Below are 115,343 nucleotides of genomic sequence, written 5' to 3' on the forward strand. Positions count from 1 at the left end.
CACATGGATTGCCGCGGCTCATCGCATTACCAATCACAACTAAATCAGGTGCTGGTTCGAGTTGCGACGGGTCAAAGCCTTCTATAATTTCAATACCTTGAGATTCGAGTAGAGTACTCATTGGTGGATAAACATTGGCATCACACCCTGTGACTTTATGCCCCAATTGACGTGCTAATACAGCTGCACCACCCATAAAAGTGCCACAGATCCCCAGGATATGAATATGCATAGAAAAGCCTTGTTCTAAGCGGAAAATATTGTCCTCATTATGGCGACAATATGGCAAAAAGCGAACTACTTTAGCCACCTTAATAAAGAGAATTGACTCACTGATTACGCTTTGCTCACTAACTCATCTCCCATCGCTGTGAAAACTGTTGAAAGTTTACTAAAAAATTTGAGATCTAAGACAGTTAGTTCATTACCAATAAAAAGATCTAACTTTTACACTTATCTCGGGTAGTCATAAAAGCTCCGTTAGAGAACGAGACATCCCATTCCCCCTATCTATGAGCGACTTTTAAAGGAAAAACCATGTCTGGAATGCGCACCCTTGGCGAGTTCATTGTTGAAAAACAAGCGGACTTCCCCCACGCTAGCGGTGATCTATCATCCCTACTCTCTTCAATTCGCCTTGCTGCAAAAATTGTTAACCGTGAAATTAACGCAGCTGGTTTAGGTGATATTACTGGTGCAGTTGGTACTGCAAACGTTCAAGGCGAAGATCAGCAAAAGCTTGATGTCTACGCGAACGACAAATTTAAGGCCGCTCTTGAAGCCCGAGATCAAGTGTGTGGTGTTGCCAGTGAAGAAGAAGACGAGGCGGTAGCGTTTAATAAAGAATTGAACAAGAACGCAAAATACGTTGTGTTAATGGACCCATTGGATGGGTCATCGAATATCGATGTTAACGTTTCTGTTGGTACAATTTTCTCCATCTATCGCCGTGTATCACCAATCGGTACCCCGCCAACAGAAGAAGATTTTCTTCAACCTGGTCACAAGCAAGTTGCAGCAGGCTATGTCATTTACGGCTCATCAACCATGTTGGTGTACACAACAGGTAATGGTGTTAACGGCTTCACTTACGACCCTTCACTAGGCACTTTCTGCTTGTCGCATGAAAACATGATGATTCCAGAAGACGGTAGCATCTACTCGATCAACGAAGGCAACTACATTCGTTTCCCTATGGGTGTTAAGAAGTACATCAAGTACTGCCAGGAAAATGCACCGAGTGAAAACCGCCCTTACACTTCGCGTTACATTGGCTCTTTGGTGGCAGACTTTCACCGTAACCTATTGAAAGGTGGTATCTATCTCTACCCAAGTACGCAAAGCCATCCAAATGGTAAACTGCGCCTACTTTACGAGTGTAACCCTATGGCTTATATCATCGAACAAGCAGGTGGAGTCGCATCTGATGGTGTTCAGCGTATTATGGACATTAAGCCGACAGAGCTACACCAACGCGTGCCGTTCTTTGTAGGTTCGAAAAACATGGTTAAGCAAGTCGAAGAGTTTTTAGAGCTAAATCGCGAAGAAAACTAATCTTCAAACGCTAAAAACCAAAGAGTCGCTTAATCGCGACTCTTTTAGGTTTAGAACGCTGAACCTGCGGTTGAGTGACGTCCAGAGATATAATCTTGCTTGAAAAATGGGTCAATCCGATCACAGATTCCAGCATAAGGTTTCCCTACTACCCCTAACATATATGCACTCTGTGAGCAGTACTCTAACCTACCTTGTTCGTAGCCATCGGAGTAAGCGAGGTATAACTCTTGGTTGAAGACGCCACCTTGATCTAGTTTGGCGAGTTTAACTTCTGACTGTTTCAAAAAACCTTGCTCGGCACGTTGTTTGCCATACTCTGACCAATCACTTTCCACATTACTTAGTGGGGGTGGCTGTGTGGCACATCCTGCCAACAATAATACCACTAGAACAAATTGTACTTTCATCGTTCTCTCCTTAGTCAAATCACCCACTCGGTATAGGAAAGTATTACACCTTTTGGCACCAGTCACCGGAGGAAATCAACGTTTCCAATTGATCACCATGCTGGTAGAAATAGATCCAAGCTAAACCAAATTGGGTTTCTATCTGCTCTCTACGATAAGTAACTGGTACATCTTCTAACAGGTCTAACTGCTGCAACGTCTTATCATCAACGCGATAAACCTCGCCATAGAGGACACTATGCCCTTCTGTTACGGCCGGATAAGCGCCAAGATCATAAAGGCTGTAAATTGGTGGGGTCGCATAATTACCAAGCCATTCAGATTGTGCTAACAAGTGATGGTTATTTTGCCCTTGGCGTAGTGTGCCGTACACAAATACTAGCTGTTGCATTTCATCGACTCCTTTCAATGGTGTTACCAACTAATTAAACTCAAACTGATACAGAAGGTCGACCGCGTTCGTCGCACCAGATAATGCCTCAACATAGAGATCTTGCATCAAACGATAACGCACGGTGAACTCACCCACCGACTCAAATATACCGACCCCATATTGCACCTTGAGACCTGGTAGAATATATCCGCCCACCGTCACTTGAGACTCTCTCCCAGATCCTGCGGTATCGACCTGAAGATCTTGCACCCCGAAGGCTTCGCCAATTTCACCGACAACCTGACCACTTTTCGCTAGGCTTAAACCAATTAATGTTGTCGCCATGGCATTACCACCTGATTCACCATCAATGTCTTGACCACGCAATAGATAGGAAAGCGCATTGGCTTGTGCCATCGCTGGGTTAGAGAAAATAGTCACTGTAGGCTCACTGACTGGGCCAGTTACTTTAACCCCAGCCGTCACATCATCTTTGGTGTTATCTGGGTTACGAATCGCGGTAATTTGTAGATAAGGCAGATCCACTGGGCCATTCATCAGCACCTTACCTTCTTCAATTAGCAAGTCTTGGCCGAACGAACGGTATGAGCCATCAATGATATTGACTTCGCCAGTAACAAAAGGTCCTTTGTCTCGCTGTGCGACATTGAGATTACCAACTAACTCCCCCTCTAGGCCAAATGCAGAGAGCTTAAAGTCATCGCCAATCTTAATATTGATATTGGATTGCACCGCAAAAGGTACCGAGCTTTGCTCGTCAACTGGCTCAAGCTGATCATTAAGGATGACCTGATCTTTTGACACCCCTATCGCACTTGGCGGTAACTCTTCAACCACAATACGCCCCCATGGCAAAGCGATAGTCCCGTCAATTCGAGCAGACTTTGGTGACGCAGAGATTGTCATATCCGGTTGAACTTTAATCTTGACCATAGGTGGTACATTAACCAGCAGCTCTTCAGCAAAGACGCGTACGTTGGTGTTCCAATCCTGCAAGTTATGCCAATCGGCATCCCCAGCTAGCTCAAGCTTTCCGTCAGGAGTATGAATAGCCGCAGCCAGTGTCGCATCATAGCCTGTGAAGTTAATGGTTAAACGACCTGAGTCGACTTCAACAGGAGATATATCCCCCTGCAACAAAATATCATCGACAACAAACTGGCCATTCACTTTGGGCTGCATCGCCGGACCGCTAATTGCGAGATCGGTAGTAATATTTGATTTAAGCTTACTGAACTCCCCAACTACAGGCGCTAAAAAGTCTACGTTAAACGTAGTGAGCTTCAAACGACCATCGATTTGTTTGTCTTCACTTAACACATCCGGAATAGTGGCGCTGCCAGAAACATCACCGTTATCAGTTACGTCGAGTAACCACTCTGCGCTCAGCTTATTGTCTGCAAGTTGCGCCTTCAGTGTCACACTCTCCCAACCCAACTCTAGAGGTTGTTCAAGCTTTTGAACCACCTCACCCTTAGCCAGTTCAATTTTAGCCTTTAGCTGAGGAGGTTGGTTGTTACCCCACTTTGCCCATAGTTTAGCGTCAGCTTGCCCTTGCAACTGCGTTGTCTTGGGAAGAAAAGATTTTATCTGCTCGAAATTAAATTGACTTAATGCGAGCGCAGCTTCGCCACTTTTTCCAACCTTGATATCCTTCTCCAAGCAGAGCGATGACTCAGCTTGCAACCAACAGTGGGCCGCGACGGAAAGCTGCTCCGTCGCCATTTCAAAGCCTAGTGCCGTTGGCTGACTCAGTCGCCATTCCCCTTGCGCTGAAGAAAGCAGCATACGCTTAATCTTACCTTGCCAAACAAGTTCTGGCTTATCAGTCAGTGAGCCTGTCAGGGCTAAGCTCGTCGACACAATATTTGAGTTTACATCGAGGTTAAGTTGGTGCTCTTGCTGGGAACCCGCGAAGTTCAAGCTCACGTTTTCGATCACCTTGTCTTGATACTTAGCTTGATTGACCTTGAGCGCTAATTGACCACTTGGCGTTGGAAGCGGGGTGACATTACCCTTCAGACTTAACTGAGAAATCTGGGCCTGCTTCTGCCAATCAATACCTTTAGCGACAAGGTCTAAACCCACATCAGGAGTTTGTATGTCGCCACGCAGAGCAACATCACCGAAAACACGCCCGTTTAAATCTGGCACTGTTGTATTTAAGTCAGGCAAATTGAGCGCCAGATCCATGCGCCACTGTTTATCTAGCTCCCCACTGGCTTTAATAGTGTTTGGGCCATGAGAAAGCACTAGCTGCGGCGTTTTAACACTGAGCGCATTTTTACCTGTTATGTCCGACGCAGTCACACTACCAACGATATTCAGAGGGTATTCACGCAGTACACCATCAATATCAAGCTTCGGTACATCGACTTGCCATCCACCTTGCTCTGTTAGACTTCCGGTTGTTGACACTTGCCCACTGATATTGCCTTCAGCTTCAGGCCATTGTAGACCGGGCTGAATGTGAGCCAGTGTCAAGTTTGCCGCCCAGTTAATCGGCGCTTGCCAATCCGCCATCACGTCACCGGAGATCGTTCCTCCTAGTGTGGCAATGTCCACTTGGCTCAACTTGATATGGGAGAGATCACCTTTGCCTTGCAGCACGAGTGATACATCTGGAAGCTGTGAGCCTTTAAAGTCTGCATCTAGATTGAGGCTATAACCATTAAGAGAGCCGTGAGCTTCGAGGTTATCTATCGAAGCAAAGTAGTCCCCTTTTCCTTGTAACGGCCACTGCAGATCAGCTTGGGTTAAGGAAAAATCAAAAGGTAGTTCAGGTTTGAGTGGCTGCAGCTCGCCGGAAAGTGAAGCTTTAGCTAACCCAGCCAGTTGCGCTGACGCTTCTAATCTCGCCACACTGCCACTCGCTTTGAGGGACAAGGTTTGCCCTGCTGCTATCTCTTCTTTAACCGTTGCATCCAGCTGTAACTCGAGTGGGTAGTCACCTTGCAGCTCAATATCCGTTTTGAGTTTTGCAGTCGCCTGCGGCATATCCAACTCAAGTGTTTTAACCACCACTCGAGAGTCTTTTGCATTGGCCTCTAAGCCTAAATGGTCGACGATAACCGGCGTTGTTTGATCAAGCTTAAAGTCGTAAATATCGAGGCGTACAAAATCTATTTGCAGCGGTAAAACGATATTAGGCAGGGCAATCTCTGCAGGCGTTGACGCTTGATTCACTGACGTAGCAGCCTGCTCGTTGTCAGCGCTACTTTCCGCTAACTTAACCCAAGGTGATTTAAGTTCGGTTGCATTGATACGTAGGCGATTACCTTGAAATGACGCCCCAGAGGTAAATGAGTCCCATGTAATCTGATTACCTAAAATATCCAGCTTAATATCGCTTAGCGCCAATCGACTTAACTTGATAGGAATTGGAGAGGTAATTTTAGCTGATGATGACGCTTCAGCTTGCTCTTGAGTGGCTGGTGAGCTTTCTGGTAACTCAGGCATAGCGAATGACAAACCATCAATCGCAAGTTCATCGATACAAACACCCGGCTCAGTAAAGCATGTCGCATTGACTGCAAGCGTTAGTGACCTTACCTGAGTATCGACATGCAAGTTGTCATCTTTAAATACAACATTGCTGAGGGTAAATCGAGGAAAAATCGCGCCTTGACTCGACTCAACTTTAAGCTGAGGAACAAACTTCTCGGCCCCCCACAATACAAGGTTCAAGCCAGGATTGGTAAACAGTAATCCGCCTAGCGCAACCAAAACGCTGAGGAGTAAAATGAGTAAAGTGAGTGAAAGCCATTTTGACCACTTAATCACAACACGGGTCATAGCTCTGGTCCTAAAGTAAAGTGGAGCTTAAATTCTTTGCCTTTACTAGCGTCTAGCCCCCAAGCGAAATCTAGACGAATAGGGCCAACTGGCGATGCCCAGCGCACACCAACCCCTGTGCCTCGCTTGATATCTGGTGATTCATTAAATGCATCACCAACATCGTAGAAAGCGGCGCCCCACCAATCGCCATAAACGCGATATTGATACTCGATTGAACTGGTCAACATATATTTGGCACCAGTTAATTTGTTTTGAGAGTCTTTAGGGGAAATCGACTCATAACCATAACCACGAAGATTGTTGTCACCACCTGCAAAAAAGCGTAGCGATGGCGAGAGCTTGTTAAAATCTTCTACAAAGTTTGCACCACCATTCAGTTTGAAGATGCCCCGGTGGTTTTGACCAGCACTGCGAATCCAAGTCGTCGCACCAATCAATCGAGTCACTCTGGTTTCTGATAAAGCATTCGGATCGCCATATTCAAGTGTCACACTTTGGCGGTCTCCCCAAGTTGGCATTGCCCCCCCACGAACACGGCTACGCGAAAAAGTAACCCCTGGTAATAGAAACTGAGCATTGTCATCTTGTTTACCTTGGGTATAGTTCTCTAGCAAGTAACGGACATAAAACGTTCGATGCCAGCCACTACCAAGCACCCAATGCCTTTCTAGGGCCAGGTTAGACTCAAGACTTTCCGTATCACGCTGGTTGACGTTTTTCATCCCGTATTGGATGCGATAATACTCGTTCAACGCGTCTTCGAGTGGAATTTGATAACCGGCAGTGATCGTTTGTTCAGGCTTTGAGATTGACAGACTGCTGTCGAAGCTATGTCCACGACTGTTTACCCAAGGTTTCTTCCACTTGAGTGAGCCTCGAACCCTAACATCCGTTGCGTAGCCAATACCCGTTTCGAGTTTGTTTCTAGCCTGAGGAGCAAGCGATACCTTCATCGGCAACTCTCGCCCTTGGCCTAATTGACTCAAATCGGGCTCAACAAAGACTGATGAAAACCAATCGGTATTGGATAGGTTTTGGTTATATTCCCCTACTTTGGTCGCCTGATAAGGGTCATTGGTCTGATAAGGGGATAATGACTCAACCCTATCTTGATCAATTTGACTGCCAGTAATCGTATTGGCACCAAAGTGATAACGCATTCCACTGTCATAGTGAAGGTGAATAAAAGCTTGATTGAGATCGGGAGCAACTTCCAAGCGATTGGCAGTAAAGTCCCCTTCAAAATAACCTTTTTGCAAAGCCAGATTTCGAATCGAAGATTTCAAACTGTCATACAAACTATGATTGAGTACCTCACCCTGTTTCAGACCACTGTTTTCAATAAGTGCCGTAAACTGAGGATCATGTTTAGCCTCACCTTCTATTTTAATGTCGACCTGCTGCAAGATAACCGCGGGTCCTGAAGTCACATTGACGATCAACTCTGACTCATCTTCTACGACAGTGAAGTCAATCTCTGGGTGGTAGTAACCCAACGCATTGAGCGCTTCTGTGATGCTCTTCTCTAGACGGGCTTGAAAGCGTAAGCTTGTTTTATAGTCGGCTTCAGGAATGGATGATAAATAGGCTTCAACATTATCATTTAGCTCACCCTCTAATCCTTCTATCGACAGTTCCACGTTTTGCGCCCATAGCGGTGGGGCAAAAGAAACAAGAGCGATTAGAACTGGTAAAGGTTTGCTGATCATGCTTAATTATCTGTCTACATCATGTAAGGGAATAATACCGCCACTAAAAAAATAAGTCTGTACGAAAACAGTGAATTAGGCGGTCTATATGAAAAATACTCTAACAAGGAAATCACGATGCTCGACAAACAAACCATGATTACCGCCCAGCAAGCACTCCCTGGACGAGAGACTCCACTTGCTCTCGATGACATTCATTTCGTCAATCAAACCCGTTTGACTGCAGAACCAGCAGAAGGTTGCGAGAAAATTCTCCTTGGAATGGGCTGCTTTTGGGGAGCCGAGCGTCTGTTCTGGCAGCTTGACGGTGTGATAAGCACCTCAGTGGGATACGCTGGAGGCTTTACTCCTAACCCAACCTATGAAGAAGTGTGCAGTGGAATGACTGGTCATACTGAAATTGTACGTGTCGTTTTCGATCCAACTATTATCAGCCTAAAACAGCTATTGCAAACTTTCTGGGAGAAGCATGACCCAACTCAAGGAATGAGACAAGGCAATGACCGTGGTACCCAATACCGTTCTGCGATCTATGTATATAGTGACGAACAGTACCAAGCAGCGCTAGCATCTAAGCAGGACTATCAAGCTCTACTCGGTGACGGCTGTAGTGAGATCACCACAGAGATTTTGCCCGCAGGTAAATACTACTACGCTGAAAATTACCACCAGCAATACCTAGCTAAAAACCCGAACGGCTACTGTGGTTTGGGGGGAACTGGAGTTTGTTTTCCACCTAGTTGATCATGCCAAGAATAATTCTCATGGCTAAACAACATAGGCAAAATAATGTTGATTTTGCTTCTCTAACCCTATTAAACGCTGCAGCATCTCATCATTGAGCATGCTGCCCCGCTTGATCAACACCTGACCGTTGGTCAAGCGTACATCTCGTTTAAGTTCGTCTCCGACTTTAAGCTCGCGCAACGGAACAGAATATTCCATCGTATTGTCATTGTTTTGCAGCTTTGTCGAAACCATTTTTAAGTAGGCTTTCACAATTGCAGCGTCATAGTGAACATCAGATAACTCTTGCAGTTTAAGAGCGGCTTGTGCTGGGGAGCAGCGATTTTTAGGCTGATTATGAGTCACCGTTAGAAAGTCATAATCCTTCACTACACGAACAATTTTGGCGATAAGCGGAATATCAGCTTGCGTGAGATGCTGTGGGTAACCCGTCCCATTGACATTTTCATCTTGATGCTTGATTCCCATAACCACCTCTTTTAAGTGCGGGCTGTCACTTAACACTTCATAAGCTATCGAGCCAAAACAGCATGGTGCTAGATGATGATTAGCGAAATTGGCAGGCACTTCACTCAAAGATGAGAACAACAAGCCAATCGGATGTAGTTGAGCACAACGATAAACCAGATTGACTATCTTAGGTGGCAAACACATGGAAAGCGCTAATTGCTTGGCATGTAAAGCGACGCGTTGCAAATCACACTCCTCATACCAAGAGTGAGCCACAGCTCCTGCCATTAGCACCCTCTGAGAATCTTGGCTAAAGCTCTGGTAACGTGACAGAAGTTGATCATATTGCTGTTTTAGCTCAACTAACTGCATCTGAGTTTCAGTGGATGAGGCCAGCAACTGACTATTTTCTTCACTAAAAGTGCGGTTTTCATGATCCAAATGTTGCGCATGCTGCTTTAGGCCTATATTCATCTGGTACTGAGTGGCCATTTTGCCCAGCAGCTCTTTGAGCTCATCGGTGTCCCAAGGCTTAGCAAGAACATGATGAATTTGTCCTTCATTAATTGCACTGACTAAGGTCCGATAGTCTACCCCACCAGAGAACGCTATACGTATCGCATGAGGTTGGATCAATACGGATTCGCTTAAAAAGCGGGCTCCTCCCATCCCAGGCATGCGCATGTCAGACATAATAATCGCAACTTCATTTTCACCAAGGTAAACCAAAGCTTCGAGAGGATTGTTAAAGGCGATAACTTGATACTCTTTTCTCAGTAAGCGGCTAAGAGATTTAGTAATATGAACCTCATCATCCACCACCAGTAGCTTCGTCAGTCCCTTATCAGCCATACGCCTCTCCTTTATCACTCATCAAGTGGCATTGGTAGGCGCAAGGTCACTTTGGTTCCTTTTGCCTGTTTACTCAATAAACTTAACGAGCCACCGTGATTGGTGGCGATTCCATAACAAATCGATAGTCCTAGCCCTGCATGACCTTGACTACCAAACGTTGTGAAAAATGGCTCAAACACCTTAGTTTGGTATTCTTCCTTAATGCCCACACCACTGTCGATAATCGACACAACCACATGATTACCTTCGTTGCTAGTGGTGACTTTTATTGCGCCACGATCTTCACCGATGGCCTGAATAGAATTCAAGAGAACGTTACTGCACAACTGCTCGATTTGATATGGGCTACAAGAGACCATAGGTAATTTTGCCTCATAAGATTCAAGCAATTTACAGCTCAGTGGCAAAGTGGCAGCGACTTTTTCCACCGCAGCAGAAACCAGAACATTGACGTCTTTAAGCTCAAATTTCTCATCTCCGAACTCTGAGAATGTACGCACATTCGACAGGATCTTCTCTATTTTACTCGCCCCCTCAGATGTGGCATCGATTAGCTCTTCACTATCTTCGAGGACAAACTCTAAATCTTCCTCTTCACATATTTTATCAATCCGTTGCAGCACTTCATTAGCCACCACAGGGTGTTGAGAAACGGTGGCAGCAAACGCTTTGTATTCAATAACCAACAACTTAAAAAATTTATTGTAGTCTTTAAGTGTTTTGATATTACTCAGCACATAACCAATCGGTTCGTTTATCTCCCGTACTAATCCCGAGCTTATCTGACCAAGGCTTGAAAGCTTTTCACTTTTTTGTACTCGTGATTCCATCGATTTAAGTCTTTGGTTAGTTTGCAATAATGCACTGTGTTTTTGGGTTGCTTTGACCAAAGCAGTTTCAAAACGAGAAAGGACTCGATTGTATTGGCGGGCAATCATGCCAATCTCTGACGTTGGGTCATAATCGACACGCTGGCTGAAATCACCGCTCTCTTCCTGATTTTGCATCACAGTAACCAAGTCATAGAGATCGCTGCTGGCTTGGTGAGACGAAATATTCAGCCCGACGATCTCCTCTTCTTGTCCAACGCGAAGAGGAAGTACCTTGTTTATCAGAGAGAAAACAAGGTAACAGAGAGGAAATACGAATGCCGCCACGACACTGACACCAAATACCTGGCTCCATAGTAACTCCATTCTATCGCTCATCAGCAAGGTATCTGTAATCACCGACTTAGGAACAAACAGCGCTAAGGCGATAGTGCCCCAGATGCCACTTGCTAGATGGACAGGCACTGCATCAACCACATCATCAATCTTTTTCATCACTAACAGTCGACCAACCGAAAGTGAAATCAAAGCGCCGAGTGAGCCAATAAGCACCGATGAAAGGCCATCAACAAAATTACAGCTTGCGGTAATGGAGACTAACCCTGATAAGATGCCGTTGTAGAAGTTAGGAATGTGTACTCTATTGGTTTTATGTAAAGAGTACATTGCTGACGTAAGACCACCAGCCGCCCCCGCTAGAATGGTATTGAGGACAATATTGAACACGTTAGCGTCAAAATGCAGTGAGCTACCCGCATTAAAGCCAAGCCAACCTATCCATAGAAAAACCACCCCTGCGACACTTTGTACTAAACTGCTGTGGTTAAAATTATGTCCTTCGACAAACCGATTCAGCCTAGGTCCAATAATCATGATCGCCGCTAGCGCCGCCCAACCACCGACAGAATGGACCACTGTCGAACCAGCAAAATCAACGAAGCCTCGTTGTGCAAGCCATCCATTGTCACTCCACACCCAATGCCCAATAACAGGATAAACAACAGCGGCGACGAAAATGGATAAGGCAATGTAACCCTTTAAACTTCCTCTTTCGGCAATTGCCCCAGAAATGATCGTCACCGAAGTTGCACAAAACACCATTTGAAAGACAAAGAATGCTCCCTCATCTAAACCTTCAAAATTACCAAGTAAAAAGTGGCTAGTCCCTAGATAACCGTCCATCGATTCACCAAACATAACACCGTAGCCAACGAGCCAATAAAGGATCAGGACCACCGCCAAATCGATAAGGTTTTTGGCAGCCACATTAGCAGTGTTTTTTTTACGTACCGTGCCTGCCTCTAGAAACAGAAAACCAACCTGCATCAAGAGGACAAGTAGCGTACATAACAGAATAAAAAGAGGGTCCATAGCCACTAGTCACGTTTGATTGTCGTTTGTTATTAATAAGCACAATGTTGCTTATTAACAATATAGTCGCAAATTCAACCTGTTGGCGTGAAAGTTTTACTCATTGAAGTAAAGAAGCGGCAAGTAAGAGGAAGGAAGGGTTGGCAATGTCATACCGGCTATAAACGACAAAAGCCGCCAATGAGGCGACTTTTCAATAATTCGTAATTTGGTAGAGAACCAAAATTTAGACTGGCAATAAAGCAATCGCCTGATTGATCTCTTTATAGGTAGTTAACTTTTGTGGATCTTTCACGTCTGGCAGTAAAACTTTTCCATTGTCGAAAGTAAACTTGCCAACCCCAGAGATAACAAACTGTCCTTTAAACAAAGTTTTAACAAAACGAGCAACTTGACGAGGACGATAAATAGTAAATTCACGCAGCATAACGACTCCAATATCCTTTTGTGATGCAATTCGAACTGATTGCTTGGTTCTATTCCTTAGAACTCGTAGGTATTATACCGGATGCGTATTTAATGTATAGCATTTTGTTAACAATGTGACATCAGACCAGTGTTATCTGAGAGAGTTTTCTCCGCACCTTAAATTTGGGTATATACTTTTTGCGCACATTCAAAAGGAAATAACATAATGAAAAATAAAACCCTTCTTACTCTGGCAATCGCGTGCTCTCCAGCTTTCGCTTTTGCTCACAACATCACTGTCGGGCAAGCCGTGCCTGAAGTGGCGGTAGCAAGCCATGGTGAAATCGTTCTGCAAGGAGATAAAACCGCTTTCCAAGCTTGGGCGACGACCAATATGCAAGGCAAAGTTCGCGTCATTCAAGCTATTGCGGGACGCAGCAGCTCGAAAGAACTCAATGCTCCGTTAATGGCGGCAATTACTGCGGCTAAATTCCCGGAGCAAAACTACCAGACCACATCGATCATTAACCAAGATGATTCGATTTGGGGTACGGGATCATTTGTTAAATCTTCGGCGGAAGACAGCAAAAAAGAGTTCCCTTGGTCTTCAATGGTGCTCGATGAGGACGGTACGGTAGCCAACGCTTGGCAACTGGCTGAAGAGTCGTCTGCGATCATAGTGCAAGATAAACAAGGTAAAGTACTGTTTGTAAAAGAAGGCGCGCTAGATGAAAGCGAGATTCAACAAGTACTTACACTAGTCAAACAAAACCTTTAAACAAAGTTTAGTTTACTTCCCCCTTTGAAGTGGAGTTGTTATAGTATAACAACTCCACTTTCTGTATCGTGCTTTCATCGTGCTTCAAAATCGCTTTCTTCTCCAACGCATTTCAGCGCTTGCATTTTTAGCAATCGTCCTTGTGCTATGGCTCAACTTTGCGTTTATTGATCATCAGTACGATCTCTCTTCAGCACACCACAAAGAGCATCACTGCCAGCTGTTTGCCAGCGGACTACATGGTGCAGCTCCCGCATCCCTTATCATCACTGCACCGACAGTCAGTGAGTACTTTTCTCCATTTACGGCATATCACTACAATGAGGCAGTGAGTTTTGCTTACTTGCCACGTTCACCACCACTGTCCTGATATTGATTCATCATTTGCAATAAATCGTATTCACATTAGGTGGATAGCACAACATTACTCAAATTTATAATCAGGACTTAAAATGAAAAACGTAACTCCAATCGCTCTAGGAATCACACTAGCAATTAGCTCAATGGCGCATGCAGAAGAAGGCTACCGTCAACACGGTGCGCATGTGCACGGTCAAGTGGAAATTAATATTGCCCAAGATGGCAATGAGCTGCTTATGGAGATCACTGCTCCAGGCGCCGATGTGGTTGGTTTTGAGCACGCTCCAAAAACGGATGAGCAAAAACATCAGCTTGAAGATGCTGTAGCAAAATTGGAGCAAGCTTCTAACATTTTCACGCTTGCTAAAGCAGCAGGTTGTAAAGTTGAACACCAATCGGTTAGCCATACACTAGGTGGTGATGACCATGACGATCACAAAGGTCACGATCATCATGACGACCACGACCACGACCACGACCACGACCACGACCACGACCACGACCACGACCACGACCACGACCACCATGATGAACATGCTCATGATAAAGACAAGCATGAAGATGGCCATAATCACGAAGGTCACGATCATGACCACGATAATCATAAAGACCATGACCACCACGAAGACCACGATCATGAGCACGGCGGCCATGGGGAGTTCACAATTGAATACCACTTCGATTGCAGCGACGTGACGAAACTAAGCAGCATTGAAACTCAGTGGTTCTCACAGTTCCCAAGTACAGAGTCATTAAAAATCAACGTGCTAACTGATACCAAACAAGCTGCTCTTGAGCTTGGCAAAGGCGAGACTAAGATTTCTCTTTAATAGACAAAGCGGCTTAGCCATGCTGAGCCGCTCCTCTCTCACGATTGGAAACAAATAATGGATACTAAATGCCATCGACCTGTGGTTGAACTCAATCAAGTCCAATTTACTTGGCCAGGTAATGAGTCTGCCACACTAGAGATCCCCTCTCTAACGATTCAACAGGGCGAACACCTATTCATTAAAGGACCTAGTGGATGTGGTAAGTCAACGCTGCTTGGCTTACTAACAGGGATAAACACGGCTACTTCCGGACAAGTGGCTGTATTAGGCGAAAACCTGACGCAAATGTCAGGTAGCCGACGAGACAAATTTCGCGCCAACCATATCGGTTATATTTTTCAACAGTTTAACTTGCTGCCATATTTAAGCGTGATTGAAAACGTCACCTTACCTTGTCAGTTTTCTACCTTACGCCGTCAGCAACTCGACGGAGATTTGCTCTCTAATGCTAAGCAATTGCTCGAAAAACTGCGTTTACCCTCTGAGCTGCTCGATAAACCTGTCGTTGAACTCAGTATTGGACAACAACAAAGAGTCGCGGCAGCGCGCGCCCTGATCGGTAAACCCAAAGTGATCATCGCAGACGAGCCAACGTCATCACTCGATTATGACAACCGTACCGCCTTTATCGAGCTGTTACTTGACCAAGTGAACCAAGCTGAGTCAACGCTACTATTTGTAAGCCATGACCCGACATTAGAACCGCTATTTGATCGCACCATTAATCTTCAACAGTTAAACCAAGCAGGAGGTCACCAATGACACCGACGCTTACCCTAGCTTGGAAAAGTGTGCGCAACCGTAAAGTCACCGCCATTCTTACTATCCTAACGGTGGCGATTTCGGTCATTTTATTACTTGGGGTCGAACGTATTCGCACACAAGCAAAAGACAGTTTTGCCAATACGATTTCTGGCACTGACTTGATTGTTGGTGGTCGTTCTGGTCAAGTGAATCTGTTGCTTTATTCAGTGTTTCGCATCGGTAATGCAACCAACAATATTGATTGGAAGAGTTATCAGGAATTTAGCCAACATCGCGCGGTAAAGTGGGCAATTCCAATTTCACTTGGCGACTCCCACAAAGGCTTTCGAGTCATGGGGACCAACCATAGCTACTTTGAGCATTATCGTTATGGTCAGAAGCAGAACCTCGCGTTTAGCCAAGGCAAACCATTTGAAGGACTTTTTGACGCCGTGATTGGTGCCGAGGTCGCGCGTTCCTTGGACTACACCATCGGCAGCGAAATGATCATTGCCCATGGCATCAGCGATGTGGGCTTTAGTCGTCATGACAATACCCCATTTAGAGTGGTTGGAATCTTGGCTCCTACGGGGACACCAGTCGATAAAACCGTGCACGTTTCATTGGAAGCCATCGAAGCTATTCATGTGGGCTGGGAGTCAGGCGCAAACTTAGGTAACAACCCAAGCGCAGAACAATTGGAAGCAATGAAATTCCAACCAAAGCAGATCACCGCTATGTTGCTTGGTTTAAAATCTAAGATACAAACTTTCGCCTTGCAGAGACAAATCAATACTTATCCCAAAGAACCGCTCAGCGCGATTCTTCCAGGCGTTGCTCTACATGAATTGTGGGGCATGATGTCGGTGGCTGAACAAGCGTTAATGGCAGTATCGATATTTGTCGTTGTCGCAGGTTTACTCGGTATGTTGTCGAGCCTGCTCACTAGCTTGCAAGAGCGTCGTCGAGAAATGGCCATCCTACGCGCTATGGGAGCAAGACCAAGGCATGTATTTAGCCTGTTGATTTTGGAAGCGAGTGTCCTAACGTTTATAGGCTTACTGGTTGGGATTATCGGCCTATACGCCATGCTCACGGTTGCTGGGCCAATAATTCAACAAAGTTATGGCATTAACCTGCAGATGAGCGCTTTATCTCACTATGAATGGATGTTGTTGGCGGCAGTGCAACTGGCAGGTACTATTATCGGCTTTATTCCCGCATTTAGAGCATATCGCCAATCGCTCAGCGACGGTATGACAATAAGAGTTTAGATTATGAAAAGACTACTCATGATACTGATGACTGTGATGACCTTAGGTCTAGCAAGCTTCAGTACTCACGCAGAAGACACACTTACCTTAGAATGGATTGATCTCATCCCAGAAAGTGAGCGCAACCAGTTTGATTCTTATGGAATGCCAGCTATCGATCACTCTGGCGGCAGTATGGAACAATCTATGGTCGGCAGTGTAAGGCAAGAGCTGAACGGCAGTAAGGTAAAGATCCCAGGCTTTGTAATCCCTCTTGAAGGGGATGCAAATATGGTGACAGAGTTTCTGCTCGTGCCATATTTTGGAGCATGCATCCACGTGCCACCACCGCCGCCAAACCAAATTATCTACGTAAACTTCCCTAAAGGCGCGCCAGTACAGCAGCTTTGGGACGTCATTTATGTAATAGGAACGCTAAAAACAGAAACAGTTAGCCATGAATTAGCACAAACAGGTTACGTCATACAAGGCACAGAAATCGCCGAGTACGATGACTACTAATTGTTAATCAAAATAAGCAGCCTGTTAATTGCCAATCTTAGGACAAATAGCTAGAAAGATAGCTCAGTACACCTAGGTAAACTAGTAACAGTAGGGCAATTGACAGGTGCTTTTTCAGTTTATTCTCATTGAAATACTTCATAAGCCCCTCAAAATTAACGATAACAATTTTAACAACTTGTTATCATTTATGATAGCGATATTTTTATAAACTGGCTCACAGTCTTTTTCTGGCAGGCTTACGCGTTCCGAGGTACAGTTTATACTTAACGTTAAGCATCTGATGGCTAAGGAAATAGCATGTCTGAGACGAGCAAGCCGGTAATCATTGATCACCAATCGGAACAATCTAACCGACACGAAAAAAAGTCGAGTTATATCAAAGACAGCGCCAGCCGCGTGCTTAACATTGCTCAAACCTATGGCTTAGATGCACTACTACAGAGTGAAAAACCTGAAAAAAGCATGCTTGAGCGGGCTTTGGTTCGTGAACGCAAGCGTAAAGAGCTAAGACAGAAAAATCTCGAGCAAATTCTTAAGCTTGCTCATATCTCTTGTAAAGATGAAACCGCAGGTGATCCTGACCAAGATTGGTTGTATCGCTTTTTCGATATGGCGCAAGAAGTCCACAATCACTCCATGCAGCGCCTATGGGCTCAGGTCTTAAAACGCGAAGTGACCAATCCTGGTTCAACGTCAATGAAAGCGTTGAAAGTCCTGCAAGACATGACACCAAAAGAAGCGCAAATTCTCCAACGCGCCGCCGCACTTGCCTGTAGTTTTGGTGGTGATAACAGCCGCAAGTTACTAGTCGGTTATCGAGCCCAAGGTGGTATCTTCAATTTCGGTAAGCGCAACATCACCGGCAATATCAACGTCGGCAACTTTCAACTACCCTACTCTAGCCTGCTAGTGTTATTTGAACTCGGTTTAATGCATGGAACAGAATTAGAATCGGGGGAAATTGAGCTCGATTCTCCACTTCCGTTAACCTACCAAGGTAAAAAGCTTTCACTTCAAGCCCACGGCAAAGGTGTACGCTTGCTTTACTATCGTTTCAGCCCAACTGGCAATGAGCTATGTAAATTGCTTGGTAACAAACCCAACATGCAATATTACGATCAAATGGTTGCCCTATTAAGCCAGAAATTTACCGCCAGTACAGACGCTCAGCCAAGTGTAGATACGACGGTTTAGGGAAAGCGAGAAGCGAGAAGCGAGAAGCGAGAAGCGAGAAGCGAGAAGCGAGAAGCGAGAAGCGAGAAGCGAGAAGCGAGAAGCGAGAAGCGAGAAGCGAGAAAAAATCTTGGAAGGTTGACGTTACGGCGTCAACTTTTTCTGCCGTTGAGATGTGAGTCCCCAACAAAAACGCGGTATCAGATGCCTACTCAGCAAGTAACGTGCACCTCTCGAAGGGCGGAGCCCGTTCTAGATTCTCGCGGGCGCAGCCCGATCTCGTAGCAAAGCGTTCCCGAGGACGCAGTCCGTTCCCGTTTTCCAATACAAAAAACGCCAACCCTAAGGTTGGCGTCATAAGATTTGGATAGCCTAAATAATTGGAGTGGAAGCTAGGCGACAAGTAAGTTCAGCCCAATGAGCATAGGAGCTCTATTCGATTTGGGTGAACTTACGCAGTCAACAACGCTGCCGCTTCAAGTATGACGGCTATTAGGCTTTGAACGCTTTAAATGCGTTGATCAGACCATTAGTCGAGCTATCGTGTGAGCTGATTGCCGACTCATCTGCAAGCTCAGGTAGGATTTGGTTAGCTAGCTGTTTACCTAGCTCAACACCCCACTGGTCAAAACTGAAGATATTCCAGATAACGCCTTGAGCAAAAATCTTGTGCTCGTACATCGCAATCAAGTTACCTAGCGTACGCGGAGTAATTTGCTTCACTAGGATTGAGTTAGTTGGGCGATTACCTTCAAATACTTTGAACGGTGTTAGTGTCGCCGCTTCTTCTTCACTCTTACCTGCTTTGGCAAATTCAGCTTTCACTGTTGCTTCATCTTTACCAAATGCTAGTGCTTCTGTTTGAGCAAAGAAGTTAGACATTAGCTTCTGGTGGTGATCGCCAGCAGGGTTGTGGCTTAGAGCAGGAGCAATGAAGTCACATGGGATCAGCTTAGTGCCTTGGTGAATTAGTTGGTAGAACGCGTGCTGACCATTAGTACCTGGTTCCCCCCAGATGATTGGGCCAGTTTGGTAAGTCACTGCGTTACCGTCACGGTCCACATACTTACCGTTAGATTCCATGTTGCCTTGCTGGAAGTAAGCAGCAAAACGGTGCATGTACTGATCGTATGGCAAGATTGCTTCAGACTCAGCGCCGTGGAAGTTGTTATACCATAGACCAACTAGAGCAAGGATAACTGGGATGTTACTTTCTAGCTCAGTCGACGCAAAGTGGTTATCCATTTCATGAGCGCCATCAAGTAGCTCAATAAAGTTGTCGTAACCAACGGCTAGTGCAATCGAAAGGCCGATCGCTGACCATAGCGAGTAACGACCACCAACCCAGTCCCAGAACTCAAACATGTTGTCAGTGTCGATACCAAACTCAGAAACTGCTGGAGCATTCGTTGATAGTGCAGCAAAGTGCTTAGCTACGTGCGCTTCATCACCTGCAGATTCAAGGAACCAATCACGTGCACTGTGTGCGTTGGTCATGGTTTCTTGCGTGGTAAACGTCTTAGATGCAACCAAGAATAGTGTCGTTTCTGGGTTTACTTTCTTAAGCGTCTCTACGATATGAGTGCCATCAACGTTAGAAACGAAGTGTAGGTTTAGATGATTTGTGTATGGTGCAAGCGCTTCCGTCACCATGTAAGGACCTAAGTCAGAGCCACCAATACCGATGTTTACTACGTCAGTAATCGCTTTACCTGTGTAGCCTTTCCACTCACCGCCGATAACACGCTCAGTGAACGATTTCATTTTTTCTAGCACTGCATTGACCGCTGGCATCACATCTTCGCCACCAACCATTACAGGCTTATTGCTACGGTTACGTAGTGCAGTATGAAGCACTGCACGACCTTCTGTTTGGTTGATCGCTTCACCACTGAACATCGCTTCGATTGCAGCTTTAAGTTCAGTCTCATTTGCTAATGCGAACAGGTGCTTCATGGTTTCTTCATTGATTAGGTTTTTAGAGTAATCAACTAGAATGTCATTGCCGAAACGCGTAGAGAATTTATCAAAACGTGCTGCATCTTGTGCAAACAGATCTTTTAGATCCATATCTTGTGCAGATTCGAAGTGCGCTGTTAGCGCGTTCCAAGCTTGTGTTTGCGTTGGATTGATATTTTTCAACATGGTTACTATCCCGATGTTACAGTAGGTTTTATTCCATACAGCCTAGCGAAAACTGGTGGAATCCCCGATTAAGCAAAATAATAATATTAGGTATGTTAGGGCAAAATGCCACAAAACAAGACTTTGTAATTTTTTTTCAAGCGCACATTATGACGTAGGCGACCCTCACTCACATTGAGTTAGGTCACGTTCCCTGCTTCAAAACTAAACAAACGTCATATGAGCGTTTAGGATTGTATCACTAACCTAGAGCAAGCTTAACGAGAGCTCAAGTTCAAATTGTAAGCAGACATCCATATGTGGACTCAAAAAATCATTCAACTCCAAGCCAAGCAACGTGGATTTCATCTAATTACCGATGAAATTGAACAACAATTACCTCAAATATCTGGCTATTCTGTCGGTTTATTACAGTTATTTATTCAGCATACCTCGGCAAGCTTAACCATCAATGAAAACGCTGACCCAACCGTGAGACACGATATGGAAAAGCACTTCAATCACTCTGTTCCAGAGCGTGCACCGTATTACAAACACACCTACGAAGGGGATGATGATATGCCCGCTCATATTAAAGCCTCGACATTAGGCTGTAGTGTGATGATTCCGATTAGTCAGGGCAGACTGGCACTCGGGACATGGCAGGGAGTCTATTTGGGAGAGCATCGCGATTACGGCGGCAGCCGGACAATTATCGCAACCTTACAAGGCGAGCAGTACTAAGCATATAAAAAACGGAGCCATCGGCTCCGTTTGATTAGTTGTCCTAAAAAGGCTGGTTGATCATCACCCTGAAAGTGCCTTCATCAGCGCCTTGTGCGTACTCTGCGCGTACAACGATCCCTTCTACTTGGAAGCGCACTGCTCCACCTAAATTCCATTTCATGTCTTTATGCAGCGTCTTAAGATCGTATTGATCAGCAACTCGACCCGCTTCGGCAAAAAATACCCATTGCCACCATGGTAAGTCATAATAATTGATCAGTGGGATCTCATCGAGAGGCTGCCATTCAGGGATCACTCGATACTCGGCAGAATAATGCACAGCACTGCGCCCATGGAATCGCCCGCTGGTATAGCCGCGTAATCGATACAACCCACCTAAACTAACCTGTTCTTGCTCCGGGGGGCGTTCATTGTTCCAGTTGGGAGTATCAGCCGTATAAAAATCAAATGCGAGGACTTGTTGATCAAATAGGTCACCCAATGGACCTAACGCATAGTACTGGCTATTTTGAAACTCAACCTTGGTCCAGCGGTCTTCACTTTGCCAGCTTTGTGCCCCAACCGTCGTCGTCAGCGCCGTGTGTGAGCCTTTGGTTGGGTTACGCACACTATCGCGATTGTCCCAATCAAGAATCAGTTCAAATCCAGTCGATTTCTCGGTGGTATTATTGATGTCTAGTCGGCGCGAGGAGTAAAAAGGAGTCAGGCTAATGGAGCTCACCCCGGACTCAAGTGGTGAGGCAAAGCTAACATCGCGAATAGGCTGAAAGACACCAAGTAGACCATTTTGTGCAACATTACCCCAGGGTAATAGGTACTTAAACTCTACTTCGTAGTTCTGCTCTAAGCCATTAGTGATCGTCTTATCACTCGCTACTGAATCGTTGTTGCCTTGATCACCGATGTAGTAAGGATTTTGATTAAATTGCGCTTTATACAGTTGGGAGCTAACTAATAGCTGATCAGTCAGTGCGTAGTTAAAAGCCGAAAGAAACGTTACATAGCTTTTTTTGTCTGTGTACAAGGCCGCACCAAACAAGGCCGCTTGTGGTTGCCCTACCCCCTTTGCAACCCCTGCAATACCAACAGTATTACCTAGAGTTTCAGTACTGAAGTAAAACGGTAGGAAAGCCGAATCTTTTTCTTCACTTAATGCTGGGCTTGAGACAAAAAGGCTGGCACTTAAGGCCAGCACTGTCGTGATTTTTTGATACATAATCAGTTGGAGTATTCCATATCAACGCGTGACGTTAGCTTAGTCACCAGTTCGTAAGCAATAGTACCTATATGGCAAGCTACCTCTTCTGCGGGGAGGTCTTTGCCCCATAGGATCGCTTCATCGCCTACTTTATCTTGTGCATCAACCCCCAGATCAACGGTAAGCATATCCATTGAGACTCGGCCTGCAATCGGCACTTTACGTCCATTGACCAACACGGGCGTGCCATTTGGCGCCGTTCTTGGGTAACCATCACCATAGCCAATCGCAATCACACCAACTTTAGTATCACGTTCACTAGTCCAAATTCCGCCATAACCGACGCTTTCACCGGCTTTAACATCACGTACCGCTATGAGATGCGATTTCAGTGTCATCACTGGTTGATAGCCCATCTGCTCTGCAGTTTTATCATTAAACGGAGAAACGCCGTACATGATTATCCCAGGGCGAACCCAGTCTAGCTGGCTATCAGGCCAAGCAAGCAGTCCAGCTGATGCAGCCAATGAACGCTCCCCTTCACACCCTTCGGTCAAAGTTAGGAACAGCTCGGTTTGCTCATTGGTGGTAGCTTTATCTAACTCATCAGCACAACCAAAATGGCTCATATAGCGCAGTGGCTTAGCCACATTGCGGCATGCTTTTAAGCGCGTAACAAACTCTGCATATTGTTCTGGTCTGACACCCAAGCGATGCATTCCGCTATCAATCTTGAGCCAAACAACCACTGGTGCCTCAAGATCTGCTTGTTCGAGCGCTTGTAGCTGCTCTTCGCAGTGAACCACGGTTTGAATATTGTTGGTAACCAGAACAGGTAGGTCTCCTTGAGAGTAAAAACCCTCAAGCAATAAAATGGGTTTAACTACGCCGCACGCTCTTAACTGCAACGCTTCTTCTATACGGGCAACGCCAAAAGCATCAGCGCCTTTAGCGTTCTTAGCAATATGACGCAGGCCATGACCATAGCTATTAGCCTTCACAACCGCCATGACTTTGCTGTTTGGGGCTTGCTGTTTAATCTGTTTTAGATTGTGCTCTAACGCTTCGAGATTAATAAACGCCGTCGCTGCTTTCATGTAGCTCATGCGTTATTCGTCATCCATATCAAACGCAGGACCTGCGTAGTTATCAAAGCGTGACCATTGGCCTTGGAAGGTTAAGCGAACCGAGCCGATAGGACCGTTACGTTGCTTACCAAGAATGATTTCTGCCGTGCCTTTCATTGAACTGTCTGGGTTATATACTTCGTCACGATAGATAAACATGATCAAGTCGGCATCTTGCTCGATAGAGCCTGATTCACGAAGGTCCGAGTTGACTGGGCGTTTGTCAGCACGTTGCTCTAGGGAACGGTTCAACTGAGAAAGTGCCACCACAGGGACATTCAATTCTTTTGCTAGCGCTTTAAGTGAGCGAGAAATTTCAGCGATTTCCAAGGTACGGTTATCAGACAACGCAGGCACACGCATTAACTGAAGGTAGTCGACCATGATCATCGATAAACCGCCGTGGTCACGAGCAATACGGCGAGCACGAGAACGTACTTCCGTCGGAGTTAAGCCTGAACTGTCATCGATGTACATGTTCTTCTTCTCCATTAGGATTCCCATGGTAGAAGAAATACGCGCCCAATCCTCGTCATCAAGCTGACCAGTACGAATCTTGGTTTGATCGACACGAGAAAGCGAAGCCAGCATACGCATCATGATCTGTTCCGCAGGCATCTCCAGCGAGAAAATCAGCACGGGCTTTTCTTGCACCATAGCTGCGTTTTCACACAAGTTCATCGCAAAAGTAGTTTTACCCATAGATGGACGCGCGGCGACAATCACTAAGTCAGAGCCTTGTAGACCGGCGGTCTTTTTATTGAGGTCAGTAAAGCCGGTATCAACACCCGTTACACCATCTTGCGGCGTTTTGTATAGTAGTTCGATACGTTCGAGGGTTTTCTCAAGGATGTTATCGACGTTTTGCGGACCTTCGTTCTCGTTGGTTCTAGACTCAGCAATGGCAAAAACTTTACTTTCAGCAAGATCGAGCAAGTCTTCAGAACCACGCCCTTGAGGGTCATAACCAGCATCCGCAATTTCGTTGGCCACACCAATCAGGTCGCGAACCAAAGCTCGCTCAGCAACAATCTCGGCATAAGCATTGATATTGGCCGCACTCGGTGTGTTCTTAACTAGGTCAGCAAGATAAGCAAAACCACCTACATCTTCGAGCTGCTCACGCAGTTCGAGAAACTCGGACAGAGTGATGAGGTCGAGCGGTTTATTATCTTCAAGGATAGCTTTAACGCCCTCAAAGATAAGGCGATGCGGACGACTATAGAAATCTTTAGCAACGACACGTTCTGCAACGGTGTCCCAGCGTTCATTATCAAGAAGTAGACCACCGATGACAGATTGCTCTGCCTCTAACGAATGGGGAGGAACTTTTATCGCATCAACTTGTGCATCGTTAAACTTTTTGTTTCGATTATCTACTTTCGCTTCGGCCATGGGTTTGCTCAACAACTTGCTATAGATCGCTAATTATAACGAGAATGCAGCGCTTGTCTTTACTAATGCGTTACTTTGTAGAGTTCTAATGTAGAATTAACCTATTGCTGACGGTATTCAGTCAATTTAAATCTACTATTGCGCCATTCGTTTCATCAATATAGAGGTAGTGAGTGTCTAAATTTTGGCTAATGAGTGCAGGTCTTATGAGCTCTATGCTCGCCCATGCCGATGATGAAGGACATAGCAAAACGGATATTGAACTTCCTTCCCCTTGGAGCTCAGAAGTTGAGTTTGGCTACCAGTCACACAGCGGAAACTCAGACTCCCGCTCACTGAACTCTCGACTCAGTGCTGAGTATGTCAAAGGCCGCCACCGTACTAACGGTGAGTGGAAGTACTATCTTTTGTACAAAGATGGTGAAGAAGATAAACGTCAATCAAGCTACAGCGCCCAGAGCGACTATAAGTTAGGCCCTAAGTCCTATCTTTATGGCAGTTTCAATGGTGTTGACTCACGTTACAGCGCTTACTTTAAAGATTACACCTTGTCAGGCGGTCTGGGTTATCAATTTGCCAACACAGAAACCTTCTTACTGGAGTTCGAGTTTGGCCCCGGTTTTCGCTATCAGGAGCCCAATAAAGATGAAATCGATGATGACGACATCATCTTTCCTGATACGGTTCAAGAAGGGATATTTCGTGGCAATCTCAACACCAAATGGCAAGCGCTAGAAAATCTTTCAGTGACAGCCTCCGTGACTGTCGTCTCGGGGCGAAGTAACACCCGAACAGATACCGACTTAAGCGTATCCAATAATATTACAGAAACGATCGCACTGAAGCTGGCTTACTCTCGCCAATACCACGATAAAGTACCAGAAGGACTGTTTAAAGCAGACAGCATGTTTTCAGTCAATCTACTATTTGCCTTCTAGCTTTAAAGGCCCTGACTTTCCTACAGATATAAAAAAAGCACCTCTAAGAGGTGCTTTTAAAATACGTCTTGATACTGAATTATTCAGCAGCAACAACTTGTAGGTTAACTGACGCGAAAACTTCAGAGTGAAGTTGAACGCTGATCTCGAACTCACCGATGTTACGTAGTGCGCCTTCAGGAAGACGAACTTCGCTCTTAACAACTTCAACGCCAGCTGCAGTGATTGCGTCAGCGATGTCGCGAGTACCGATAGAACCGAATAGTTTACCTTCGTCACCAGCTTTAGACGCTAGAACAACAGCTTCAAGAGCGTTGATCTTTTCAGCGCGTGCTTCTGCAGCAGCTAGTTGCTCAGCAGCTTTAGCTTCTAGTTCAGCACGACGTGCTTCGAACATTTCAACGTTAGCTTTAGTTGCCATAACTGCTTTACCTTGAGGGATAAGGAAGTTACGAGCGTAGCCAGATTTAACGTTTACAGTTTCGCCTAGAGCACCTAGTTTACCGATTTTATCAAGTAGAATAACTTGCATTGTTTAATTCCTCTTTATAAAACGAACCGATTACTGATGCTTGTCAGTGTACGGAAGTAGAGCTAGGTAGCGTGAACGCTTGATAGCGCGAGCTAGTTGACGTTGGTACTTAGCGCTTGTACCAGTGATACGGCTAGGTACGATTTTACCAGCTTCAGTGATGTAGTTTTTAAGAGTTGCTACGTCTTTGTAATCAATCTCTTGTACGCCTTCTGCAGTGAAACGGCAGAATTTACGACGACGGAAGAAACGAGCCATGGGCTATCTCCTGATCTTAAATTTGAGTAATGTTGTCGGCATGAAGCACTAATTTACCAACGCCATTTCGGCCGGTTTGATAAGTGACAAAGCCACCTACCTTAATGCTACTGCCTTGTACTAAATTCTGAGTTAATGCTTGTGACCTTTGCCCGCTAACAACAACCGGCATACGACAATAAACTTGTCTCGGTAAGTCAGCTTCGATAACAGTAGAGCGATGCTCTAACCAAAATCGACAGTGTTCTATGCCACTAGGGCTTTTACTACGAATGGGCGGTTTGGCAATGGTGCCAGAGAGCTCCATTCGATTGGTCATAAGATTTATTACTCAGCAGCTGCTTCTGGCTTAGCTTCAGCACGCTCTTCGCGACGAGGAGCACGCTCTTCTTTCTGCTTAAGCATGATAGATTGCTCAGTGATAGCCGCTTTAGTACGCATGATCATGTTACGTAGAACTGCATCGTTGAAACGGAAAGCAGTTTCTAGCTCATCAATTACAGCTTGGTCAGCTTCAACGTTCATTAGAACGTAGTGAGCTTTGTGAAGCTTGTTGATTGGGTAAGCCAGTTGACGGCGGCCCCAGTCTTCTAGACGGTGGATAGTACCGCCAGCTTCAGTGATTGAACCAGTGTAACGCTCGATCATGCCAGCAACTTGCTCGCTTTGATCTGGGTGCACCATGAATACGATTTCGTAATGACGCATTGGTTGCTCCTTACGGATTATTCAGCTTCCACAAATGGCCCGGTCGTCCAGAGGAAGCAAGGAACTAAAGATAATTGACCGAGTTTTAAGGAGCACGAATAGTACAGAAAGAAAGCAGTTTAAGCAAGAGAAAAAGAAGCTAGCCGGTTTATCTTTCATAACCTAGAAACACTAGCCTTTCTCTGCCATGGAAATATAGAGCAATAACAATAGGCATTGCTTGGCGTGTAAAATATTAAGACAGCTTACCTACCAACAAACAACGTATTCACAGCTATTAACTTTAAGCCTAATTAGCAAAAACTTGACATCAAACCATCTTCACATTCTATCACCAATATGGATAATGTCGGCAAATTTCATTTGGTATGACATCTTACCTACTGGTGATAATAATGAAGATACGCATGAGCAGCGTTACCTATACTCTGGTAATCGCCCTATTTTTTACTCTGTTTCAAAACATAGCGTTATGGGAAAGAGTCCATTCTATCTTTGCCACTATGCCTGACGCATCATGGGGACTAAAGCTCACACTGCCAATTGTTGTATTAGCGGTCATGAACGTTCTCTTCACGCTACTGACTTGGCCATTTATCCATCGCATTGTCGTTAGCTTAATTATACTTATCTCGGCAGCGGCTACTTACGCGATGCACCAGTACGGAATCGTACTTAGCTATGGGATGATTGTCAGTGTTGTTGAAACAGACGCCCATGAAGCCACGAGCTACCTTTCTTTATCAGCCTTCATTTGGTTCTTCGCCCTTGCGATCTTACCTTTATTGTTGCTTAGCCGAGTTCAAGTTGAATTCCGTCACCTAGGAAAAGAGCTACTGCTAAAACTCGCTAGCTTAATGGTATCTGTTTTAGTTGTTGCTTGTATCGCTTCGGTCTACTTTAAAGACTACGCATCACTGCTACGCAACAACAGTGAGCTTGGCTCTGCTTTAAACCCAACCAACTATATAACGGCCACAACGCGCGTTGTGAACAAACGCTGGTACGAAGCAAATCTACCTTATGTTCAAATTGGCACTGACGCCGTTAACCGCAACCAAGATAACCAACGTAAAAATCTAGTCGTATTGGTGATCGGGGAAACCGCACGTGCAGAAAACTCCTCTTTTAATGGCTATGAAAAACAAACCAATGCCTTCTTAGCCAAGCAAGAAGGGGTGATCAATTACCCTAACGTCACCTCTTGCGGTACCTGCACTGCTGTATCTGTGCCATGCATGTTCTCCAATATGACCAAATCCTCTTACAACGCTTCTAAAGCACGCAGACAAGATAGCGTCGTGGATATCCTCGAACATGCGGGTGTCGATGTATTGTGGAAGAACAACAATAGTGGCTGCAAAGGGGCGTGTGACCGTATTACCTATGTTGATGGCCACGAACAAGTGAAAGTACAAGAGACGTATTGCCAGTGGGGAACTTGCTTTGATGGGATTCTGCTTGAAGGGCTCGATGAGCACATTAACTCACTGGATACCGACGGAGTTATTGTCCTGCACTTGCTTGGTAGTCACGGCCCTACCTACTATAAGCGCTATCCCGAAGAGTTTAGAATGTTTGCCCCAACCTGTGATACGGCAGACATCCAAAATTGTAGTCGCGAAGAGTTAATGAATACTTACGACAATTCACTGCTCTACACCGATTACCTACTAAGCCAGCTCATCGATAAGCTCAAATCACATGACGACAAGTTCAACACCGCCATGTTGTATGTCTCTGATCACGGTGAGTCTTTGGGTGAGAATGGTGTCTACCTCCACGGCATGCCCGCCTCTATTGCACCCAAACATCAGACTCATGTGCCCATGGTTACCTGGATGTCAGACAAATTTGTCACTAAACATCAGCTTGATGAACAATGTATGCAGAAAGTATCGAATGAAAAGCTATCTCATGATAACTTCTTCCACTCTGTGCTGGGATTGATGGATATCGAGACCAGCGAGTACAACGCAGAACTTGATATATTTGCCACTTGTTTAACCCAAGGAGAAAACCAATGAAGCCAGGTGCAACCGGTATCAAACGAATTATTGACGCTACTGGTTACTCAATTAAAGGGTTAACGGCAGCATGGCGTTACGAAGCCGCATTTCGCCAAGAGGTGGTATTGCTGATCATTATGGCGACAGCGACCTTTTTCCTCCCAGTGACAAAACTTGAACAAGTGGTCATGATAGCGACGCTGTTCATTGTGGTTTTGGTTGAACTACTCAACTCAGCAATCGAGGCGGTTGTCGACCGCGTTGGGTCCGAGTATCACGAACTGAGCGGACGTGCGAAAGATATCGGCTCTGCCGCTGTCTTTGTCGCTCTATCTCTTGTGGTGGTCAGTTGGGGGCTAATCTTATTTGGCTAACCAAAGTAAAAAATCCCTGACTGGGTCAGGGATTTTTTAATCACTTCAGGATGTAACTAATCGTCATCCTCATCCACGTACTGCGCTTGTAGGTAGTTTTGAATACCTGTCATGTCAATCAAGCCAAGCTGTGTCTCAAGCCAATCAACATGCTCTTCTTCGTCTTCTAGGATATCTTGGAACAGATCGCGGGATACGTAGTCGTGAATATCTTCCGCATAGGCAATAGCGTTTTTCAAATCTGGAATAGCGGCCATCTCAAGCTTTAAGTCGCATTCGAGCATTTCTTTGGCATCTTCACCGATCATCAGCTTACCAAGATCTTGCAGGTTCGGTAGCCCTTCAAGAAATAGGATTCGCTCGATCAAATGATCCGCATGCTTCATTTCATCTATAGATTCGTGATATTCCTTTTCTGCTAAATGCTTAAGACCCCAGTCTTTATACATTCTTGCGTGCAGGAAATATTGATTGATAGCGATAAGCTCATTACCGAGCACTTTATTGAGATGTTGGATTATGATTGGATCGCCTTTCATGACATAAGCCCTCCTCTTTGGCTCTTTTAAATCTAGTTCCAAATAAGAAGGTGTCAAAAAGGCTCAGCGATAAATCAGCTGGCTTGTTTCACTTGTAAGTACTCTGTTTCAGCTAAAATTTCTTTGGTCATCTTAATGCACTTACCACATTGGCTACCCAGCGCGGTGCATTTCTTGATTCCTTTAATATCAGTTACGCCTTCATCAATCGCTAACTTCCTAATTTTCTTATCTGAAATCCCATGACAAAGACATACGAACATAAAAAATACTTCCACTTACCACTTGCGAGAACAAATATAAACAAGAATTGTTATCGTTACCAGTTGTATTGAGGGAATCATCAGAACATTTTGTTATATCTGTCTAGCGAGAGGTGAAGAGTATCAAGGACTTAAACAGCAGAGAAATGAGCATAAAAAAATGATAAAGTCTTTTCAGTAAGTTAGAGGAGTTAAAGCACACCAATCCTTATAACCAAAAACGAAAAAGGGAAGCCGAAGCTTCCCTTTTCTAATGCGCGTTCTTCAAAAAAGAAGAAGTGTGCAAGATTTCAATTAATCCCGAAGAATTAGTCGAAGATCTTAGCAACAACACCAGCACCAACTGTACGGCCACCTTCGCGGATTGCGAAACGTAGACCTTCGTCCATCGCGATTGGAGCGATTAGTTCAACAGTCATCTTGATGTTATCGCCTGGCATTACCATTTCTACGCCTTCTGGTAGCTCGATGTTACCAGTTACGTCAGTTGTACGGAAGTAGAACTGTGGACGGTAGCCTTTGAAGAATGGAGTGTGACGACCACCTTCATCTTTAGACAGTACGTATACTTCTGATTCGAACTTAGTGTGTGGGTTGATTGACTTAGGAGCCGCTAGTACTTGACCACGCTCTACTTCGTCACGCTTAGTACCACGTAGAAGTGCACCAACGTTCTCACCCGCACGACCTTCGTCTAGAAGCTTACGGAACATCTCAACACCAGTACATGTAGTTACTGTTGTCTCTTTGATACCAACGATTTCTACTTCGTCACCTACAGTTAGGATACCGCGCTCGATACGACCAGTAACTACTGTACCACGACCTTGGATAGAGAATACGTCTTCGATAGGCATTAGGAATGGCTGATCGATTGCACGCTCTGGCTCTGGGATGTAAGAATCTAGTGCTTCTGCAAGCTCAACGATCTTCGCTTCCCACTGCTCTTCGCCGTTTAGTGCGCCTAGTGCAGAACCTTGGATAACTGGTAGGTCATCACCTGGGAAATCGTACTCAGATAGAAGTTCACGAACTTCCATTTCTACTAGTTCTAGTAGCTCTTCATCGTCAACCATGTCACATTTGTTCATGAATACGATGATGTATGGGATACCAACCTGACGGCCTAGTAGGATGTGCTCACGAGTTTGTGGCATTGGGCCATCTGTCGCAGCAACAACTAGGATACCACCGTCCATCTGTGCAGCACCTGTGATCATGTTTTTAACATAATCCGCGTGTCCTGGACAGTCTACGTGTGCGTAGTGACGAGTTGGAGTGTCGTACTCAACGTGAGAAGTTGCGATTGTGATACCGCGCTCACGCTCTTCTGGAGCGTTATCGATAGATGCGAAGTCTTTCGCTTCACCGCCGTACACTTTTGAAAGAGTAGTACAGATTGCAGCAGTTAGAGTTGTTTTACCGTGGTCAACGTGGCCGATAGTACCAACGTTAACGTGCGGTTTAGTACGTTCAAATTTTTCTTTAGACACGATCGTGTTCCTTCCTAGTTATGATTCGCCACGATCCGAATTGATCGAGACGCGCCAGAATTTGCTATTTTATGCGCCAACGCATGTCAGCGCAATATTTGGACGCATTGATCTTTAAAAAAAGCTAGACTTTTTTTTCAGTTCAAGGCGTTTATACGTAACCACGGTCCGCCATGATTTTATCTGCAAAGTTTTTCGGTACTTCAGCGTACTCGTTAAACTCCATAGAGTAAGACGCACGGCCTTGAGTTGCAGAACGTAGGTCCGTTGCGTAACCAAACATCTCAGATAGTGGTACTTGAGCGCGGATGATCTTAATACCAGCCACACCATCGTCCATACCTTCGATCATACCGCGACGGCGGTTCAGGTCACCAACAACATCACCCATCCAATCTTCAGGAGTGGTTACTTCAACATTCATCATTGGCTCAAGAAGAACAGGCTGTGCTTCTAATGAACCCTTCTTGAATGCCATCGAGCCAGCGATCTTAAACGCCATCTCGTTAGAGTCAACATCGTGGTAAGAACCATCAAACAGAGTGGCTTTAATATCTAGTACAGGATAACCCGCTAGAACACCGCTGTTCATTTGCTCTTCGATACCTTTCGCTACCGAGCTGATGTATTCCTTAGGAACAACACCACCCACAATTTCGTCAACAAAGACAAAACCTTCGCCAGGTTCAGATGGCTCCAGTTTGATCCATACGTGACCATACTGACCACGACCACCAGATTGACGTACAAATTTACCTTCAACTTCCGCGCTGCCACGGATTGTTTCACGGTACGCAACCTGAGGTTTACCAACATTACAGTCAACGCTGAATTCACGTTTCATACGATCAACGATGATATCTAGGTGAAGCTCACCCATACCAGAGATCAGAGTCTGACCTGTTTCGTCGTCCGTTTCTACGCGGAATGATGGATCTTCTGCCGCTAGTTTACCTAGTGCAATACCCATCTTTTCTTGATCGGCAACAGAGCGAGGCTCTACCGCGATCTGAATTACCGGATCAGGGAACTCCATGCGTTCCAGAATCACTTTGTGGTTCTGATCACATAGCGTGTCACCTGTTGTCACGTCTTTAAGGCCGATTGCTGCTGCAATATCGCCCGCGCGAACTTCTTTAATTTCGTCACGCTTGTTTGAGTGCATCTGTACGATACGACCAAAGCGTTCTTTCTTCTGCTTCACAGAGTTGTAGACTGCGTCGCCAGAGTTCACCACACCAGAGTAAACACGCATAAAGGTCAGCGTACCTACGAATGGGTCAGTTGCGATCTTGAATGCTAACGCTGAGAACGGTTCGTTGTCGTCGGCATGACGCTCAACTTCTTTCTCGTTGTCATCCACACCTTTAATCGCTGGAACGTCGATTGGTGATGGCAAGAATTCAACCACTGCATCGAGTACCGCTTGAACACCTTTGTTCTTGAACGCACTACCACAAGTGGCCAGTACGATTTCGTTATTTAGTGTGCGTGTACGCAGTGCTTGCTTGATTTCAGCTTCCGTTAGTTCGCCTTCTTCAAGATACTTGTCCATTAGCTCTTCGCTAGCTTCTGCCGCTGACTCAACTAGGTTGTTGTGCCACTCTTCAGCAAGCTCAAGCATGTCCGCTGGAATATCTTCGTAAGTGAAGGTTGTACCTTGGTCAGCTTCACTCCAGTTGATCATTTTCATCTTGATTAGGTCAATAACACCCTTGAAGTCATCTTCCGCACCAACGTTAAGTTGGATAGGAACAGGGTTCGCACCAAGACGGTTTTTGATTTGATCAACAACGCGTAGGAAGTCAGCACCTGCACGGTCCATTTTGTTAACAAATACCATACGAGGAACGTGGTACTTGTCAGCTTGACGCCATACAGTTTCAGATTGAGGTTCAACACCCGATGAACCACAGAACACAACAACGGCACCATCAAGTACGCGCAGTGAACGCTCTACTTCGATCGTGAAATCAACGTGTCCAGGAGTATCGATAATGTTGATGCGGTGGTCTTGGAATTGTGCATCCATACCACGCCAGAAAGTAGTGGTTGCCGCAGAGGTGATTGTGATACCACGCTCTTGCTCTTGCTCCATCCAGTCCATGGTAGCAGCGCCATCGTGAACTTCACCGATTTTATGAGAAAGACCAGTATAGAACAGAATACGTTCACTTGTGGTTGTTTTACCTGCGTCTACGTGAGCGACGATACCAATATTACGGTAGCGCTCAATAGGTGTTTTACGAGCCACGATTGAATCCTCTTGAATTAGGGACTATTGCTATTTCTAGGCAGTTTTTATCCATAATAGACCAATTTTCACAGGCCCTAGATATAGCAATAGTTCCTAGGCTTGCGCATAGGAACTAGAGTAGCGCCGCGAGGGTTCCCGCGGCACTGAAAGGTATTACCAACGGTAATGTGCGAACGCTTTGTTTGCGTCAGCCATGCGGTGAACGTCTTCACGTTTCTTAACCGCAGTACCTTTGTTCTCAGACGCGTCTAGCATTTCAGCAGCTAGGCGTTGAGCCATAGATTTTTCACCACGCTTGCGCGCAGCTTCAACCAACCAACGCATAGCAAGTGCGTTACGGCGAACCGGACGTACTTCTACAGGTACTTGGTAAGTTGAACCACCTACACGGCGAGATTTAACCTCTACCGCTGGGCGAACATTTTCAAGAGCTTCTTCAAATACAGCTAAGTGATCTTTACCAGATTTCTCAGCCATTGCATCTAGTGCAGTGTAAACAATTTTCTCTGCAGTAGATTTCTTACCGTCAACCATTAGGATGTTAACGAATTTTGCCAGCAGTTCAGATTTGAACTTTGGATCTGGAAGGATCTTACGCTGACCGATGACGCGACGACGTGGCATGGATTTTCTCCGTTGTCTTCTTCAGGTTATCCAAAACTTTTCAGTTTCTTCAAAAATTAAAAATAATTTAGTGTTTGGCCTTACTTAACGGATACCATTAAGATTTTGGACGCTTAACACCGTACTTAGAACGACCTTGCTTACGGTCGTTAACGCCAGCACAGTCTAGTGCGCCGCGAACTGTGTGGTAACGTACACCCGGAAGGTCTTTTACACGACCGCCACGGATTAGAACAACTGAGTGCTCTTGAAGGTTGTGACCTTCACCACCGATGTACGAAGTCACTTCGAAGCCGTTCGTTAGACGAACACGACATACTTTACGAAGTGCTGAGTTAGGTTTTTTAGGTGTAGTAGTGTAAACACGAGTACATACACCACGTTTTTGTGGACACGCTTCTAGTGCAGGCACGTTGCTTTTAACAACTTGCTTTGCACGAGGCTTACGTACCAACTGGTTAATAGTTGCCATTAACTAGCTCCTGATTTACTTGAAAGTAAGCTTTGTGAAAAATCTATCCCTAACTGCCAGTGGCACTTAGGGACGCAAAATTCTATTCAGAGGTGAGAGGTGTGTCAAGAAATATACGGATCTTTTTTGCTCAATATTGGCGAAATAAGTGTAAAAGGAAAACGACACGGGATAGTAGGGAAATGAAACTATTCCCACGTTATAGAATTGGGCTGTTCAACGGTCAGTTCAACAAAGCCTTCAAAGTCCACTCGAACAATAGAAGGGCTGATTCGATTGGCAATTCCGCGCGCCTCAATATCAGCCTCTAACACTGATGTATTGAGTCCTTTCACACTTGGAAAAGCGTTGTGCTGGGGGTTCGCTGCATATACAGCTTGTTCCACCAGCAACACTTTGTCTGTTTCAGTAGCTACTCGGCTCACATCTTCTAGTGCTTGAACCGTTTTAACGATATGTAACATAGAACACCTAAAAGGTAAGGACTTTATCTGCTTGATGAAGTTGAGCACTCAACGCTAATGGATCAAGTGGCTGAGCCGCAATGACTAAGTCAGCTTGCGCTAGCCCTCTTTCTAATAGCGAGGTCTCACATACATAGACTTGCTCGATGTCGTAAAGGTCAAAGAGCTTCAGCATTGGTGAGTAGTCTTTACTAAGAATCTCCGCGGTTTGCTGGCCAAGCAGCAGTTGATATACCCCATCGCCCATAAATACGACACTAATGCCTTCACAGTACGCTGAAGCAGCAAGCAGTGCATCAACCCCTTCACGTCCTGCTGACGAGCTATGAGGTGCACTACGGAATAGATAAGTTAGCTGACTCAAAACTGTACCACTCGATCTTGAACTAACATCGCCTCAGCCAAACTGCCAAGCCCTGCTTGATGAAACCCTTCTGCTAAGTTGCTTTGCGCCAAACCATGCTGGCTAGCTTCATCTTGACTTACTACACCTCGACGCAGAGCGGCAGCAACACAAGTTTCCAAACGCACATTGTGCTCTGCCGCTAAAGTTTGCCATGCCGTGACTAAGTCGAACTCATCATTGGCTGGTACTGTGAGAGCACTGCCGTTGGTTACACCATCTTGATAGAAAAACACGCTGACCAATGAATGCCCTTTCGCAATCAGCGCCTTCGCGAACTGATATGCGCTTCTCGCGGACTGACTGCCGTAGACAGGACCATTCACCACCAAGGTGTAAGTCAAACCACTCACTTTTCGTCATCCTCAGTTTTGCGCTGACGAATGTAGAGGTAAACGGTGTGTTTAGAGATATTGAGGCGGTCAGCGACACGGTTAATCGCATCTTTAATGTCAAAGATACCCTTGTCGTACAGCTCCATCACAATCTGACGATTCTTAGTATTGTTCGAAACGGATTTGTCAGCATTGATTTCTTCAATGGTGCGCTCAACGGTTTGGTCAACAAGTTCTTCAACATCGCTAGCGAAGTTAACTGATGATGCCGCTTGTTTTGCTTCTTCAGTTGGCATAAATGACTGCAGCACCTGCGAGAATGGTGCGTCAAGATTGACGTTCACACACAACAGACCAATCACTCGATTCTCACCATTACGGATGGCTACCGTAATAGATTTCATCAGTACCCCGCCCTTCGCGCGAGTAAAGTACGAACGAGAGAAGTTTCTTTCCGAGCCTTCGATGTCACGCAGCATTTTCAATGCTAAGTCCGTAATCGGTGAACCAACCTGACGACCCGTGTTTTCACCATTGGCAATTTTAATCGCCGACGTATTAAGATCTTCAAGTGAGTGCAGAACGATTTCACAAAACGGGCCAATTAGGCTCGCAATCCCATCAACGACTGCTTCATAAGATCTCAGAATGATTTTGTCATGCTCACTAAATGGCATCACATTGACAGATTCCATTTCGAGCAACATATCCGTGTTTACTGTTTCTGTAGTTGTCACTTCTTTAAGCCTTAGCGCGAAAAATCAACAAATTGGTGTAAGTTTATCAGAAATTTTGATAAGCACACCTAGCTAACCCACTATCTAGTGATTTAGGACAAAAAATTGGTTTATTACATTGTGCAATTTCTCGCAATAAAAAAGGCCTGGCAAAAACCAGACCTTTTAGAATCAGTGACTAAGGCTTACTGAACCGCTTCTTCACCGTTATCGATTTTAAGTAGCTCAACTTCAAATACTAGCGTTGAGTTAGCTGGAATCGTTGGCGTATCTTGTTCACCGTACGCAAGCTCTGGCGGGATGACAAACTTGAACTTAGAACCCACAGGCATTAATTGAACGCCTTCTGTCCAACCTGGGATAACGCGGTTCAGTGGGAAAGTCGCCGGTTCACCACGGTCGTATGAGCTATCGAACTGAGTGCCATCGATTAAAGTGCCTTTGTAGTGTACTTGCACCGTATCGGTATCTTTTGGCTGCTCACCTTCAGCAGATGTCATTACTTGGTAAAGTAGACCAGTGTCAGTCTTCTTAACGCCTTCTTGCTTTTCAAACTCAGCGCGGAAATCAGCACCTTCTTGCTTAGCAGCCGCTGCTTTTTCAGCCGCTTGCTTTTGCATTGTTTCCGCAACACGCTTGTCTAGTGCTTCTAGTGCAGCGCGAGTTTCTTCTTCGTTAAGCTCTGGGTTACCCGCAAATACGTGCTCGATACCTTTAAGCACTAGGTCCTTATTTAGCGTGATGCCAATTTCATTTGGTTTGTCTAGGCTAGTGCTTAGGTAGTTAGCAAAAGAGACACCAATCGCGTATGCCGCTTTGTCATCTTCTGTTGCAAAAGAAACCGTCTTAGCTGTTTCTGCTTGCACTTGCTCTGCCGCTGGTGCTGTTTCTGCTTTTGGTTCTTCTTCTTTTTGACAGCCAACAGCGAGTGCAACAGTTGCAGCAAGCAGTGACACTTTAAAAATCGATTTCATTTAACTCTCCAATTGAGACTTTTGTCTTTGTGCACAAATCTTTAAGAAACACTGGTACACATTTGAATGTTGTACCAATATAACCAATATGCGTCTTAATTAAACGTAAACAAGCGGATATTTGGACTTAATGCGTATAATTTTTAACTCAATAATCATCACGATTGTCATTACAGCGTTAAATGGGTGTTTTTTCTCCGCTCAAGACAGCCAGCGATGGACTATCGAACCTAAAGGCACCACCAGCTTTGCATTAAGCCGCGATGCTCGTTTCGCCCTTCTTTACTCTAAAGAACACCAACTTGTTTTATGGGATCTGGATGAAAGCCAAGAGCTCGCTTCATTGGGCGCTCAAGATCCCCAATCCAGTACTGTTTCACGTATCCGAATTTCAGATAATGGCCGCTTTGCGGTTACCGCGACACAGATCAACTTCGCAGTCTGGGACCTGGCTTGGACACAAGCTGAAGGACTTTGGTCAATTTCCGACGGCTTAATCCGCGATGTTGATATTGCCAGCAACGGCGATCAAGTGCTGCTTGGTCTATCCAATGGCAAAGCAATCTACGTCAACTTAGTCACCGGTCGCCGCTTAGAGTTCCTTGCCCACAATGAAAAAGTCAATTCGGTTGCCCTTTCTCCCAACGGGCGGTTTGCTCTCTCAGGCGGTAATGACTACAAAGCACACCTGTGGGATACCAATACTGGACAGATATTAAAAACCTTTGAACATGAACAGAGAGTGAACCGAGTCGCTCTGCATCGCGATGGTAAATACGCTTTCACTTCTGACGGGGGAAACCAAGCGATTGTCTGGGATCTCACCACAGGAGAAGAAATGTCTAAGTTACGCAGTTTCTCTCGCCAGTTGATTTTCTCAACCGCTCGCTTTTCTGATGATGGTCAATACCTTGTCACCGGAACCCCATCGAGCCGGATCATGGTTTGGGATACTCACACGGGTAAGCGAGTCGATGGATTTGAAGCGGAACCACTAAAAGATACTCGCCCTCCACGCGCAGTGGTGTATGATGCTGCCTTTGATAGCCAAAACCGAGTGATCTCGGGGACATCGGCTGGTATCGCCCAAGCTTGGGATGTGGATTATTAACAGCAAAGATCAGTGAGTCATGACAGAAAAGCGAGTTGAACAATTAGAAAGCCGAGTGAATGACCTAGAGTGTCAATTGGCTTTCCAAGAGCAGACCATTGAAGAGTTGAACGATGCGCTTAGTCAGCAGCAATTGTTAATCTCAAAAATGCAGGACCAAATGAAATACGTGGTGGGTAAAGTGAAAAACATGGACACCTCAAACGTTGAAAACCCTGCCAATGAGCCGCCACCACCTCACTACTAAGCTCTACAAACTAGCCAAATACATAAGCAATGACGGCTCCAGCGACCACTAAACAGCCACCAATTCGACGTAGCTGATTGTCTGGCTGTTGACTAAGTTGAGCGACCATATTGCGCCAACCGTTTGGAGCGATCAGTGGGCCAAGTCCTTCAACAATAAGTACTAGGCCAAAGGCGAGCCATAGAGAGTTCGACATAGATTTCCTACCATAAAAAATAAAGGCTCCATTAAGGAGCCTTTATACTATCAGAGTTTATTTACTTCGCTTCTGCGCCAGTCGCGTTATTCATGTACTGGAAGAAGTCACTCTTCGGATCCAATACTAGGATATCGCTCTTATCGCTGAATGATTTCTCGTAAGCTTTAAGAGAACGCATAAAGCTAAAGAATTCTGGGTCTTTGTTATAAGCATCCGAGTAGATTTTCGCAGATTTCGCATCCGCTTCACCTCGTGTTACACGTGCAGTTTTGTCTGCTTCTGCTAGAACTGTAGCCACTTCTAGGTCAGCTTGTGCACGAATAACTTCTGCCTTCTCACGACCTTGAGAACGGTGCTTACGCGCAACAGATTCACGCTCAGCTCTCATACGGCGGTAGATAGACTCACTGATTTCGTCAGGTAGGTTGATTTTCTTCATACGGAAATCAACGATCTCAACACCCAAGTCTGTCATTGCGCTGTCTGTAGTGCCGACAAGAACGTTCTCCATGATCTGATCACGCTCACCGTCCACTTCTAGCGCTTCAAGAGCGGCTTCGGTTGTCACTTCTTCGCTGTCTGCACTGTCTGGAAGTACATCTTTGTTACGCGGGCCAGAAACAATCTGCTTGATCTCACGAGCACCAATTTCAGAACGCAGTACGTCGGTGACTTTACGCTCAAGTAGCGCTTCCGCTGTCAACGTATTACCACCACCAGTGGTTAGGTAGTAACGACCGAAGTCTGAAATACGCCACTTAACGTAAGTATCGATCAGCACGTCTTTTTTCTCAGACGTTACGAAACGGTCAGAACGGCTATCCATTGTTTGGATACGCGCATCTAGCGTTTTCACACGATCGAATAGCGGCATCTTAAAATGCAAGCCTGGCTCGTAGATTCTTGATACGCCGTTATCATCAAGAACACGACCAAATCGAATCACCAATCCACGCTCGCCTTCTTGAATAACAAAGACTGACATTAGCAGTAGAACAATGGTAACGACTAATACAGGGATCATTAACTTACGCATTCTTAATATCTCCCTTGACGTGAACCAGTTGAACGAGATTGCGAGTCTGAAGTTGTCTCATTTGTCTGAGTTTCTAGCTCAATTTGATCGTATGCAGAAGAAGACTTCGTGCTACGTTTGGTTTGAGTCTTACCTTCACCAGCCAACTTATCGATTGGCAAGTAAAGCAAGTTGCCACTTGATTCAGAATCAATCAGAACCTTAGAAGTGCTACTGTAGACTTCTTCCATCGTGTCTAGGTATAGACGGTTACGAGTAACTTCAGGAGCTGCTTGGTATTCAGGAAGTAGCTTCTCAAACTGCGCTACTTGACCAAGAGCTTCGTTCACTACGCGCTCAGAATAACCCAATGCTTCTTTCTTCAAACGCTCAGCTCGACCTGTCGCTTTTGGAAGAATGTCGTTACGGTAAGCTTCTGCTTCACGCTCAAAACGTTCTTCATCCTCACGCGCTGCGATAGCATCATCGAATGCGTCTTTAACTTGCTCAGGTGGACGCGCAGACTGGAAGTTGACGTCAACAATGACGACACCCATATCGTAGCTGTCTACGATTTCATTTAACGTTTCCTGAGTGCTTTGACGAATTTGCTGACGACCAGTCGTCAGGATGCTATCCATCAGAGAATCACCAATCACTGCACGAAGCGCAGAGTCGGTCGCTTGGCGTAAGCTGTCGTCTGCGTTGGTTACGCGGAATAGGTATTTGTACGGGTCAGCAACACGGTACTGAACATCCATCGCAACCGTAACTACGTTTTCATCTTTAGTCAGCATTAGACCTGATGAACGTAGTGAGCGAATCGCCTGTACGTTAACCGGTGACACTTCATCAATGAAGCGCGGACGCCAGTTTAGACCAGGATCGACAACGCGATCGTATTTACCGAGACGTAGCACTACGCCACGCTCTGCTTCGCCGATAGTGTAAAAGCCAGCGAAGAACCAAATTGCTATTGCGATTGCTGCGATAACACCAAAACCTAGTGCTCCGCCACCGCCAATAGACGATCCTTTACCGCCTTTGCCACCACCAAACTTTCCACCCAGTTTCTGACTCAGTTTATTAAATACTTCGTCTAAGTCTGGCGGTCCTTGATCACGGCCACCTTTGTTACCACGATTGTTATTACCCCAAGGGTCATTATCGCGGCCATTGTTGCCGTTGTTATTACCAGGCTCATTCCACGCCATTAGAAAGCTCCATCATTTGATATGACGTTATACTGTAGCAGTCATTTAAGTAACTATAAAGTCACGTAAAACTGCCCCTTCTCTTTTTTCAAGTCTAGACCAATCCACTTGTTGCATGCGAACATTAATCAACAAGTTACCTTCCTGGTCATATTCTTCTCGTTGAATACATTTCATCTGGAAGAATGTACTACGAATTCGCCCTTGATGTTGTGGCGGGATTCGCAATTGATACTGAACCATTTGACTTGCGAGACGCTCAGTCAACGCATCAAACAGCAGCTCAATACCTATGCCTTCCATTGCAGAAACCCAAACTGCGCGAGGAATTCCTTCCTCATCACGTTCTATACGAGGTTTCTGGTCTTCTAGATTATCAATCTTGTTCATGACAACCAGAGACGGTACCTCGTGGGCATCGATCTCTTCTAGCACTTCATGAACAGCTTGAATATTCTCACGAAAACGGTCGTCGCTGGCATCTACAACATGTAACAAAATGTCAGCTTCTTGAGTTTCTTGCAGTGTTGCTTTAAATGCAGCAACAAGATCGTGCGGAAGATGACGAATAAACCCTACCGTATCGGCTAAGATTGCCGGGCCAACATCCGCTAGCTCTATTTTACGTAAAGTTGGGTCTAGCGTAGCAAACAACTGGTCTGCGGCATAAACGCCTGCTTCTGTAATACGGTTAAATAGGGTCGACTTACCTGCGTTGGTATAACCCACTAAGGAAACAGTCGGGATTTCCGCTCGATTTCGAGCACGGCGACCTTGTTCACGCTGTTTAGCTACTTTCTCTAAACGGCGCAGTATCGCTTTAATACGATCACGCAATAGACGTCGGTCAGTTTCTAACTGAGTTTCACCTGGACCACGTAAACCGATACCACCTTTCTGTCTTTCAAGGTGCGTCCAACCGCGGATCAATCGGGTTGAGATATGGCGAAGCTGAGCAAGCTCAACCTGCAATTTACCTTCATGAGTTCGGGCGCGTTGAGCAAAGATATCGAGGATCAGACCTGTACGGTCAACCACACGGCACTTACACAACTGTTCGAGGTTACGTTCTTGGGCAGGAGAGAGGGCGTGATTAAAAATCACAATATCAGCGCCAGATAACTGCACAGCCTGTGCAATCTCTTGAGCCTTACCCTCTCCGACATAGTATTTAGGGTGTGGAGACTGGCGACTTCCAGTTACAACTTGTAACGCAGAAACGCCAGCTGAAGAGACCAACATCTCAAATTCGCTGAGATCTTCCCACTCCCCTTCTTGCGTGAAGTTGATATGAACAAGTACGGCTCGCTCACCGGCTTCATAACGGTCAAACAAGCAATCAACTCCTTACAAACAAATATGGTAATTCAGAGAATTAATCTTCTGATTTCTCTTGCTGACGATCACCTTGAGGACGATCACCGCTGTGGTGGCTCACTGGGCGAGCAGGAACTACCGTAGAAATAGCGTGCTTGTACACCATTTGGTTAACAGTGTTTTTCAGCAAGATAACAAACTGATCAAATGATTCGATCTGGCCTTGTAGTTTAATTCCGTTTACAAGGTAGATAGATACTGGAATACGTTCGCGACGTAATGCATTTAAGAATGGGTCTTGTAGAGATTGCCCCTTAGCCATTTTTATTTTCCTTATTTTGTAATTTTGTTTTAGTTATTTAGCTAGTGGTGCGCTGCATTAAAAGATGCGGCCTTTGCTCTGAGCTAAACGAATAAAATAACACCCTGTCGCTACTTGTTATGACGGCTTTAAAGCGAAATTTCAAGTAACAGATCCTTTACAGGGCACATTCACGCAAAAGCGATCACATTATACACAGCTAAAACCTTCAGATGCTATGGCATTTGAGACAGTTTCTAGCGCGTGTTCAATGTTTTCACTATCTAACCAAGTTAAATCATCCCAGCTGCGTAACCAGGTGATTTGTCGCTTGGCCAATTGACGGGTTGCACAGACGCCTTTAAAAATGGCTTCATCTAACGTGCAGTTCCCATCCAAATAGTCCCACATCTGCCTATAACCTACACAACGAATCGAAGGTAGATCTGGGTGAAGATCGTCGCGAGCATATAGCGCACGCATTTCATCTTCAAAACCCGCTTCGATCATCTTCTCGTAGCGCAGCTCAATTCGGCGATGGAGCTCTGCCCTTTCCTTGGGAGCTATTGCAAACTGTTTAACTCGGTACGGCAAGCTTTCGCCCTTAGTTTGAGTTAACTCAGTAAGAGTTTTACCTGAAATTCGATAAACTTCCAATGCCCTAGACAATCTTTGTGGATCATTCGGGTGGATTCGCTCCGCTGAGACAGGATCAATCTCTTTTAACTGATCGTGTAATTTATCCCAACCCAAAGCTAATGCTTCTTGCTCTATCTGTTGGCGAATTTCAGTATCAGCGGCTGGCAGTGGCGATAACCCTTCCAGTAACGCTTTGTAGTAAAGCATGGTGCCACCGACGAGAAGTGGGATCTTGCCTTGCTCTACAATTTTATTCATTTCATTCAGCGCATCACGACGAAAATCAGCAGCAGAATAGGCTTCACTAGGATCAAGAATGTCGATCAAGCGATGCGGCGCTTGGGCTTGTTCCTCGGCATCAGGTTTTGCCGTACCAATATCCATTCCTTTGTAGATCAGTGCCGAATCAACTGAAATGATTTCTACTGGGAATTTCTGGCGTAAACGAATCGCAAGATCCGTTTTTCCTGACGCTGTTGGCCCCATTAAAAATAGAGCTAAAGGTAATTCTGTGTTGTTCATAATTCTAACGCTGCAATCGTTGCAGAAAAATCTACTGGCTTGACAAAGGTTTGGTCACTAAGTGGAAGTCTTCCTTGCCACAATTGCTCTACATCAGCAATTATCTGGATGGCTTCCGACAAAGTGTAGTCACTTTTTACCTGAGTAATATGATCACTAAGCCATTTTGCTAACTGGGTATGTGACAGCGGCTGTGAAGCGGCTTGGCACGAGACCGCGTAAGATAGCAGATCTGGCACCAGTTGTTGCAAGTTTTGTTGCCTCAAAGGTTGAGGCACGCCCATAATCATCAGCGCCTTATTACCGCGTGCTTTTAGCTCAATGCCGAATGTATCGAGCGTTGGCTGAAGCGCTTGCGCAACTTCCAGCAAAGCGTCATCTAACTTAACCGACAAAGGAACCAATAACGGTTGGCTTTTTAAATTACCTTCGCGCGTCGACAATTGACCATTGATCCGAAGCCACTCCGCTTTAGCAAGGTTGACCAAACGCGTACCTTGCTTATCTGCCATCACAAGATACCGACCTTGTACGACATGGATTGCTTTTCCTAACGATTCGACAACCTGAGTGTCAACTTGTTCATTTGAATTCGTCTTTTCCGCTGGAATTTGTGCTTCTTCAGCTTCAGCGATCTCCGGCGTTTGGAGTAAATCCTGATAGGCTTTCACTTCCTGCTTGCTCGGTGCAGGTTCGCTATAACGCTCAGTGACTCTTGGCTTGTTTAGCGGGCGAGATTCTTGCCATTCATTTCTTGGCTGCGCCTCACGCACACTCTCTCGACTCTCGGCATAATCGGCTTTACCAGGATAAGAGGGCACTGACTCAATTGCGCGATATTCTTGTTGAGACGTACGATTGGCCACTTCACGAGGTGCAGAAATGGGCTCTGGCTCATCCGTAGGGTTTGATGGCTGCTCTACATGGAATGCAGACGCGGTTTGTTCAGGCTTATCAATATGGGCACTTTGAGCCAAGGCATCGCTTAGCGCTTGATAGATGAAGTCATGCACAAGACGCGCTTGATGGAAACGAACTTCATGCTTGGCAGGGTGCACATTAACATCGACTTGATGTGGATCGAGTTCGATAAAGAGCACATATGTCGCAAACTGATCGGGGCGAAGGCTAGTCTCATAGCTTTGACGAATCGCGTGATTGATCAGTTTGTCACGCATCATGCGGCCATTAACGTAACAGTATTGCAGATCGCTTTGCTGACGAGCGCCCTCTGGCGTGGTGATCCAACCATGCAGTTTGAGCCCTTGGTGCTCTAGCTCTATTTTAAGCATATTACGCACAAAGGCGTTGCCACACACAGCTGCAATCCGCTTTTCTGCCTGTGCCTCAGTTTTCGCCGCACGATACTGCTTAATGAGTTTGCCGTTGTGTCTGAGATTGATCGTAACGTCAAAGCGGCTCAGCGCAATCCGTTTCAATAACTCATCAATATGAGTAAATTCGGTTTTCTCTGTACGTAGAAACTTGCGTCTCGCTGGCGTATTGAAGAACAGATCAAGCACTTCAACCGTGGTGCCAATTGGATGAGCAGCAGGCTGAAGCTTAACCTGCATCTCACGACCTTCACTGTACGCTGACCATGCTTGCTCTTGCGTCGCGGGTCGTGAGGTCATGGTTAAACGAGCAACAGAACTGATACTCGCTAAGGCTTCACCACGAAAGCCTAAACTAATGATCGCTTCCAGATCGTCAAGGGTGTGAATCTTCGACGTCGCATGTCGACTTAACGCCAGACCTAACTCATCTTTGACGATCCCTTTGCCATTGTCGCGCACACGGATCAGCTTGGCGCCGCCCTTCTCGATATCAATATCAATACGTGTTGCGCCAGAATCTAAGCTATTTTCCACCAACTCTTTGACTACAGAAGCGGGTCTTTCTACCACTTCGCCCGCCGCGATTTGGTTGGCAAGGCGCGCAGGAAGGATCTTAATCGTCACGTCTGGCACTCACTTTAGTTGTGGGGAATGATCAACACCTGACCAACCGCCAACTGATCAGAACGCAAGTTATTGGCTTTGCGAATGTTGTTCACACTGACCTGATACTTGCTAGCAATTTTGCCCAAGAACTCACCACGCTTAACTGTGTGCTTACGTAGTGGTTGATCTTTCATACTCACAGTAATCTTTAACTTTTGCCCAAGCTTTAATGTATCAGACTTGAGCTTGTTTTCTTTCTTAATCGCAGCAACTGAAACTTTGTACTTCTCTGCGATCTTTCCTAGATACTCGCCACGCTGTACTACGTGAGTCAAAGTCTTAGTTTCGACTGGATTCTTAATTTGTGGCACCGAGATAGACTTACTTGAACCCGGAATCGTCAGGATCTGACCAATGGCTAAGCTGGTGCTCTTGAGCTTATTGGTCTGCATAATCGCTTTCGTCGACGTACCATACTTACTGGCTATCAACGACAGCGACTCACCGCGTGCCACTTTGTGCTTGATGGTTTTACCGCGATTAGCAAACAGAGTGCCTTCTGGAGGGTTTGCCTCAAAATACTGGACAATCGCCTTAGCAAGCGAGCGCGCCAGTTTGTCTTGGTGGCTGCGCTGGAACAACAATCTTTCTTCGGTCGGGTTAGTAATGAAGCCCGTCTCAACGAGTACAGAAGGAATATCTGGTGACTTCAATACCGCTAAGCTTGCGTTAACCGGATCTTTCTTGTGCAGCTTGATGCCAGCTCGCGTCATTTCTCGCAGGATCTTCGTTGCCAGTTTATAACCTTCTTTTTGTGAGTGGCTAAACTGCAGATCAAGCAGAGTTTGACTGACATTCCTATCGTTATTGTTCTTTGATAGGACTTCACCAGCCCCACCTAATAATTGAGATTGTTCCTCATGATTCTCTACCCAACGCGCTATCTCCGAGTTTGCTCGACGAGTATTTAAGACAAACACCGAACCACCGCGCGGTTGAGGCGTATGGAAACCATCGGCGTGAATCGAAACCAGCAAGTGTGCTTTATTACGGCGAGCTATCTCTGAACGTTTGTTTAAATTGACAAAGTAATCACCGCCTCGGGTCAGTACGGCTTTCATCCCCGGCACAGCATTGATTTGGGCAACGATCTTCTTAGAAATTGCTAAGGTCGCATGCTTTTCATATTTTTTGCTCGGACCAATTGAACCTGGGTCTTCGCCACCATGACCAGGGTCAATCGCCACTACGATATCTGCCGTTCCGGCCAACTGAGAAGCATCGCGGCTCACTGTTGTCGAGCTGCTTGATTTTGCAGGAGTTGAGGTTGCTTTCTTCTGACTGCCATGAGGCATATCGATCACAAGACGGTGACCATATTGCCCACCCGGAGTGGGTGCAAGCTTAAACAGTTGAGGAGTCACTTTTCGTTTTAGCTCAAACACCAAACGATAAGTGCCTTTATTGGGCGGAGAGCTTTTACGGATCTTTTTCAAGACTGGACTATCGGTGATGTTGATAGGCAGCTTAGTGCTCAGAGACGTTTTCTTTAAATCAACGACTAAACGCTCTGGACTAGAGAGCGTAAAATAGCTGTAGTCAGCTTCTGATGAAAGATCGATGACAACACGTGTCTCATCAGGAGAAGGCCAAACACGAATCCCTTCTAGCGCGTTTGCAAATGCAAAACCGGGCGCAAGAGTAAGAGCAAGAAGAAATGGAAAGAAAACAGCTCTTATAAAAGTACTCTTCAACATAACTCCAACTGTTCTAATAATTGACATCCGTACTGATTATTTGCCGTCAGTACAACAACACGTGCCTCTCCGTCGTAACGAAGATCAATATCCAGATCGGCTTCTGGCAGCAGACCTTGTCCTTTCTCAGGCCACTCCACCAAACAGATAGCATCGGAAGTGAAGTAATCACGGATCCCCATAAACTCAAGTTCTTCAGGATCCGCTAAACGGTAAAGATCAAAATGGTAAACCTGCCACTGATCCAATTGATAAGGTTCAACGAGAGTGTAGGTTGGGCTTTTTACATTGCCTTCATGACCAAGCGCGCGAACAAAACCACGACTAAATGTCGTTTTACCTGCACCCAAATCACCGTGTAAGTAGATGGTGGTTTGCTGAGAGCACAAGTGTGCCAATGCTGTCCCTAATTGAATCGTTGCTTGTTCATCTTTAAGGGCAAATTGTTTGGTGGTCATGAAGATCAATCTCTACGCTGTGACTATATAAAAATCAAAAGAACTGGAATAGTAAACTGGGTTGGAATTGAGAGACAAGAGATCTTGTGTAAGTAAAACGAAAAATCAGCGATTTCTTGCCATTTTTCGCTTTTCCTTGGCTAGATCCTGCATATAAGATCCGTTAAGATCCTGCCCCCTTTACCCGGAGCAATCAGAATGAACTACCAAGCGCTCGCAGACAAGATCAAAATTTGGGGCCAAGAACTTGGCTTCCAAAAAGTTGGCATCTGCGATGTAGATCTCTCTGAGCATGAAGCTGAACTACAAAAATGGCTTGATGCAGGCTATCACGGAGAAATGGACTGGATGGCTCGTCACGGGATGATGAGAGCGCGTCCTGCCGAATTGCTGCCGGGTACTGTACGTGTCATTAGCGTACGTATGAACTACCTGCCTCCTGAAGCGCAATTTGCCGCCAATCTATCGGATCCGACTCAAGCCTATATAAGTCGCTACTCTCTTGGGCGTGATTATCATAAGTTAATCCGCAACCAGTTAAAAAAGCTCGGGCAAAAAATAGAACAAGAAGTTGGCAACTTTGGCCACCGACCTTTTGTTGATTCTGCACCGATACTTGAAAGGCCTTTGGCGCAGAAAGCCGGATTGGGCTGGACTGGAAAACATTCACTTATTCTAGATAAAGAGTGTGGCTCATGGTTTTTCCTTGGTGAGTTACTGATAGACCTTCCTCTTCCAGTCGACGAACCCAGCGTTGATGAATGTGGCAAATGCAAAGCTTGTATTACCTCATGCCCGACACAAGCCATCGTAGATAATGGTATTGTCGACGCAAGACGCTGTATCTCCTACTTAACCATTGAATTTGACGGTGTCATCCCAGAAGAGTTTCGCAAAGCCATGGGCAACAGAATCTATGGTTGCGACGACTGTCAACTTGTCTGCCCTTGGAATCGCTTTTCCGATTTAACCGATCAGCAAGACTTTCATCGTAGAGAAGCATTGACCAATGCAAATCTCGTTGAACTTTTTAAATGGAATGAGGCGACTTTCTTAAAAAATATGGAAGGTTCAGCTATTCGCCGTATCGGGCATTTGCAATGGCTAAGAAACCTGTCAGTCGCAATGGGAAATGCTCCCTACTCTATCGATATCATTGAAGCGCTAGAGAATCGCCTAGGTATAAGTGAAACCCTAGATATACATATTAAGTGGGCTTTAGAGCAACAACGAACGCAAATCCCTGCTCAATCAACTAAGCTAAATAGGTTGATTAGAATTGTCGAAAAAGGCTTACCACGCGATGCATAATGCTTGCCGAACTTAGCCACTCAGAGTTTGACCTAGCTCCAAAAACCAAAATGTGGAAAAAAGAAAGAATGATTACTCATTTTCTTACAGGTGGAGAAGTTAATCACAGTGGTGATAAATGACTAGGATCAAAAAACAGTGACTTAATGATCGTAAACAACTACTAACTCAACTAACCTCAAATGAAGAATAATCTTAAAAATCAAGCATTTACAATAAATTTGATATTAAGTAAGAAAGTTTCAACAACAAAAAGATCGTTTTAGTCAAGCGTTATACATGAATAAAAATCAGGTTACCCACCAAGTTATCCACAATTACACATCTGTGGATAAGTCTGTTGACTAACATGCCAAACCCTAGCTCACATAATGCTTGCTATTGATTCTGACTGAGCACATCTCGTGCTGAGATTTAATATTGAGACATAAAAATGCCCACCTAAAAACTAGGAGGACTTTTTACTGATTTGGGGTTCATGCTTCGCAGCATTAGCTAAAGAGCGGTGACCATAAGGTCTATTCAAATGAAAATCATTTGAAGGAGATTTGGAGCGACACACGAGGTTCCCTATTCATAAACAAAAAGGCGTGACCTCAACCTTGGCAAGGTTGCGCTCAATCAAACTGAGCGGGTGTTGCATCTTTATCACCGTTAAGCACGATGAAGGCTATCAAATTGGAGCGACACACGAGGTTCGAACTCGTGACCTCAACCTTGGCAAGGTTGCGCTCTACCAACTGAGCTAGTGTCGCATCTTTGTCACCGTTAAGCACGATGAGGGCTATTAATTTGGAGCGACACACGAGGTTCGAACTCGTGACCTCAACCTTGGCAAGGTTGCGCTCTACCAACTGAGCTAGTGTCGCTTTGGTTGCGGGGGCCGGATTTGAACCGACGACCTTCGGGTTATGAGCCCGACGAGCTACCAAGCTGCTCCACCCCGCGTCCGTATTCACCATTTAAGGCATGATGAAAGCCTTCAAATTTGGAGCGACACACGAGGTTCGAACTCGTGACCTCAACCTTGGCAAGGTTGCGCTCTACCAACTGAGCTAGTGTCGCTTTGGTTGCGGGGGCCGGATTTGAACCGACGACCTTCGGGTTATGAGCCCGACGAGCTACCAAGCTGCTCCACCCCGCGTCCGTATTGTTTCACCGTTAAGCACGATGACAGCATTAAATTTGGAGCGACACACGAGGTTCGAACTCGTGACCTCAACCTTGGCAAGGTTGCGCTCTACCAACTGAGCTAGTGTCGCTTTGGTTGCGGGGGCCGGATTTGAACCGACGACCTTCGGGTTATGAGCCCGACGAGCTACCAAGCTGCTCCACCCCGCGTCCGTATTGTTTCACCGTTAAGCACGATGACAGCATTAAATTTGGAGCGACACACGAGGTTCGAACTCGTGACCTCAACCTTGGCAAGGTTGCGCTCTACCAACTGAGCTAGTGTCGCTTTGGTTGCGGGGGCCGGATTTGAACCGACGACCTTCGGGTTATGAGCCCGACGAGCTACCAAGCTGCTCCACCCCGCGTCCGTATTGTTTCACCGTTAAGCACGATGACAGCTTTAAATTTGGAGCGACACACGAGGTTCGAACTCGTGACCTCAACCTTGGCAAGGTTGCGCTCTACCAACTGAGCTAGTGTCGCATCAACAACGTTTCCGTCGTTCAGGGCTGCGAATTATAAGAGCATTTTTTTGTGATGCAAGTCCTTCATGCAAAAAAAATCCATTTTTTTCCTGTTTGGATGAAAAGCGCACATCAATCATCAAAACAGCTTGAAATTTAAACGAAATGCATTTTGTTAAATAACATAAAAGTAACCTCACCTATGCGCAAATTGGGATATTGACCTGCATTTTGGTGACTTAATGTCGCTGATGAATACAAATTTTAATATAACTATTGGCTATAAAAGCCTCGTTCCAATAGTTACAAGATTTCTCCTAGTTAAGGTTCAGTGTCCATGTCGTTGCAAAGGATTGTTTTTCGAACGCTCATTCCCTTATTAGTCGCTACGTTAGTTGTTGGGTGCGGCTCTATGCCTAAGCCAATGCGTAATCTCGGCAAAAGTGACGTTGATTTTGTTATGGATGTTCATGCGAGACAGCTTAAGAAACAGATGATGGAGCTGACACGAAAACTCTACGTCCGCAATCCAATTCAACTGCATAAGAACCCGCAAGCAACGATAGAAAGTCGCATCACCCAGATTTTTGGCTCTGAAGAGAGTATCGAACTTCCCTCTTTGGTTTTTGATGAGCTCAATGGTGTCACTGGAATTGATGCAATCTTGCTAAGTTTTGATGAGAACTTTCAGGGAGACCGAGTATTTGCCGCTATCGTCGGCCTATCAGAGATGCTGCGCCGTTCATACAACCACCAGCAAGAGTTCTTTATCATCGACTCGTTAGATGAGCAGTCTTTATATAACAGCGCGCGAAACATAGAGATCTTCGTGTGGCGACTCTATCATCGCAAAGACCAATATGGGAACCCACTGATTTACAGTAATGATACCGATGAAAATGGTGGTGATATCAGCTTTGACCGCCGATTCACTAAAATGGTTATGATTCAAGACATGATGGCACTCATCGTTGCAGACAAAACAAATCGAGGGATTACCAAAGTAGTCCACGGTGTTGCTCAGTTTGCTTTTCTTCCCGTGCCATAAACAAAAACGCCAGCGATACTCGCTGGCGTTATCTAAAGTCGATTAGATTGAGATAATCGTTTTACGGTAGTACTGAAGTTCGGCTATCGACTCTCGAATATCGTCTAACGCAAGGTGACTGCCTGTTTTCGAAAAACCATCAAGTACTTCAGGCTTCCAACGACGAGTAAGTTCTTTCAACGTACTCACGTCAATGTAGCGGTAGTGGAAATACTGCTCAAGCTCTGCCATGTGCTTGTACAAGAAACGTCTGTCTTGACCTACACTGTTACCACAAATTGGCGATTTACCTTTAGGTACCCACTTTTCTAAAAATTCAATCGTTTGACGGATAGCTTCTTGCTCATCGATTTTACTTTCGCGTACACGCTTAACCAAGCCACTGCCCGTATGCGTTGTTGTACACCACTCATCCATTTTAGCCAGTTCTTCTTCTGGCTGATGAATGGCAAGTACAGGTCCTTCAGCTAAAATATTCAATTCACTATCAGTCACTATGGTGGCGATTTCGATAACTTTGTGGGTTTCTGGGTCCAGTCCTGTCATCTCAAGATCAATCCAAATTAAATTTTGATCGCTAAAGGACATAAATCGTTGCCTATTGGTTTTGTGCTAAAAGAGGTACTATACCCAAATTCCGATACCCAAGATAGATTGAGATACTCGCTGTCAGACAGGTATCACCCGATAAATTAATCAACTGAAGTAGAGAAACGTGGCTAAAAAGAAAAAGCTAACCAAAGGTCAGGTGAGGCGTGTACGCCATAACCAAAAACGCAAACTTAAGCAGGAAGAGACCATCCAGTGGGATGAATCTATGCTTGGAGGGAGTAAATCAGGCCTGGTTATCACTCGTTTTGGACAACACGCAGATATAGAAGATCTCGAAAGCGGAGAAGTCCAGCGCTGTAATCTTCGTCGCGGTATCGAATCTCTGGTTTCTGGGGACAAAGTTATTTGGCGCCCTGGCCTAGAGTCGATGGAAGGCATCAATGGTGTGGTTGAAGCCGTCGAGCCAAGAACTTCTGTATTAACACGTCCTGACTACTACGACGGCCTAAAACCCGTTGCAGCGAACGTAGACCAAATGGTCATCGTTTCTTCAGTTTTACCTGAACTTTCACTCAATATCATTGATCGCTACTTGGTCGCCTCTGAAACCTTAAGCATTGCGCCGCTGCTGGTACTGAACAAAATCGACCTTCTAGAACAAGAACAACTGGCTGAATACAAATCTTGGCTAAACGAATACGAGCGCATTGGCTACAAGGTGCTGTTTGTCAGTAAACAAACCGGGGAAGGTATTGCTGAGCTCGAAGCTGAGCTGAAAGATCGCATCAATATTTTCGTCGGTCAGTCTGGTGTCGGTAAATCAAGTCTAGTCAATGCGCTTATGCCTCAATTTAATGTTGAGGAAGGCGAGATCTCAGAAAACTCCGGCCTAGGCCAACACACAACCACCGCATCTCGCCTTTACCATATCCCAACAGGGGGCGACCTAATTGACTCACCGGGAGTTCGTGAGTTTGGTCTGTGGCACTTGGAAGCCGAAGAAGTGACTAAAGCCTTTGTTGAATTTAGACCTTATCTAGGTGGCTGTAAGTTCCGTGATTGTAAACACAATGACGACCCAGGATGTGTACTGCGTCAGGCAGTTGAAGATGGTGAGATCAACGAAATACGCTTTGAAAACTACCACCGTATCCTCGAAAGCATGGCGGAAAACAAAGCCAATCGACAATACTCTCGTAGCAAAAAAGCGGATTTGTAACCGCAATTTGGTCTCTCAACTGCTGACTTTTGGGCGCATTTTGAGTAACATCTCGCGCCCAGAATATAGTCAATCATCAAAATAGCATTGGAATTGAACACAATGGATAAGATTAAAGTTGGACTGCAATATTGGATCCCTCAGCACGGTTTAACGCGCTTAGTGGGTAAGCTAGCTTCAGCAAAAGCTGGCGGTCTAACAACAGCAATCATCAAGTGGTTTATTAAGCAATACAACGTCAACATGGATGAAGCACTTCATTCTGATCCTAAACACTTTAAGACGTTTAACGAATTTTTTGTTCGTGAGCTAAAAGATGGCGCACGCCCAATCACCGAAGAAGCCTCTGTTATCACACACCCAGCAGACGCTTGTGTTAGCCAGTTTGGTCCTATTACTGATGGCAAACTGATTCAGGCAAAAGGCTATGACTTTACGGCGCAAGAGCTGCTAGGCGGAGATGCAGAATTAGCTCAAGAGTTTGCCGACGGTGAATTCGCGACACTGTACCTTTCACCACGTGATTACCACCGAGTACACATGCCATGTGACGGCACACTTCGTCAGATGATTTATGTACCAGGTGATCTATTCTCAGTTAACCCGCTGACTGCTGAGAACGTACCAAACCTGTTCGCACGTAACGAACGTGTAGTATGTATTTTTGATACTGAGTTTGGACCAATGGCACAGGTACTTGTTGGTGCGACAATTGTTGGCAGTATCGAGCAAGTTTGGGCTGGCACAGTAACCCCACCACGCGGCAATACCGTTTACAAATGGGACTACCCAGCTGAAGGTGACAAAGCAGTAATCCTTAAGAAGGGTGAAGAAATGGGGCGCTTTAAGCTAGGCTCAACGGTTATCAACCTATTCGCCAAAGATGCGGTGAAATTTGATGACGCTATGCAAAATGGTCAACCTACGGTAATGGGTACACCTTACGCTCATACTGCTCAAGCAGAACAAGCAGCGGAATAATCACCAACGTTCGACTCTGAAGCCTCGCAATCGCGGGGCTTTTTTTGACCCAAAGCAAACCTCCCTCAACAATTTCAACTGTTTATCAAAATTCTAGACTTGGTCTAAGACCTTTAATTCATTGTGAACTAATCTGTGGCTTCACTAATACTTTTGAGGTAAAGGATTGTATGCCAAAGGTAGAGTCGGGAATTATCATTAAACTATTGATCAGTTTTGGTCTGCCAATCGGTGTACTGTTTATGCCTATTGACTGGATCCCTATTGATGATCTGACCCTGATTCAGCATCGACTATTGGCCATCTTTCTTCTAGCAGCCCTACTTTGGGTACTAGAGCCCGTCCCAGTGTTTGCGACTTCGATTTTGATCATCGCCTTAGAGCTGGTAATGATTTCCGACAAAGGGCTACATTTATTCCGCAACCCTCCTGCAGGACATGACTTGGGGGAGTTGATGAACTACACAGACATCTTCAGCGCCTTCTCTTCGCCAATCATTATTCTGTTTATGGGTGGTTTTGCCCTTGCGATCGCAGCCTCTAAGTATGAGCTCGATAACAACTTAGCGCGCGTACTGCTCAAGCCTTTTGGCCACCAGCCTAAGTTCATCATGCTTGGCTTAATGTTGATTACTGCCGTGTTCTCAATGTTTATGTCCAACACCGCAACAACGGTAATGATGCTTGCATTACTTGGCCCAATTGTCGCTTCGGCACCTAAAGGCGATATTGGCATTAAAGCCTTAGTACTGTGTATCCCGATCGCCGCCAACACAGGCGGTATTGCGACTCCAATCGGTACGCCACCGAACGCCATTGCACTTCAGTACCTCACTGGCGAGAACAGTATCGATTTCTTAAGTTGGATGATGATGGGATTACCTTTTGTGACTGTGCAACTGACTATCGCTTGGTTCCTGCTGCAAAAGCTGTTCCCATCTTCCCAACAAACCATGAAGCTTAAGTTAGATGGGCAGTTCCAAAAGAACTGGCGCGCGATGGTGGTTTACGCCACGTTTGCTTCAACCATCCTACTGTGGATGACGACCAAACTGCATGGCATGAACACCTATGTTGTTTCCATTATTCCACTGGCTGTTTTCACACTCACTGGCATTATGGGCAAAGCTGAGCTCAAGCTGATTAACTGGGATGTACTGTGGCTAGTCGCCGGTGGTATTGCGATTGGTATTGGTTTGGATAAAACCGGATTAGCCGCCGCCCTAGCGCATGCAATTGATTACGAATCGCTATCACCAATTGCCGTGGTTCTTACTCTGTCGATCGTCTGCTGGCTAATGGCAAACTTCATGTCCAACACCGCGACTGCTAACCTGCTAATGCCAATTGCGGCTGCAATTGGGGCTTCCATGGAGAGTTTAGCTAGCGTCGGTGGACTGCAAGGATTATTGGTCGTTGTCGCCTTCTCCGCATCGCTTGGCATGATTTTACCAGTATCAACACCGCCAAACTCTCTTGCTTACTCTACTGGTCTCATCGAGAGCAAAGATATGGCCAAAACCGGGCTAATTATCGGTGTGATTGGCTTAGCAATTGTTTATGCCGGAGCACTGCTACTCACTTAATTACCGTATGGCATTTAATATTTATTGACTGAAGGTCACAGTTCAATCAATATTCGCCCTAAATAGGTAAGTTAGTCGGTGTTCCTGTACATAGATCAAGCAAATTAGTCGCTTGGGATTATAAAATCAGTTCAATAATAACAAGAACATCCATTTCACTTTCAATGTGAGATTTCTATCCGGCGGTAGTGCCCACGAGGTTCGGTTGATGCTCTCCACATGGCAAACACCTTCTCCCAGTGTCTCTCCACTCCGCTTTTCTCAATCTATTGTCTCGTAAATGAAGGAAAGGCAATGAGAAATACAATAAAACTAAAAATGCAGATTGCGATTGCAATCGTTATCGCAGTGGTCAGCGGGGTTCAAGCTTGGATCTCGGTAAGCCAATTAAAACAAGAAACCACCTCAGCCCTAAACAGTGAAATGGCCAATGTCAGCCACGCCACTACTCGCTACATTAGTGATTGGTTAGCCATACGCAGCGATATGATGCTTGCTAACGAGAAAACCATCGTCCAGTCAGATAACTCTGACCGTGAAATGCTAGTTACCAAGCGAGCGGGGGATTTTCTTTCCGTTTATGCTGGCTTCGATGACGGCTCCATTGCCTACGGTGATAAAACTGAAGACTGGCCTGCCGATTACGATCCAAGAACTCGACCTTGGTATCAAGATGCCATGAAAGCCTCTGGGCTAATCCTGACCGAACCTTATCAGGATTTTGATGGCAGCATTGTTGTCAGTTTTGCCAAAGCCTTTTCCGGTGAAAGAAAAGGGGTGCTTGCCGCCGATTTAACCGTCACTAACATCATCAGTGAAGTACTCAATGTCACGTTAGATAACGATGGCTTTACCTTCTTGGTGGATGGTAACAACAACATCGTTGCCTATCAGGATGAAAAGCTAAGCCAACAGCCTTTAACCGTTCTAAACCCTGTTCTAAGCCATAACATGGTCAATGAACTTGTCAGCAAATCAGCCCTATCAACCATTAGTTGGCCGGATCAAGGTGACAAGCTTATCTATGTTACCAATGTCCCGACAACAGACTGGTCTTTAGGTATAGTGGTCGATAAGGATCTCGCCTTCGCTTCCGTTACCGAACAAATCCAGTTTACGGCACTCGCTTCTATCATCCTGTATTTAGTGATTGCCACATTCAGTACCTACACGATTACTAAACTGCTTAAACCGCTACAAGACTTGTCAGCATCCCTTTCACAACTGTCTAAAGGTGAAGGTGATTTGACCCAGCGCGTCGAGATTAAGCGCCGAGACGAAATCGGTGAAGTCGCGGAGCATGTGAATCAGTTCTTGAGTCAAATGCAGGCAATGATCAGCGGCATCATCAACCACAGTGAAAAGCTCGCCAACCAAGCTGTTCAGGCAAATGAACTATCACAACAGGCTTCTCATCAAGTTGAGGCGCAACAAAATGATGTTAACCAGATAGCGACAGCCATCCATGAGATGTCGGCTACCGCGGCAGAAGTCGCAAGCCATGCAGAGCTCACAGCTGCCGCTTCTCAAACTTCATCCACCGCTTGTCAGGATGGCCAACAAGTGATTCAGAAAAACCGCCAAGCGATCGTTGACCTCGCAGATCAGGTCATGGCTGCCGCAGGCGTAATCTCTGAGTTAGAAAGTAACACTCAAAGCATTAATCAAATCCTTTCTACCATTCAAGAGATTGCCGAACAGACCAACCTGTTGGCGCTTAACGCAGCGATTGAAGCGGCACGCGCTGGTGAGCAAGGGCGCGGTTTTGCGGTCGTTGCGGATGAGGTTCGCGTGCTGAGCCAGCGTACTCATGGCTCAACCGAAGAGATCCGCAATATGATCGAGACGCTGCAAAACAATACTCAGTTAGCGGTTAACAGCATGCAGAGCAGCACGTCGCTTGCCGATACAAGTGTCGACTATGCTCAGCAAGCGGCCGATAGCTTGGGTCATATCACTGACGCGATTACTGAAATCAATGATATGGCACTACAGATTGCGAGTGCAGCCGAAGAGCAACGAGCTGTGAGTGAAGATATCAGTCGCAATACGCAAGGGATTAAAGATGCTTCTGATGTCCTTGCTTCACAAGCGCTTCAAAGCAGCGAAAGTGCCGATAACATGCGTGACTCTGCAGAAACCATGCGCCGCGAGGTAGGACGCTTTAAGGTTTAACCTATGATTTAAACTTTTTTTAATGCATATTGTCAGCCATTACTCTTCCAAATTCACAAGGATTTCGTGTCAATGGGATATGAATGGCTGGCATTGGCAGCGGCATTTCTTTGGGCGGTAGCCAGTCTACTTTCTGTTGTTCCCGCACAACATCTAGGAACCTTTGCCTATAGTCGTTGGCGTATGGGCTGCACCTCTGTGATTTTAGGGGGTATGGCACTGATTACTGGCGGTTGGGCCAGCGTAGAAACCAGCGCCATTTCTGCCATGATGCTATCTGGCGTGATCGGTATCTTCATCGGAGATACTGCCCTATTCGCCTGCCTCAATCGCATGGGACCAAGACAAGCTGGTCTACTCTTTTCTTGCCACGCCGTCTTCTCCGCTGTACTAGGTTACTTCCTATTTAGCGAAACCATGACATCTCTCGAATTGTTGGGATCAGCTTTGGTTTTTTCTGGCGTGTTAACCGCGATATTTTTTGGTCGTAAAGGGCAAGCCAATAATCAACTTGAGTCAATCAAAGGCAGTATTTGGGTCGGGGTCGGTTTAGGTTTACTAGCAGCACTTTGCCAAGCACTCGGTGGCATTATTGCTAAACCTGTTATGCAAACAGCAATCGATCCTGTTGCGGCATCGGCCATGCGTATGATGACAGCGTTTGCTGCTCACTGTCTGTTTTTCCTCACTGGCGCCAAACTTGCGCGAGCCACACATCCCATGAACCTGCGAATTTTCTCCATTACCGCAGTCAATGGTTTCCTCGCTATGGCGGTCGGAATGACGTTGATCCTATACGCCCTTCAGGAAGGAAATGTTGGTATGGTGGCACTCTTGTCTTCCACAACACCAATTATGTTGTTGCCTATACTTTGGATTTACTCAGGTAAGCGCCCTAACCGCTTTGCATGGATAGGGGCCATCGTTGCCGTTGTAGGGACAGGAATTTTGGTCGCATAGGCTATTAGAGTAATAGGTATTTCCCACTGTCAATTTCCGCCTTACGCGAGAAAATAACGACAACAAAATGATTATTATAAGTGGTTGGGAAAAATACCTACTGGAAGTAAGGTGAAAGATAACAACAATATTTCACAAACAATATTTGATCTTAACCTACAGTTTTGGTTAAAAAGTGTAGTAAAATTACGCTAATTTAGTTTCCAAAGTTACTTTGAAATTTGACGAGGTCATCACTATGACAGCTAAGAAGCCTATGGCTCTAGTTATTCTTGACGGTTACGGACACCGTGAAGATACAGCAAGCAACGCGATCGCGAACGCAAAAACTCCATTCCTTGATAGCCTGTTTGCTAACAAACCAAACACTCTAATCTCTGCTTCTGGCATGGATGTTGGCCTACCTGACGGTCAAATGGGTAACTCTGAAGTAGGTCACACCAACATCGGTGCAGGCCGCGTTGTATACCAAGACCTAACTCGCATCACTAAATCTATCGCTGACGGTGAATTTGCACAGACTCCTGCTCTAGTTGAAGCAATCGACTCTGCTGTTAAAGCTGAAAAAGCAGTACACATCATGGGCCTAATGTCTCCAGGTGGCGTACACTCTCACGAAGATCACATCTACGCAGCCGTTGAAATGGCAGCAGCACGTGGCGCAGAGAAGATTTACCTACACTGCTTCCTAGACGGTCGTGACACGCCACCGCGCAGCGCAGAAAACTCACTAAAACGTTTTGACGAGCTATTCGCTAAACTAGGTAAAGGCCGCGTGGCATCGCTAGTTGGTCGCTACTACGCAATGGACCGTGATAACAACTGGGATCGCGTACAAGTTGCTTACGATCTACTTACTCAAGCGAAAGCGGAATTTACTTTTGACTCAGCAGTGGCTGGTCTTGAAGCTGCTTACGCTCGCGAAGAGAACGATGAGTTCGTTAAAGCGACAGCGATCAAAGCTGAAGGTCAAGAAGACGCAGTTATCGCTGATGGCGATGCAGTAATCTTCATGAACTACCGTGCCGACCGTGCACGTCAAATCACACGTACTTTCGTACCTGCATTCGACGGCTTCGAGCGCGCTGTATTCCCTGCAATCAACTTCGTAATGCTAACGCAGTACGCTGCTGACATCCCACTAGCAATCGCATTCCCACCAGCGTCTCTAGAGAACACTTACGGTGAGTGGCTATCTAAGCAAGGTCAAACTCAGCTACGTATCTCTGAAACAGAGAAATACGCACACGTAACGTTCTTCTTCAACGGTGGTGTTGAGAGCGAATTCGACGGCGAAGAGCGTCAACTTGTTGCTTCTCCAAAAGTAGCAACTTACGACCTACAACCAGAAATGAGCTCAGAAGAACTCACAGAGAAGATGGTTGCGGCGATCAAATCTGGTAAGTACGACACTATCATCTGTAACTACCCTAACCCAGATATGGTTGGTCACACTGGCGTTTACGAAGCAGCAGAGCAAGCGATCGAAGCAATTGATGCATGTGTTGCTAAAGTAACGGCTGCTATCGAAGAAGTTGGCGGCCAAATGCTGATCACTGCTGACCACGGTAACGCGGAAATGATGGTAGACCCAGAGACAGGTGGCACGCACACTGCTCACACTAACCTACCAGTTCCTCTAATCTACGTTGGTGAGAAAGAGGTTGAGTTCAAAGAAGGCGGGAAACTGTCTGACCTAGCTCCAACTATGCTTTCTCTAGTCGGTCTGGAAATTCCAGCAGAGATGACAGGTGAAGTTCTAGTTAAGTAATTAACTTTTACTCCCGCATTTCAAAGCCCGAGCCATTGCTCGGGCTTTTTGTTTTCAGAGGCTCAGTAACAAGTTTTGACATTGCGCTTTCTTCTGATCAAAAGGTTTGGGTATACTGGATGCTTCTCAAATAGTTAGGGCAAATTTGTAACATGGCTAGCACCCCACTAAAGACTCTGTTTACCAACAAGGTTTGGCTTACGCTCGGGTTGATGCTTTGTTCTTACTCAATCACTCCTAGCTATGCAGCAAACAACTCCGAGCTAAAAGGTGTCAGCGGTGAGATCTCTCGCCAAAAGCAGTCACTGTCTTCCCAACAAAAGAAACTCGACTCACTGCAAAAATCGCTCAAATCCCAAGAAATCACGATCACTCGTTTAGAAAAAGAGATCAAAGAATCCAAGGCCTCTTTAGCCAATACGAATAAAAATATCCGTAATCTTGAGTCTAAAGTCGATCTGCTCGAACAACAAAAGAAAGCTCAAAGCGATAAGCTGGCTGAGCTTATTCAAACTTACTACGTCACTCAACGTGCTAAAACCTCCTCGAATATTCTTAATCAAGGTGTCGAAGAAGATAGAATTAGCCAGTATTTCCAACACCTTGCTAAAGAACGAGCAACTACGATTGCTGAGCTAGAGAAAACGGTTGGTGAGCTAGATGATAGCCGCGAACAGCTCAAGCTTGAGAAACAGCAAATCACCAACCTGCTTAAACAGCAGACCAACAAACGCGATCAACTGGCAAGTACTCAGTCTAAACGTAAAGGGACTGTCTCACAGATACGTAAGAGCATTTCCAATGACAAGGTTTACCTCTCTGAGCTGCAACGCAATGAAACTCGACTGAAAGCAGAAATAGCTAAAGCCGCTAAGCGCAACGCCGTCCCTATGGATGGTCTAGCTCGTCAAAAGGGCAAACTGCCATGGCCGGTCAAAGGTAAGATTCTGCACAACTATGGCTCTCGCCAAACCGGGCAGATCAATTGGAAAGGTATGGTAATTAATGCCAACTACGGTCAATCAGTGAAAGCGGTTTATTCAGGAACTGTCGTCTTTGCTGACTACTTACGCGGCTACGGCTTAGTGGTTTTACTCGACCACGGTAAGGGTGACATGACTTTGTATGGCTTTAACCAGAGCCTACTTAAGAAGGAAGGTGATAAAGTCATTGCAGGTGAAAGTATTGCTTTAGCTGGCGATACCGGAGGCCAACCACGCCCATCACTCTATTTTGAGATTCGCCGTAACAGTAAAACTCAAAACCCTAAGAGCTGGCTAACCCGTTAATAGCAACCAATGTGGCGTTCAATTAGCGTTGAACGCCCAATCCAAGCGACTTTACCCGCGATAGTATTGCTCAACTACCTCGATAAATGCATTTAACTGCTCTTTAGGTAATGCATTAATCCCCGCAGCGGCTGCTCGTCCACCGCCACTTGGAAACTGTGTACAAATATCCCCTGCCCCTTGTTTATTGTTCAGCGGCGCGCGTAGTGAAATGGTATATGTTCCATCACTGTTTTCCGTTAATACCGCATGCGCAGAGTTTGGCGTTTGATTTGCCAAGTGATTACCATAAACACCACTGATCCTGCGAGATGACGCCTGATTGGGTAATTCAAAGACAGATAACTTAGCGCTGCGATATTTAGCTTTTATCGCCAATGCACCATCCATATCTGCCTGATAAGCCGTACGCAAAAATACAAATGGGGAGTTTTGATCAGCAATAACAGCAAAAGGATCATCGTAGGCCAAAAGCTCTTGGAACAGTGCTGCAGGATGGAAATGCAGGTCTTCTAACTCTGCACCGTAACCATTGTAGTTGATGAGTGTCCCTAGCTCTTTGAGTTGTTGTTTTTGCTCATCACTCAAACCTGCCTTATCAGCTAGCTTATCCGCTTTAGCAATCAGATTGTCACCGTAGGCTGCGGTAATAGCCCATGAGTGGAAACGTCCGTTAAGTAGTTTATCGATGATCAACGCAGTACAAGTGTTTGCATCTAGATCAATGTGCGCTTCTAAATTGGGCTGATTCGGGATATCTCCAGACTTATGGTGATCGGCGTAGAACACGTCTAGACCCATAGCTAACAGCCTCTCTAGACCGGACTTGTTCTTTTCCATCGAGATATCCAAAACCGTGACTGAATCACCACTGCTCGTCTCTAGCTTTTCTAGCAATTGAATATCGCGCTTAACACCTGTCACTAAAGCAGCGACCTTTGGTTCAGCTAAACGGAGTTGAAGCAGAGCGATGATCCCGTCGGCATCACCATTGAATACATCGAAGTGCATAAAACAAAACCCATTAAAATATCTCTCGATACTCTAATGGGTTCTCACTGATTGAACAATTTCAATTAGTTATGACTAAGCATGAATTGCTTTAACGCCATCTTCCAATAATTGAAGCTGCTCCAAGCCTTGCGTCGTGGCTTTCGGTTTTACTACAGAAATCATTTGCAGCATGCCCTGATGGATAACCTGCTCGGTGATCTTTGTTTTAGGTGACATAGCAGCTTGGTAGCCTAGCCAACTTGAAGCAATCATATGCAGTGTGGTCACCAGTGACTTCATCTCACTATCTTCCACAGACACAAGCTCAAGGTCGACAAACGCTTGCATGATATTGATGAGATTGGTTTGTAGCTTTTCTTGAACCTGGATGTATTCTTCATGTAGCTGTTCGTCGCGCTGAAGGATCTCCGGCAAATTAGCGTAGAAGAAGCGATACTTCCACATCAAAGTAAAGATCGAATCCAGATAGTGCTTGAGAAGAACTAAGCTCTCTTGCTGACCTTGAATAGGCGTGAAGCGCTCAAGAAGTTCATTAGAGTATAAAGCGAAGATCTCGCGCACGATTTCTTGCTTGTTACGGAAGTGGTAATACAGGTTACCCGGACTAATATCGATATGTGCGGCAATATGATTGGTTGTGATATTACGCTCACCATGCTGGTTAAATTGTTCCAGTGCAGCTAGCACTATCTTGTCACGAGTTTTCATGAATTATCCGCATTCCTTTCTATATGTCTAACGGCAGTATAGCGGCTAGTGTAACCTATAACAAAAAAGCGCCTGGTCGTATCAGGCGCTTTTCATAAATTACTCAATTATTTGTGGTACGGCTTGGATAACTCATGTACCGCTTCAACAAATACGCCCGCATTTTCTGGCGGCACATCTAAGTGAATGCCGTGACCCAGGTTAAACACGTGACCTGTGCCTGCGTCGCCGAAACCTTCAAGGATGGTTGCGACCTCTTCACGGATACGCTCTGGAGAAGCGTAAAGCATAGATGGATCCATGTTACCTTGTAGTGCCACTTTATCGCCCACACGTTTAACCGCGTCTTGGATGTTGATTGTCCAGTCTAGACCGACTGCATCACAACCCGTTGCTGCGATTTGCTCTAGCCACATACCACCGTTCTTAGTAAACAGCGTAACTGGAACACGACGGCCATCGTTTTCACGGATTAGGCCGTCTACGATTTTATGCATGTATTGCAGTGAGAATAGGTTGTAGTCACGCGGAGTAAGCACACCACCCCAAGTATCGAATACCATCACAGATTGCGCACCCGCTTTGATCTGAGCGTTTAGATAATCAATAACACTGTCTGCTAGCTTATCTAATAGCAGGTGTAGCGTTTGTGGTTCTGCGTACATCATCTTCTTGATCTTAGTGAAAGCTTTAGAGCTACCACCTTCAACCATGTAAGTAGCCAGCGTCCATGGGCTGCCAGAGAAACCGATTAGCGGTACATCGCCATTAAGATCTTTACGGATCTGACGCACTGCGTTCATTACGTATTTAAGCTCACCCTCTGGATCTGGAATACCGATCTTTTCGACGTCCGCTTTACAAGTAATTGGCTTGTCAAATACAGGACCTTCACCTGCCGCGAAACGTAGCTCAAGGCCCATTGCATCAGGAATAGTTAGGATATCAGAGAACAGAATCGCGGCATCAAGAGGAAAACGGCGCAAAGGTTGAAGCGTTACTTCTGATGCTAGCTCTGCATTCTTGCACAAAGACATGAAGTCACCCGCTTCTGCGCGAGTTGCTTTGTACTCTGGAAGGTATCGACCTGCCTGACGCATCATCCATACTGGAGTGTAATCTACTGGCTCTTTTAGTAGCGCACGAAGATAGCGGTCATTCTTTAATTCAGTCATTCCGTTTTTCCAATTTTTAGGCTCATTTTTGTTGCGGCTATTCTAACACTGTTTGACTCGCAAAAGCTGTGTGCTTTGCAACCTAGATCAAGTTATTAACTTTTAAATCAGTGCTTAATTTGCACCCACTAAGTATCAGTGTTAAAAATTTGTTTGCTAGCGAAAACTACAATTATAAACCGAGCACACAGTGCTTGGCATCTCATAACGACATCTTACTTACCCCCTCCTTCTGGAGGGTTTTTTTTATCTATATTTCAGCTAGATAGCTTAATCTCATCCAGCGTATATTCAATCAATTGTCGAGCAATCGTTCCGACTGGGGCAACGGGCGGTAACTCTTCGATCCCAAACCAGCGCGCATCACTAAGCTCACTGTAGTCGGGCTTCAACTCCCCCGATTGATAGTCGGCGACAAAGCCCATCATCATGCTCGACGGAAATGCCCAAGGCTGACTGCCAAAGTAACGAATGTTAGTCACCTCTATTCCAGTTTCTTCCTTGACCTCTCGCGCAACGCACTGCTCTAAAGTCTCACCGACTTCGAGAAAACCCGCGATGACGGTATACATACCATTACGATGTCTCGGGTGTTGCGCAAGTAAAATTTGCTGCTTGTTACGCACAGCAACAATGATACAAGGGAAGATACGCGGATAATGTAAGGTTCGGCAATCACCACACTGCATGGCTAATTGATTGTGATTAAGGTGGTTTCGACCACCACACTGAGGGCAAAAGCGTAGACTTTGGCTCATATGTCCGTACTGAATTGCCTTACTCATCAGCAGAAAGAGCGGCTCTGGAAAATGCAAACAATCACGCAAAGAGGTCAGCTCAAGCTCCTCAGACACATCCGCTTCATTAAGCCACATCAGCGGGCAACTCTCCCACTGCCCGACTTCAATTGCCTGCTCATAGGGTAAGTTTAAACTCTCAGCACTTCCCTTAGGCAACTGGCCGTTTTGCAGCCAAACATCGCTTCCTGATACAACACACCAATAAGCATTCTTCGTACGGTTTGTGTCACTTTTATTCAACATTGACTCACCTCTTCGCTTGCAGTTCGTCTATTTTACTGGCAATCTAAATTCATACCAGAGTTTGTAGTCAGTCAATTTTGAGACTATAAATTCTAGTAAGGACAAGAGGTTGTACTCTGTACGTGCTTTGGGAGTCAAAGCGTAATGATCACCGGAGAAGTGATCCGATCATGAGGATATGGTCATGCTGAATAAATTCAAACAAACACAAGAACAATGGGGTGGCTCAAGCGAAGTCATCGACCACTGGCTCGAAACAAGACAATCACTAATTGTCGAATATTGTCAGCTGGGCTCCCTTCAACCTGCAAACGGCCACTCTAACGTCGTCGAACTTCCTTCCCCAAAACAGATCAGCTCATTCTGCGATCATGTGGTTGATTACATTTCTGAAGGCCACTTCAAGATCTACGATATGGTGATGAAGAAATGGCAAGCAACGGGCTTTAAGACTAACAACGAAATCGACGCGACCTATGCCAAGATCGTTTTAACTACAGAACCTTTGCTTGAGTTCAACGATAAGTATGTCAGCGTCAGTGCTGATGATGAGCTACCCAGCTTTGAAGCAGATATGTCAAAAGTGGGCGAACTGCTCGAAGTACGCTTTGAAGTGGAAGATCAGTTGATTCAACTTATCGCAGATAGCTTGGCGATTCCGCCTGGGGCTTAGCGAGAAGCGAGAAGCGAGAAGCGAGAAGCGAGAAGCGAGAAGCGAGAAGCGAGAAGCGAGAAGCGAGAAAGTTTTGAGGGGTTGGCGTTTTGCGTCAACCCTTTTTACTTAGGAACGCTTCGCTATGGATGCGGGATGCGGGATGCGGGATGCGGGATGCGGGATGCGGGAATGGACACCTCTCGAAGGACAAAGTCCAGTCTCGACTCTCGGAACGCAGTGTTCTCGTAGGGCGCAGCCCGATCCAGTTTTCCATAGGACAAAGTCCGTTCCCGCTACCCGCTCTCCAAAAACAAAAAAGGCACCCGAAGGTGCCTTTTGTCATTTCTTAGCTAGCGATTACTCGTCTGCAGAGAAACCTGCGTTTAGTAGCGCTGCAAGGTTGTCAGTCGCTTGTTCAGCTGAAGGACCTTCTTGCTCTTCTACACGCTTAGCTTGACGATCTTGGTGGTAAGCGAAACCTGTACCTGCTGGGATTAGACGACCAACAATTACGTTTTCTTTCAGACCACGTAGCTCATCACGCTTACCAGAAACCGCAGCTTCTGTTAGTACGCGAGTTGTTTCCTGGAACGATGCCGCAGAGATGAACGATTCAGTCGCTAGAGATGCCTTAGTAATACCAAGTAGCTCACGCTCGAAACGAACTAGCTCTTTGCCTTCAGCTTCTAGCTGACGGTTAGCAATCTTAACGTTCGCGTATTCAACCTGCTCACCCACTAGGAACTCTGTAGAGTCGCCAGCGTGCGTGATTGTACACTTACGTAGCATCTGACGAACGATAGTTTCGATGTGCTTATCGTTAATCTTAACGCCTTGTAGACGGTATACTTCTTGAACTTCGTTCGCGATGTATTGAGTCACAGCGTGGATACCACGTAGACGTAGAATGTCATGTGGAGACTCTGGACCATCTGCGATCACGTCACCACGTTCAACTTTCTCGCCTTCGAATACGTTAAGCTGACGATGCTTAGGAATCATCTCTTCGTAAGCGTCACCGCCTTCACGAGTGATTACTAGACGACGCTTACCTTTCGTTTCTTTACCGAAGCTTACTGTACCTGTGTGCTCAGCAAGAATCGCAGGCTCTTTCGGCTTACGAGCTTCGAATAGGTCAGCTACGCGTGGTAGACCACCGGTGATATCTTTGTTACCGCCAGATTTCTGAGGGATACGAGATAGAGTATCACCCACGCCTACTTCTGCGCCGTCTTCGATGTTTACAATCGCTTTACCAGGTAGGAAGTAGTGAGCTGGCATTTCAGTACCAGGGATCATTACGTCGTTACCTTGCGCATCAACAAGTTTGATAGCTGGACGCATATCTTTACCTGCTGCTGGGCGAGCTGCTGCTTCAGTTACTTCGCTTGAAGATAGACCTGTTAGGTCATCTGTTTGACGAGAAACTGTAACGCCATCGATCATGTCCACAAACTGGATGCGACCTGCCACTTCAGTGATGATTGGCATAGTGTGCGCTTCCCAGTTCGCTACTGTTTCACCGGCTTCAACTGCGTCGTTGTCGCCTTTAGATAGTAGAGAACCGTAAGGTAGTTTGTGTTTCTCTTTAGTACGACCAAATTCGTCGATGATAGTCAGCTCTGAAGCACGAGAAGTGATTACAAGCTTCTTATCTTTGTTGATAACGAATTTAGCGTTGTGTAGCTTAACTGTACCAGTCGTCTTAGCTTGGATGCTGTTCTCTGCTGCTGCAGTAGATGCCGCACCACCGATGTGGAACGTACGCATCGTAAGCTGTGTACCCGGCTCACCGATAGACTGAGCAGCGATAACGCCCACTGCTTCACCTTGGTTCACTAGGTGACCACGTGCTAGGTCACGACCGTAACACTGAGCACAACAACCGAAGTCTGCATCACAGGTAACTACAGAGCGCACTTTCATGCGGTCAACTGAGTTCTCTTCCATGATCTGACACCACTTCTCATCAATTAGAGTGTTACGTGGGATCAGTACATCTTCAGTACCTGGCTTCAGTACATCTTCTGCAACTACACGACCTAGAGCCAGCTCAGAAAGTGCAACTTTAACGTCACCACCTTCGATGTGCGGCATCATGTCAACACCTTCATGGGTGCCACAGTCATGCTCGTGTACAACAACGTCTTGAGCAACGTCTACTAGACGACGAGTTAGGTAACCGGAGTTCGCTGTTTTCAGTGCTGTATCCGCAAGACCCTTACGAGCACCGTGCGTTGAGATAAAGTACTGAAGTACGTTTAGACCTTCTTTAAAGTTCGCAGTGATCGGCGTTTCGATGATTGAACCATCTGGACGCGCCATCAGACCACGCATACCTGCAAGCTGACGAATCTGAGCTGCAGAACCACGTGCGCCCGAGTCGGCCATCATGTAGATGCTGTTGAATGATTCTTGCTGCTCTTCTTCACCGTCGCGGTTAACAACAGTTTCAGAAGATAGGTTTTCCATCATCAACTTAGCTACGCGATCGTTGGTCGATGCCCAAATATCGATCACTTTGTTGTAGCGCTCACCCGCAGTTACAAGACCAGATTGGTACTGCTCTTGGATTTCGCGAACTTCTGCTTCCGCTTCTTCGATCTCAGTGTACTTAGCTGCTGGAACAACCATGTCGTCGATACCAACAGATACACCAGAAAGTGCCGCGTAAGCGAAACCTGTGTACATGATTTGGTCAGCGAAGATTACAGTGTCTTTTAGACCTAGCTTACGGTAAGCCTCGTTAAGTAGGTGAGAGATCTGCTTCTTACCTAGCTTTTGGTTAACGATGCTGTACGGAAGACCTGCTGGCACGATTTGCCATAGCATTGCACGACCGATAGTTGTATCAACCATTTTAGTCTCAGTTGTGCTGTTGCCATCTTCGTCTTTAACAGTCTCAGTGATACGAACTTTAACGCGAGCGTGTAGCTCAGCAGTCTTAGTACGGTATGCCTTCTCAGCCTCAGCTGGGCTAGCAAGGTACATACCTTCGCCTTTCACGTTGATCTTGTCACGAGTCATGTAGTAAAGACCCAATACAACGTCCTGAGAAGGTACGATGATCGGATCACCTGACGCTGGCGACAGAATGTTGTTTGTCGACATCATCAGAGTACGAGCTTCAAGCTGTGCTTCTAGAGTTAGAGGCACGTGTACCGCCATTTGGTCACCATCGAAGTCCGCGTTGTACGCCGCACACACTAGTGGGTGTAGCTGGATCGCTTTACCTTCGATTAGTACTGGTTCGAACGCCTGGATACCTAGACGGTGAAGTGTAGGTGCACGGTTCAATAGTACTGGGTGTTCGCGGATTACTTCGTCTAGGATATCCCAAACGATCGCTTCTTCGCGCTCTACCATCTTCTTAGCAGCTTTGATTGTCGTCGCAAGACCACGAGTCTCTAGCTTGCTGTAGATGAATGGTTTGAATAGCTCAAGTGCCATCTTCTTAGGAAGACCACACTGGTGTAGACGAAGGTATGGACCTACTGTGATTACAGAACGGCCAGAGTAGTCTACACGCTTACCTAGAAGGTTCTGACGGAAACGACCTTGCTTACCCTTGATCATATCAGCAAGAGATTTCAGAGGACGCTTGTTCGAACCCGTGATCGCGCGACCGCGACGACCGTTATCTAGAAGTGCATCAACAGACTCTTGTAGCATACGCTTTTCGTTACGTACGATGATGTCCGGAGCAGCAAGCTCTAGTAGACGCTTCAAACGGTTGTTACGGTTGATTACGCGACGGTATAGATCGTTCAGATCAGAAGTCGCGAAGCGACCGCCATCTAGTGGTACTAGAGGACGTAGATCTGGCGGAAGTACCGGAAGCACAGTAAGGATCATCCACTCTGGGTTGTTACCAGATTGAACGAACGCTTCAACTAGCTTCAGACGCTTAGTGATCTTCTTACGCTTAGTCTCTGAGTTAGTAGACTGAAGCTCTTCACGCATTTCTTCGATTTCAGCAGGTAGATCCATAGACGCAAGTAGGTCTTTGATCGCTTCTGCACCCATCTTAGCCGTGAACTCATCACCCCACTCTTCTAGGCGATCCAGATACTCTTCTTCAGTTAGCATCTGAGATTTTTCTAGATCAGTCATACCCGGTTCAGTTACTACGTACATTTCGAAGTAAAGAACACGTTCGATATCACGTAGAGGGATATCCATTAGTAGACCGATACGAGACGGCAGTGATTTTAGGAACCAGATGTGAGCAACTGGTGAAGCAAGCTCGATGTGGCCCATACGGTCACGACGAACTTTAGTTTGTGTAACTTCAACGCCACACTTCTCACAGATAACACCACGGTGTTTCAGACGCTTATATTTACCACAAAGACATTCGTAGTCTTTTACTGGACCAAAAATACGCGCACAGAACAGACCATCACGCTCAGGCTTGAACGTACGATAGTTGATCGTTTCAGGTTTTTTAACTTCACCGAAAGACCATGAACGGATCATGTCCGGTGAAGATAGACCGATTTTGATTGCATCAAATTCTTCGGTCTTATGCTGCGCTTTTAGAAAGTTTAATAAGTCTTTCACAATCAGCTCCTGTAAGGAGTTAAAAGGGGCTCACCCGCAAAAGTGAGCACCTTCTACCAAATAATCGCTTTTCTCAATTAAGAAAGAAGGGATTACTCTTCGTCTTCTAGCTCGATGTTGATACCTAGCGAGCGAATCTCTTTCAACAGTACGTTGAACGATTCTGGCATGCCAGGTTCCATGCTGTGGTTGCCATCTACGATGTTCTTGTACATCTTAGTACGGCCGTTAACGTCATCCGACTTAACTGTTAGCATTTCTTGAAGCGTGTAAGCAGCACCGTATGCTTCTAGTGCCCATACTTCCATCTCACCGAAACGCTGACCACCGAACTGAGCTTTACCACCAAGTGGTTGCTGAGTTACTAGGCTGTACGAACCAGTTGAACGAGCGTGCATCTTGTCATCAACAAGGTGGTTCAGTTTCAGCATGTACATGTAACCAACAGTTACAGGACGCTCAAACGCATCACCTGTGCGACCATCAAACAGCGTTAGCTGACCAGATTCTGGTAGGTCACCTAGTTTCAATAGCTCTTTGATTGACTGCTCAGAAGCACCGTCAAATACTGGAGTCGCGATCGGTAGACCACCACGTAGGTTCTTGATCAGCGTGCGAACTTCGTCATCAGATAGAGACGCAACGTCTACTTTCTGACGAGTATCACCAAGATCGTAAACTTTCTGTAGGAAGTCACGGAACTTAGCTAGCTCTTGCTGCTCTTTCACCATCTGGTTGATCTTGTCACCGATACCTTTCGCTGCCAGACCTAAGTGTACTTCTAGGATCTGACCGATGTTCATACGCGAAGGTACACCCAGTGGGTTTAGTACGATGTCAACTGGCTGACCTTTCTCATCGTAAGGCATGTCTTCAACAGGGTTGATCTTAGAGATTACACCCTTGTTACCGTGACGACCCGCCATCTTATCACCAGGCTGGATACGACGTTTAACCGCTAGGTAAACCTTAACGATCTTCAGTACGCCAGGTGCTAGATCATCACCTTGTGTGATCTTACGACGCTTAGTTTCAAACTTCTTATCGAAGTCAGCACGTAGCTCGTCGTACTGCTCTGCTAGCTGTTCAAGCTGAGTCTGTTGAGCATCATCTTCAAGCGTTAGCTCTAGCCACTTCTTACGATCGATAGCGTCTAGTTTCGCTTCAGTGTAACCACCGTCTAGAAGTACAGCTTTAACACGGTTTAGAAGGCCACCCTCAAGAATCTGGAATTCTTCAGTAAGGTCTTTCTTCGCTTCTTTAAGCTGCATCTGTTCAATTTCAAGTGCACGTTTGTCTTTTTCAACACCGTCACGAGTAAATACTTGAACGTCGATGATTGTACCTGAAACAGAGTTTGGTACGCGTAGAGACGTATCTTTAACGTCTGACGCTTTCTCACCGAAGATAGCACGTAGTAGCTTCTCTTCAGGAGTTAGCTGAGTTTCACCTTTAGGCGTTACTTTACCTACAAGGATGTCACCGCCTTTCACTTCCGCACCGATGTAAACGATACCTGACTCGTCTAGTTTAGACAGAGCAGACTCACCTACGTTTGGAATGTCAGCTGTGATTTCTTCAGCACCAAGCTTAGTATCACGCGCCACACAAGATAGCTCTTGAATGTGGATCGTAGTGAAACGGTCTTCTTGAACTACGCGCTCAGATACTAAGATCGAGTCTTCGAAGTTGTAGCCGTTCCAAGGCATGAATGCGATACGCATGTTCTGACCAAGTGCTAGCTCACCAAGGTCTGTTGAAGGACCATCAGCAAGAACGTCACCACGTGCAACTGGTTCACCCGGCATCACACATGGACGCTGGTTGATACACGTATTTTGGTTAGAACGAGTGTATTTAGTTAGGTTGTAGATATCGATACCTGCTTCACCAGGGATCAGCTCGTCTTCGTTTACTTTAACAACGATACGAGAAGCATCTACAGACTGGATTACACCACCACGTTTCGCTACCGCTGTAACACCAGAGTCAACTGCAATGTTACGCTCGATACCAGTACCAACTAGAGGCTTGTCAGCCTTAAGTGTTGGAACTGCCTGACGTTGCATGTTCGCACCCATCAATGCACGGTTCGCATCATCGTGTTCTAGGAACGGGATAAGCGATGCAGCGATAGATACAACCTGGTTAGTTGCAACGTCCATGTAGTCAACATGTTCGCGTGGGTGTAGGCCAGATTCACCTTTCTGACGAGCAGTGATTAGCTCTTCAGAGAATGTGCCTTGTTCAGTAAGAACAGTGTTCGCCTGAGCGATAACGTACTGACCTTCCTGAATAGCAGATAGGTAATCTACTTCGTCTGTTACTACGCCATCTACTACGCGACGGTATGGAGTCTCTAGGAAACCGTACTCGTTACAACGCGCAAACGCAGATAGAGAGTTGATCAGACCGATGTTTGGACCTTCAGGCGTTTCGATAGGACATAGACGACCGTAGTGAGTTACGTGTACGTCACGTACTTCGAAGCCAGCACGTTCACGAGTTAGACCGCCAGGACCCAATGCAGAGATACGACGCTTGTGCGTTACTTCTGATAGAGGGTTGTTTTGGTCCATGAACTGTGACAGCTGTGAAGAGCCAAAGAATTCTTTAACCGCAGCAGAGATAGGCTTAGCGTTGATTAGGTCTTGAGGCATGATTGCATCAAGATCACCAAGGCTTAGACGCTCTTTAACAGCACGTTCAACACGTACTAGACCAACGCGGAATTGGTTTTCTGCCATTTCGCCAACAGAACGGATACGACGGTTACCTAGGTGGTCGATATCGTCCACTTCACCGATGCCGTTACGGATAGCGATAAGCTTCTTCATCACTTCAACGATATCAGTTTCGTCAAGTGTGCCTTGCTCTTGAGCATCTTCACGTTCGATAGAGCTGTTGAACTTCATACGACCAACAGTCGATAGATCGTAACGCTCTTCTGAGAAGAATAGGCTTTCGAATAGTGCTTCAGCAGCTTCTTTCGTTGGCGGCTCACCAGGGCGCATCATGCGGTAGATTTCTACCAATGCAGAAATACGATCAACAGTGCTGTCGATGCGTAGTGTTTCTGACATGAACGGACCGTGGTCTAGATCGTTAGTAAATAACGTCTGTAGCGCTTTGTGGCCTGCTTGAGAAAGGTTAGCTAGAGCTTCTAGGCTGATTTCTTGGTTTGCACCAACAATGATCTCGCCAGTCGCTTCGTTGATGTAATCTTTCGATGCAACTTTGCCTACGATGTACTCGACAGGTACTTCGATGTGCTCAACGCCATCTTTTTCAAGCTGACGGATGTGGCGTGCAGTTACACGACGACCAGTTTCAACGTAAGTCTTGCCGTTTGCTTCGATATCGAATGACGCAGTTTCACCACGTAGACGATCAGGAACAAGCTCCATTAATAGAGTTTGATCTTTCACTTCGAAGTTCACCTTCTCAAAGAAGATGTCCAGGATCTCTTCTGTCGTCTTACCTAGTGCGCGAAGAATGATAGATGCTGGTAGCTTACGACGGCGGTCAATACGTACGTATAGGTTATCCTTAGGATCAAACTCGAAATCAAGCCATGAACCACGGTAAGGAATTACGCGTGCATTGTATAGAACTTTACCTGAAGAGTGGGTCTTACCCTTATCGCTGTCGAAGAATACACCTGGGCTTCTGTGCAGCTGGGATACGATAACCCTCTCGGTACCATTGATTACGAAGGTACCATTGTCTGTCATAAGCGGAATTTCGCCCATGTAGACTTCTTGTTCTTTAATGTCTTTTACAGTACCTGCTGGCGCGTCTTTATCAAAGATAACTAGGCGTAGTTTAACGCGTAGTGGTTTTGAATAAGTTACGCCGCGGATTTGACATTCTTTAACGTCAAAAACTGGCTCACCAAGACGGTAGCTAACGTATTGCAGCTCGGAATTGCCGTTGTAGCTCTGAATTGGAAATACAGAACGGAAAGCAGCTTCAAGACCGTATTGACCTTCAGGATCCTGTTCGATGAATTTTTCGAACGAATCGAGCTGGATCGATAGCAGGTATGGAATGTCCAACACTTGTGGACGAGTACCAAAGTCCTTACGGATGCGCTTTTTCTCGGTATAAGAGTAAACCATGGGGTTCCTCAGCTCGCTGATAAGTGACCCAAACTGTCTCCAATAGTTATGAGACAGTGACTAACATCTGTTTGATTGTAGTGACATTTCATTAAGAGCTAATGAAATGTTTTTTGCTAGGAATCTGGGTGCTCAAACAGCGGAAAAATCACCCAACCCCTACAGCGCAAAAAGGCCGGTGGTTATAAAACCACCAGCCATTAGCCGTTAGGCTAAGAAACTAAGCAATAATTACTTAACAGTAACACTTGCACCAGCTTCTTCTAGCTGAGCTTTAAGAGCTTCAGCTTCGTCTTTCTCTACGCCTTCTTTAAGAGGTGCAGGAGCGCCGTCTACTAGAGCTTTAGCTTCTTTAAGACCTAGGCCAGTTGCGCCACGTACTGCTTTGATTACAGCAACTTTGTTGCCGCCAGCAGATTCTAGGATTACGTCGAACTCAGTTTGCTCAGCAGCAGCTTCGCCGCCAGCAGCGCCGCCAGCTACAACAGCAGCAGCAGCAGAAACGCCGAATTTCTCTTCCATCGCTTCGATTAGTTCAACAACTTGCATTACAGACATTTCTGCAACTGCGTCTAGGATTTGCTCGTTAGTAATAGACATAACAATTCTCTTTTAAATCAACAATAAGTTTATTAAGCAACCAGAAAAAAGCAAGGCTTATGCCGCAGCTTCTTCTTTTTGATCGCGTAGTGCAGCGATAGTACGTACCAGCTTGCCTGCAGAAGCTTCTTTCATGCACATCATTAGGCGTGCGATTGCTTCGTCGTAAGTTGGTAGTGTCGCTAGTACTTCAGCATCAGTAACTGCGCCTTCGAATGCAGCAGCTTTGATCTCGAACTTGTCGTTCTCTTTAGCGAAGTCTTTGAAAAGACGCGCTGCGGCACCTGGGTGCTCGTTAGAGAATGCGATTAGAGTAGGACCAGTGAAAGTGTCAGTTAGACACTCGTAGTCTGTACCTTCAACCGCACGACGCGCTAGAGTATTACGAACAACTTTCAGGTAAACGCCCGCTTCACGAGCTTGTTTACGTAGAGAAGTCATCGCGCCTACTTCAACGCCACGAGAGTCAGCTACAACTGCAGAAAGTGCACCACTGGCAGCTTCGTTGACTTCAGCAACAATTGCTTTTTTGTCTTGAAGGTTTAAAGCCATCTTGGATTTACTCCTGGTTGTCGTTACACCACTCACTATTATCACAACAGTGAGAGCTATTGAGGTGCTTCCCAGAAGAAAGTTAACTATTTACATAGAGCTTTCTGTCAGTTCGGGCACCATCTACGTAGGATGATTAAGTCTTTATTTGTCAAACAAACTCAGACACCTACGGTCTTGGACGGAGACTGGGTCATAATTCACAGCAAATTCTAGAAGAATTTAATGAACCAAAGTTCAGCCCCAACCACAAATATTAGGCGCAGAATTATACACTAATTCTACGCCTAAGCAAATTTATTAGTTTGCTAGAGTGTTCAGGCTAGCCTGATCAACAGCAACACCAGCACCCATTGTAGTAGAGATGCTAACCTTCTGTAGGAATGTACCCTTAGCAGAAGACGGCTTAGCTTTCTTCAGAGCAACTAGAAGAGCTTCTAGGTTCTCTTTGATCTGCTCAGCAGAGAAGTTTGCTTTACCGATAGTAGTGTGGATGATGCCGTTCTTGTCGTTACGGTAACGAACCTGACCAGCTTTAGCGTTCTTAACCGCTTCAGCAACGTTAGGAGTTACAGTACCAACTTTAGGGTTTGGCATAAGACCGCGAGGACCTAGGATAGTACCTAGTTGACCTACAACGCGCATTGCATCTGGAGAAGCAACAACTACGTCGAAGTTCATTTCGCCTTTCTTAACTTGCTCAGCAAGATCTTCCATACCAACGATGTCTGCGCCAGCTTCTTTAGCTGCTTCAGCGTTTGCACCTTGAGTGAACACTGCAACGCGGATTTCGCGGCCAGTACCGTGAGGTAGTACAGTTGCACCACGTACGTTCTGGTCAGATTTACGAGCATCGATGCCTAGGTTAACAGCAACGTCTACAGACTCAACGAATTTAGCAGTAGCTAGTTCTTGAAGAAGAGCAACAGCTTCGTTGATTTCGTATTCTTTAGTTACGTCAACTTTTTCGCGGATTACGCGCATGCGCTTAGTTAGTTTAGCCATCTTATTAACCCTCTACCACTAGGCCCATTGAACGAGCAGTACCAGCGATTGAACGCTTCATTGCTTCGATGTCAGCACCAGTCATATCAGCAGCTTTAGTTTCTGCGATTTCTTGGATTTGAGCGTCAGTTACAGTACCCACTTTTTCAGTGTTTGGACGACCAGAACCAGACTTAACGCCAGCAGCTTTCTTAAGAAGAACAGCAGCAGGTGGAGTCTTAGTGATGAACGTGAAAGAACGGTCGTTGTATACTGTGATAACAACTGGAGTTGGTAGACCTTTCTCAATAGATTCTGTTTTCGCGTTGAACGCTTTACAGAATTCCATGATGTTTACACCGTGTTGACCTAGTGCAGGACCAACCGGTGGACTTGGGTTTGCCATACCAGCAGCAACTTGCAGCTTGATGTAAGCTTCAACTTTCTTAGCCATGATAATTCCTAATTTTGGGTACAAACGCTAATCGACTGACCAGCTCCCCGTTGATATAAAAACTTGTTATTTTGGATGGAAACTTTTGCTTCAGCCAAAATAATAAGGCGCGAAATTATAGTCATAATCCGCGCCTTATACAACCCTAAAAAGGTGATTTTTTATACTCTGAAAAACAGAGTCTTAGTCAAGTTTTTCAACCTGACCAAATTCAAGCTCAACTGGTGTTGCACGACCAAAGATCGATACAGACACTTTCACTCGGCTCTTATCGTAATCCACTTCTTCAACAGTACCGTTGAAGTCAGCAAATGGACCGTCAGTAACGCGTACCACTTCACCCGCTTCGTACATAGTACGTGGACGAGGTGCTTCGCTCGCTTTCTCAAGACGGTTCAGAATCGCATCAGCTTCTTTATCAGTGATAGGAGCTGGACGATCAGAGGTACCACCAATGAAGCCCATGACACGCGGCACACTGCGTACTAAGTGCCATGATTCATCGTTCATGATCATCTGAACTAGGACGTAACCAGGGAAGAACTTACGCTCAGACTTACGACGCTGACCTGCACGCATTTCCACTACTTCTTCAGTAGGAACTAGAACTTCACCAAACAGCTCTTCCATGCTGTGCATTTTGATATGCTCACGAAGAGATTGGGCTACACGACCTTCAAATCCAGAGAAGGCTTGAACCACATACCAGCGTTTTTTTGGAGCTTCACTCATGAATTAAAACCCTCTATACCCCAGTTGCTAGAGCAACAAGACGAACCATAATGCCGTCGATGCCCCAAAGCACTAGAGCCATTACAATACTTACAGCTAAAACGATCAAAGTCGTTTGCATTGTTTCTTGGCGTGTAGGCCAAACAACTTTACGTACTTCCATACGCGATTCTTTTGCAAACTCGATCGCAGCTTTACCCTTAGTTGTTGTAGCAGCAACACCAAGTGCCGCAGCGATTAGTACAACAACACCTGCAGCGCGAATCACTACAGACATTTCACCATACAGGTAATTACCCACAACAGCGGCAGCTAGCAGAGCAAAAGTGACAATCCACTTGAAGATATCTGCGCCATTTGAGCTATCAGGAGTTTCAGCATTATTTGCTTTCATAAAACCAACCTGTCTAAGTCTTAATATAGACGACAACAACCCCGCTGTTGCAGGGCAAATCCATGAAACGACAATTTAAATAAATTGACGTACTCTTTTATTGATTGAGACGCAACACCTCAACCAAAAAATCCTGCTCAATGCCATGCTGAATAAGAAAACAACAGACATTTTGTATAGTGCAGAAAAAGGGCATCAAATGATGCCCTTTTTGCTACTGGTTCGTCAAATCTTATTCAAAGATTTTCCGAAGTCTTTAGCTAATTCCGAAGAATTAGTCGAAGATCTTAGCAACAACACCAGCACCAACTGTACGGCCACCTTCGCGGATTGCGAAACGTAGACCTTCGTCCATCGCGATTGGAGCGATTAGTTCAACAGTCATCTTGATGTTATCGCCTGGCATTACCATTTCTACGCCTTCTGGTAGCTCGATGTTACCAGTTACGTCAGTTGTACGGAAGTAGAACTGTGGACGGTAGCCTTTGAAGAATGGAGTGTGACGACCACCTTCATCTTTAGACAGTACGTATACTTCTGATTCGAACTTAGTGTGTGGGTTGATTGACTTAGGAGCCGCTAGTACTTGACCACGCTCTACTTCGTCACGCTTAGTACCACGTAGAAGTGCACCAACGTTCTCACCCGCACGACCTTCGTCTAGAAGCTTACGGAACATTTCAACACCAGTACATGTAGTTACTGTTGTTTCTTTGATACCAACGATTTCTACTTCGTCACCTACAGTTAGGATACCGCGCTCGATACGACCAGTAACTACTGTACCACGACCTTGGATAGAGAATACGTCTTCGATAGGCATTAGGAATGGCTGATCGATTGCACGCTCTGGCTCTGGGATGTAAGAATCTAGTGCTTCTGCAAGCTCAACGATCTTCGCTTCCCACTGCTCTTCGCCGTTTAATGCGCCTAGTGCAGAACCTTGGATAACTGGTAGGTCATCACCTGGGAAATCGTACTCAGATAGAAGTTCACGAACTTCCATTTCTACTAGTTCTAGTAGCTCTTCATCGTCAACCATGTCACATTTGTTCATGAATACGATGATGTATGGGATACCAACCTGACGGCCTAGTAGGATGTGCTCACGAGTTTGTGGCATTGGGCCATCTGTCGCAGCAACAACTAGGATACCACCGTCCATCTGTGCAGCACCTGTGATCATGTTTTTAACATAATCCGCGTGTCCTGGACAGTCTACGTGTGCGTAGTGACGAGTTGGAGTGTCGTACTCAACGTGAGAAGTTGCGATTGTGATACCGCGCTCACGCTCTTCTGGAGCGTTATCGATAGATGCGAAGTCTTTCGCTTCACCGCCGTATACTTTTGAAAGAGTAGTACAGATCGCTGCAGTTAGAGTTGTTTTACCGTGGTCAACGTGGCCGATAGTACCAACGTTTACGTGCGGTTTCGTACGTTCAAATTTTTCTTTAGACATGAGTTGTCCCTCTAGGTACGGATTTAGGTGGCTTGAATGACCACGCAACCAAAAAGTCTTGGTGATAAACTTCTCTCAATCACTAAACGTAGTTTAGTAAAGAGAAAGTATCAAAAGGAAACATTGCTTAGAGCTGGTGCTGATAGGCAGACTCGAACTGCCGACCTCATCCTTACCAAGGATGCGCTCTACCACCTGAGCTATATCAGCACTCAAATTAGAGTGGAGCGGGCAGCGGGAATCGAACCCGCATCATCAGCTTGGAAGGCTGAGGTAATAGCCATTATACGATGCCCGCAACACGTAACTCTGTGAGCTATTTCCTTAAGAATATGGTGGAGGGGGACGGATTCGAACCATCGAAGGCAGTGCCAGCAGATTTACAGTCTGATCCCTTTGGCCACTCGGGAACCCCTCCAAATTTTCAATCCATTTCTCTCATAAAGGAAAAATGGTGCCGACTACCGGAATCGAACTGGTGACCTACTGATTACAAGTCAGTTGCTCTACCTACTGAGCTAAGTCGGCATAAGTGGTGCGCATTCTATTGAATGATTTTCTGCCTTGCAATAGTAAAATTAAAAAAAAACTTCTTTTTCTACTGATTGGGCTTATTTGTTGAAATTTCGCGCAATTTATCGGCAAAAAATACGCGAATGTCGACGATGTCGTTTGCAATCTTGTTCGGTTGTTGTATTTTCGCTGCTCTATCGTGAAACCAAGTTAGGATGACTATGACTCCATATCTCTCATTTAATCGTCAACAATGGGCTGAATTACGCAATTCAGTACCGATGACATTATCCGAGACCGATCTGGTTGAACTTCAGGGTGTGAATGAAAGCCTCACGATGGAAGAAGTAGAAGAGATCTACTTACCTTTAGCGCGTCTGCTTAACTTATATGTTGCTGCAAGACAGAGCCGTAATTCCGTGCTCAATAACTTCCTCGGTAATCAAGGCACTGCGCCACCTTTTATCATTGGTATTGCCGGTAGTGTCGCGGTAGGTAAAAGCACCACGGCTCGTTTGCTTAAAGCCTTACTGTCACGCTGGGATAACCACCCTAAAGTTGAGCTCGTGACTACTGACGGGTTTCTTTACCCAAAAAAGGTACTCGATGAACGCGGTATTCTTCATCGCAAAGGCTTCCCTGAATCTTATGATATTAAGCGTTTAGTCGAGTTCGTTTCTGACGTTAAGGCCGGAAAACCACACCTCGAAGTACCTGTTTACTCGCACATCACCTATGACATTACCGAAGAGCTGAAAACCGTCGACCGACCTGATGTGCTGATCATCGAAGGATTAAACGTCTTGCAAAGCGGGATGGATTACCCCCACGACCCACATCGCGTCTTTGTTTCAGATTTCTTGGATTTTTCGCTTTATGTCGACGCAGAAAGTGAAGTGATAGAGCAGTGGTATGTCGAACGCTTCTTAAAGTTCCGCCAAGGCGCCTTTACCAAGCCAGGCTCTTACTTCAGTCACTACACGCAGTTGAGCGAACCAAAAGCGATCGAGAAAGCACACAGTATTTGGCAGTCGATCAATGGGGTTAACCTAGACGCCAATATCCTACCAACCAAAGGCCGCGCCCACTTAATCTTGAAGAAAGGTCAGGATCATCAAGTGGAAGAAGTTTTTCTGAGGAAGTAGCGTAGCGAGAAGCGAGAAGCGAGAAGCGAGAAGCGAGAAGCGAGAAGCGAGAAGCGAGAAGCGAGAAGCGAGAAGCGAGAAAAAATTAAAGGGTTGGCACAATGTGTCAACCCTTTGCTTTTACATCCAAACAATTACATCCTAAGAAAATATCACTGCCTGCAATTTTTGACTCACTTGCCACGAGCACCTCTCGAAGGGCGCAGCACGTTCTCGCATCTCGGCGCGAAGCGTTCTATCTCCCTTCCGGCCCATATTGATTTTCGCCATCCGTGCCTTTTAAGAAACCACATTCAACTAAAATCCATAGACCACAGACTAGAGCAGCAAATGACGTCGCGGCTTGCAACATAGACGGTTGACCGGCTAGTGAAGGATCACCGACTGGCACTGTCATACGTCCAATAACAAGTGGGATGTTAAGCAGCAGCCACCAACTTGATTTACCACGGTCATGCCAACGTTTAGCGGTAATCGCTAGATCAGGAACCAGAATGACGATCAGAAACACAGGTAGAATCAGATGTGCGATCGAGGGAGCGAGTACATTCATCCCCATCGCAAAGCCAACAATCATCAAATAGTAAACCACGTTCCAAATCCAATAGGTTTTACGCCCTATTCGACCTTGAAACGAAAACAGTAAATCTTTCATCGACATCATTTATACCTAAAAAATAAAAAGTTAGAGCCTGTTTGCTCCAAAAATACTAGTTAATTACTTTCTGAAAACACGCTTTATCCATATCTCGAATGTTAACCGTTAAGCTATGAACATGACTCGCCTGCTCTTGCAATACGGTCATCAACTGACGAGATAACTCTCTTTTCTGCTCTTCGGTTCTGCCATCAAGCAATTCAAAGCTGATATGAATAAAGTCAACGCTATCTCCCGCTTCACCGACCAGCCAATTATGGCAACGCAAAGAGCGGGATTTTACCGAATCCACATCGAACAACCCGCAAGTTAACGCGACATGATGTAAGTCTTCAAGTAAGCCTTGAACATTAACGCGTTCGTCAACAGAGTTGGAGTATTCCATTACTAGGTTCGGCATAGTATTCCTCAAATGTAAGAGAGTTTCACAATAAACAAAAAGTGCACAACACTATTACCAATTTCTATGCTGAATTCCGAGTGGGTTTCCACCAATCTGTTCAATGGATCACTGATAGAAAGCAGATTAAGGTGAGATATGAGCGATCACAGCTCCAACCAATGAGTGATATCCAATAAGACATGACGGTAATCATGATCTCCCCTATTTTATCTGTTATATTCTTACGAAGATTTTTTACATTAATTGATTAAATACGGAGATATTCCTATGCGTCGTCCTGTAGTGATGGGTAACTGGAAGCTTAACGGCAGCAAAGCAATGGTGAAAGAGCTGCTAACTGGTCTTAACGCTGAACTTGAAGGCGTTGAAGGTGTTGACGTAGCTGTCGCTCCACCAGCACTTTACCTAGATCTAGCTGAACAGCTAATCGCAAAAGGCGGTAACAAGATCATCCTAGGTGCTCAAAACACTGACCTAAACAACAGCGGTGCATTCACTGGTGATATGTCTCCAGAGATGCTAAAAGATTTCGGTGCTACTCACATCATCATCGGTCACTCTGAGCGTCGTGAATACCACAACGAATCTGACGAGTTCATCGCTAAGAAATTCAACTTCCTAAAAGAGAACGGTCTAAAACCTGTTTTCTGTATCGGTGAGTCTGAAGCTCAAAACGAAGCAGGCGAAACTGAAGCAGTATGTGCACGTCAAATCAACGCAGTAATCGACGCTTACGGTGTTGAAGCGCTAAACGGTGCAATCATCGCATACGAACCAATCTGGGCTATCGGTACTGGTAAAGCAGCAACAGCTGAAGATGCACAACGCATCCACGCTTCTATCCGTGCGCTAATCGCTGAGAAAGACGCAGCAGTTGCTGAGCAAGTAATCATTCAATACGGTGGTTCTGTTAAGCCTGAAAACGCAGAAGCTTACTTCTCACAACCAGACATCGACGGTGCTCTAGTTGGTGGCGCATCTCTAGATGCTAAGAGCTTCGCAGCAATTGCTAAAGCAGCGGCAGCAGCTAAAGCATAATTTTTCTTCTTATTTGAAAAATTCTCATTGAGGTCAGCGCAAGCTGGCCTTTTTTGTGTCTGGCACATCAATCAAGTATCCTACGCTTTTCCACACTAACGATAGTTGTACCGAATGCAGGATAAGCATGGCCTTCTAACAGGCTCGATTCCCCTAGTACTTAGACAGATGACCGTTCCGATGACCTTTGGCATGGTGGCGATCTTGATGTTTAACTTGGTGGATACGTTTTTTATCTCGCTGCTAGGTACCGAAGCTCTCGCTGCGATTAGCTATACCTTTCCCGTCACCTTTGCGGTCAACTGCATCACCATGGGCATAGGCATGGGGCTCTCGACCAATATCGGCCGCTTGCTCGGACAAGGTCAATCGATCGTCGCTGCGCGCTTTTCTTCTCATGGCTTACTGTTAGCCGTATTGCTAGTCGCACTCGCCTCTACACTTGGCCTGTTTACCATTGAGCCACTGTTTCTATTTCTTGGTGCCGAGCAATCGCTACTGCCACTTATTCATCAATACATGGATATTTGGTACCTAACGATTCCGCTATTAGTCGTCCCTATGGCTGGCAACAGTGCCATTCGCGCGACGGGGGATACCAAAACACCTGCCAAAATCATGATGCTTGCCGGGCTTATCAATGGGGTACTCGATCCGCTATTGATTTTTGGCTACGGGCCTTTCCCAGAGTTGGGCATTCAAGGGGCGGCCATTGCCAGTGCAATGAGTTGGTTCGGCGCCTTAATTGGCTCGCTTTACGTGCTGATTAAAAGAGAGAAGTTACTTGCCCTACCTTGCTTTAAAACCCTCTGGCTCGACTGGCAACAAATCCTAAAAATCGGAACACCGGCAGCTTTGTCTAATGCTCTTACGCCCTTGTCGGGGGCTATTTTGATGATGATGCTCTCGACTCATGGCACTGCAGCCGTCGCCGCTTATGGTGCGGCGCAGCGAGTCGAATCGATTCTTATCTTGGTTTTGATGTCTTTAACTTCAGCCCTAACACCATTTATTGCCCAAAACATGGGCGCCAATAACCCTGCACGTAGCTTTGCCGGGTTGTTTTTAAGCATGCGTTTCTCGATGGTGTTTCAGGCCGGCATTTTTATCATGATGGTGCCACTGAGCATTCCACTCGCAGCTTTGTTTTCACAGGAACAAGCGGTAAAAGATCTGCTTTGGCACTATTTGTTGGTCGTGCCGTTTAGCTATGGTTTCCAAGGCGTGATGATGATGTTGGTTTCTGGATTAAACGCCCTGCATGAACCGCTTAAGGCATTCCAATGGAGCTTTATGCGTCTGTTTCTCTTTACCCTGCCTTGCGCTTGGATGGGTGGTCAGCTGTATGATATTGAAGGGCTGTTCATTGGTATTGCGGTAGGCAACATAGTTGGTGGCACAAGTGGTTACTTATACGCACTGAAACTCCGAGCTCAGCATCTTTCCTCGGCGGCATAAAACAAAACACCGACTCTTGGAGTCGGTGCAGTCTATCTGGAAAGGTAGAGATTAATCGACGATGGCTATCTCTTCTTCCTCTTCGACTTCTAAGTCTACATCTAATGGCTCTTGAGAAAGAATCACGCCGGTATTGTCAGCGTAGAGGTAATCTTCAGGAAGGAAGGTCACGCCACCAAAGTTGACTGGCACATCCACTTCTCCAATACCTTGGGAGATAGCACCGACGGGAATAGAAGCAATCGCTTGGATACCAATACTCATGTCTTCCAGTTCATCGACCTCACGAACACAGCCGTAAACCACAATACCTTCCCACTCGTTTTCTTCCGCAAGCGATGCGAGCTCTGCATCAATCAATGCGCGACGCAATGAACCACCACCATCAATAAGCAGCACACGGCCCAAACCGTCTTGCTCGAGGATCTCACGAATCAAGCCATTATCTTCAAAACACTTTACTGTCGTGATTTGCCCAGCGAACGATGCACAACCACCAAAGTTACTGAACATAGGCTCTACAACATCTACTTGCTCTAAATAAATGTCGCACAAGGCAGAGGTATTGTATTCCATAGTATTCCTTCCCATACCGTCGTTATCTCCATCGAGTATATAAGGTCATTAAGTCATTGCAATGACATGTATCATTTAACTGACCAGAGTTTGAGCTATAACCACTCCAGCAAACAATAAGTTAGTCACCATAGAGCACTTAACTATCACCGGCATCATTGGGGCGATTTGCGCTGGCTTTTCCGCCTGCCACACCGCTTTACCGTGTTTAAAGGTAACAAGCAGGCTAAGAAGAAATGGTAAGCTAATCCAAATGGGGCTCGGTTGATGGATTAAGTAAGCGGCAAAAGCCACGACAGCGCCGCTAAGCAGAGCAAAGTGATATTGCTTAGCGCGCTTTTGCCCGAGACGAACAGCAACTGTTCTTTTGCCACACACCTCATCGTTCTCAATATCACGCATATTGTTGATATTAAGTACAGCGACAGCCAATAACCCACAACCAACCGCAGGCAAGATAAGCTGAGGAGCGACAATGCCGGTATGAAGGAAATAAGTACCCGCCACGCCCAATAAACCAAAGAAGATAAACACGGAAATATCGCCTAAGCCGACGTAACCATAAGGTTTGTTACCCACGGTATATGCGATCGCTGCGACAATGGCCAAGACTCCTAACCCGATGAAAGCTAAAATGCTCTGTAGACTCTCTAGCGCATACATCACCAAGGTGAGACCCGCAATCACAGTCAAGACCACATTAATGATCATTGCCTGCTTCATGTCCTTTTGAGTCACGGCTCCAGACTGGATCGCACGCATAGGCCCGAGACGATTTTCGTTATCGGTACCTTTAACAGCATCGCCATAGTCATTGGCTAAGTTAGAAAGGATTTGCAGCAGCGTTGCGGTCAGAAAAGCCAGCAAAGCAACCACAGGTGAAAACTGATGCGTGGAGTACGCCAATACACTACCCGTTAAGATAGAGACCAAGGCCAAAGGCAAGGTTTTAGGTCGAGCGGCGTCAAGCCATATTGTTAGAGACTGTTTCATGGATACCAGTTTAGCCACAGTTACTTGAACTAGAATTGTGGCACATCAATCCTATCGGTGAAAAACAAAAAAAGGTCACCGAAGTGACCTTTTTCCAAAACTTGACCTAAGTTAGGCTTATTTTACGCGACCTACGTACTCACCAGAGCGAGTATCAACTTTGATCACTTCGCCAATCGCGATAAATAGAGGAACGCGAACAACAGCACCTGTTGATAGTGTTGCTGGCTTACCACCTGTACCTTGAGTATCACCTTTTAGACCTGGATCAGTGTCTGTTACTTCAAGCTCAACGAAGTTTGGTGGCGTTACTACGATTGGGTTACCGTTCCATAGTGTTAGCATACAAGTGTTGTTTTCTACCAACCACTTAGCGTTTTCGCCAACCGCTTTTACATCCGCAGCGATCTGCTCAAATGTTTCGTTATTCATAAAGTGGTAGAATTCGCCGTCGTTATATAGATAATCTAGGTCGATATCCATTACGTCTGCAACTTCACAAGTTTCACCAGACTTAAAGGTTTTCTCTAGCACTTTACCAGAAAGAAGCTTACGAATTTTTACACGGTTGAACGCTTGACCTTTACCCGGCTTAACGTATTCGTTTTCCAAGATAACGCAAGGCTCGTTATCAAGCATTAGTTTCAAGCCGCCTTTAAATTCATTGGTGCTAACAGTAGCCATTTTTTCCTCTTACATTCTTAGAGCTAAATTCAATGCCGCACATCATAACCCGAAAAGTTGTTTCTGTTGAGCAAAACTGGCTCAAACAGCTAGCGAATGGGATCTCTGATCCTGCAAAACTGCTTGAGCAGCTCGAAATAGATCCTAAGCCATGGCAAGACGGATTTGCTGCTCGCAAGCTTTTTGCGCAGCGTGTTCCGCAAAGTTTTGTTGATAGAATGGAAAAAGGCAATCCTTACGACCCGCTTTTACGTCAGGTTTTACCGCTCAGCGAAGAGTTTGAAGTCCACCCAGGTTACTCCAATGATCCACTGGAAGAGCAAAACAATACCATCCCAGGTTTATTGCACAAATATCGCAACCGCGCGTTAATGATCGTCAAAGGTGGCTGCGCGATTAACTGTCGTTACTGTTTTCGCCGTCATTTCCCCTATGACGAAAATAAGGGTTCTAAATCGGCTTGGCAGCAAAGTTTAGAGTATGTAGCCCAACACTCAGAGATCAACGAAATCATCCTTTCTGGCGGTGACCCGCTAATGGCAAAGGATGAGGAGCTGTTGTGGCTTATTGATCATATTGCCGATATCAAACACATCAAGCGCCTGCGCATTCATTCCCGCTTACCTGTAGTCATTCCGGAGCGTATCACTCAAGCGCTGATTCAGATGCTAAACGAAACACGGCTGCAAGTGGTGTTAGTCACGCATATCAACCACGCTCAAGAGATAAATCAAGAACTGAGAGATAGATTAAGCCACCTTAAGCAAGCAGGTGTTACTCTTTTAAACCAAGGTGTTATGCTTAAAGGCGTCAATGACAGCATTGAGTCTCAGGTAGACCTTAGTGAGGCTTTATTTGATGCTGGCATTTTACCTTACTACATTCACGTGCTAGATAAAGTACAAGGCGCTGCACACTTTTATATCTCCGACCAAGAGGCCAAAGCGATCATGGCAGGGCTGATGGAGCGAGTCTCAGGTTACCTAGTACCTAAGTTAACTCGTGAGATAGGTGGGCGCACAAGTAAAACCCCACTCGACCTACATTTAGAGTAATGATGAAAAATGCACGCGGCTTTACGCTAATAGAACTAGTCATTGTAATCGTTGTACTCGGCATTCTTGCTGTTACAGCCCTGCCTCGCTTACTTGACCTACAAAGCGACGCCCGAACTTCTGCCTTACAAGGTTTAAAAGGGGCAATGCAAGGCGCTAACGACCAGTTAATTGGTGCTTCTGCTATCGCAGGTCTCGACACCGCTGCCAGCGGCTCTGTCACTGTCGAGGGGGAAAGCGTCAGTATTGTTTATGGTTATGCTAAAGCAGACAACGCCAATGCTTGGTCCAAGATTCTTGATGCGAATATAGATGACGCAACATGGGGAGCAGATGGAGCGGATTGGTATTTCAGTAATACCAACGCCAATGATGGAATTATCTTGTACATGCCGGGGAGCCGCCGTCAATCTTCTCTCAACTGCTACCTGCAATATACCGAAGCCACGTCTGGCGCAGCGCCCAGCATTAACTTAACGACTAGTGGCTGTTAATCCTAAAGACAAAAATCTTTTGTTCGATAGACACGTCTAATCTATGCATACTCCGACGTTTTGGAGGTCACTATGCAACCAGACATGCAATCCACTATCGAACAATTCCTCGACCTAGGTCCATTCAGTTGGTGGGCACTACTCTGTTGTGCCGTTAACGGCATTCTTATTGGTGTTGAACGGCAAACACGTGGTAAGCCTGTTGGAATTCGCACCTCGATTTTGGTGATTTCTGGCACCTACTTGTTTATGTCAATGGCAGTTTCGCTCTCACCCAATACGTTAGATCAAGCGCGAGTACTCGGTCAGATCATTACTGGGGTCGGATTTCTTGGTGCTGGAGTAATGATGACCCTTGATGGCAAAATCCATGGTGTCACCTCTGCTGCTGTCATATGGGTATTGGCTGCCATTGGCATGATGATTGGACTGGGTTACATGCAACAATCGGTGATACTCACGCTACTTGCGCTCACAGTGCTACTTGGCGTCGATAAAGCGGAAAATCGAATCAAAGCTCTACGCCGTGGTGTCCACCAGAAAATCCAAAAACGTAGAGACAACAAATTGAACTCGTGATCTCTACGGGCAAACCAACACAAAGCCTTTGTTTAAAGTGCAATTTTTGATTCGAAACAAGGAATAGCTCGATAGTCAATTGCTCTAGCAAGAGAAGCAAATAGGGTCACGTTTCCACCTACCACTTTTGGGTAGCATAGCTCTATGTTTATACCAATGTAGGGTTTGATTATGTTTTACGTGCATATGCTCCTGCTTCTGACGGTTATATTTATCGGTATCCGCCATGGAGGCATAGCTTTCGGTTTGCTCGGGGGCTTAGGTGTTTCGGTTCTCGCGTTTGTATTTGGTGTCGCACCGGGTTCGCCACCGATCAGTGTTATGCTGATTATTCTCGCTGTGGTCGCAGCCTCTGCGACTCTGGAAGCAACGGGTGGCCTCAAGCTGTTAGTGAAGTTTGCTGAGCGATTATTGCGTAAGCATCCAAGTCAAATCGTGTTTCTTGGTCCACTTTGTACCTATTCATTGACGGTATTAGTCGGCACGGGCCACTCTGTCTACCCACTTCTGCCCGTTATCTACGATGTGGCCTACAAGAAAGGCATTCGCCCTGAGCGCCCGATGGCGATGGCAACCGTCGCATCACAAATGGGGATTACTGCAAGCCCGATCGCCGCTGCTGCCGCGGTGGTAATGGCAACAGCAGCCGATAACCACTTAGACATCAGTCTGGTTAACGTACTACTGGTGACCATACCTGCAACGTTAATAGGTGTACTGGTTGGCTGTTTATGGAGCCTGAAGCGTGGTAAAGAGCTGGATCAAGATCAAGCCTTTATCGAGCGCTGCCAAGATCCAGAATTTAAAGCACAGCTGATTGATGAAGTACAACAAGATGAAAGCGAACCTGCCAGCCAGCAAGTGGCTAAGCGCGGTTTAGGCATCTTCTTAGCCGGTATCGCAACGGTTATCTTTGTCGCTATGTTTGGTAAAGATCTCGGCCTGCTGCCAGATGGCGTTAAAATGTCGGTCGCGATTCAGTTCTTGATGCTATCCGTTGGTGCTTTGATCCTACTGACAACTAAGGTTGAGCCGAAGAAGATCGTCCATAGTAATGTGTTTATCGCCGGTATGACGGCGGTGATTATTATCTTCGGTATTGCGTGGATGAGTGACACCATTATCGGTTTCCACAAGCCCTACTTGATCAGCTTAGTGAGCGATATTGTGGCTGCGCACCCTTGGACGTTTGCTATTGCAATGTTCGTGGTGTCGGTATTCTTGAAGAGCCAAGCTGCGGTACTGACCATCATGCTACCTCTTGGTTTTGCGATGGGCATTCCAGCACCTGTGCTAATCGGTGTGCTTCCAGCTTGTTATGCTTATTTCTTCTTCCCATTCTATCCAAGTGATCTTGCTGCGATTACCTTTGACCGCTCAGGTACGACTGAGATTGGTAAGTACGTGCTTAACCACAGCTTCTTGCTGCCAGGATTTATTGGCGTGATTACCGCAACGACAGTGGGTTATGTGCTATCGACTATGCTAGTCAACTAGCCTTATTCCAATAAACAAAAAGCCAGTTGGTTTCCCAACTGGCTTTTTTAATTCAATATAATGCTGATTTAGAATAGCTCTTCAGCAACCTTGAATAGATCTTCACGTACTGGGCGCTTCATGTTCTCGATAGCGTCGATGATATCGTGGTGAACAAGTTGCTCTTTTTGAATGCCCACACAGCGACCACCATGACCTTCCATCAGTAGGTGTACTGCGTAGTTACCCATGCGAGATGCAAGAACGCGGTCAAATGCAGTAGGACGACCACCACGTTGGATATGACCAAGAACGGTAGCGCGAGTTTCACGACCCGTCGCCGTTTCGATCTCTTTCGCTAGCTCGTTAGCATCCATCATTAGCTCAGTGAGAGCAATGATCGCGTGCTTCTTACCTTTAGCGATACCATCTTGGATATTGCCAATCAGCTTTTCTTTATCCAAGCCTGTTTCAGGAGTGATGATGTATTCACAACCACCAGCGATTGCAGACATTAGCGTCAGATCACCACAGTGACGACCCATGATCTCAACGATCGAGATACGTTGGTGAGAAGATGAAGTATCACGTAGACGGTCAATAGCGTCGATAACAGTGTTCAGTGCCGTTAGGTAGCCAATCGTGTAATCCGTACCTGCAATATCGTTATCGATAGTGCCCGGTAGACCGATACATGGGTAACCCATTTCAGTTAGCTTTTTCGCGCCCATGTAAGAGCCGTCACCACCAACAACGACTAAAGCTTCGATACCATGCTTCTGCAGGTTTTCGATCGCTTTTTGACGCACTTCCACTTCTTTGAACTCAGGGAAACGCGCAGAGCCTAGGAACGTGCCGCCTTTGTTGATTACATCAGAAACGCTTGAACGATCTAGCTTTTCGATACGATCTTCGTAAAGACCTAAGTAACCATCGAATACACCGTAAACTTCTAGTCCTTCAGATAACGCCGTGCGAACCACGCCGCGAACTGCCGCGTTCATACCTGGTGCGTCACCGCCACTCGTCAAGACACCGATCTTCTTAATCATGCTCACCCTCGATTTTTGGGAATCTTATTTCAATTTTTACGTTAGCCGCTTTCAATAAGCCACCAACTTAATTCCTTTAACTGCGCAATATGTTACCTTTCCTAATTAGGATTACTACATTTATTTGCGTCAAATTATGTAACTTTTCTACTTATGTAAGAGTATTACAGCTTTGCTCATTGACATCATTGATACATATCAGGATCACAGTTAAAACTAGCATCGCTGAAAAGATAGCCAATAAGTGGCACTTTTGCGTTACCAATCTTGCGACTTCTGTCCTTTTTCTGCCCCTAACACCACAGAATAAGGATCTTGATGGATCAGTACATCTGAATGTGGATAGAGCTCAAGCAGTTTATCTTCCACTTCGTCAGAGATTCGATGCGCTTCAATTAATCGGATATTGTCTTCCAACTCTAAGTGCAACTGAATAAATCGAGTTGGCCCTGACATTCTGGTTCTTAGTTGATGAACCCCGAGCACCCCTTCCACTTTCACGCAACATTCTCGGATTGCTTTCAGCTCTTCGTCGGGCAGTTTGCGATCGAGTAAGGTTTGAATCGCCTCTTGCACCATTTTGAATGCGCTATAGAGGATGTAGACACCAATTGCGACGGCAAAAACTGAGTCTGCTTGGGTAATCCCAAACCAGCTCAAACCTAGCGCGAGCATAATGGCGGCATTCATATAAAGGTCAGATTGATAGTGCAGAGAATCTGCAGCTATGGCTTGGCTACCCGTTTTCTTCACGACATGTTTTTGGAAACGAACCAAGGCAAAGGTGACTAAGATGGCAAACAAGCTGACGTAAACACCGTATTCAGGGGACTGTAACTCGTGTGGTCTAAAGAAGCGCTCAATACCATTTAAGATCAGGAATACAGCGGAGCCAGAAATAAACATCGCCTGTGCCAACGCTGCTAGTGATTCGGCTTTACCGTGGCCAAAGGTATGCTCTCGGTCAGCAGGCTGAAGGGAGTAACGCACCACAACGAGATTAACCAGAGATGCCGCGATATCGAGCATTGAGTCAATCAAAGAGGCAAGTAAGCTGACTGAACCAGTCACCCACCAAGCCCCTACTTTAACCACCAATAGCAGCGTCGCTACAATGGTAGCTGTCCATGCGGCCATGGTGACTAAACGAGCATATTCTTGTTTCATAGTGCTTTGATTATTAAACAAACATCTTCTAAGTATAACCTTACAATTGTTGAATAAAAATGGCATAAAAAAGGCGGCTATCAAGCCGCCTTAATTCAATACTATCTCTAGCGAGTAAAACGCTCTTGCATTTTCTCTTGGCATTTTGCTGAACGCTCTTGTTGCAGCTCAACAAATTTTGTTTTCTGCTCAGGAGTTAAAATGCTCAACATCTGATGCTGTTTCTCTAGCATTTTCACTTTACGTTCCGTTTGCTTTTCAACCATTGACTTAGCAAGCTCGTTTGCCGCCGCTTGGTCAAAGTTATCCGCTAGAACCAATGCCTGAACTTTCTCTTTTTGTGCTTGCATCTCTGCATGGCGCGCTTCAAAGTTCTCTTTAAAGGCCGCTTTCATTTCCTGTTTGCTTGCCTCACGCATCTCTTTCATCTGGTCTTTTTGCGCATCAGTTAAGTCAAGTTGACGCATGATTCCGCGGTCAAAGCCACCACCACACTCGCCGTGACCACCTTTCTTACCATCTTTGCCACCGAAAGCGAACGCACTCGCTGTGCCAAGTGCTAGAGGAAGAACAACTGCCGCTACTACTAGTTTCTTTGTCATTTTCATAATCGTACCTTTCACTTTGTCTATTGGATTGAGCTGTTCTCACAGCGCTTGAGTGTAGAATACGACTTGCTGCGTAAAGCAACGTATTGAGAGAGTAAAGAATCGTAAAGAGCGATAATGACCCTAAATCAATTGGTCATTTAACAGTAATATATAGATATCCAACTTATGTAGAGACCTTGTTATGCCAAATATCTTATTGATTGACGACGATACCGAGCTAACCAGCTTACTTAAAGAAGTCCTATCCTTTGAAGGCTTTGATGTGTCTGAAGCAAATAATGGCGAAGAAGGACTGGCACTACTCAATGACAAGATTGACCTTATCTTACTCGATGTCATGATGCCTAAGCTCAACGGAATGGAAACCCTCAAAAGACTGCGAGAAAACTGGGAAACACCAGTGTTAATGCTGACGGCTAAAGGCGAAGAGATAGACCGAGTCATTGGCTTAGAGCTGGGCGCGGATGATTATCTGCCAAAACCCTTTAGCGACAGAGAACTGCTGGCTCGCATTCGCGCAATCCTACGTCGTACGCAAAGCAATAGTGCAAGCAAAAGCTCGAAAAACTCTGACTGCATTGAATATCAAGACATCCAAGTGTATCCCGGTAAACAGGAAGCTTACTGTCAGGGAGAGCAAATGGAACTCACTACCACAGAATTCGCTCTGTTAAGCCACTTTATCCAAAATCCTGGGCAAACCCTAACCAAAGAAGCGTTGAGTTTGGATGTTCTTGGAAAACGTCTCGCCGCTTTCGATCGTGCTATCGATATGCACGTCTCCAACCTGCGGAAAAAACTGCCAGAACGAGAAGATGGCAAATCACGCATCAAAACCTTACGTGGACGCGGCTACTTACTGGTTGAGGAGGACTAATGCGCCTACCTAAGATCACTAGCTTGTATGGGCGTATCTTCGCCATATTCTGGTTTACCATGTTTTTGGTGCTGATGGCGGTACTGTCACTGCCACATCTCGATCCACGCAAAGCGCGAGATATTCCAGTTGAGCACTACGATCGCATGATCGAGCTGAAGCAGAATATCGAGAAGCGCTATGCCAAAGATACCAACCTTGCCCGCATTCTGTTTAAGCTCGAAGGGGGAAAACGCTCTTCACGAGATCCTCGTCCGCGCTTCTTTGTTACTGACCTAGAAGGCAACTTGCTCACAACCCAAAACCACAAAGACTTTAAGTATCGCGCGCTTCAAAACTTTATCACTAGCGTCGAAGTCGATAGCGAACCCAAGCAAAAACTTTATGGTCACTACATGCTTGCCGGTCCACTGCCTGTCACATTAGCCAAGCAAGACTTACTGCTCTACATCGGTGTGAAATGGAATCAACCACCGCCATTCTTACTGCGCATGTTTGATAGACCATTCCAGTTATTGTTTGCAGTAATGCTGGTCAGCACTCCTCTGCTACTGTGGCTTGCATGGGCACTCAGCCAACCAGCACGTAAACTGGAACGTGCAGCCAAACGTGTCGCCAAAGGGGAATTTGTGGTTGACCCTGCTCTTGAAAAAGGCACCAGTGAATTCCGCCAAGCGGGGACAAGCTTTAACCAGATGGTGGAAGCGGTTAATCAAATGATCTCAGGCCAACAACGCTTATTATCAGATATTTCCCATGAGCTGCGCTCTCCACTGACTCGACTGCGGATGGCAAATGCCCTCGCGACTCGAAAACAAGGTGAGAGCCCTGAACTGGTTCGTATTGATACCGAAGCCCAGCGCTTGGAGCAGATGATTGGCGAGCTACTTGAGTTGTCTCGTATGCAGGTTGATAGCCATCTAACCCGAGAACCTCAGCCGATGGCGAGTTTATGGGAAGCCATCCTCTCGGATGCTCAGTTTGAAGCAGAACAAATGGCTAAAACCCTCTCCTTCAATGATATTCCTGAACGTATTATTTCAGGTAATCCAAAACTATTGATGAGCGCATTAGACAACATTGTTCGCAATGCTATCTATTATGGTAAAGACCGCATCGAAGTCACTTTCACTGAATCTAGCCAACAAATCATGATTGCGGTTGATGACAACGGTGAAGGTGTACCGGAGCAGGAACTCGATGCGATATTCAGACCGTTTTATCGCGTCTCAACAGCGCGCGATAGACACAGTGGCGGAACAGGTTTAGGCCTGACCATCACGGAAAGTGCAATACGCCAGCATAGCGGAACCATCGAAGCGAAGCGGAGTAAACTCGGCGGGTTAAGAGTCGAAATCACTCTTCCACTCGGTGCGGAGCAATAACCCTACAAAAGAGACAGTTGATAATAGATCTCATTATCATTTAAAGTAAATCCTTCAATTATGGAGGATTTACCATGTCTCACACTTTCCCTGAACTTCCTTACGCTTACGACTCACTTGAGCCATACATCGACGCAAAGACGATGGAAGTGCATTACAGCAAGCACCATCGCACCTATTTTGATAAATTTATCGCTGCAGTTTCTGGTACCGAGTTAGAGTCCACCACACTCAAAGATATCTTTGCCAACATTTCTCAGCAGCCACCTGCGGTGCGCAATAATGGTGGTGGTTACTATAATCACATCCTCTACTGGAACTGTATGAAACCAAATGGTGGCGGTGTTCCTCAAGGAAAACTCGGCGAGGATATTGTGTCTACCTTTGGTAGCTTTGAAGCATTCCAACAGCAATTTACAGATGCAGCGATTAATACTTTCGGCTCTGGTTTTGCTTGGCTGATCGTCAAAGACGGACAACTTGTCATTACGTCAACCAGCAATCAAGACAACCCACTAATGGACGTGGCAGGAGCTCAAGGTGAGCCTATTTTGGCGCTCGATGTTTGGGAGCACGCCTACTACATCAGCTACCAAAACCGCCGCCCTGACTACATTGAGGCTTGGTGGAATGTCGTAAACTGGGATGCCGTGAGCGATAACTACGCAGCAGCTTTGGCCTAGTCGCCTCAAAGCACAATACGAAACTAACAACGTCAGACTTGGCGGCTTTCAAGAGTCGCCTTATACTTTCTAGCCTTTGAACAATCAGCGTTAAGAGTTAGTCATGTTTGATATCGCCCTCTACGAACCAGAAATTGCCCCGAATACTGGTAACATTATTCGTTTATGTGCCAACTGTGGTGCCAACCTTCACCTTATCGAGCCGCTTGGTTTTGATCTTGAAGAGAAGAAAGTTCGTCGAGCGGGATTGGATTACCACGACCTAGCTCGCGTCACTCGCCATAAAGACTACCAAGCTTTTGTTGAGTATCTGGAGAAAGAACGTGGTGAGTACCGAATTTTTGCCTGTACAACCAAAACAACAGGCCATCACGTCGATGCCAACTTCCAGAAAGGTGACGTACTGCTGTTCGGCCCAGAAACCCGCGGCTTGCCTGCTGAACTCATCGACAGCATGCCAATGGAGCAGCGTATTCGTATTCCAATGATGCCAGACGCACGCAGCCTCAACCTTTCTAATGCTGTCGCCATTATTGCTTTTGAAGCTTGGCGCCAAATGGGCTTTGAAGGGGCGCAGTAGCGAGAAGCGAGAAGCGAGAAGCGAGAAGCGAGAAGCGAGAAGCGAGAAGCGAGAAGCGAGAAGCGAGAAGCGAGAAAAAATTAAAGGGTTGGCACAATGTGTCAACCCTTTCTCTTTCAGCGTAAACATCTAAGTCTTAACAAAAACTACCAACGTTTCTATCTCGAAGGGCAAAGCCCGTTCTCGATTCTCGGAGTGAAACGTTCTAGCATCTCGCTGTCCGCTCTGCCCTACGGGCGTGCAACGAAACCTACTGCTTCGTATGCTTTCTTCAGCGTTTCTGCTGCGCGTGCAGAGGCTTTCTCAGCACCTTGCTTCATCACCTGATCCATATAAGCACGGTCAGCGCGGATACGGTGGTATTCCGCTTGAATAGGCTCAAGCATTGCAACGAGTGCTTCACCGACATCTTTCTTAAATGGACCGTACATCTCTACACCTTGGTACTTAGCTTCGATCTCTTCAAAGCTCATACCTGTTGCTGCCGAGTAGAGACCCATTAGGTTTGAAATACCGGCTTTGTTGTCCCAGTCATGAGCAATACGCGGTGGCGTTTCTGCATCTGTCTGAGCTTTGTTAATCTTCTTGATGATTGACTTAGGCTCTTCAAGCAGAGTGATCACGTTCTTACGGTTATCATCCGACTTAGACATCTTCTTAGTTGCATCTTGCAGGCTCATCACACGCGCATTCACTGTTGGAATGTACGGCTCTGGCACTTGGAAGATTGGCTGCTCTGGCGAGTAGATGTTGTTGAAACGGTTAGCGATATCACGCGCTAGTTCAAGGTGCTGCTTCTGATCACTACCGACAGGCACTTGATGCGCACCGTAGAGAAGAATATCTGCTGCCATCAAGACTGGGTAGTCGAACAAGCCAACATTCACATCACCAAATTGGCTAGATGAGTCTTTCGAATAACGTGCAGACTTGTCTTTAAACTGGGTCATTCGGCCCAGTTCACCCATCTGGGTGTAACAGTTAAGAAGCCAACCAAGTTGAGCATGCTCTGGTACATGTGACTGAACAAATAGCGTGCTCTTTTGCGGATCAACACCAACTGCAAGACAGATTGCTAGTGCGTCTAGAGTCGCTTCGTGCAACGCTTTCGGATCTTGGCGAACCGTAATTGCGTGAAGGTCGACAACACAGTATTGGCAATCGTAATCATCTTGCATCTGCTGCCATTGACGTAGAGCACCCAAGTAGTTACCGATACTTAGTTCACCTGATGGTTGAACACCACTCAATACGATGGGTTTGCTCATGGGAATAATTCCTTTGACTTCTTATGCTAAATAATGAAAAAACCGCGTGGTTTCTATCCACACGGTTTACTCAGTGTACTCATTAACGAGTATTTTAAAAGATCTTTTGTCGCTATTAAGCTGAAACCGTTAAGAGTTCTGCTAAATCTGCGATGGTATCTGCGACATAATCCGGTTGAGAGACAGAAATAGGCTCACCGTGGTTGTAGCCATAGGTCAAACCAAACGAATGACAGCCTGCGTTTTTCGCCGCTTTGATATCGTTACTTGAATCACCTACCATCAACATTTCTTGTGGCTGACAGCCATGTTTCTCAAGCAGCCAATTTAGTGCCATTGGGTTAGGTTTTTTCTCTGGGAACGTATCGCCACCAATCACATCAACAAAGTACTTATCAATGCCGTGCTTCGCCAGAACCTCAGGGACAAACTTCGATGGCTTATTGGTCACTAGCGCCATGGTAAAGCCCGCTTCGTACAGCTCTGCCAAGGTTTCCTTTACCGCTGGGTAGAGGTGGCTGAGCTTGTGTCCGCTTTGCTCGTAGTAGTCATCAAACAGAACGCGCGCTTTAGCATGCAGTTCTGGATCTAAATCTGGTGAGACCGTTAGGCTGCGGCTCAGTGAACGACCAATAAGAACATCAGCGCCGTTACCTACGTAGTCACGCACTTGCTCTTCTGTCACCGCTGGGTAGCCTAATGCTTGTACCGCTTGGTCAGCAGCAACCGCCAAATCAGGCACGCTATCAAGTAGCGTCCCGTCTAAATCGAATGCGATTAACTTAATGTTACTCATTGAATTAGTTAACCTTAGCCAGCTCTGCGCGCATTTCATCGATCACTTGCTTGTAGTCTGGCTGGTTGAAGATAGCCGAACCTGCGACGAACATATCCGCGCCCGCTTCTGCGATCTCTTTGATGTTTTCAACCTTCACACCACCATCAATTTCTAAGCGAATATCGCGACCAGATTCATCAATCATTTTGCGTACTGCGCGTAGCTTATCGAGTGTTTTTGGAATGAAGGATTGACCACCAAAGCCAGGGTTTACTGACATCAGAAGAATCATGTCGACTTTATCAATGATGTACTCAAGGTGAGACAGTGGGGTTGCTGGGTTGAGTACCACACCCGCTTTACAGCCATGCTCTTTGATAAGCTGCAGTGTGCGATCAACGTGCTCAGAGGCTTCAATATGGAAAGTGATCATAGACGCCCCTGCTTTAGCGAAGTCCGGAATAATGCGATCCACTGGCTTCACCATTAGGTGTACATCGATTGGTGCAGTAATACCGTAGTCACGTAGTGCCTGACAGATAGGCGCACCAAAGGTTAGGTTAGGTACGTAGTGATTATCCATCACATCAAAATGAACCACATCTGCCCCTGCTGCGAGTACTTTTTCTACGTCTTCGCCTAAGCGAGCCATATCCGCAGACAGAATTGATGGAGCGATAAGGAAATCTTTCATACCTGACCTCTAGTATTGATTGGGCATCATTGCACACTGAAGAAACTTTGCGCGCAATTCTACCTAAGCTAGAGGTGAGATGATAGAGAAGTGTGATGAAATGTGATTATTTGCTTTCAACAGGTTTAAATAGCGCAAGAAGTTCATCAACTTTGTTACGCCCTGCACCGTTGCGGCTAATAGTACGTTTCACCTTGACGACATTGAGCTCAGCGCCATGATAAAGGCGACGGGTCAAAGTGGTATCGTGGTTAGAAATCAGCACTGGAATTCCACGCTCAACCGCTGCTCTCTCAGCCACGTCGGCCAAAGCAGCTTGGTCATCAAGAGTGAAACCATTACCTGCATACGAGGTGAAATTGGCTGTCGTCGAGAGCGGCGCATACGGCGGATCACAGTAGACAACACTGCCTTTGCGCGCGCGCTTAAATGTCTCGTGGTAGCCTTCACAGACAAATGTCGCTTTCTTCGCTTTCTCAGCAAAAAACTCTAATTCGGCTTCCGGGAAGTAAGGCTTTTTATATGAACCAAACGGGACGTTAAAGCCGCCTTTTTTGTTGTAACGGCATAAACCATTAAAGCCAAAGCGGTTCATGTATAGGAATGCTAAAGAGCGATACATCACATCATCTGTGGCATTGAATTGGCTGCGAATATCGAGATAAGCCTCTTTGCGATTATTCTCAGGGCAGAACCAACGCTTCGCCTCAGTAATGTACTCTTGCGGATTTTCTTTAAGAAGGTTGTACAGGTTAATCAGATCTGGGTTGATGTCGGCGAGCAAATACTGATCATAATCAGTATTAAGAAAGACAGACCCAGCACCTACGAACGGTTCTACCAGCTTACGAGCTTCTGGCAAGTGACGCTGAATATCTTCGACAAGTCCGTATTTTCCACCTGCCCATTTCAGGAAGGCTCGCTGCTTCTTCATCTACTGCTCTATCTATCAACCACAAATTAAGGCTGCGGAATGTAACATATTTTGTAATTAATCTCAGACAATTTTCAGGATTACACCCAGTTTCTAATTATCTTGATTGCCGCGGTCAATCTCTCGTTGCACTTGGCTAAGAGACTTAGCCCAAGGCTCCAAGTTTTGCAGCTCAGTAGATAGCCCTTGTACCGCATCACGCGCCACTTGAATGGTTGGATAGTTTTGGTACGTCACTATGTACCAATCTACCCCGTTACGCTGAGTTGGATAGATAAATACCTGATTAGCGAGCTGATGACGATCAATAAAATTCTGCACTTCCTCAAGTGAGTTCACTGCCGCTAGCTGGAGAGTGTAACTACGTGGAGAAAAGCTTTTCAGCTCATCTTTAGTAAAAGAGAACTTGATCACGTTAGGACTTGGCGCCGCTTCCTCTTCAGCCGGGCTTTGTGCTACGGCTTCGGAATCTGAAGTCACTGCCGCTTGAGGCTCGGTAACCTGCTCAGTTTTCGATTGCTCGACAACTTGTTCGATTTTGCTAGTATCCGCCTGCTCAGGTTTGCCTTCCATCAGAGCATCAACCACATCAGAGGTAATCACTACGCGCTGATGATCCTCATCGGTATTGCCAACACTCGATATTTGCTCAGTCACATCTGGTGGTAGCGAGAGCGAGTCATCTTCAGCATTCGCCATGGTTGGATCAACCACGGGTTCAGGTTCAATTGTCGCAGCGGTACTTTCTTCGCCAGCGCTCTCTTCCGATAGTGTTGGTATTGCCGTCTGTTCGATAGATTCAGTGATTTGCTGAGCTTTGTCATCTGGCGACGGCTGCGACATCATCCACCAGTAACCGCCTCCGATTAACACCAGTAGCGTGATAACCAACAGTGCAATATTGATTGGTGAACCCACAATTGAGCGGATAATGATCCTTTTTTCCACTTTTTGATCCCCTAAAGCCATGATTTCGCCAGGACGACGAGCAACTGTTCGATACGCGTTTCGAACGCGCTTTTCCATGTCATCTTCGACAAACCGAATCACCAATTGTTCAAAGAATCGATCCGCTTCTTCTTGACTAAGTGGTTCAATTTCAAGATCAATTGGCTTGTGTTCTTGACCATAACCCAAACGAGTCAGCAATGCATCTAGACTGTTCGATTGAGCGAACAACAACACATTCACCGTCCAACCTGGGTTAACCTGAGCTTCAAGTACCAACATCCACAGTTCAGAAACAAAGGATTCAGTCAGTAAGTGCGCATCATCGATCGCAATCACGACATCACAGGTCTCGCCCTGCATGATGCGTGTGAAAGATTCGACGAGAGAATCAGCTGGATTAAAAAGAGGTTCGGAAATAAGTTGAGTGAGGATAGTTGAGCGACGTTGAGATTCATCTTGGTTAGGGTAACACATCAATAACGACTGGTTTTTATCTTGCGCCCAAGCTTCTAGATAATATTGTGCCAGCCAAGTCTTACCCGCACCTGATGCACCACCAAGTGTGACCAAATTCGAGCCAAAATTAGTCAACAGTTGCAAGCGTTCTAGCAGTTCTGTTTGTGAATCTAACTCCAACACACGTGGATCATGCGCCAAGCTCATTACGTTATCCCAATGAAAATACGAGTAATACCAAGCCAACGCTTTAACCTCGTGAGGGCAAAGGTCAGATTGGTACTACAAAACAAAAAGATTTAAACAGTGCGCGCGAAGTCGATAGCTTGTTCAATGATCGATTCTGGTACACCTTTAACTACTTCAGCAGTCCCTATACTGGTAGGGAGTACAAGGCGAAGCTCACCAGAGAGTACTTTCTTATCACGCATCATATGCTTCATGAAATCAGCAAATGACATCGTTTCTGGAGTATGTACTGGTAGCTGGGCTCTTTTCAGTATAGAGATAATTCGCTCAACTTGCTGCTCATTGATAAGGCCTTGAAGTTGAGCGGTTTTTGCAGCCATCACTGTGCCTGCCGAAACAGCTTCACCATGTAGCCAATTACCATAACCTAACTCAGCTTCGATCGCATGACCAAATGTATGACCTAGGTTCAGCAACGCGCGAATTCCTGACTCTTTTTCGTCCTGAGCAACCACTTCAGCTTTAATCTCACAGCAGCGAGCAATAGCGTAGGTGAGAGCTTGCTCATCAAGTTGATACAGCTTATCGAGGTTTTCTTCTAACCAGACAAAGAAGTCTTGATCGTAGATGATGCCGTACTTGATGACTTCAGAAATACCGGCAGCAAACTCTCTTTGCGGTAAGGTTTTTAGACAATCAGTATCGATAACCACTGCTTTAGGTTGGTAGAAGGCACCAATCATGTTCTTGCCGAGTTTGTGGTTAACCGCCGTTTTACCACCCACAGATGAGTCGACTTGAGACAATAGCGTCGTCGGGATCTGGATAAAGTCGACACCGCGCTGGTAACAGGCCGCAGCGAAACCCACTAAATCACCAATCACACCACCACCGAGCGCAACCACCACTACATCACGGGCGTAACTACCTTCGAGTAGGAAGCTCATGATGGTATTAAAGGTGTCTAATGATTTGTACTGTTCGCCATCAGGCAGCTCAAGAACTGTCGCTTCACAGCCTTGTTGCTCGATAAGAGAGAGGATTTTATCCGCATACAGTGGTGCTACAGTGACATTAGAAATCACCACCACTTTTTGTTTTGCCGATAAGAAAGAAAGGTGGGCCGGATCATTAAATAATCCGGCACCAATTGAGATTGGATAGCTACGCTCATCTAAGCTGACCGTAATCCGTTCCATGGGTATTCTCCAGTTGCTAAAAAAAGTCTTAACGTTCTTCTAGCATTTTTACGATCTGGTTGGCTACCACTTTTGCACTTTGATCGTCTGTACGTACTGTGTAATCCGCAATTTCTTCGTAAAGTGGGTTGCGCTCGCCAGCTAGCGATTCAAGCACGTCACGTGGATTATCAGTCTGTAATAATGGTCGCTTCTTGTCGCGGTTAGTGCGCGCAAGCTGCTTTTCAATCGTTGTTTCAAGGTAAACAACAATACCGCGTGCAGAAAGACGATTGCGGTTTTCTTTGCTCTTGATTGAACCACCACCGGTCGCAAGTACGATACCTTGCTCTTCCGTTAGGTCGTTAATCACTTTTTCCTCGCGATCGCGGAAGCCTTCTTCACCTTCTACGTCAAATACCCAAGCGATATCTGCGCCAGTACGTTCTTCAATAACGGTATCAGAATCAACAAACTCCATATGAAGCTGTTGAGCTAGGTGTCTACCAATTGTGCTTTTGCCGGCACCCATAGGGCCAACAAGGAAAATATTGCGTTTCTCAGCCATGTTTAGCAGTAATTTACAACGTTAATTCAATGACATCGCCACAAGAAAAGCCAGTGTGATACTAGCGATGGAGATGCTTGTGGCACCGATTCCTCACAGATAATTCGTGATAAGACCCGAAATTATCTAGATAAGGTGCCATTAATGCAAATTTATTTTCGTCCCTAACCAAAATCTTACTCAATCACTACCCTTGGGGTGACGAAAATTAACAGTTCGCTTTTGCCCATTTGTTGGTAAGAACGACGAAATAGCGCCCCTAGCAGAGGCAAATCACCAAAGAAAGGCACCTTGTCGACCGCATCTGTCACGCTATGTTGAAAGATGCCCCCGAGTACCACGGTTTCTCCATTCTCCACCAGCACTTGGGTACCGATTCTTTGGGTGTTAATCGCCACCGCTTCCCCGGTACCGGTTTTCACCACATCACCTGGCCTATCTTGGGTCACGCTCAAATCCAGAATTAGCCGATTATCTGGGGTGATCTGCGGCGTGACTTTTAAACTGAGCACTGCCTTCTTAAACGAGACGCTGGTTGCCCCGCTTGAAGATGACTCTAGATAAGGGATCTCGCTGCCCTGCTCAATATAGGCTGGCTTTTTATTGGTGGTGATCAAACGCGGGCTTCAGATGACTTCTGCTTTCGACTCTCTTTGTAATGCCGATAACTCAAGGTCAAGCAACATATCGGAACCAAGCTTGGCGACTTGAAATGCGATGGTCGAAGCATTGGCAGAAGTTGCGCCAAGATTCACATTAAGCATGTCATCGATTGGCACCACATCGAATACGTTATCTTCTACGCTGGCGCCAATAGAAGTGCTGCCATTGGTGTTACTAAATCCCCAACGTACCCCAAGCTCATCCAAGTTGCCTTCATGAACCGTGACAATTCTCGCCTCGATTTGCACCTGCTTAACGGGGATATCGAGTGATTCGACAATAGAACGAATAACATCGACATTTTGCTCTAAATCTCGAATCAATAGGGCGTTGGTGCGCCCGTCCACACTCAAAGAACCCCGAGGGGAGAGCATACTAAACTCACCACCATCGATTAAGTCAGCAATATCGGCCGCCTTGGCAAACTTAACTTGGATAATATCCGACGACAGTTTCCCTAACTGTTCTTGTAAACGCGCTTTCTCCAGCATCTGCTGCTCACGAGCATCCAGTTCCGCTTTTGGCGCGACCAAAACAATGCTTCCTTCAACACGTTTATCTAACCCTTTGACCTGCAAGATGATGTCGAGCACCTTCTGCCATGATACCTCTTCAAGGTGTAAGGTCAGATTGCCCGTCACTGAATCGGAAACAACCAAGTTGAAATCATTGTAATCGGCGATCAGTTGCAACACATTTCTAACCGGAATATCTTGAAAGTTAAGTGATAATTTCTTACTTGGTTTATCGAGAAGGTTCGTCTTGTCTACCTGCTGACCATCGCTACTACTCGCCACGGTGACTTGCAATCGCGTCCCTTCAAGTTGATCGTGATAACGAAAGTCCCCATCAATTGCCGCTATCAGCTCGACCTTGTCAGGATGGCGAAAAACTTCAATGTCACGCACTACAGTACCAAACTCGATCACGTCAAATATCTTGATTAACGCTTCCGTCACTTGAGTTTGAGGCAGGGTAATGCTTAACCCCTGCGCCACTTTTTGTATATCAACCACAGCACGTGAGTCGGACAAGGTTAGGACAATTTGCGCGTTGCGCTGCTCATCGAGTTTGAAATCCAAGCCTTGCAGCAGATTGTCATTTTGCTCTTGGGCATAAACAACACTATGGAAGAGGACCACAAACAAGCTGCACCATTGCAAACAGCCTCTAGCAAAAGCCAGCATACCTTTTATCCTATTCATCTCTATCCGTTCTCTACTTAAGCGCTAATTTGGTTTCACGTAACTGCCAGCATCCGAGGCCGTCTGCTATGGCTTCTTGCACAAATAAATAGTCATCCGCGACCTTGGTGACTTTGCCATGATTCAGCCCCAGATTACTGCCCGAGTTAACCTGTACTAAGCGGCCAGTTGGAGCCTCAATAAGTGCTGATTTTCTTCCACCTCGGCTCATCACACCTTTTAGTTGTAATTGGCTTAACGGAAAGGTCGCCAACTGACTCGTGTTGCGTTTTGGTTGCCAACAATCTTTTGTTAACGCCTGCTGATTTATAGACAAGGCCGCTTGAGGTAGTTCGAATGGCTGCCTAACTTGGTGGGCAGTATATATGGGGCTTTGAACATCAATGAGCGGGGCAAGTTCATACACGTCCACTTCAGCATCACGCTTAAGTTGTGCTAGGTATTCCTCAAGCGGAGCTTGATTTGCCTTGCAGCCAGAAACCAAAGCAATCAAAGGCAATAGCCGATTAATTTTCATCTTTGACCTCACTTTTAAGCTGATAGGTGTAGGCTCGAGCGCGAAAATGCAGCGTGCTGCTTTCTAAACTGACACGATGCCAATAGACATCATCAAAATTTATAATTCGCGCTAGCGAGGCAATCGCCGCAGAAAAGTCACCGATATCGTGATAGTCACCGGTCAATTCAATGTTAAGTGGAAGCTTGTACAGAAACGTTTGATCGTGCTTTTGTCCCCAATCAATTCGAGTAAAGGTCAGGGAGTTTTGTAAGCCGACCTGATTAACTGACGCCAACATAGAAGCGAGCTCTTTTTGCGCGGGTAATTGGCGCGATAGATAGTCATAGCGCTGTGACAGTTCATCAAGCTGAGCCTTCATTCTAGGTAACAACACCACTTTTTTCGTTTTCAATGCTATTGAGGTTTTGTGCTGCTGCTCGTGCTGTTTAAGAACATCGAGTTGTTCAAGCTCAGGCTGAACCAAAAGCCAATAACCGCCTGCCTGTAACATCGCCATCAACACCGCTATCACGACTAGTTGATAAGTAAGTGGCCACTCGCCTATCTCTTCAATATCAAGGTTTAAGCGATTCACTCTGACCTCCTAAAAGAGAAAAAGAGACGCGATATGATTGGTACTTACTGGCAAATCGAGCAGTACCATGAACAATGGAATGCATCTCAACGTTAGTTACAGCGGGTGATTTTTCTAGGTTATCTAGCATGGTGGCAAGATGAGAAGTTGAATCGCTGATCCCAGCGAGCTCAACCTGTAGACCATTCATCTTTAACTTGTCGATGTAAACACCAGGCGGGATCAGCTCGGGCAATAAATTCATAAAGTCTGTGGTTTTATTGCGCTCTTTCTGCAACCCCTCAATAACCGACAATCGGGTCAAGAGGGCTTGATGTTCTTGTTCAACGATTTTCAGCTGGTTAAGCTGTTGGTCCAATTGTGTGCCATAACGCACAAGATATTCATTACGTTCAGATTGCCGATCCTGTTGCTGCTCTATGTGTATGCCGATGCCCCACTGGATAACTACAGCAATGATTAACGTAACCATCATCAGCAGTCCAAAACGCTTGTGGCGATAATCTCGCAGCTCTTCACGCCACGGCAGCAAATTGATGCTATGCAGCATGACGACTCTCCAACCAAGTGAGCGCGCATAGAGCAATCCCAGCCGCCGATGCGAACCTATGCCCATTGGTCAACAGATTTTCGGACGGCTGTTGGCTCGTTGTTGCAAAAAGAGTCAGTGGATTGAGAAGCTCACACTCAATGGCAAAGCGCGTGCTGATTTCATTCGCAAGAGCAGGCATGGTAGCCCCTACACCTGACAGCCAAATCCCTTTAACCCTCTTGCCGTGCATTGAAGCAATAAGCTGTAAATTGCGTTGGATTTTATCTAGTAACTCAGCGGTGAACTCTCCACGGCTTTGCGCCAGACTTAAGAAAAGGTTTGAATCCACCTCTTTTTCATGGATTGCCAAAACGATGTTTTTGCAAAAAGGCGCTTTATCAGCAAGGTCCATACACAACGAAGCGTGGTCAAAACCAACATCAATCATAAGCCAGTCGGCTTTAACCTGTTGTCGTGAAGCAAGCTGCCAAATATGCACTAAAGCATGGGCACGTAAATCAACCACTACGGGTTGAAAGGCAGCGCTTTTGAACACTTCTACTCTAGGGTCAACCAGCTCTTTTTTCGTCGCGTATACTTGGTAGTGAGTTTGCGATGACTGTCTATCCGCGGTCAGCGGGACATAATCTAAGTAGAGTTCATCAATTGAAAACGGAGTTTGATGGGAAAATGCGTCAGAAATAGCATACTCAATTTCATTGTCGCTAAGCCCGCTATCTATCTGTAATACCTTACTTATTACCGCATTATCTGGTATCGCCAATGCAACTTTCGTACTAAATCGCGGCAAACTCTTCCTTAGTTCTTTGAGTTTCTTTACAATTTTCTGATAATTTGACATATGGTTATCAGAGAAAATGCCCGCTTCGATTGGCAATTCTCGATAGTCGACAAGAGCAAATGTGCCCTTGTTTGGCTTGAGAACCACCGCTTTAATACTGTGGTGTCCAATTTCAATGCCTGTAACTAATGATTTACCCATGCAGCTTAGCTCCGTACTTTTTGCTTAGCTCATTTGCTTAAATTGATGGTTAAATAAGCACATAGACAAAATGAGCTAGATTTTTAGCTTAAAGTACAAGGGTTTACATTTAGTGAACCCAATCAATCAGGGAATCTCCGGTGAAGTTCATAAAGCGACTACTTATATTCACATTGATTTGCATAATTCTTGGGGTCGGTACGATATTCGGCTTCTACTTGTATGTGAAGCCAGAGCTACCAGACGTAGCAACATTGAAAGACGTAAAACTGCAAACTCCAATGCAGGTGTTTAGCCAAGACGGTAAACTGATCTCCCAGTTTGGTGAGAAACGTCGTATCCCCGTTGCTTATGACGATATTCCACAGCATCTGATCGAGGCGCTAATTGCAACAGAAGATAGCCGCTTTTACGATCACCCAGGTATCGACCCGATCGGTATCACTCGTGCGGCCGTAGTGGTTGCTCTTTCAGGCTCGGCCAAGCAAGGTGCAAGTACCATTACTCAGCAGCTAGCTCGTAACTTCTTCCTTTCCAATGAAAAGAAGATCATGCGAAAAATCAAAGAGATCTTTATTGCTATCCATATAGAACAACTTCTTAGTAAAGAAGAGATCATGGAGTTATACGTCAATAAGATCTTCTTAGGCTATCGCTCTTATGGCTTTGGTGCCGCAGCGCAAACCTATTTTGGTAAAGAGCTTCAAAACCTCACACTAAGTGAAATCGCGACGCTTGCCGGCATGCCAAAAGCGCCTTCAACCATGAACCCTATTTACTCACTCGAACGTGCGACGAACCGTCGTAATGTCGTGCTACTGCGTATGCTTGACGAGAAATACATAACTCAGGCGGAGTATGATGAGGCTCGTGGTGAAGAGATCGTTGCTCGCTATCATGGTGCAGAAATTGAGTTAAGTGCTCCATACGTTGCAGAGCTAGCGCGAGCTTGGATGGTTGCTCGCTATGGTCAGGAAGAAGCCTACACTTCAGGCATGAACATCTACACCACGGTAGATTCAAAGCTTCAAGCAGCCGCAAACAAATCAGCAATCAACAACTTGCTGGCTTACGATGAGCGTCACGGCTATCGCGGTGCAGAAAAGGTTCTTTGGCAGCCAGGTAAACCTGCGCTTGATGAACAGCAGATAGATAAGACGCTCGATAACGTTCCAACCTATGGTCAGCTCGTTCCTGCTGTTGTCACTGCGGTTGATAACAAGCAAGCAACCATTTGGGTTAAGGACCAAGGGATCAACACGTTAGAGTGGGATGGCATCAAGTGGGCACGTAAATTCCTGACTGATGATCGCCAAGGCCCACCACCAAGCAGTGCCAAAGATGTCTTAGCTGAAGGTGAGCAAATTTGGGTGCGTGAAGTTGAAAGCACAGTTGAAGGCCAAGAGCCAAGCATCGCTTGGCACCTAAGCCAAGTACCGAATGCGAACACCGCATTTGTTGCTATGAACCCCGAAAACGGCGCAGTACTCTCGTTGGTTGGTGGTTTTAACTTTGTTCATAACAAGTTTAACCGTGCCACTCAGTCGGTACGCCAAGTTGGTTCAAGTATTAAACCCTTTATTTATGCCGCTGCAATCGATAAGGGGCTAACACTTGCGACCCTGATCAATGACGCTCCGATTAACCAATGGGATAAGAGTCAAGGTACAGCTTGGCGACCAAAGAACTCGCCACCAACTTACATTGGCCCTACTCGCTTACGTATTGGTTTAGCACAATCGAAGAACGTGATGGCTGTGCGCGTGTTACGTGAAGTCGGCCTTGATGAAACGCGCCAATACTTAACACGCTTTGGTTTCGATATAGACCAAGTGCCGCGTTCAGAAACCATTGCTCTTGGTGCGGGTAGCTTAACACCAATGAAAATGGCTCAAGGCTACTCAGTGTTCGCGAATGGTGGTTACTATGTAGAACCCTTCTATATCAGCCGAGTAGAGGGCCCATTTGGTGACCTAGAATTCGAAGCATCACCAAAAGTCGTCTGTCATCAAGACTGTACTCAAGCTATCACGAGTGACAATGAATTTGCCGAGCAAGATGTGACAACTGAAGTCACTGAAGAGCCTCAATATGCTCCACAAGTGATCTCAGAGCAAACTGCATTCTTGATGCGCGAAATGATGTACAGCAATGTCTGGGGTGGCGGTAACTGGCGTGACGGTACAGGTTGGAACGGTACCGGTTGGCGCGCTCAGAAGCTACAACGTCGCGACATTGGTGGTAAAACCGGTACTACTAACGACTCTAAAGATGCTTGGTATAACGGTTATGGCCCAGGAATGGTCGCTATCGCTTGGGTCGGTTTCGATGATCACACGCGTAAGCTAGGTCGAACCAAAACGAACAGTAATCTAGACAAAGATCAGATTACTGGCGCTGAAGCAGGGGCAAAAACAGCCCAGCCAGCCTGGGTCGACTTTATGCGTACAGCACTTGCGGGTGTTCCTCAGCAAAGCAAAACGATTCCACAAAATATCGTACGAGTTCGAATTGATCGAGACTCAGGTCTCTTGACCAATAAGTTCGACTCTAGCTCTATGTTTGAATACTTCTTAGAAGGTACTGAACCTACCGAGTACGTCACCAGTGAGATTACTGACAGTATCTACACTTCTGATGGCGGCGAGGAGCTGTTCTAACGTATTACAGCACGAAAAGAAAAGAGGTTGATGCTTTCACATCAACCTCTTTTTTTACCTGTAACTTATCAGTTGTCTTCAAGCTGAGTTTTAATAGCTTGAGCTAACTGTTCAAAGCGAGATCTTAGCGGAGAGCCTGGTCGATATGCCAAGACGATACTGCGTGAAGGGACCGGATTGGTAGCTGGGACATAACATACCCCATCTTTCTCTTTTTCTTTCGGTAACGACAACTCTGGCAACAAAGTAATACCCGCGCCTGCGGCCACCATATTACGCAGGGTTTCTAAGCTAGTCGCTTTAAAGCGTTCATCGTCTTGCGCGCCAGCAGCAAAACAGAAGCCTAATGCTTGATCGCGTAAACAGTGCCCATCGCCAAGCGCTAGTACTGTTTTACCATTGAGCTCGAGCATATCAACTTGGTCTAGCTTAGCCCATTCATGGTCACAAGGCACTGCAATGCTCAGTGGCTCGTTGTAAACTTCAATCTCTTTGAACTGCGCGGTTTCCGCAACCGACGCCAACACCAAACAATCTAACTTACCATCTTCTAACTGGCGCACCAGTTGATGAGTTTGCGCTTCATGCAAAAACAGCTCTAGATCAGGGAAAGCTTCTTTAAGCATAGGAATGATTTTCGGCAGTAGATAAGGGCCGACGGTCGGAATAAAGCCGATCTGCATAGGACCAACCATTTCACCTGCTTGACCGCTTGCCATATCCTTGAAGGTTTTCACTTCTGACAGAATACGTTTAGCTTGATCAACCAGCTGTAAACCCGCATCGGTGAACAGTACTCGGCGACTACTACGCTCTAAAAGTGCCGTGCCTAGTTCATCTTCCAATTTACGAATTTGACCACTTAGTGTTGGCTGGCTGACAAAGCAGGCTTCTGCTGCTTTACGAAAATGTTTGTGCTCAGCAAGCGCGACCAAATACTCAAAATCACGAATGTTCATTACCTCTACTCCCCACCATTAAGATAGAAATCACCTATCAAAACCATAACATTAAACGATTAGAGCTATCAAAGAATTTCTTCAATAATACACCCATCGAGACAGAGCACAGTCACTACACTGATAAGACTCCATAATAAAATTACAATAATCCGCTATTAAGGAAACCAATATGTTTGCATCTAAAGAAGGTCAAAACGTACCACAAGTTACATTCCCTATTCGTCAAGGTGACGCATGGGTTAACGTCACCAGTGATGAGCTATTTAAAGATAAAACCGTGATTGTATTCAGCTTACCGGGCGCTTTCACTCCGACTTGTTCATCTAGCCATCTGCCACGTTACAACGAGTTGTTCTCAGTTTTTAAAGACCACGGCGTTGATGAAATCATCTGTATGTCTGTTAACGATACTTTCGTAATGAATGCTTGGAAGTCAGACCAAGAAGCAGAAAACATCACCTTTATCCCAGATGGTAATGGCGAGTTTACTGACGGTATGGGTATGCTGGTTGACAAGAATGACCTAGGCTTTGGCAAACGCTCATGGCGTTACAGCATGCTAGTGAAAAATGGTGTAGTGGAGAAGATGTTTATTGAACCAAACGAGCCGGGAGACCCGTTCAAAGTGTCTGATGCAGACACAATGCTTAAACATGTAGCACCAGAATTCAAAACACAAGAATCGATTACCGTATTCAGTAAGCCGGGCTGTCCGTTCTGTGTCAAAGCTAAACAAGCGCTGATTGACAACGACCTTCAATATGAAGAGATCATTCTAGGTAAAGATGCGACCACAGTAAGTTTACGCGCTATTTCTGGCCGTACAACGGTGCCGCAAGTCTTTATCGGTGGTAAGCACATTGGTGGCAGTGAAGAGCTAGATGCTTACTTGGCTCAATAGTAACTAAGCGA

General features: G+C 45.8%; 108 protein-coding genes, 14 tRNA genes and 1 pseudogene (1 of these 123 cut by a window edge). 38 read left to right on the forward strand and 85 right to left on the reverse strand.

Features of this window, described 5'->3' with window-relative positions; translation table 11 throughout:
- On the reverse strand, window positions 1-232 hold the 5' portion of the coding sequence (mpl, locus tag AC6R16_RS18805) for a UDP-N-acetylmuramate:L-alanyl-gamma-D-glutamyl-meso-diaminopimelate ligase (RefSeq protein WP_500675428.1). It extends 1,121 nt beyond the left edge of the window; 232 of the gene's 1,353 nt are visible here — the first part of the coding sequence; the start codon lies at window positions 230-232; its stop codon lies beyond the left edge, outside the window.
- Window positions 233-537: 305 nt separating this feature from the next.
- Between mpl and fbp the strand changes: the two genes are divergently transcribed.
- Window positions 538-1,554, forward strand: coding sequence for a class 1 fructose-bisphosphatase (gene fbp, locus AC6R16_RS18810; protein WP_500640481.1), 1,017 nt, complete (start codon window positions 538-540; stop codon window positions 1,552-1,554).
- Window positions 1,555-1,604: 50 nt separating this feature from the next.
- On the opposite strand, the gene AC6R16_RS18815 is transcribed toward fbp, so the two are convergent.
- From AC6R16_RS18815 to tamA, 4 genes are read right to left on the reverse strand one after another with little or no spacing between them, the layout of a single operon-like run.
- Window positions 1,605-1,964 carry a DUF2799 domain-containing protein gene (locus AC6R16_RS18815; protein WP_500675429.1) on the reverse strand — a complete coding sequence of 120 codons (360 nt, stop codon included), beginning with the start codon at window positions 1,962-1,964 and terminating at the stop codon, window positions 1,605-1,607.
- Between the two features lie 43 nt (window positions 1,965-2,007).
- Window positions 2,008-2,355, reverse strand: a complete 348-nt coding sequence (locus AC6R16_RS18820; RefSeq protein ID WP_500675430.1) for a gamma-glutamylcyclotransferase family protein — start codon at window positions 2,353-2,355, stop codon at window positions 2,008-2,010.
- A 30-nt stretch (window positions 2,356-2,385) separates the two neighbouring features.
- Window positions 2,386-6,153 carry an autotransporter assembly complex protein TamB gene (gene tamB, locus AC6R16_RS18825; RefSeq protein WP_500675431.1) on the reverse strand — a complete coding sequence of 1,256 codons (3,768 nt, stop codon included), beginning with the start codon at window positions 6,151-6,153 and terminating at the stop codon, window positions 2,386-2,388.
- The gene (tamA, locus tag AC6R16_RS18830) at window positions 6,150-7,865 is read right to left on the reverse strand and encodes an autotransporter assembly complex protein TamA (protein ID WP_500675432.1); all 1,716 of its coding nucleotides are present in this window, start codon (window positions 7,863-7,865) and stop codon (window positions 6,150-6,152) included. The genes tamB and tamA overlap by 4 nt, the downstream gene beginning before the upstream one ends.
- Before the next feature lie 117 nt (window positions 7,866-7,982).
- Between tamA and msrA the strand changes: the two genes are divergently transcribed.
- Complete coding sequence (gene msrA, locus AC6R16_RS18835; protein ID WP_500675433.1) at window positions 7,983-8,609, forward strand: peptide-methionine (S)-S-oxide reductase MsrA; 627 nt, start codon at window positions 7,983-7,985, stop codon at window positions 8,607-8,609.
- Window positions 8,610-8,633: 24 nt separating this feature from the next.
- On the opposite strand, the gene AC6R16_RS18840 is transcribed toward msrA, so the two are convergent.
- The 3 genes from AC6R16_RS18840 to AC6R16_RS18850 all read right to left on the reverse strand — a co-directional run bounded on the left by AC6R16_RS18840 (window position 8,634) and on the right by AC6R16_RS18850 (window position 12,545).
- On the reverse strand, window positions 8,634-9,914 hold the full coding sequence (locus AC6R16_RS18840) for an HD domain-containing phosphohydrolase (protein WP_500675434.1): 1,281 nt from the start codon (window positions 9,912-9,914) through the stop codon (window positions 8,634-8,636).
- 14 nt (window positions 9,915-9,928) lie between these two features.
- Window positions 9,929-12,118 carry an ammonium transporter gene (gene amt / locus AC6R16_RS18845; RefSeq protein WP_500675435.1) on the reverse strand — a complete coding sequence of 730 codons (2,190 nt, stop codon included), beginning with the start codon at window positions 12,116-12,118 and terminating at the stop codon, window positions 9,929-9,931.
- Window positions 12,119-12,344: 226 nt separating this feature from the next.
- Entirely contained in the window at window positions 12,345-12,545 is a 201-nt protein-coding gene (locus tag AC6R16_RS18850) for a DUF1107 family protein (RefSeq protein ID WP_004747146.1), read from the reverse strand.
- Window positions 12,546-12,752: 207 nt separating this feature from the next.
- On the opposite strand from AC6R16_RS18850, the gene AC6R16_RS18855 reads away from it, so the two are divergent.
- The 7 genes from AC6R16_RS18855 to AC6R16_RS18885 all read left to right on the forward strand — a co-directional run bounded on the left by AC6R16_RS18855 (window position 12,753) and on the right by AC6R16_RS18885 (window position 18,213).
- A complete protein-coding gene (locus tag AC6R16_RS18855; RefSeq protein ID WP_500675436.1) occupies window positions 12,753-13,304 on the forward strand; it encodes a YtfJ family protein in 552 nt (183 codons plus the stop codon).
- Between the two features lie 79 nt (window positions 13,305-13,383).
- Window positions 13,384-13,674 carry a DUF2607 family protein gene (locus AC6R16_RS18860; protein WP_500640471.1) on the forward strand — a complete coding sequence of 97 codons (291 nt, stop codon included), beginning with the start codon at window positions 13,384-13,386 and terminating at the stop codon, window positions 13,672-13,674.
- Window positions 13,675-13,756: 82 nt separating this feature from the next.
- Entirely contained in the window at window positions 13,757-14,494 is a 738-nt protein-coding gene (zrgA, locus tag AC6R16_RS18865) for a zinc uptake protein ZrgA (RefSeq protein ID WP_500675437.1), read from the forward strand.
- Between the two features lie 57 nt (window positions 14,495-14,551).
- Window positions 14,552-15,259, forward strand: coding sequence for an ABC transporter ATP-binding protein (locus AC6R16_RS18870; protein WP_500675438.1), 708 nt, complete (start codon window positions 14,552-14,554; stop codon window positions 15,257-15,259).
- Complete coding sequence (locus AC6R16_RS18875; protein ID WP_500675439.1) at window positions 15,256-16,515, forward strand: ABC transporter permease; 1,260 nt, start codon at window positions 15,256-15,258, stop codon at window positions 16,513-16,515. The genes AC6R16_RS18870 and AC6R16_RS18875 overlap by 4 nt, the downstream gene beginning before the upstream one ends.
- Before the next feature lie 27 nt (window positions 16,516-16,542).
- On the forward strand, window positions 16,543-17,016 hold the full coding sequence (locus tag AC6R16_RS18880; RefSeq protein ID WP_500675487.1) for a DUF3299 domain-containing protein: 474 nt from the start codon (window positions 16,543-16,545) through the stop codon (window positions 17,014-17,016).
- Between the two features lie 300 nt (window positions 17,017-17,316).
- Window positions 17,317-18,213, forward strand: a complete 897-nt coding sequence (locus AC6R16_RS18885; protein ID WP_500675440.1) for a TIGR03899 family protein — start codon at window positions 17,317-17,319, stop codon at window positions 18,211-18,213.
- A 471-nt stretch (window positions 18,214-18,684) separates the two neighbouring features.
- Here AC6R16_RS18885 and pgi read toward each other — a convergent pair whose 3' ends face one another.
- Complete coding sequence (gene pgi, locus AC6R16_RS18890) at window positions 18,685-20,337, reverse strand: glucose-6-phosphate isomerase (RefSeq protein WP_500675441.1); 1,653 nt, start codon at window positions 20,335-20,337, stop codon at window positions 18,685-18,687.
- Window positions 20,338-20,634: 297 nt separating this feature from the next.
- Here pgi and AC6R16_RS18895 point away from each other — a divergent pair, with 297 nt between their 5' ends.
- On the forward strand, window positions 20,635-21,060 hold the full coding sequence (locus AC6R16_RS18895; protein ID WP_500640465.1) for a secondary thiamine-phosphate synthase enzyme YjbQ: 426 nt from the start codon (window positions 20,635-20,637) through the stop codon (window positions 21,058-21,060).
- Window positions 21,061-21,103: 43 nt separating this feature from the next.
- Here the strand turns inward: AC6R16_RS18895 and AC6R16_RS18900 are convergent, their stop codons facing one another.
- The 3 genes from AC6R16_RS18900 to AC6R16_RS18910 are packed head-to-tail and all read right to left on the reverse strand — an operon-like array spanning window position 21,104 to window position 24,783.
- Window positions 21,104-22,279, reverse strand: coding sequence for a BamA/TamA family outer membrane protein (locus tag AC6R16_RS18900; protein ID WP_500675442.1), 1,176 nt, complete (start codon window positions 22,277-22,279; stop codon window positions 21,104-21,106).
- Between the two features lie 2 nt (window positions 22,280-22,281).
- Window positions 22,282-23,367 (reverse strand): alanine racemase, encoded by a 1,086-nt coding sequence (alr, locus tag AC6R16_RS18905; RefSeq protein ID WP_500675443.1) that lies wholly within the window; start codon window positions 23,365-23,367, stop codon window positions 22,282-22,284.
- 3 nt (window positions 23,368-23,370) lie between these two features.
- Window positions 23,371-24,783: a replicative DNA helicase gene (locus AC6R16_RS18910; RefSeq protein ID WP_004747112.1), complete on the reverse strand. Its 1,413-nt coding sequence runs from the start codon at window positions 24,781-24,783 to the stop codon at window positions 23,371-23,373.
- Window positions 24,784-24,998: 215 nt separating this feature from the next.
- On the opposite strand from AC6R16_RS18910, the gene AC6R16_RS18915 reads away from it, so the two are divergent.
- The gene (locus tag AC6R16_RS18915) at window positions 24,999-25,721 is read left to right on the forward strand and encodes a DUF481 domain-containing protein (protein WP_050809771.1); all 723 of its coding nucleotides are present in this window, start codon (window positions 24,999-25,001) and stop codon (window positions 25,719-25,721) included.
- Between the two features lie 79 nt (window positions 25,722-25,800).
- Here the strand turns inward: AC6R16_RS18915 and rplI are convergent, their stop codons facing one another.
- The 4 genes from rplI to rpsF are packed head-to-tail and all read right to left on the reverse strand — an operon-like array spanning window position 25,801 to window position 27,219.
- Window positions 25,801-26,253 carry a 50S ribosomal protein L9 gene (gene rplI / locus AC6R16_RS18920; RefSeq protein ID WP_004747108.1) on the reverse strand — a complete coding sequence of 151 codons (453 nt, stop codon included), beginning with the start codon at window positions 26,251-26,253 and terminating at the stop codon, window positions 25,801-25,803.
- Window positions 26,254-26,283: 30 nt separating this feature from the next.
- Entirely contained in the window at window positions 26,284-26,511 is a 228-nt protein-coding gene (rpsR, locus tag AC6R16_RS18925; protein ID WP_000090472.1) for a 30S ribosomal protein S18, read from the reverse strand.
- A gap of 16 nt (window positions 26,512-26,527) precedes the next feature.
- Entirely contained in the window at window positions 26,528-26,830 is a 303-nt protein-coding gene (priB, locus tag AC6R16_RS18930) for a primosomal replication protein N (protein ID WP_049844443.1), read from the reverse strand.
- A gap of 8 nt (window positions 26,831-26,838) precedes the next feature.
- Window positions 26,839-27,219, reverse strand: a complete 381-nt coding sequence (gene rpsF, locus AC6R16_RS18935; protein ID WP_004747103.1) for a 30S ribosomal protein S6 — start codon at window positions 27,217-27,219, stop codon at window positions 26,839-26,841.
- Window positions 27,220-27,614: 395 nt separating this feature from the next.
- Between rpsF and AC6R16_RS18940 the strand changes: the two genes are divergently transcribed.
- Complete coding sequence (locus AC6R16_RS18940; protein WP_500675444.1) at window positions 27,615-29,246, forward strand: phosphoethanolamine transferase; 1,632 nt, start codon at window positions 27,615-27,617, stop codon at window positions 29,244-29,246.
- Window positions 29,243-29,602, forward strand: coding sequence for a diacylglycerol kinase (locus AC6R16_RS18945; RefSeq protein WP_425666127.1), 360 nt, complete (start codon window positions 29,243-29,245; stop codon window positions 29,600-29,602). The genes AC6R16_RS18940 and AC6R16_RS18945 overlap by 4 nt, the downstream gene beginning before the upstream one ends.
- A 56-nt stretch (window positions 29,603-29,658) precedes the next feature.
- Here the strand turns inward: AC6R16_RS18945 and bfr are convergent, their stop codons facing one another.
- The 11 genes from bfr to fkpA form a co-directional block, all read right to left on the reverse strand.
- Window positions 29,659-30,141 carry a bacterioferritin gene (bfr, locus tag AC6R16_RS18950; protein ID WP_069667385.1) on the reverse strand — a complete coding sequence of 161 codons (483 nt, stop codon included), beginning with the start codon at window positions 30,139-30,141 and terminating at the stop codon, window positions 29,659-29,661.
- A 74-nt stretch (window positions 30,142-30,215) separates the two neighbouring features.
- Entirely contained in the window at window positions 30,216-30,404 is a 189-nt protein-coding gene (locus AC6R16_RS18955) for a (2Fe-2S)-binding protein (RefSeq protein ID WP_004747097.1), read from the reverse strand.
- Between the two features lie 308 nt (window positions 30,405-30,712).
- The gene (gene tuf / locus AC6R16_RS18960) at window positions 30,713-31,897 is read right to left on the reverse strand and encodes an elongation factor Tu (protein ID WP_038550586.1); all 1,185 of its coding nucleotides are present in this window, start codon (window positions 31,895-31,897) and stop codon (window positions 30,713-30,715) included.
- 151 nt (window positions 31,898-32,048) lie between these two features.
- Entirely contained in the window at window positions 32,049-34,151 is a 2,103-nt protein-coding gene (gene fusA, locus AC6R16_RS18965) for an elongation factor G (RefSeq protein WP_500675445.1), read from the reverse strand.
- Between the two features lie 156 nt (window positions 34,152-34,307).
- Window positions 34,308-34,778: a 30S ribosomal protein S7 gene (gene rpsG, locus AC6R16_RS18970; protein ID WP_004415829.1), complete on the reverse strand. Its 471-nt coding sequence runs from the start codon at window positions 34,776-34,778 to the stop codon at window positions 34,308-34,310.
- Window positions 34,779-34,875: 97 nt separating this feature from the next.
- Window positions 34,876-35,250 carry a 30S ribosomal protein S12 gene (rpsL, locus tag AC6R16_RS18975; protein WP_004399892.1) on the reverse strand — a complete coding sequence of 125 codons (375 nt, stop codon included), beginning with the start codon at window positions 35,248-35,250 and terminating at the stop codon, window positions 34,876-34,878.
- Window positions 35,251-35,438: 188 nt separating this feature from the next.
- On the reverse strand, window positions 35,439-35,714 hold the full coding sequence (tusB, locus tag AC6R16_RS18980; protein WP_500675446.1) for a sulfurtransferase complex subunit TusB: 276 nt from the start codon (window positions 35,712-35,714) through the stop codon (window positions 35,439-35,441).
- 7 nt (window positions 35,715-35,721) lie between these two features.
- Window positions 35,722-36,078: a sulfurtransferase complex subunit TusC gene (gene tusC, locus AC6R16_RS18985; RefSeq protein WP_500675447.1), complete on the reverse strand. Its 357-nt coding sequence runs from the start codon at window positions 36,076-36,078 to the stop codon at window positions 35,722-35,724.
- Window positions 36,075-36,470: a sulfurtransferase complex subunit TusD gene (tusD, locus tag AC6R16_RS18990; protein ID WP_086017180.1), complete on the reverse strand. Its 396-nt coding sequence runs from the start codon at window positions 36,468-36,470 to the stop codon at window positions 36,075-36,077. The genes tusC and tusD overlap by 4 nt, the downstream gene beginning before the upstream one ends.
- Window positions 36,467-37,189: a helix-turn-helix transcriptional regulator gene (locus AC6R16_RS18995; RefSeq protein WP_004743174.1), complete on the reverse strand. Its 723-nt coding sequence runs from the start codon at window positions 37,187-37,189 to the stop codon at window positions 36,467-36,469. Before AC6R16_RS18995 ends, tusD begins: the two co-directional genes overlap by 4 nt.
- A gap of 185 nt (window positions 37,190-37,374) precedes the next feature.
- A complete protein-coding gene (gene fkpA, locus AC6R16_RS19000; RefSeq protein ID WP_272248010.1) occupies window positions 37,375-38,163 on the reverse strand; it encodes an FKBP-type peptidyl-prolyl cis-trans isomerase in 789 nt (262 codons plus the stop codon).
- A 130-nt stretch (window positions 38,164-38,293) separates the two neighbouring features.
- On the opposite strand from fkpA, the gene AC6R16_RS19005 reads away from it, so the two are divergent.
- Entirely contained in the window at window positions 38,294-39,274 is a 981-nt protein-coding gene (locus AC6R16_RS19005) for a WD40 repeat domain-containing protein (protein ID WP_500675448.1), read from the forward strand.
- A gap of 19 nt (window positions 39,275-39,293) precedes the next feature.
- Window positions 39,294-39,521 carry a SlyX family protein gene (locus AC6R16_RS19010; RefSeq protein WP_004743171.1) on the forward strand — a complete coding sequence of 76 codons (228 nt, stop codon included), beginning with the start codon at window positions 39,294-39,296 and terminating at the stop codon, window positions 39,519-39,521.
- A 10-nt stretch (window positions 39,522-39,531) separates the two neighbouring features.
- Here the strand turns inward: AC6R16_RS19010 and AC6R16_RS19015 are convergent, their stop codons facing one another.
- The 9 genes from AC6R16_RS19015 to tsaE all read right to left on the reverse strand — a co-directional run bounded on the left by AC6R16_RS19015 (window position 39,532) and on the right by tsaE (window position 48,886).
- Complete coding sequence (locus tag AC6R16_RS19015; RefSeq protein ID WP_004743170.1) at window positions 39,532-39,717, reverse strand: DUF2065 domain-containing protein; 186 nt, start codon at window positions 39,715-39,717, stop codon at window positions 39,532-39,534.
- Between the two features lie 61 nt (window positions 39,718-39,778).
- A complete protein-coding gene (gene hflC / locus AC6R16_RS19020) occupies window positions 39,779-40,756 on the reverse strand; it encodes a protease modulator HflC (protein ID WP_500675449.1) in 978 nt (325 codons plus the stop codon).
- 2 nt (window positions 40,757-40,758) lie between these two features.
- Window positions 40,759-41,949 carry an FtsH protease activity modulator HflK gene (gene hflK, locus AC6R16_RS19025; RefSeq protein WP_004749061.1) on the reverse strand — a complete coding sequence of 397 codons (1,191 nt, stop codon included), beginning with the start codon at window positions 41,947-41,949 and terminating at the stop codon, window positions 40,759-40,761.
- 45 nt (window positions 41,950-41,994) lie between these two features.
- Complete coding sequence (gene hflX, locus AC6R16_RS19030; RefSeq protein WP_004743152.1) at window positions 41,995-43,284, reverse strand: ribosome rescue GTPase HflX; 1,290 nt, start codon at window positions 43,282-43,284, stop codon at window positions 41,995-41,997.
- Between the two features lie 40 nt (window positions 43,285-43,324).
- Window positions 43,325-43,588 (reverse strand): RNA chaperone Hfq, encoded by a 264-nt coding sequence (gene hfq, locus AC6R16_RS19035; protein WP_004743153.1) that lies wholly within the window; start codon window positions 43,586-43,588, stop codon window positions 43,325-43,327.
- A 189-nt stretch (window positions 43,589-43,777) separates the two neighbouring features.
- Window positions 43,778-44,728, reverse strand: a complete 951-nt coding sequence (miaA, locus tag AC6R16_RS19040) for a tRNA (adenosine(37)-N6)-dimethylallyltransferase MiaA (RefSeq protein WP_004743154.1) — start codon at window positions 44,726-44,728, stop codon at window positions 43,778-43,780.
- Window positions 44,725-46,689 carry a DNA mismatch repair endonuclease MutL gene (mutL, locus tag AC6R16_RS19045; protein ID WP_500675450.1) on the reverse strand — a complete coding sequence of 655 codons (1,965 nt, stop codon included), beginning with the start codon at window positions 46,687-46,689 and terminating at the stop codon, window positions 44,725-44,727. Before mutL ends, miaA begins: the two co-directional genes overlap by 4 nt.
- A gap of 14 nt (window positions 46,690-46,703) precedes the next feature.
- Window positions 46,704-48,428: a LysM peptidoglycan-binding domain-containing protein gene (locus tag AC6R16_RS19050; protein ID WP_004743156.1), complete on the reverse strand. Its 1,725-nt coding sequence runs from the start codon at window positions 48,426-48,428 to the stop codon at window positions 46,704-46,706.
- Window positions 48,422-48,886 (reverse strand): tRNA (adenosine(37)-N6)-threonylcarbamoyltransferase complex ATPase subunit type 1 TsaE, encoded by a 465-nt coding sequence (gene tsaE, locus AC6R16_RS19055; RefSeq protein WP_004743157.1) that lies wholly within the window; start codon window positions 48,884-48,886, stop codon window positions 48,422-48,424. Before tsaE ends, AC6R16_RS19050 begins: the two co-directional genes overlap by 7 nt.
- A 198-nt stretch (window positions 48,887-49,084) precedes the next feature.
- On the opposite strand from tsaE, the gene queG reads away from it, so the two are divergent.
- Window positions 49,085-50,197 carry a tRNA epoxyqueuosine(34) reductase QueG gene (queG, locus tag AC6R16_RS19060; RefSeq protein ID WP_500675451.1) on the forward strand — a complete coding sequence of 371 codons (1,113 nt, stop codon included), beginning with the start codon at window positions 49,085-49,087 and terminating at the stop codon, window positions 50,195-50,197.
- Window positions 50,198-50,876: 679 nt separating this feature from the next.
- Here queG and AC6R16_RS19065 read toward each other — a convergent pair.
- From AC6R16_RS19065 to AC6R16_RS19110, 10 genes are all read right to left on the reverse strand, one after another.
- A tRNA-Gly gene (locus AC6R16_RS19065) sits at window positions 50,877-50,952 on the reverse strand.
- A gap of 38 nt (window positions 50,953-50,990) precedes the next feature.
- A tRNA-Gly gene (locus tag AC6R16_RS19070) sits at window positions 50,991-51,066 on the reverse strand.
- Window positions 51,067-51,068: 2 nt separating this feature from the next.
- A tRNA-Met gene (locus AC6R16_RS19075) sits at window positions 51,069-51,145 on the reverse strand.
- 41 nt (window positions 51,146-51,186) lie between these two features.
- Window positions 51,187-51,262 (reverse strand) — tRNA-Gly (locus tag AC6R16_RS19080).
- A gap of 2 nt (window positions 51,263-51,264) precedes the next feature.
- Window positions 51,265-51,341, reverse strand: a tRNA-Met gene (locus tag AC6R16_RS19085).
- 42 nt (window positions 51,342-51,383) lie between these two features.
- Window positions 51,384-51,459: transfer RNA gene (locus AC6R16_RS19090), tRNA-Gly, on the reverse strand.
- A 2-nt stretch (window positions 51,460-51,461) separates the two neighbouring features.
- Window positions 51,462-51,538, reverse strand: a tRNA-Met gene (locus AC6R16_RS19095).
- A 42-nt stretch (window positions 51,539-51,580) separates the two neighbouring features.
- Window positions 51,581-51,656: transfer RNA gene (locus tag AC6R16_RS19100), tRNA-Gly, on the reverse strand.
- Between the two features lie 2 nt (window positions 51,657-51,658).
- Window positions 51,659-51,735 (reverse strand) — tRNA-Met (locus AC6R16_RS19105).
- Between the two features lie 42 nt (window positions 51,736-51,777).
- Window positions 51,778-51,853, reverse strand: a tRNA-Gly gene (locus AC6R16_RS19110).
- 318 nt (window positions 51,854-52,171) lie between these two features.
- Between AC6R16_RS19110 and AC6R16_RS19115 the strand changes: the two genes are divergently transcribed.
- On the forward strand, window positions 52,172-52,882 hold the full coding sequence (locus tag AC6R16_RS19115; RefSeq protein WP_425666132.1) for a hypothetical protein: 711 nt from the start codon (window positions 52,172-52,174) through the stop codon (window positions 52,880-52,882).
- Window positions 52,883-52,924: 42 nt separating this feature from the next.
- Here AC6R16_RS19115 and orn read toward each other — a convergent pair whose 3' ends face one another.
- Window positions 52,925-53,470: an oligoribonuclease gene (gene orn, locus AC6R16_RS19120; RefSeq protein WP_049842760.1), complete on the reverse strand. Its 546-nt coding sequence runs from the start codon at window positions 53,468-53,470 to the stop codon at window positions 52,925-52,927.
- 127 nt (window positions 53,471-53,597) lie between these two features.
- Here orn and rsgA point away from each other — a divergent pair, with 127 nt between their 5' ends.
- The 7 genes from rsgA (at window position 53,598) to AC6R16_RS19155 (ending at window position 63,415) form a co-directional block, all read left to right on the forward strand.
- The gene (gene rsgA / locus AC6R16_RS19125; protein ID WP_171326028.1) at window positions 53,598-54,653 is read left to right on the forward strand and encodes a small ribosomal subunit biogenesis GTPase RsgA; all 1,056 of its coding nucleotides are present in this window, start codon (window positions 53,598-53,600) and stop codon (window positions 54,651-54,653) included.
- Window positions 54,654-54,755: 102 nt separating this feature from the next.
- Window positions 54,756-55,634, forward strand: coding sequence for an archaetidylserine decarboxylase (asd, locus tag AC6R16_RS19130; RefSeq protein WP_500675452.1), 879 nt, complete (start codon window positions 54,756-54,758; stop codon window positions 55,632-55,634).
- 170 nt (window positions 55,635-55,804) lie between these two features.
- The gene (locus tag AC6R16_RS19135) at window positions 55,805-57,220 is read left to right on the forward strand and encodes an SLC13 family permease (protein WP_425666135.1); all 1,416 of its coding nucleotides are present in this window, start codon (window positions 55,805-55,807) and stop codon (window positions 57,218-57,220) included.
- A gap of 294 nt (window positions 57,221-57,514) precedes the next feature.
- Window positions 57,515-59,395: a methyl-accepting chemotaxis protein gene (locus tag AC6R16_RS19140; protein WP_500675453.1), complete on the forward strand. Its 1,881-nt coding sequence runs from the start codon at window positions 57,515-57,517 to the stop codon at window positions 59,393-59,395.
- A 72-nt stretch (window positions 59,396-59,467) separates the two neighbouring features.
- Complete coding sequence (locus AC6R16_RS19145; protein ID WP_500675454.1) at window positions 59,468-60,355, forward strand: DMT family transporter; 888 nt, start codon at window positions 59,468-59,470, stop codon at window positions 60,353-60,355.
- A 238-nt stretch (window positions 60,356-60,593) separates the two neighbouring features.
- A complete protein-coding gene (gene gpmM, locus AC6R16_RS19150; protein WP_367937124.1) occupies window positions 60,594-62,126 on the forward strand; it encodes a 2,3-bisphosphoglycerate-independent phosphoglycerate mutase in 1,533 nt (510 codons plus the stop codon).
- A gap of 152 nt (window positions 62,127-62,278) precedes the next feature.
- Entirely contained in the window at window positions 62,279-63,415 is a 1,137-nt protein-coding gene (locus AC6R16_RS19155; protein WP_500675455.1) for a murein hydrolase activator EnvC family protein, read from the forward strand.
- Window positions 63,416-63,466: 51 nt separating this feature from the next.
- On the opposite strand, the gene AC6R16_RS19160 is transcribed toward AC6R16_RS19155, so the two are convergent.
- From AC6R16_RS19160 to nudC, 4 genes are all read right to left on the reverse strand, one after another.
- Entirely contained in the window at window positions 63,467-64,426 is a 960-nt protein-coding gene (locus AC6R16_RS19160) for a DHHA1 domain-containing protein (protein WP_500675456.1), read from the reverse strand.
- Between the two features lie 75 nt (window positions 64,427-64,501).
- Entirely contained in the window at window positions 64,502-65,137 is a 636-nt protein-coding gene (locus tag AC6R16_RS19165) for a TetR/AcrR family transcriptional regulator (RefSeq protein ID WP_500640189.1), read from the reverse strand.
- A 107-nt stretch (window positions 65,138-65,244) separates the two neighbouring features.
- The gene (gene hemE / locus AC6R16_RS19170) at window positions 65,245-66,312 is read right to left on the reverse strand and encodes a uroporphyrinogen decarboxylase (RefSeq protein WP_500675457.1); all 1,068 of its coding nucleotides are present in this window, start codon (window positions 66,310-66,312) and stop codon (window positions 65,245-65,247) included.
- A gap of 257 nt (window positions 66,313-66,569) precedes the next feature.
- Window positions 66,570-67,355 carry an NAD(+) diphosphatase gene (gene nudC, locus AC6R16_RS19175; RefSeq protein ID WP_500675458.1) on the reverse strand — a complete coding sequence of 262 codons (786 nt, stop codon included), beginning with the start codon at window positions 67,353-67,355 and terminating at the stop codon, window positions 66,570-66,572.
- Between the two features lie 178 nt (window positions 67,356-67,533).
- Between nudC and AC6R16_RS19180 the strand changes: the two genes are divergently transcribed.
- A complete protein-coding gene (locus AC6R16_RS19180) occupies window positions 67,534-68,028 on the forward strand; it encodes an Rsd/AlgQ family anti-sigma factor (RefSeq protein ID WP_004747616.1) in 495 nt (164 codons plus the stop codon).
- 339 nt (window positions 68,029-68,367) lie between these two features.
- On the opposite strand, the gene rpoC is transcribed toward AC6R16_RS19180, so the two are convergent.
- The 13 genes from rpoC to AC6R16_RS19245 all read right to left on the reverse strand — a co-directional run bounded on the left by rpoC (window position 68,368) and on the right by AC6R16_RS19245 (window position 82,397).
- Entirely contained in the window at window positions 68,368-72,573 is a 4,206-nt protein-coding gene (rpoC, locus tag AC6R16_RS19185; protein WP_004747615.1) for a DNA-directed RNA polymerase subunit beta', read from the reverse strand.
- A gap of 92 nt (window positions 72,574-72,665) precedes the next feature.
- Window positions 72,666-76,694: a DNA-directed RNA polymerase subunit beta gene (rpoB, locus tag AC6R16_RS19190; RefSeq protein WP_004747613.1), complete on the reverse strand. Its 4,029-nt coding sequence runs from the start codon at window positions 76,692-76,694 to the stop codon at window positions 72,666-72,668.
- A 231-nt stretch (window positions 76,695-76,925) separates the two neighbouring features.
- Window positions 76,926-77,294 (reverse strand): 50S ribosomal protein L7/L12, encoded by a 369-nt coding sequence (gene rplL / locus AC6R16_RS19195; RefSeq protein ID WP_004747612.1) that lies wholly within the window; start codon window positions 77,292-77,294, stop codon window positions 76,926-76,928.
- 57 nt (window positions 77,295-77,351) lie between these two features.
- Entirely contained in the window at window positions 77,352-77,846 is a 495-nt protein-coding gene (gene rplJ / locus AC6R16_RS19200; protein ID WP_006957114.1) for a 50S ribosomal protein L10, read from the reverse strand.
- A 300-nt stretch (window positions 77,847-78,146) separates the two neighbouring features.
- Complete coding sequence (gene rplA / locus AC6R16_RS19205; RefSeq protein WP_004747603.1) at window positions 78,147-78,851, reverse strand: 50S ribosomal protein L1; 705 nt, start codon at window positions 78,849-78,851, stop codon at window positions 78,147-78,149.
- Between the two features lie 4 nt (window positions 78,852-78,855).
- Entirely contained in the window at window positions 78,856-79,284 is a 429-nt protein-coding gene (rplK, locus tag AC6R16_RS19210) for a 50S ribosomal protein L11 (protein WP_006957115.1), read from the reverse strand.
- A 183-nt stretch (window positions 79,285-79,467) separates the two neighbouring features.
- Window positions 79,468-80,016 (reverse strand): transcription termination/antitermination protein NusG, encoded by a 549-nt coding sequence (gene nusG, locus AC6R16_RS19215; RefSeq protein WP_004415884.1) that lies wholly within the window; start codon window positions 80,014-80,016, stop codon window positions 79,468-79,470.
- A gap of 13 nt (window positions 80,017-80,029) precedes the next feature.
- On the reverse strand, window positions 80,030-80,410 hold the full coding sequence (secE, locus tag AC6R16_RS19220) for a preprotein translocase subunit SecE (RefSeq protein ID WP_004747599.1): 381 nt from the start codon (window positions 80,408-80,410) through the stop codon (window positions 80,030-80,032).
- 274 nt (window positions 80,411-80,684) lie between these two features.
- Window positions 80,685-81,869, reverse strand: coding sequence for an elongation factor Tu (tuf, locus tag AC6R16_RS19225; RefSeq protein ID WP_038550586.1), 1,185 nt, complete (start codon window positions 81,867-81,869; stop codon window positions 80,685-80,687).
- A 134-nt stretch (window positions 81,870-82,003) separates the two neighbouring features.
- Window positions 82,004-82,079 (reverse strand) — tRNA-Thr (locus tag AC6R16_RS19230).
- Between the two features lie 13 nt (window positions 82,080-82,092).
- Window positions 82,093-82,167: transfer RNA gene (locus AC6R16_RS19235), tRNA-Gly, on the reverse strand.
- 35 nt (window positions 82,168-82,202) lie between these two features.
- Window positions 82,203-82,287, reverse strand: a tRNA-Tyr gene (locus AC6R16_RS19240).
- A 34-nt stretch (window positions 82,288-82,321) separates the two neighbouring features.
- Window positions 82,322-82,397, reverse strand: a tRNA-Thr gene (locus AC6R16_RS19245).
- 206 nt (window positions 82,398-82,603) lie between these two features.
- On the opposite strand from AC6R16_RS19245, the gene coaA reads away from it, so the two are divergent.
- Window positions 82,604-83,527: a type I pantothenate kinase gene (gene coaA, locus AC6R16_RS19250; RefSeq protein WP_500675459.1), complete on the forward strand. Its 924-nt coding sequence runs from the start codon at window positions 82,604-82,606 to the stop codon at window positions 83,525-83,527.
- A gap of 235 nt (window positions 83,528-83,762) precedes the next feature.
- On the opposite strand, the gene AC6R16_RS19255 is transcribed toward coaA, so the two are convergent.
- Window positions 83,763-84,188, reverse strand: coding sequence for a DUF805 domain-containing protein (locus AC6R16_RS19255; protein ID WP_004743325.1), 426 nt, complete (start codon window positions 84,186-84,188; stop codon window positions 83,763-83,765).
- A 49-nt stretch (window positions 84,189-84,237) separates the two neighbouring features.
- The gene (locus AC6R16_RS19260; RefSeq protein ID WP_239827293.1) at window positions 84,238-84,585 is read right to left on the reverse strand and encodes a 5-carboxymethyl-2-hydroxymuconate Delta-isomerase; all 348 of its coding nucleotides are present in this window, start codon (window positions 84,583-84,585) and stop codon (window positions 84,238-84,240) included.
- 270 nt (window positions 84,586-84,855) lie between these two features.
- On the opposite strand from AC6R16_RS19260, the gene tpiA reads away from it, so the two are divergent.
- Window positions 84,856-85,626, forward strand: a complete 771-nt coding sequence (gene tpiA / locus AC6R16_RS19265; RefSeq protein ID WP_004743323.1) for a triose-phosphate isomerase — start codon at window positions 84,856-84,858, stop codon at window positions 85,624-85,626.
- Window positions 85,627-85,740: 114 nt separating this feature from the next.
- On the forward strand, window positions 85,741-87,084 hold the full coding sequence (locus tag AC6R16_RS19270) for an MATE family efflux transporter (RefSeq protein WP_174329846.1): 1,344 nt from the start codon (window positions 85,741-85,743) through the stop codon (window positions 87,082-87,084).
- Between the two features lie 51 nt (window positions 87,085-87,135).
- Here AC6R16_RS19270 and rraA read toward each other — a convergent pair whose 3' ends face one another.
- From rraA to efp, 3 genes are all read right to left on the reverse strand, one after another.
- Complete coding sequence (gene rraA / locus AC6R16_RS19275) at window positions 87,136-87,660, reverse strand: ribonuclease E activity regulator RraA (RefSeq protein WP_004743321.1); 525 nt, start codon at window positions 87,658-87,660, stop codon at window positions 87,136-87,138.
- 75 nt (window positions 87,661-87,735) lie between these two features.
- On the reverse strand, window positions 87,736-88,653 hold the full coding sequence (locus AC6R16_RS19280) for a 1,4-dihydroxy-2-naphthoate polyprenyltransferase (RefSeq protein ID WP_500675460.1): 918 nt from the start codon (window positions 88,651-88,653) through the stop codon (window positions 87,736-87,738).
- Window positions 88,654-88,770: 117 nt separating this feature from the next.
- Window positions 88,771-89,337, reverse strand: coding sequence for an elongation factor P (gene efp / locus AC6R16_RS19285; RefSeq protein WP_004743319.1), 567 nt, complete (start codon window positions 89,335-89,337; stop codon window positions 88,771-88,773).
- Between the two features lie 32 nt (window positions 89,338-89,369).
- Here efp and epmB point away from each other — a divergent pair, with 32 nt between their 5' ends.
- The 4 genes from epmB to AC6R16_RS19305 all read left to right on the forward strand — a co-directional run bounded on the left by epmB (window position 89,370) and on the right by AC6R16_RS19305 (window position 92,962).
- A complete protein-coding gene (gene epmB, locus AC6R16_RS19290) occupies window positions 89,370-90,392 on the forward strand; it encodes an EF-P beta-lysylation protein EpmB (RefSeq protein WP_500675461.1) in 1,023 nt (340 codons plus the stop codon).
- Complete coding sequence (locus tag AC6R16_RS19295) at window positions 90,392-90,886, forward strand: type II secretion system protein (protein WP_275666666.1); 495 nt, start codon at window positions 90,392-90,394, stop codon at window positions 90,884-90,886. Before epmB ends, AC6R16_RS19295 begins: the two co-directional genes overlap by 1 nt.
- Before the next feature lie 84 nt (window positions 90,887-90,970).
- Complete coding sequence (locus tag AC6R16_RS19300; protein WP_004743316.1) at window positions 90,971-91,465, forward strand: MgtC/SapB family protein; 495 nt, start codon at window positions 90,971-90,973, stop codon at window positions 91,463-91,465.
- Window positions 91,466-91,636: 171 nt separating this feature from the next.
- Window positions 91,637-92,962 (forward strand): anaerobic C4-dicarboxylate transporter, encoded by a 1,326-nt coding sequence (locus AC6R16_RS19305; protein ID WP_500675462.1) that lies wholly within the window; start codon window positions 91,637-91,639, stop codon window positions 92,960-92,962.
- 68 nt (window positions 92,963-93,030) lie between these two features.
- Here the strand turns inward: AC6R16_RS19305 and pfkA are convergent, their stop codons facing one another.
- The 3 genes from pfkA to AC6R16_RS19320 all read right to left on the reverse strand — a co-directional run bounded on the left by pfkA (window position 93,031) and on the right by AC6R16_RS19320 (window position 95,768).
- Entirely contained in the window at window positions 93,031-93,993 is a 963-nt protein-coding gene (gene pfkA, locus AC6R16_RS19310; RefSeq protein ID WP_500675463.1) for a 6-phosphofructokinase, read from the reverse strand.
- A 258-nt stretch (window positions 93,994-94,251) separates the two neighbouring features.
- Window positions 94,252-95,160 (reverse strand): CDF family cation-efflux transporter FieF, encoded by a 909-nt coding sequence (gene fieF, locus AC6R16_RS19315; protein WP_239852849.1) that lies wholly within the window; start codon window positions 95,158-95,160, stop codon window positions 94,252-94,254.
- A 107-nt stretch (window positions 95,161-95,267) separates the two neighbouring features.
- The gene (locus tag AC6R16_RS19320; RefSeq protein WP_004743312.1) at window positions 95,268-95,768 is read right to left on the reverse strand and encodes a CpxP family protein; all 501 of its coding nucleotides are present in this window, start codon (window positions 95,766-95,768) and stop codon (window positions 95,268-95,270) included.
- A 184-nt stretch (window positions 95,769-95,952) separates the two neighbouring features.
- On the opposite strand from AC6R16_RS19320, the gene AC6R16_RS19325 reads away from it, so the two are divergent.
- The 4 genes from AC6R16_RS19325 (at window position 95,953) to trmL (ending at window position 99,296) form a co-directional block, all read left to right on the forward strand.
- Window positions 95,953-96,648 (forward strand): response regulator, encoded by a 696-nt coding sequence (locus AC6R16_RS19325; protein WP_500675464.1) that lies wholly within the window; start codon window positions 95,953-95,955, stop codon window positions 96,646-96,648.
- Window positions 96,648-98,033, forward strand: coding sequence for an envelope stress sensor histidine kinase CpxA (gene cpxA, locus AC6R16_RS19330; RefSeq protein WP_500675465.1), 1,386 nt, complete (start codon window positions 96,648-96,650; stop codon window positions 98,031-98,033). The genes AC6R16_RS19325 and cpxA overlap by 1 nt, the downstream gene beginning before the upstream one ends.
- Before the next feature lie 74 nt (window positions 98,034-98,107).
- Window positions 98,108-98,716, forward strand: a complete 609-nt coding sequence (locus tag AC6R16_RS19335; RefSeq protein WP_004743309.1) for a superoxide dismutase — start codon at window positions 98,108-98,110, stop codon at window positions 98,714-98,716.
- Between the two features lie 103 nt (window positions 98,717-98,819).
- Window positions 98,820-99,296, forward strand: coding sequence for a tRNA (uridine(34)/cytosine(34)/5-carboxymethylaminomethyluridine(34)-2'-O)-methyltransferase TrmL (gene trmL, locus AC6R16_RS19340; RefSeq protein WP_500675466.1), 477 nt, complete (start codon window positions 98,820-98,822; stop codon window positions 99,294-99,296).
- Window positions 99,297-99,526: 230 nt separating this feature from the next.
- Here the strand turns inward: trmL and trpS are convergent, their stop codons facing one another.
- From trpS to pilM, 12 genes and pseudogenes are all read right to left on the reverse strand, one after another.
- The gene (gene trpS, locus AC6R16_RS19345) at window positions 99,527-100,564 is read right to left on the reverse strand and encodes a tryptophan--tRNA ligase (RefSeq protein WP_008077776.1); all 1,038 of its coding nucleotides are present in this window, start codon (window positions 100,562-100,564) and stop codon (window positions 99,527-99,529) included.
- A gap of 115 nt (window positions 100,565-100,679) precedes the next feature.
- Window positions 100,680-101,360, reverse strand: coding sequence for a phosphoglycolate phosphatase (locus tag AC6R16_RS19350; RefSeq protein ID WP_500675467.1), 681 nt, complete (start codon window positions 101,358-101,360; stop codon window positions 100,680-100,682).
- A 4-nt stretch (window positions 101,361-101,364) separates the two neighbouring features.
- The gene (rpe, locus tag AC6R16_RS19355) at window positions 101,365-102,036 is read right to left on the reverse strand and encodes a ribulose-phosphate 3-epimerase (protein ID WP_171325640.1); all 672 of its coding nucleotides are present in this window, start codon (window positions 102,034-102,036) and stop codon (window positions 101,365-101,367) included.
- Between the two features lie 106 nt (window positions 102,037-102,142).
- Complete coding sequence (locus AC6R16_RS19360) at window positions 102,143-102,970, reverse strand: Dam family site-specific DNA-(adenine-N6)-methyltransferase (protein WP_171325638.1); 828 nt, start codon at window positions 102,968-102,970, stop codon at window positions 102,143-102,145.
- A 93-nt stretch (window positions 102,971-103,063) separates the two neighbouring features.
- Window positions 103,064-104,584 carry an SPOR domain-containing protein gene (locus AC6R16_RS19365; RefSeq protein WP_500675468.1) on the reverse strand — a complete coding sequence of 507 codons (1,521 nt, stop codon included), beginning with the start codon at window positions 104,582-104,584 and terminating at the stop codon, window positions 103,064-103,066.
- A gap of 92 nt (window positions 104,585-104,676) precedes the next feature.
- Complete coding sequence (gene aroB / locus AC6R16_RS19370; RefSeq protein ID WP_500640448.1) at window positions 104,677-105,765, reverse strand: 3-dehydroquinate synthase; 1,089 nt, start codon at window positions 105,763-105,765, stop codon at window positions 104,677-104,679.
- A gap of 28 nt (window positions 105,766-105,793) precedes the next feature.
- Entirely contained in the window at window positions 105,794-106,312 is a 519-nt protein-coding gene (gene aroK, locus AC6R16_RS19375) for a shikimate kinase AroK (RefSeq protein WP_004743301.1), read from the reverse strand.
- A 176-nt stretch (window positions 106,313-106,488) separates the two neighbouring features.
- Window positions 106,489-108,162: pseudogene (locus AC6R16_RS19380) on the reverse strand (type IV pilus secretin PilQ).
- A 31-nt stretch (window positions 108,163-108,193) separates the two neighbouring features.
- On the reverse strand, window positions 108,194-108,697 hold the full coding sequence (locus AC6R16_RS19385; protein WP_500675469.1) for a pilus assembly protein PilP: 504 nt from the start codon (window positions 108,695-108,697) through the stop codon (window positions 108,194-108,196).
- Window positions 108,687-109,274, reverse strand: a complete 588-nt coding sequence (locus AC6R16_RS19390) for a type IV pilus inner membrane component PilO (protein ID WP_239827310.1) — start codon at window positions 109,272-109,274, stop codon at window positions 108,687-108,689. Before AC6R16_RS19390 ends, AC6R16_RS19385 begins: the two co-directional genes overlap by 11 nt.
- A complete protein-coding gene (locus AC6R16_RS19395; protein WP_500675470.1) occupies window positions 109,255-109,824 on the reverse strand; it encodes a PilN domain-containing protein in 570 nt (189 codons plus the stop codon). Before AC6R16_RS19395 ends, AC6R16_RS19390 begins: the two co-directional genes overlap by 20 nt.
- A complete protein-coding gene (gene pilM / locus AC6R16_RS19400; RefSeq protein WP_500675471.1) occupies window positions 109,814-110,809 on the reverse strand; it encodes a type IV pilus assembly protein PilM in 996 nt (331 codons plus the stop codon). Before pilM ends, AC6R16_RS19395 begins: the two co-directional genes overlap by 11 nt.
- Before the next feature lie 140 nt (window positions 110,810-110,949).
- Here pilM and AC6R16_RS19405 point away from each other — a divergent pair, with 140 nt between their 5' ends.
- Window positions 110,950-113,469, forward strand: a complete 2,520-nt coding sequence (locus AC6R16_RS19405; protein ID WP_500675472.1) for a penicillin-binding protein 1A — start codon at window positions 110,950-110,952, stop codon at window positions 113,467-113,469.
- 68 nt (window positions 113,470-113,537) lie between these two features.
- Here the strand turns inward: AC6R16_RS19405 and oxyR are convergent, their stop codons facing one another.
- Window positions 113,538-114,428, reverse strand: coding sequence for a DNA-binding transcriptional regulator OxyR (gene oxyR / locus AC6R16_RS19410; protein ID WP_500675473.1), 891 nt, complete (start codon window positions 114,426-114,428; stop codon window positions 113,538-113,540).
- A 172-nt stretch (window positions 114,429-114,600) separates the two neighbouring features.
- Here oxyR and AC6R16_RS19415 point away from each other — a divergent pair, with 172 nt between their 5' ends.
- Window positions 114,601-115,332, forward strand: coding sequence for a glutathione peroxidase (locus tag AC6R16_RS19415; RefSeq protein ID WP_239827314.1), 732 nt, complete (start codon window positions 114,601-114,603; stop codon window positions 115,330-115,332).
- The last annotated feature ends 11 nt before the right edge of the window (window positions 115,333-115,343 follow it).

This window comes from Vibrio sp. R10-SG3-ISO10, from assembly GCF_059834185.1.

What these genes read in the sequence shown, in the direction of transcription:
- queG (WP_500675451.1), top strand. Translation starts at nt 49,085, where the DNA reads ATGAACTACCAAGCGCTCGCAGACAAGATCAAAATTTGGGGCCAAGAA.
- AC6R16_RS19300 (WP_004743316.1), top strand. Translation starts at nt 90,971, where the DNA reads ATGCAATCCACTATCGAACAATTCCTCGACCTAGGTCCATTCAGTTGG.
- AC6R16_RS19135 (WP_425666135.1), top strand. Translation starts at nt 55,805, where the DNA reads ATGCCAAAGGTAGAGTCGGGAATTATCATTAAACTATTGATCAGTTTT.
- secE (WP_004747599.1), bottom strand. Translation starts at nt 80,410, where the DNA reads ATGAAAGCAAATAATGCTGAAACTCCTGATAGCTCAAATGGCGCAGAT.
- epmB (WP_500675461.1), top strand. Translation starts at nt 89,370, where the DNA reads ATGCCGCACATCATAACCCGAAAAGTTGTTTCTGTTGAGCAAAACTGG.
- AC6R16_RS19305 (WP_500675462.1), top strand. Translation starts at nt 91,637, where the DNA reads ATGTTTTACGTGCATATGCTCCTGCTTCTGACGGTTATATTTATCGGT.
- AC6R16_RS19010 (WP_004743171.1), top strand. Translation starts at nt 39,294, where the DNA reads ATGACAGAAAAGCGAGTTGAACAATTAGAAAGCCGAGTGAATGACCTA.
- AC6R16_RS19145 (WP_500675454.1), top strand. Translation starts at nt 59,468, where the DNA reads ATGGGATATGAATGGCTGGCATTGGCAGCGGCATTTCTTTGGGCGGTA.
- AC6R16_RS19365 (WP_500675468.1), bottom strand. Translation starts at nt 104,584, where the DNA reads ATGAGCTTGGCGCATGATCCACGTGTGTTGGAGTTAGATTCACAAACA.
- tamB (WP_500675431.1), bottom strand. Translation starts at nt 6,153, where the DNA reads ATGACCCGTGTTGTGATTAAGTGGTCAAAATGGCTTTCACTCACTTTA.
- AC6R16_RS19360 (WP_171325638.1), bottom strand. Translation starts at nt 102,970, where the DNA reads ATGAAGAAGCAGCGAGCCTTCCTGAAATGGGCAGGTGGAAAATACGGA.
- AC6R16_RS19320 (WP_004743312.1), bottom strand. Translation starts at nt 95,768, where the DNA reads ATGAAAATGACAAAGAAACTAGTAGTAGCGGCAGTTGTTCTTCCTCTA.
- rplI (WP_004747108.1), bottom strand. Translation starts at nt 26,253, where the DNA reads ATGCAAGTTATTCTACTTGATAAAATCGGTAAACTAGGTGCTCTAGGC.
- AC6R16_RS19160 (WP_500675456.1), bottom strand. Translation starts at nt 64,426, where the DNA reads ATGCACTTCGATGTATTCAATGGTGATGCCGACGGGATCATCGCTCTG.
- nusG (WP_004415884.1), bottom strand. Translation starts at nt 80,016, where the DNA reads ATGAGTGAAGCTCCAAAAAAACGCTGGTATGTGGTTCAAGCCTTCTCT.
- tsaE (WP_004743157.1), bottom strand. Translation starts at nt 48,886, where the DNA reads ATGACCACCAAACAATTTGCCCTTAAAGATGAACAAGCAACGATTCAA.
- hemE (WP_500675457.1), bottom strand. Translation starts at nt 66,312, where the DNA reads ATGACTGAATTAAAGAATGACCGCTATCTTCGTGCGCTACTAAAAGAG.
- hflK (WP_004749061.1), bottom strand. Translation starts at nt 41,949, where the DNA reads ATGGCGTGGAATGAGCCTGGTAATAACAACGGCAACAATGGCCGCGAT.
- AC6R16_RS18885 (WP_500675440.1), top strand. Translation starts at nt 17,317, where the DNA reads ATGTCTGAGACGAGCAAGCCGGTAATCATTGATCACCAATCGGAACAA.
- AC6R16_RS19350 (WP_500675467.1), bottom strand. Translation starts at nt 101,360, where the DNA reads ATGAGTAACATTAAGTTAATCGCATTCGATTTAGACGGGACGCTACTT.
- AC6R16_RS19335 (WP_004743309.1), top strand. Translation starts at nt 98,108, where the DNA reads ATGTCTCACACTTTCCCTGAACTTCCTTACGCTTACGACTCACTTGAG.
- amt (WP_500675435.1), bottom strand. Translation starts at nt 12,118, where the DNA reads ATGGACCCTCTTTTTATTCTGTTATGTACGCTACTTGTCCTCTTGATG.
- AC6R16_RS18815 (WP_500675429.1), bottom strand. Translation starts at nt 1,964, where the DNA reads ATGAAAGTACAATTTGTTCTAGTGGTATTATTGTTGGCAGGATGTGCC.
- gpmM (WP_367937124.1), top strand. Translation starts at nt 60,594, where the DNA reads ATGACAGCTAAGAAGCCTATGGCTCTAGTTATTCTTGACGGTTACGGA.
- asd (WP_500675452.1), top strand. Translation starts at nt 54,756, where the DNA reads ATGGATAAGATTAAAGTTGGACTGCAATATTGGATCCCTCAGCACGGT.
- AC6R16_RS18900 (WP_500675442.1), bottom strand. Translation starts at nt 22,279, where the DNA reads ATGTATCAAAAAATCACGACAGTGCTGGCCTTAAGTGCCAGCCTTTTT.
- AC6R16_RS18875 (WP_500675439.1), top strand. Translation starts at nt 15,256, where the DNA reads ATGACACCGACGCTTACCCTAGCTTGGAAAAGTGTGCGCAACCGTAAA.
- rpsR (WP_000090472.1), bottom strand. Translation starts at nt 26,511, where the DNA reads ATGGCTCGTTTCTTCCGTCGTCGTAAATTCTGCCGTTTCACTGCAGAA.
- AC6R16_RS19255 (WP_004743325.1), bottom strand. Translation starts at nt 84,188, where the DNA reads ATGTCGATGAAAGATTTACTGTTTTCGTTTCAAGGTCGAATAGGGCGT.
- AC6R16_RS18855 (WP_500675436.1), top strand. Translation starts at nt 12,753, where the DNA reads ATGAAAAATAAAACCCTTCTTACTCTGGCAATCGCGTGCTCTCCAGCT.
- AC6R16_RS19415 (WP_239827314.1), top strand. Translation starts at nt 114,601, where the DNA reads ATGTTTGCATCTAAAGAAGGTCAAAACGTACCACAAGTTACATTCCCT.
- AC6R16_RS18955 (WP_004747097.1), bottom strand. Translation starts at nt 30,404, where the DNA reads ATGTTCGTATGTCTTTGTCATGGGATTTCAGATAAGAAAATTAGGAAG.
- AC6R16_RS18850 (WP_004747146.1), bottom strand. Translation starts at nt 12,545, where the DNA reads ATGCTGCGTGAATTTACTATTTATCGTCCTCGTCAAGTTGCTCGTTTT.
- rplJ (WP_006957114.1), bottom strand. Translation starts at nt 77,846, where the DNA reads ATGGCTTTAAACCTTCAAGACAAAAAAGCAATTGTTGCTGAAGTCAAC.
- AC6R16_RS18915 (WP_050809771.1), top strand. Translation starts at nt 24,999, where the DNA reads ATGCTCGCCCATGCCGATGATGAAGGACATAGCAAAACGGATATTGAA.
- AC6R16_RS19140 (WP_500675453.1), top strand. Translation starts at nt 57,515, where the DNA reads ATGAGAAATACAATAAAACTAAAAATGCAGATTGCGATTGCAATCGTT.
- rpsL (WP_004399892.1), bottom strand. Translation starts at nt 35,250, where the DNA reads ATGGCAACTATTAACCAGTTGGTACGTAAGCCTCGTGCAAAGCAAGTT.
- tpiA (WP_004743323.1), top strand. Translation starts at nt 84,856, where the DNA reads ATGCGTCGTCCTGTAGTGATGGGTAACTGGAAGCTTAACGGCAGCAAA.
- zrgA (WP_500675437.1), top strand. Translation starts at nt 13,757, where the DNA reads ATGAAAAACGTAACTCCAATCGCTCTAGGAATCACACTAGCAATTAGC.
- efp (WP_004743319.1), bottom strand. Translation starts at nt 89,337, where the DNA reads ATGGCTACTGTTAGCACCAATGAATTTAAAGGCGGCTTGAAACTAATG.
- AC6R16_RS19050 (WP_004743156.1), bottom strand. Translation starts at nt 48,428, where the DNA reads ATGTTGAAGAGTACTTTTATAAGAGCTGTTTTCTTTCCATTTCTTCTT.
- bfr (WP_069667385.1), bottom strand. Translation starts at nt 30,141, where the DNA reads ATGAAAGGCGATCCAATCATAATCCAACATCTCAATAAAGTGCTCGGT.
- fbp (WP_500640481.1), top strand. Translation starts at nt 538, where the DNA reads ATGTCTGGAATGCGCACCCTTGGCGAGTTCATTGTTGAAAAACAAGCG.
- pgi (WP_500675441.1), bottom strand. Translation starts at nt 20,337, where the DNA reads ATGTTGAAAAATATCAATCCAACGCAAACACAAGCTTGGAACGCGCTA.
- AC6R16_RS19180 (WP_004747616.1), top strand. Translation starts at nt 67,534, where the DNA reads ATGGTCATGCTGAATAAATTCAAACAAACACAAGAACAATGGGGTGGC.
- rpoB (WP_004747613.1), bottom strand. Translation starts at nt 76,694, where the DNA reads ATGGTTTACTCTTATACCGAGAAAAAGCGCATCCGTAAGGACTTTGGT.
- rplL (WP_004747612.1), bottom strand. Translation starts at nt 77,294, where the DNA reads ATGTCTATTACTAACGAGCAAATCCTAGACGCAGTTGCAGAAATGTCT.
- coaA (WP_500675459.1), top strand. Translation starts at nt 82,604, where the DNA reads ATGACTCCATATCTCTCATTTAATCGTCAACAATGGGCTGAATTACGC.
- hfq (WP_004743153.1), bottom strand. Translation starts at nt 43,588, where the DNA reads ATGGCTAAGGGGCAATCTCTACAAGACCCATTCTTAAATGCATTACGT.
- tuf (WP_038550586.1), bottom strand. Translation starts at nt 81,869, where the DNA reads ATGTCTAAAGAAAAATTTGAACGTACGAAACCGCACGTAAACGTTGGT.
- priB (WP_049844443.1), bottom strand. Translation starts at nt 26,830, where the DNA reads ATGACCAATCGAATGGAGCTCTCTGGCACCATTGCCAAACCGCCCATT.
- rplA (WP_004747603.1), bottom strand. Translation starts at nt 78,851, where the DNA reads ATGGCTAAACTAACTAAGCGCATGCGCGTAATCCGCGAAAAAGTTGAC.
- rplK (WP_006957115.1), bottom strand. Translation starts at nt 79,284, where the DNA reads ATGGCTAAGAAAGTTGAAGCTTACATCAAGCTGCAAGTTGCTGCTGGT.
- AC6R16_RS18895 (WP_500640465.1), top strand. Translation starts at nt 20,635, where the DNA reads ATGTGGACTCAAAAAATCATTCAACTCCAAGCCAAGCAACGTGGATTT.
- nudC (WP_500675458.1), bottom strand. Translation starts at nt 67,355, where the DNA reads ATGTTGAATAAAAGTGACACAAACCGTACGAAGAATGCTTATTGGTGT.
- aroB (WP_500640448.1), bottom strand. Translation starts at nt 105,765, where the DNA reads ATGGAACGGATTACGGTCAGCTTAGATGAGCGTAGCTATCCAATCTCA.
- AC6R16_RS19385 (WP_500675469.1), bottom strand. Translation starts at nt 108,697, where the DNA reads ATGAAAATTAATCGGCTATTGCCTTTGATTGCTTTGGTTTCTGGCTGC.
- rpe (WP_171325640.1), bottom strand. Translation starts at nt 102,036, where the DNA reads ATGAAAGATTTCCTTATCGCTCCATCAATTCTGTCTGCGGATATGGCT.
- AC6R16_RS19395 (WP_500675470.1), bottom strand. Translation starts at nt 109,824, where the DNA reads ATGCTGCATAGCATCAATTTGCTGCCGTGGCGTGAAGAGCTGCGAGAT.
- pilM (WP_500675471.1), bottom strand. Translation starts at nt 110,809, where the DNA reads ATGGGTAAATCATTAGTTACAGGCATTGAAATTGGACACCACAGTATT.
- cpxA (WP_500675465.1), top strand. Translation starts at nt 96,648, where the DNA reads ATGCGCCTACCTAAGATCACTAGCTTGTATGGGCGTATCTTCGCCATA.
- rpsF (WP_004747103.1), bottom strand. Translation starts at nt 27,219, where the DNA reads ATGCGTCATTACGAAATCGTATTCATGGTGCACCCAGATCAAAGCGAG.
- AC6R16_RS19005 (WP_500675448.1), top strand. Translation starts at nt 38,294, where the DNA reads ATGCGTATAATTTTTAACTCAATAATCATCACGATTGTCATTACAGCG.
- AC6R16_RS18910 (WP_004747112.1), bottom strand. Translation starts at nt 24,783, where the DNA reads ATGGCCGAAGCGAAAGTAGATAATCGAAACAAAAAGTTTAACGATGCA.
- orn (WP_049842760.1), bottom strand. Translation starts at nt 53,470, where the DNA reads ATGTCCTTTAGCGATCAAAATTTAATTTGGATTGATCTTGAGATGACA.
- pfkA (WP_500675463.1), bottom strand. Translation starts at nt 93,993, where the DNA reads ATGATTAAGAAGATCGGTGTCTTGACGAGTGGCGGTGACGCACCAGGT.
- AC6R16_RS19115 (WP_425666132.1), top strand. Translation starts at nt 52,172, where the DNA reads ATGTCGTTGCAAAGGATTGTTTTTCGAACGCTCATTCCCTTATTAGTC.
- aroK (WP_004743301.1), bottom strand. Translation starts at nt 106,312, where the DNA reads ATGGCTGAGAAACGCAATATTTTCCTTGTTGGCCCTATGGGTGCCGGC.
- AC6R16_RS19280 (WP_500675460.1), bottom strand. Translation starts at nt 88,653, where the DNA reads ATGAAACAGTCTCTAACAATATGGCTTGACGCCGCTCGACCTAAAACC.
- miaA (WP_004743154.1), bottom strand. Translation starts at nt 44,728, where the DNA reads ATGAACAACACAGAATTACCTTTAGCTCTATTTTTAATGGGGCCAACA.
- tamA (WP_500675432.1), bottom strand. Translation starts at nt 7,865, where the DNA reads ATGATCAGCAAACCTTTACCAGTTCTAATCGCTCTTGTTTCTTTTGCC.
- hflC (WP_500675449.1), bottom strand. Translation starts at nt 40,756, where the DNA reads ATGCGTAAGTTAATGATCCCTGTATTAGTCGTTACCATTGTTCTACTG.
- trmL (WP_500675466.1), top strand. Translation starts at nt 98,820, where the DNA reads ATGTTTGATATCGCCCTCTACGAACCAGAAATTGCCCCGAATACTGGT.
- AC6R16_RS18820 (WP_500675430.1), bottom strand. Translation starts at nt 2,355, where the DNA reads ATGCAACAGCTAGTATTTGTGTACGGCACACTACGCCAAGGGCAAAAT.
- fieF (WP_239852849.1), bottom strand. Translation starts at nt 95,160, where the DNA reads ATGAAACAAGAATATGCTCGTTTAGTCACCATGGCCGCATGGACAGCT.
- fkpA (WP_272248010.1), bottom strand. Translation starts at nt 38,163, where the DNA reads ATGAAATCGATTTTTAAAGTGTCACTGCTTGCTGCAACTGTTGCACTC.
- AC6R16_RS18880 (WP_500675487.1), top strand. Translation starts at nt 16,543, where the DNA reads ATGACTGTGATGACCTTAGGTCTAGCAAGCTTCAGTACTCACGCAGAA.
- tusB (WP_500675446.1), bottom strand. Translation starts at nt 35,714, where the DNA reads ATGTTACATATCGTTAAAACGGTTCAAGCACTAGAAGATGTGAGCCGA.
- AC6R16_RS19270 (WP_174329846.1), top strand. Translation starts at nt 85,741, where the DNA reads ATGCAGGATAAGCATGGCCTTCTAACAGGCTCGATTCCCCTAGTACTT.
- AC6R16_RS19165 (WP_500640189.1), bottom strand. Translation starts at nt 65,137, where the DNA reads ATGAAAACTCGTGACAAGATAGTGCTAGCTGCACTGGAACAATTTAAC.
- oxyR (WP_500675473.1), bottom strand. Translation starts at nt 114,428, where the DNA reads ATGAACATTCGTGATTTTGAGTATTTGGTCGCGCTTGCTGAGCACAAA.
- msrA (WP_500675433.1), top strand. Translation starts at nt 7,983, where the DNA reads ATGCTCGACAAACAAACCATGATTACCGCCCAGCAAGCACTCCCTGGA.
- AC6R16_RS18945 (WP_425666127.1), top strand. Translation starts at nt 29,243, where the DNA reads ATGAAGCCAGGTGCAACCGGTATCAAACGAATTATTGACGCTACTGGT.
- rpsG (WP_004415829.1), bottom strand. Translation starts at nt 34,778, where the DNA reads ATGCCACGTCGTCGCGTCATCGGTCAGCGTAAGATCCTTCCAGATCCA.
- AC6R16_RS18840 (WP_500675434.1), bottom strand. Translation starts at nt 9,914, where the DNA reads ATGGCTGATAAGGGACTGACGAAGCTACTGGTGGTGGATGATGAGGTT.
- AC6R16_RS19260 (WP_239827293.1), bottom strand. Translation starts at nt 84,585, where the DNA reads ATGCCGAACCTAGTAATGGAATACTCCAACTCTGTTGACGAACGCGTT.
- AC6R16_RS19155 (WP_500675455.1), top strand. Translation starts at nt 62,279, where the DNA reads ATGGCTAGCACCCCACTAAAGACTCTGTTTACCAACAAGGTTTGGCTT.
- AC6R16_RS19015 (WP_004743170.1), bottom strand. Translation starts at nt 39,717, where the DNA reads ATGTCGAACTCTCTATGGCTCGCCTTTGGCCTAGTACTTATTGTTGAA.
- AC6R16_RS19325 (WP_500675464.1), top strand. Translation starts at nt 95,953, where the DNA reads ATGCCAAATATCTTATTGATTGACGACGATACCGAGCTAACCAGCTTA.
- AC6R16_RS19295 (WP_275666666.1), top strand. Translation starts at nt 90,392, where the DNA reads ATGATGAAAAATGCACGCGGCTTTACGCTAATAGAACTAGTCATTGTA.
- rraA (WP_004743321.1), bottom strand. Translation starts at nt 87,660, where the DNA reads ATGGAATACAATACCTCTGCCTTGTGCGACATTTATTTAGAGCAAGTA.
- AC6R16_RS18870 (WP_500675438.1), top strand. Translation starts at nt 14,552, where the DNA reads ATGGATACTAAATGCCATCGACCTGTGGTTGAACTCAATCAAGTCCAA.
- alr (WP_500675443.1), bottom strand. Translation starts at nt 23,367, where the DNA reads ATGAGCTACATGAAAGCAGCGACGGCGTTTATTAATCTCGAAGCGTTA.
- AC6R16_RS18940 (WP_500675444.1), top strand. Translation starts at nt 27,615, where the DNA reads ATGAAGATACGCATGAGCAGCGTTACCTATACTCTGGTAATCGCCCTA.
- trpS (WP_008077776.1), bottom strand. Translation starts at nt 100,564, where the DNA reads ATGAGCAAACCCATCGTATTGAGTGGTGTTCAACCATCAGGTGAACTA.